The organism is Bradyrhizobium sp. 44, from assembly GCF_023073095.1.
Classification (GTDB): domain Bacteria; phylum Pseudomonadota; class Alphaproteobacteria; order Rhizobiales; family Xanthobacteraceae; genus Bradyrhizobium.
Genome location: NZ_JADPIY010000009.1, coordinates 1 through 111,430, shown reverse-complemented (window position 1 = coordinate 111,430; position 111,430 = coordinate 1). Strand labels below are relative to the sequence as shown.

Annotated in this window: 111 protein-coding genes, 1 tRNA gene and 4 pseudogenes (1 of these 116 cut by a window edge); 61 read left to right on the top strand and 55 right to left on the bottom strand. The window is 61.6% G+C overall.

All coding sequences use genetic code 11. The annotated features are described in order from the left end of the window. The 4 genes from IVB41_RS08595 to IVB41_RS08580 all read right to left on the bottom strand — a co-directional run. Positions 1-852, bottom strand: partial view of a PAS domain-containing hybrid sensor histidine kinase/response regulator gene (locus tag IVB41_RS08595; protein WP_247430179.1) — the start only. It extends 1,374 nt beyond the left edge of the window; 852 of the gene's 2,226 nt are visible here — the first part of the coding sequence; its start codon is at positions 850-852; its stop codon lies off the left edge, out of view. A gap of 140 nt (positions 853-992) precedes the next feature. Beyond that, positions 993-1,460 (bottom strand): hypothetical protein, encoded by a 468-nt coding sequence (locus IVB41_RS08590; protein ID WP_247429436.1) that lies wholly within the window; start codon positions 1,458-1,460, stop codon positions 993-995. 118 nt (positions 1,461-1,578) lie between these two features. Then, the gene (locus IVB41_RS08585; RefSeq protein ID WP_027566228.1) at positions 1,579-1,920 is read right to left on the bottom strand and encodes a hypothetical protein; all 342 of its coding nucleotides are present in this window, start codon (positions 1,918-1,920) and stop codon (positions 1,579-1,581) included. Positions 1,921-1,972: 52 nt separating this feature from the next. Then, the gene (locus IVB41_RS08580) at positions 1,973-3,511 is read right to left on the bottom strand and encodes a YifB family Mg chelatase-like AAA ATPase (RefSeq protein ID WP_247429433.1); all 1,539 of its coding nucleotides are present in this window, start codon (positions 3,509-3,511) and stop codon (positions 1,973-1,975) included. 226 nt (positions 3,512-3,737) lie between these two features. Here IVB41_RS08580 and IVB41_RS08575 point away from each other — a divergent pair, with 226 nt between their 5' ends. Then, complete coding sequence (locus tag IVB41_RS08575; protein WP_007598461.1) at positions 3,738-3,983, top strand: PilZ domain-containing protein; 246 nt, start codon at positions 3,738-3,740, stop codon at positions 3,981-3,983. A 79-nt stretch (positions 3,984-4,062) separates the two neighbouring features. Beyond that, positions 4,063-4,848, top strand: a complete 786-nt coding sequence (locus IVB41_RS08570; RefSeq protein ID WP_247429413.1) for a tetratricopeptide repeat protein — start codon at positions 4,063-4,065, stop codon at positions 4,846-4,848. A 28-nt stretch (positions 4,849-4,876) separates the two neighbouring features. Here the strand turns inward: IVB41_RS08570 and IVB41_RS08565 are convergent, their stop codons facing one another. The 7 genes from IVB41_RS08565 to rsmI form a co-directional block, all read right to left on the bottom strand. Next, positions 4,877-6,166, bottom strand: a complete 1,290-nt coding sequence (locus IVB41_RS08565; RefSeq protein ID WP_106943964.1) for an AAA family ATPase — start codon at positions 6,164-6,166, stop codon at positions 4,877-4,879. Next, positions 6,163-6,897: a CpaD family pilus assembly protein gene (locus IVB41_RS08560; protein ID WP_247429409.1), complete on the bottom strand. Its 735-nt coding sequence runs from the start codon at positions 6,895-6,897 to the stop codon at positions 6,163-6,165. Before IVB41_RS08560 ends, IVB41_RS08565 begins: the two co-directional genes overlap by 4 nt. Before the next feature lie 86 nt (positions 6,898-6,983). Next, a complete protein-coding gene (locus tag IVB41_RS08555) occupies positions 6,984-8,501 on the bottom strand; it encodes a type II and III secretion system protein family protein (protein WP_247285462.1) in 1,518 nt (505 codons plus the stop codon). A gap of 10 nt (positions 8,502-8,511) precedes the next feature. Continuing rightward, entirely contained in the window at positions 8,512-9,315 is an 804-nt protein-coding gene (gene cpaB, locus IVB41_RS08550) for a Flp pilus assembly protein CpaB (RefSeq protein WP_247429406.1), read from the bottom strand. Positions 9,316-9,713: 398 nt separating this feature from the next. Further along, a complete protein-coding gene (gene gshB / locus IVB41_RS08545; RefSeq protein ID WP_247429402.1) occupies positions 9,714-10,658 on the bottom strand; it encodes a glutathione synthase in 945 nt (314 codons plus the stop codon). 10 nt (positions 10,659-10,668) lie between these two features. Next, on the bottom strand, positions 10,669-11,070 hold the full coding sequence (locus tag IVB41_RS08540) for a YraN family protein (protein ID WP_247429398.1): 402 nt from the start codon (positions 11,068-11,070) through the stop codon (positions 10,669-10,671). Beyond that, a complete protein-coding gene (gene rsmI / locus IVB41_RS08535) occupies positions 11,057-12,007 on the bottom strand; it encodes a 16S rRNA (cytidine(1402)-2'-O)-methyltransferase (protein ID WP_247405147.1) in 951 nt (316 codons plus the stop codon). Before rsmI ends, IVB41_RS08540 begins: the two co-directional genes overlap by 14 nt. Before the next feature lie 342 nt (positions 12,008-12,349). Here rsmI and IVB41_RS08530 point away from each other — a divergent pair, with 342 nt between their 5' ends. Next, positions 12,350-13,603, top strand: coding sequence for a penicillin-binding protein activator (locus IVB41_RS08530; RefSeq protein WP_407062476.1), 1,254 nt, complete (start codon positions 12,350-12,352; stop codon positions 13,601-13,603). Positions 13,604-13,654: 51 nt separating this feature from the next. Here the strand turns inward: IVB41_RS08530 and hemW are convergent, their stop codons facing one another. Genes hemW through rph form a run of 3 tightly spaced genes read right to left on the bottom strand, consistent with a single transcriptional unit; the run spans position 13,655 to position 16,216 of the window. Beyond that, positions 13,655-14,839: a radical SAM family heme chaperone HemW gene (gene hemW / locus IVB41_RS08525; RefSeq protein WP_247430175.1), complete on the bottom strand. Its 1,185-nt coding sequence runs from the start codon at positions 14,837-14,839 to the stop codon at positions 13,655-13,657. Between the two features lie 16 nt (positions 14,840-14,855). Beyond that, entirely contained in the window at positions 14,856-15,491 is a 636-nt protein-coding gene (gene rdgB, locus IVB41_RS08520; protein WP_027514790.1) for an RdgB/HAM1 family non-canonical purine NTP pyrophosphatase, read from the bottom strand. Between the two features lie 11 nt (positions 15,492-15,502). Beyond that, the gene (gene rph / locus IVB41_RS08515; protein WP_027514789.1) at positions 15,503-16,216 is read right to left on the bottom strand and encodes a ribonuclease PH; all 714 of its coding nucleotides are present in this window, start codon (positions 16,214-16,216) and stop codon (positions 15,503-15,505) included. Between the two features lie 182 nt (positions 16,217-16,398). Between rph and hrcA the strand changes: the two genes are divergently transcribed. Both hrcA and grpE read left to right on the top strand, forming a co-directional pair. Further along, complete coding sequence (gene hrcA, locus IVB41_RS08510) at positions 16,399-17,487, top strand: heat-inducible transcriptional repressor HrcA (protein ID WP_007598483.1); 1,089 nt, start codon at positions 16,399-16,401, stop codon at positions 17,485-17,487. A gap of 96 nt (positions 17,488-17,583) precedes the next feature. After that, positions 17,584-18,198 carry a nucleotide exchange factor GrpE gene (grpE, locus tag IVB41_RS08505; protein WP_007598484.1) on the top strand — a complete coding sequence of 205 codons (615 nt, stop codon included), beginning with the start codon at positions 17,584-17,586 and terminating at the stop codon, positions 18,196-18,198. Positions 18,199-18,273: 75 nt separating this feature from the next. On the opposite strand, the gene pncA is transcribed toward grpE, so the two are convergent. Further along, complete coding sequence (gene pncA / locus IVB41_RS08500) at positions 18,274-18,996, bottom strand: bifunctional nicotinamidase/pyrazinamidase (RefSeq protein ID WP_247430171.1); 723 nt, start codon at positions 18,994-18,996, stop codon at positions 18,274-18,276. 144 nt (positions 18,997-19,140) lie between these two features. Further along, positions 19,141-20,082, bottom strand: coding sequence for a hypothetical protein (locus IVB41_RS08495; RefSeq protein ID WP_027566216.1), 942 nt, complete (start codon positions 20,080-20,082; stop codon positions 19,141-19,143). 396 nt (positions 20,083-20,478) lie between these two features. Here IVB41_RS08495 and dnaK point away from each other — a divergent pair, with 396 nt between their 5' ends. The 8 genes from dnaK (at position 20,479) to IVB41_RS08455 (ending at position 27,840) form a co-directional block, all read left to right on the top strand. After that, positions 20,479-22,380 carry a molecular chaperone DnaK gene (gene dnaK, locus IVB41_RS08490; protein WP_027566215.1) on the top strand — a complete coding sequence of 634 codons (1,902 nt, stop codon included), beginning with the start codon at positions 20,479-20,481 and terminating at the stop codon, positions 22,378-22,380. A gap of 260 nt (positions 22,381-22,640) precedes the next feature. Continuing rightward, positions 22,641-23,777 (top strand): molecular chaperone DnaJ, encoded by a 1,137-nt coding sequence (dnaJ, locus tag IVB41_RS08485; protein ID WP_027566214.1) that lies wholly within the window; start codon positions 22,641-22,643, stop codon positions 23,775-23,777. Positions 23,778-23,865: 88 nt separating this feature from the next. Next, on the top strand, positions 23,866-24,465 hold the full coding sequence (locus IVB41_RS08480) for a class I SAM-dependent methyltransferase (protein WP_007598495.1): 600 nt from the start codon (positions 23,866-23,868) through the stop codon (positions 24,463-24,465). Between the two features lie 57 nt (positions 24,466-24,522). Next, positions 24,523-25,101 (top strand): NADPH-dependent FMN reductase, encoded by a 579-nt coding sequence (locus IVB41_RS08475; RefSeq protein WP_007604013.1) that lies wholly within the window; start codon positions 24,523-24,525, stop codon positions 25,099-25,101. Positions 25,102-25,107: 6 nt separating this feature from the next. Next, a complete protein-coding gene (gene pyrF / locus IVB41_RS08470) occupies positions 25,108-25,818 on the top strand; it encodes an orotidine-5'-phosphate decarboxylase (protein WP_247429393.1) in 711 nt (236 codons plus the stop codon). A gap of 23 nt (positions 25,819-25,841) precedes the next feature. After that, positions 25,842-26,153 carry a DUF1330 domain-containing protein gene (locus tag IVB41_RS08465; RefSeq protein ID WP_027566211.1) on the top strand — a complete coding sequence of 104 codons (312 nt, stop codon included), beginning with the start codon at positions 25,842-25,844 and terminating at the stop codon, positions 26,151-26,153. 171 nt (positions 26,154-26,324) lie between these two features. Then, a complete protein-coding gene (dapB, locus tag IVB41_RS08460; RefSeq protein ID WP_027566210.1) occupies positions 26,325-27,140 on the top strand; it encodes a 4-hydroxy-tetrahydrodipicolinate reductase in 816 nt (271 codons plus the stop codon). A gap of 76 nt (positions 27,141-27,216) precedes the next feature. Then, positions 27,217-27,840: a 2,3-bisphosphoglycerate-dependent phosphoglycerate mutase gene (locus IVB41_RS08455; protein ID WP_247429369.1), complete on the top strand. Its 624-nt coding sequence runs from the start codon at positions 27,217-27,219 to the stop codon at positions 27,838-27,840. A gap of 93 nt (positions 27,841-27,933) precedes the next feature. Here the strand turns inward: IVB41_RS08455 and IVB41_RS08450 are convergent, their stop codons facing one another. Together IVB41_RS08450 and IVB41_RS08445 are read right to left on the bottom strand one after the other, a co-directional pair. Then, on the bottom strand, positions 27,934-28,830 hold the full coding sequence (locus IVB41_RS08450; protein ID WP_027566209.1) for a bifunctional helix-turn-helix domain-containing protein/methylated-DNA--[protein]-cysteine S-methyltransferase: 897 nt from the start codon (positions 28,828-28,830) through the stop codon (positions 27,934-27,936). 56 nt (positions 28,831-28,886) lie between these two features. Next, positions 28,887-29,420: a DUF2244 domain-containing protein gene (locus tag IVB41_RS08445; RefSeq protein ID WP_247429366.1), complete on the bottom strand. Its 534-nt coding sequence runs from the start codon at positions 29,418-29,420 to the stop codon at positions 28,887-28,889. 22 nt (positions 29,421-29,442) lie between these two features. Here IVB41_RS08445 and nth point away from each other — a divergent pair, with 22 nt between their 5' ends. Genes nth through IVB41_RS08430 form a run of 3 tightly spaced genes read left to right on the top strand, consistent with a single transcriptional unit; the run spans position 29,443 to position 32,979 of the window. After that, on the top strand, positions 29,443-30,195 hold the full coding sequence (gene nth / locus IVB41_RS08440; protein ID WP_247357383.1) for an endonuclease III: 753 nt from the start codon (positions 29,443-29,445) through the stop codon (positions 30,193-30,195). 32 nt (positions 30,196-30,227) lie between these two features. Then, on the top strand, positions 30,228-31,364 hold the full coding sequence (locus IVB41_RS08435; protein ID WP_027566206.1) for an HlyD family secretion protein: 1,137 nt from the start codon (positions 30,228-30,230) through the stop codon (positions 31,362-31,364). After that, positions 31,351-32,979, top strand: a complete 1,629-nt coding sequence (locus tag IVB41_RS08430; protein ID WP_247429363.1) for an MFS transporter — start codon at positions 31,351-31,353, stop codon at positions 32,977-32,979. The genes IVB41_RS08435 and IVB41_RS08430 overlap by 14 nt, the downstream gene beginning before the upstream one ends. A gap of 6 nt (positions 32,980-32,985) precedes the next feature. On the opposite strand, the gene IVB41_RS08425 is transcribed toward IVB41_RS08430, so the two are convergent. Continuing rightward, positions 32,986-33,726 (bottom strand): sulfate transporter family protein, encoded by a 741-nt coding sequence (locus IVB41_RS08425; RefSeq protein WP_247429357.1) that lies wholly within the window; start codon positions 33,724-33,726, stop codon positions 32,986-32,988. A 192-nt stretch (positions 33,727-33,918) separates the two neighbouring features. On the opposite strand from IVB41_RS08425, the gene IVB41_RS08420 reads away from it, so the two are divergent. Then, a complete protein-coding gene (locus IVB41_RS08420) occupies positions 33,919-35,112 on the top strand; it encodes a CoA transferase (protein WP_247429354.1) in 1,194 nt (397 codons plus the stop codon). Then, positions 35,109-36,053, top strand: coding sequence for a hydroxymethylglutaryl-CoA lyase (locus IVB41_RS08415; RefSeq protein ID WP_247429353.1), 945 nt, complete (start codon positions 35,109-35,111; stop codon positions 36,051-36,053). The genes IVB41_RS08420 and IVB41_RS08415 overlap by 4 nt, the downstream gene beginning before the upstream one ends. 195 nt (positions 36,054-36,248) lie before the next feature. On the opposite strand, the pseudogene nikR reads toward IVB41_RS08415, so the two are convergent. After that, positions 36,249-36,692: pseudogene (gene nikR / locus IVB41_RS08410) on the bottom strand (nickel-responsive transcriptional regulator NikR); the annotation flags it as partial. Positions 36,693-36,742: 50 nt separating this feature from the next. Continuing rightward, positions 36,743-39,178 carry a heavy metal translocating P-type ATPase gene (locus IVB41_RS08405; RefSeq protein WP_247429350.1) on the bottom strand — a complete coding sequence of 812 codons (2,436 nt, stop codon included), beginning with the start codon at positions 39,176-39,178 and terminating at the stop codon, positions 36,743-36,745. A 50-nt stretch (positions 39,179-39,228) separates the two neighbouring features. Here IVB41_RS08405 and IVB41_RS08400 point away from each other — a divergent pair, with 50 nt between their 5' ends. Further along, entirely contained in the window at positions 39,229-39,504 is a 276-nt protein-coding gene (locus IVB41_RS08400; protein WP_007598521.1) for a metal-sensitive transcriptional regulator, read from the top strand. Positions 39,505-39,610: 106 nt separating this feature from the next. Here the strand turns inward: IVB41_RS08400 and IVB41_RS08395 are convergent, their stop codons facing one another. Further along, positions 39,611-40,579, bottom strand: coding sequence for a YiiX/YebB-like N1pC/P60 family cysteine hydrolase (locus IVB41_RS08395; RefSeq protein ID WP_247429347.1), 969 nt, complete (start codon positions 40,577-40,579; stop codon positions 39,611-39,613). Positions 40,580-40,771: 192 nt separating this feature from the next. Here IVB41_RS08395 and IVB41_RS08390 point away from each other — a divergent pair, with 192 nt between their 5' ends. Beyond that, the gene (locus IVB41_RS08390) at positions 40,772-42,163 is read left to right on the top strand and encodes an FAD-dependent oxidoreductase (RefSeq protein ID WP_247429344.1); all 1,392 of its coding nucleotides are present in this window, start codon (positions 40,772-40,774) and stop codon (positions 42,161-42,163) included. Between the two features lie 123 nt (positions 42,164-42,286). Here the strand turns inward: IVB41_RS08390 and IVB41_RS08385 are convergent, their stop codons facing one another. The 3 genes from IVB41_RS08385 to pheS are packed head-to-tail and all read right to left on the bottom strand — an operon-like array spanning position 42,287 to position 46,567. Next, a complete protein-coding gene (locus tag IVB41_RS08385) occupies positions 42,287-43,057 on the bottom strand; it encodes a sulfite exporter TauE/SafE family protein (RefSeq protein ID WP_247285073.1) in 771 nt (256 codons plus the stop codon). 22 nt (positions 43,058-43,079) lie between these two features. Then, complete coding sequence (gene pheT / locus IVB41_RS08380) at positions 43,080-45,488, bottom strand: phenylalanine--tRNA ligase subunit beta (protein WP_247429341.1); 2,409 nt, start codon at positions 45,486-45,488, stop codon at positions 43,080-43,082. Further along, a complete protein-coding gene (pheS, locus tag IVB41_RS08375; protein ID WP_106944075.1) occupies positions 45,485-46,567 on the bottom strand; it encodes a phenylalanine--tRNA ligase subunit alpha in 1,083 nt (360 codons plus the stop codon). Before pheS ends, pheT begins: the two co-directional genes overlap by 4 nt. 150 nt (positions 46,568-46,717) lie before the next feature. Here pheS and IVB41_RS08370 point away from each other — a divergent pair, with 150 nt between their 5' ends. Beyond that, complete coding sequence (locus tag IVB41_RS08370) at positions 46,718-47,128, top strand: hypothetical protein (protein ID WP_247405098.1); 411 nt, start codon at positions 46,718-46,720, stop codon at positions 47,126-47,128. An 11-nt stretch (positions 47,129-47,139) separates the two neighbouring features. On the opposite strand, the gene rplT is transcribed toward IVB41_RS08370, so the two are convergent. Both rplT and rpmI read right to left on the bottom strand, forming a co-directional pair. Beyond that, positions 47,140-47,499: a 50S ribosomal protein L20 gene (rplT, locus tag IVB41_RS08365; protein ID WP_007598538.1), complete on the bottom strand. Its 360-nt coding sequence runs from the start codon at positions 47,497-47,499 to the stop codon at positions 47,140-47,142. A gap of 81 nt (positions 47,500-47,580) precedes the next feature. Then, the gene (gene rpmI / locus IVB41_RS08360; RefSeq protein WP_007598540.1) at positions 47,581-47,781 is read right to left on the bottom strand and encodes a 50S ribosomal protein L35; all 201 of its coding nucleotides are present in this window, start codon (positions 47,779-47,781) and stop codon (positions 47,581-47,583) included. Positions 47,782-48,051: 270 nt separating this feature from the next. Between rpmI and IVB41_RS08355 the strand changes: the two genes are divergently transcribed. Continuing rightward, complete coding sequence (locus tag IVB41_RS08355; protein WP_247429338.1) at positions 48,052-48,456, top strand: hypothetical protein; 405 nt, start codon at positions 48,052-48,054, stop codon at positions 48,454-48,456. Positions 48,457-48,611: 155 nt separating this feature from the next. Here IVB41_RS08355 and infC read toward each other — a convergent pair whose 3' ends face one another. Next, positions 48,612-49,151, bottom strand: a complete 540-nt coding sequence (gene infC, locus IVB41_RS08350) for a translation initiation factor IF-3 (protein ID WP_155809540.1) — start codon at positions 49,149-49,151, stop codon at positions 48,612-48,614. A 249-nt stretch (positions 49,152-49,400) separates the two neighbouring features. Here infC and IVB41_RS08345 point away from each other — a divergent pair, with 249 nt between their 5' ends. Both IVB41_RS08345 and IVB41_RS08340 read left to right on the top strand, forming a co-directional pair. After that, positions 49,401-50,237, top strand: a complete 837-nt coding sequence (locus tag IVB41_RS08345) for a carboxylesterase (protein ID WP_247429336.1) — start codon at positions 49,401-49,403, stop codon at positions 50,235-50,237. A gap of 135 nt (positions 50,238-50,372) precedes the next feature. Then, positions 50,373-50,840 carry a nuclear transport factor 2 family protein gene (locus tag IVB41_RS08340; protein ID WP_247429334.1) on the top strand — a complete coding sequence of 156 codons (468 nt, stop codon included), beginning with the start codon at positions 50,373-50,375 and terminating at the stop codon, positions 50,838-50,840. 17 nt (positions 50,841-50,857) lie between these two features. On the opposite strand, the gene IVB41_RS08335 is transcribed toward IVB41_RS08340, so the two are convergent. The 3 genes from IVB41_RS08335 to IVB41_RS08325 all read right to left on the bottom strand — a co-directional run bounded on the left by IVB41_RS08335 (position 50,858) and on the right by IVB41_RS08325 (position 53,670). Then, positions 50,858-51,655 (bottom strand): acyl-CoA thioesterase domain-containing protein, encoded by a 798-nt coding sequence (locus IVB41_RS08335; RefSeq protein WP_247285078.1) that lies wholly within the window; start codon positions 51,653-51,655, stop codon positions 50,858-50,860. 183 nt (positions 51,656-51,838) lie between these two features. Then, the gene (gene queG, locus IVB41_RS08330; protein WP_247429331.1) at positions 51,839-53,029 is read right to left on the bottom strand and encodes a tRNA epoxyqueuosine(34) reductase QueG; all 1,191 of its coding nucleotides are present in this window, start codon (positions 53,027-53,029) and stop codon (positions 51,839-51,841) included. Next, on the bottom strand, positions 52,978-53,670 hold the full coding sequence (locus IVB41_RS08325; RefSeq protein WP_007598553.1) for a glutathione S-transferase family protein: 693 nt from the start codon (positions 53,668-53,670) through the stop codon (positions 52,978-52,980). Before IVB41_RS08325 ends, queG begins: the two co-directional genes overlap by 52 nt. 169 nt (positions 53,671-53,839) lie before the next feature. Here IVB41_RS08325 and IVB41_RS08320 point away from each other — a divergent pair, with 169 nt between their 5' ends. Beyond that, positions 53,840-54,646 carry an undecaprenyl-diphosphate phosphatase gene (locus IVB41_RS08320; protein WP_027566187.1) on the top strand — a complete coding sequence of 269 codons (807 nt, stop codon included), beginning with the start codon at positions 53,840-53,842 and terminating at the stop codon, positions 54,644-54,646. 67 nt (positions 54,647-54,713) lie between these two features. Here IVB41_RS08320 and IVB41_RS08315 read toward each other — a convergent pair whose 3' ends face one another. Beyond that, positions 54,714-55,679 carry a complex I NDUFA9 subunit family protein gene (locus IVB41_RS08315; protein ID WP_247429326.1) on the bottom strand — a complete coding sequence of 322 codons (966 nt, stop codon included), beginning with the start codon at positions 55,677-55,679 and terminating at the stop codon, positions 54,714-54,716. Positions 55,680-55,840: 161 nt separating this feature from the next. On the opposite strand from IVB41_RS08315, the gene IVB41_RS08310 reads away from it, so the two are divergent. Together IVB41_RS08310 and IVB41_RS08305 are read left to right on the top strand one after the other, a co-directional pair. Next, a tRNA-Leu gene (locus tag IVB41_RS08310) sits at positions 55,841-55,927 on the top strand. Between the two features lie 86 nt (positions 55,928-56,013). After that, complete coding sequence (locus tag IVB41_RS08305; RefSeq protein WP_247429322.1) at positions 56,014-57,588, top strand: DUF6538 domain-containing protein; 1,575 nt, start codon at positions 56,014-56,016, stop codon at positions 57,586-57,588. Between the two features lie 398 nt (positions 57,589-57,986). On the opposite strand, the gene IVB41_RS08300 is transcribed toward IVB41_RS08305, so the two are convergent. The 3 genes from IVB41_RS08300 to IVB41_RS08290 form a co-directional block, all read right to left on the bottom strand. Then, on the bottom strand, positions 57,987-59,114 hold the full coding sequence (locus IVB41_RS08300) for a GGDEF domain-containing protein (protein WP_247429319.1): 1,128 nt from the start codon (positions 59,112-59,114) through the stop codon (positions 57,987-57,989). A gap of 238 nt (positions 59,115-59,352) precedes the next feature. Next, positions 59,353-59,805 (bottom strand): hypothetical protein, encoded by a 453-nt coding sequence (locus tag IVB41_RS08295; protein WP_247429316.1) that lies wholly within the window; start codon positions 59,803-59,805, stop codon positions 59,353-59,355. Positions 59,806-61,577: 1,772 nt separating this feature from the next. Then, on the bottom strand, positions 61,578-62,168 hold the full coding sequence (locus IVB41_RS08290; RefSeq protein ID WP_247429313.1) for a DEAD/DEAH box helicase: 591 nt from the start codon (positions 62,166-62,168) through the stop codon (positions 61,578-61,580). Positions 62,169-62,736: 568 nt separating this feature from the next. On the opposite strand from IVB41_RS08290, the gene IVB41_RS08285 reads away from it, so the two are divergent. Then, positions 62,737-63,060, top strand: coding sequence for a hypothetical protein (locus tag IVB41_RS08285; protein WP_247429310.1), 324 nt, complete (start codon positions 62,737-62,739; stop codon positions 63,058-63,060). 191 nt (positions 63,061-63,251) lie between these two features. Then, entirely contained in the window at positions 63,252-64,355 is a 1,104-nt protein-coding gene (locus IVB41_RS08280) for a protein kinase domain-containing protein (protein ID WP_247429307.1), read from the top strand. A gap of 347 nt (positions 64,356-64,702) precedes the next feature. Here the strand turns inward: IVB41_RS08280 and IVB41_RS08275 are convergent, their stop codons facing one another. After that, entirely contained in the window at positions 64,703-65,119 is a 417-nt protein-coding gene (locus IVB41_RS08275) for a hypothetical protein (protein ID WP_247429304.1), read from the bottom strand. Between the two features lie 689 nt (positions 65,120-65,808). Here IVB41_RS08275 and IVB41_RS08270 point away from each other — a divergent pair. The 6 genes and pseudogenes from IVB41_RS08270 to IVB41_RS08245 all read left to right on the top strand — a co-directional run. Next, positions 65,809-66,048 (top strand): hypothetical protein, encoded by a 240-nt coding sequence (locus IVB41_RS08270; RefSeq protein ID WP_247429301.1) that lies wholly within the window; start codon positions 65,809-65,811, stop codon positions 66,046-66,048. Between the two features lie 89 nt (positions 66,049-66,137). Beyond that, positions 66,138-66,659 carry a hypothetical protein gene (locus tag IVB41_RS08265; RefSeq protein WP_247429298.1) on the top strand — a complete coding sequence of 174 codons (522 nt, stop codon included), beginning with the start codon at positions 66,138-66,140 and terminating at the stop codon, positions 66,657-66,659. A 123-nt stretch (positions 66,660-66,782) separates the two neighbouring features. Then, a complete protein-coding gene (locus IVB41_RS08260; RefSeq protein WP_247429294.1) occupies positions 66,783-68,837 on the top strand; it encodes an AAA family ATPase in 2,055 nt (684 codons plus the stop codon). Further along, the gene (locus tag IVB41_RS08255) at positions 68,834-70,165 is read left to right on the top strand and encodes a hypothetical protein (protein WP_247429291.1); all 1,332 of its coding nucleotides are present in this window, start codon (positions 68,834-68,836) and stop codon (positions 70,163-70,165) included. The genes IVB41_RS08260 and IVB41_RS08255 overlap by 4 nt, the downstream gene beginning before the upstream one ends. Next, positions 70,162-71,310 carry a hypothetical protein gene (locus IVB41_RS08250; RefSeq protein WP_247429288.1) on the top strand — a complete coding sequence of 383 codons (1,149 nt, stop codon included), beginning with the start codon at positions 70,162-70,164 and terminating at the stop codon, positions 71,308-71,310. Before IVB41_RS08255 ends, IVB41_RS08250 begins: the two co-directional genes overlap by 4 nt. A gap of 299 nt (positions 71,311-71,609) precedes the next feature. Continuing rightward, positions 71,610-71,849 (top strand): annotated as a pseudogene (locus IVB41_RS08245) (nitronate monooxygenase); the annotation flags it as partial. Here IVB41_RS08245 and IVB41_RS35860 read toward each other — a convergent pair. From IVB41_RS35860 to IVB41_RS08230, 4 genes are all read right to left on the bottom strand, one after another. Beyond that, on the bottom strand, positions 71,770-72,327 hold the full coding sequence (locus tag IVB41_RS35860; RefSeq protein ID WP_407062475.1) for an aminotransferase class I/II-fold pyridoxal phosphate-dependent enzyme: 558 nt from the start codon (positions 72,325-72,327) through the stop codon (positions 71,770-71,772). The pseudogene IVB41_RS08245 and the gene IVB41_RS35860 overlap by 80 nt on opposite strands. Before the next feature lie 236 nt (positions 72,328-72,563). Next, positions 72,564-72,872, bottom strand: a complete 309-nt coding sequence (locus IVB41_RS08240; RefSeq protein ID WP_247429285.1) for a hypothetical protein — start codon at positions 72,870-72,872, stop codon at positions 72,564-72,566. A gap of 44 nt (positions 72,873-72,916) precedes the next feature. Then, positions 72,917-73,840: a DUF72 domain-containing protein gene (locus IVB41_RS08235; RefSeq protein ID WP_247429282.1), complete on the bottom strand. Its 924-nt coding sequence runs from the start codon at positions 73,838-73,840 to the stop codon at positions 72,917-72,919. 3 nt (positions 73,841-73,843) lie between these two features. Then, a complete protein-coding gene (locus IVB41_RS08230; RefSeq protein ID WP_346770803.1) occupies positions 73,844-74,461 on the bottom strand; it encodes a cell envelope biogenesis protein TolA in 618 nt (205 codons plus the stop codon). Positions 74,462-74,568: 107 nt separating this feature from the next. Between IVB41_RS08230 and IVB41_RS08225 the strand changes: the two genes are divergently transcribed. Continuing rightward, complete coding sequence (locus IVB41_RS08225) at positions 74,569-74,793, top strand: hypothetical protein (protein ID WP_247429279.1); 225 nt, start codon at positions 74,569-74,571, stop codon at positions 74,791-74,793. 7 nt (positions 74,794-74,800) lie between these two features. On the opposite strand, the gene IVB41_RS08220 is transcribed toward IVB41_RS08225, so the two are convergent. The 4 genes from IVB41_RS08220 to IVB41_RS08205 form a co-directional block, all read right to left on the bottom strand. Further along, entirely contained in the window at positions 74,801-75,082 is a 282-nt protein-coding gene (locus IVB41_RS08220; RefSeq protein WP_247429276.1) for a hypothetical protein, read from the bottom strand. Between the two features lie 62 nt (positions 75,083-75,144). Beyond that, positions 75,145-75,648, bottom strand: a complete 504-nt coding sequence (locus IVB41_RS08215) for a ferritin-like domain-containing protein (protein ID WP_247430165.1) — start codon at positions 75,646-75,648, stop codon at positions 75,145-75,147. A gap of 65 nt (positions 75,649-75,713) precedes the next feature. Continuing rightward, on the bottom strand, positions 75,714-76,028 hold the full coding sequence (locus tag IVB41_RS08210; RefSeq protein ID WP_247429273.1) for a hypothetical protein: 315 nt from the start codon (positions 76,026-76,028) through the stop codon (positions 75,714-75,716). After that, a complete protein-coding gene (locus IVB41_RS08205) occupies positions 76,025-76,663 on the bottom strand; it encodes a cysteine hydrolase family protein (RefSeq protein ID WP_247429270.1) in 639 nt (212 codons plus the stop codon). The genes IVB41_RS08210 and IVB41_RS08205 overlap by 4 nt, the downstream gene beginning before the upstream one ends. A gap of 296 nt (positions 76,664-76,959) precedes the next feature. Here IVB41_RS08205 and IVB41_RS08200 point away from each other — a divergent pair, with 296 nt between their 5' ends. Together IVB41_RS08200 and IVB41_RS08195 are read left to right on the top strand one after the other, a co-directional pair. Next, positions 76,960-77,244, top strand: coding sequence for a hypothetical protein (locus IVB41_RS08200; protein WP_346770802.1), 285 nt, complete (start codon positions 76,960-76,962; stop codon positions 77,242-77,244). Between the two features lie 43 nt (positions 77,245-77,287). Beyond that, a complete protein-coding gene (locus IVB41_RS08195) occupies positions 77,288-77,800 on the top strand; it encodes an alpha-ketoglutarate-dependent dioxygenase AlkB (RefSeq protein WP_247429267.1) in 513 nt (170 codons plus the stop codon). 993 nt (positions 77,801-78,793) lie between these two features. Here the strand turns inward: IVB41_RS08195 and IVB41_RS08190 are convergent. Both IVB41_RS08190 and IVB41_RS08185 read right to left on the bottom strand, forming a co-directional pair. After that, entirely contained in the window at positions 78,794-79,405 is a 612-nt protein-coding gene (locus IVB41_RS08190) for a hypothetical protein (RefSeq protein WP_247429264.1), read from the bottom strand. Between the two features lie 272 nt (positions 79,406-79,677). After that, positions 79,678-79,851, bottom strand: a complete 174-nt coding sequence (locus IVB41_RS08185) for a hypothetical protein (protein ID WP_247429262.1) — start codon at positions 79,849-79,851, stop codon at positions 79,678-79,680. A 262-nt stretch (positions 79,852-80,113) separates the two neighbouring features. Here IVB41_RS08185 and IVB41_RS08180 point away from each other — a divergent pair, with 262 nt between their 5' ends. Beyond that, complete coding sequence (locus IVB41_RS08180; protein WP_247429258.1) at positions 80,114-80,278, top strand: hypothetical protein; 165 nt, start codon at positions 80,114-80,116, stop codon at positions 80,276-80,278. 1,139 nt (positions 80,279-81,417) lie between these two features. On the opposite strand, the pseudogene IVB41_RS08175 reads toward IVB41_RS08180, so the two are convergent. Continuing rightward, a pseudogene (locus IVB41_RS08175) lies at positions 81,418-81,884 on the bottom strand (transposase); the annotation flags it as partial. A 116-nt stretch (positions 81,885-82,000) separates the two neighbouring features. Here IVB41_RS08175 and IVB41_RS08170 point away from each other — a divergent pair. The 4 genes from IVB41_RS08170 to IVB41_RS08155 all read left to right on the top strand — a co-directional run bounded on the left by IVB41_RS08170 (position 82,001) and on the right by IVB41_RS08155 (position 84,488). After that, on the top strand, positions 82,001-82,393 hold the full coding sequence (locus IVB41_RS08170) for an MAPEG family protein (RefSeq protein ID WP_247429235.1): 393 nt from the start codon (positions 82,001-82,003) through the stop codon (positions 82,391-82,393). 1,241 nt (positions 82,394-83,634) lie between these two features. Continuing rightward, positions 83,635-83,868, top strand: a complete 234-nt coding sequence (locus IVB41_RS08165; protein ID WP_247429232.1) for a hypothetical protein — start codon at positions 83,635-83,637, stop codon at positions 83,866-83,868. A 57-nt stretch (positions 83,869-83,925) separates the two neighbouring features. Continuing rightward, positions 83,926-84,192, top strand: coding sequence for a hypothetical protein (locus IVB41_RS08160; protein ID WP_247429230.1), 267 nt, complete (start codon positions 83,926-83,928; stop codon positions 84,190-84,192). A 95-nt stretch (positions 84,193-84,287) separates the two neighbouring features. Next, positions 84,288-84,488, top strand: a complete 201-nt coding sequence (locus IVB41_RS08155; RefSeq protein WP_247429227.1) for a hypothetical protein — start codon at positions 84,288-84,290, stop codon at positions 84,486-84,488. Positions 84,489-84,573: 85 nt separating this feature from the next. Here IVB41_RS08155 and IVB41_RS08150 read toward each other — a convergent pair whose 3' ends face one another. After that, on the bottom strand, positions 84,574-84,747 hold the full coding sequence (locus tag IVB41_RS08150) for a hypothetical protein (protein ID WP_247429224.1): 174 nt from the start codon (positions 84,745-84,747) through the stop codon (positions 84,574-84,576). Between the two features lie 1,344 nt (positions 84,748-86,091). Here IVB41_RS08150 and IVB41_RS08145 point away from each other — a divergent pair. From IVB41_RS08145 to IVB41_RS08130, 4 genes are all read left to right on the top strand, one after another. Next, positions 86,092-86,742 carry a caspase domain-containing protein gene (locus IVB41_RS08145; RefSeq protein WP_407062474.1) on the top strand — a complete coding sequence of 217 codons (651 nt, stop codon included), beginning with the start codon at positions 86,092-86,094 and terminating at the stop codon, positions 86,740-86,742. Between the two features lie 183 nt (positions 86,743-86,925). After that, complete coding sequence (locus IVB41_RS08140) at positions 86,926-87,345, top strand: CopG family transcriptional regulator (RefSeq protein WP_247429222.1); 420 nt, start codon at positions 86,926-86,928, stop codon at positions 87,343-87,345. A gap of 4 nt (positions 87,346-87,349) precedes the next feature. After that, the gene (locus IVB41_RS08135; protein WP_247429219.1) at positions 87,350-88,546 is read left to right on the top strand and encodes a PHB depolymerase family esterase; all 1,197 of its coding nucleotides are present in this window, start codon (positions 87,350-87,352) and stop codon (positions 88,544-88,546) included. A 288-nt stretch (positions 88,547-88,834) separates the two neighbouring features. Further along, positions 88,835-89,266, top strand: a complete 432-nt coding sequence (locus IVB41_RS08130; protein ID WP_085357348.1) for a nuclear transport factor 2 family protein — start codon at positions 88,835-88,837, stop codon at positions 89,264-89,266. A 16-nt stretch (positions 89,267-89,282) separates the two neighbouring features. On the opposite strand, the gene IVB41_RS08125 is transcribed toward IVB41_RS08130, so the two are convergent. Then, the gene (locus IVB41_RS08125) at positions 89,283-89,513 is read right to left on the bottom strand and encodes a hypothetical protein (RefSeq protein WP_085357349.1); all 231 of its coding nucleotides are present in this window, start codon (positions 89,511-89,513) and stop codon (positions 89,283-89,285) included. A 143-nt stretch (positions 89,514-89,656) separates the two neighbouring features. Here IVB41_RS08125 and arr point away from each other — a divergent pair, with 143 nt between their 5' ends. The 9 genes from arr to IVB41_RS08080 all read left to right on the top strand — a co-directional run bounded on the left by arr (position 89,657) and on the right by IVB41_RS08080 (position 98,656). Then, complete coding sequence (gene arr, locus IVB41_RS08120) at positions 89,657-90,055, top strand: NAD(+)--rifampin ADP-ribosyltransferase (RefSeq protein ID WP_247429215.1); 399 nt, start codon at positions 89,657-89,659, stop codon at positions 90,053-90,055. A 116-nt stretch (positions 90,056-90,171) separates the two neighbouring features. Continuing rightward, the gene (locus IVB41_RS08115) at positions 90,172-90,891 is read left to right on the top strand and encodes a DJ-1/PfpI family protein (RefSeq protein WP_247429212.1); all 720 of its coding nucleotides are present in this window, start codon (positions 90,172-90,174) and stop codon (positions 90,889-90,891) included. A gap of 249 nt (positions 90,892-91,140) precedes the next feature. Further along, on the top strand, positions 91,141-91,542 hold the full coding sequence (locus IVB41_RS08110) for a response regulator (RefSeq protein ID WP_247429209.1): 402 nt from the start codon (positions 91,141-91,143) through the stop codon (positions 91,540-91,542). Positions 91,543-91,633: 91 nt separating this feature from the next. After that, the gene (locus IVB41_RS08105) at positions 91,634-92,422 is read left to right on the top strand and encodes an alpha/beta fold hydrolase (RefSeq protein WP_247429205.1); all 789 of its coding nucleotides are present in this window, start codon (positions 91,634-91,636) and stop codon (positions 92,420-92,422) included. Further along, positions 92,423-93,583, top strand: coding sequence for a PAS domain-containing sensor histidine kinase (locus IVB41_RS08100; protein WP_247429201.1), 1,161 nt, complete (start codon positions 92,423-92,425; stop codon positions 93,581-93,583). Between the two features lie 233 nt (positions 93,584-93,816). Next, on the top strand, positions 93,817-94,101 hold the full coding sequence (locus tag IVB41_RS08095; protein WP_247429198.1) for a hypothetical protein: 285 nt from the start codon (positions 93,817-93,819) through the stop codon (positions 94,099-94,101). 149 nt (positions 94,102-94,250) lie between these two features. After that, the gene (locus IVB41_RS08090; protein ID WP_247429195.1) at positions 94,251-94,451 is read left to right on the top strand and encodes a hypothetical protein; all 201 of its coding nucleotides are present in this window, start codon (positions 94,251-94,253) and stop codon (positions 94,449-94,451) included. Positions 94,452-95,067: 616 nt separating this feature from the next. Continuing rightward, the gene (locus IVB41_RS08085; protein WP_247429191.1) at positions 95,068-97,269 is read left to right on the top strand and encodes a PAS domain S-box protein; all 2,202 of its coding nucleotides are present in this window, start codon (positions 95,068-95,070) and stop codon (positions 97,267-97,269) included. A 220-nt stretch (positions 97,270-97,489) separates the two neighbouring features. Then, positions 97,490-98,656 carry a sensor histidine kinase gene (locus tag IVB41_RS08080; protein ID WP_247429187.1) on the top strand — a complete coding sequence of 389 codons (1,167 nt, stop codon included), beginning with the start codon at positions 97,490-97,492 and terminating at the stop codon, positions 98,654-98,656. A gap of 508 nt (positions 98,657-99,164) precedes the next feature. Here the strand turns inward: IVB41_RS08080 and IVB41_RS08075 are convergent. The 4 genes from IVB41_RS08075 to IVB41_RS08060 all read right to left on the bottom strand — a co-directional run bounded on the left by IVB41_RS08075 (position 99,165) and on the right by IVB41_RS08060 (position 102,107). Continuing rightward, positions 99,165-99,905, bottom strand: coding sequence for a Crp/Fnr family transcriptional regulator (locus IVB41_RS08075; RefSeq protein ID WP_247429184.1), 741 nt, complete (start codon positions 99,903-99,905; stop codon positions 99,165-99,167). 440 nt (positions 99,906-100,345) lie between these two features. Next, entirely contained in the window at positions 100,346-100,684 is a 339-nt protein-coding gene (locus IVB41_RS08070; protein WP_247430159.1) for an erythromycin esterase family protein, read from the bottom strand. A gap of 725 nt (positions 100,685-101,409) precedes the next feature. Next, on the bottom strand, positions 101,410-101,649 hold the full coding sequence (locus tag IVB41_RS08065; RefSeq protein ID WP_247429181.1) for a hypothetical protein: 240 nt from the start codon (positions 101,647-101,649) through the stop codon (positions 101,410-101,412). Continuing rightward, positions 101,646-102,107 (bottom strand): Crp/Fnr family transcriptional regulator, encoded by a 462-nt coding sequence (locus IVB41_RS08060; RefSeq protein ID WP_247429178.1) that lies wholly within the window; start codon positions 102,105-102,107, stop codon positions 101,646-101,648. The genes IVB41_RS08065 and IVB41_RS08060 overlap by 4 nt, the downstream gene beginning before the upstream one ends. Positions 102,108-102,533: 426 nt before the next feature. On the opposite strand from IVB41_RS08060, the gene IVB41_RS08055 reads away from it, so the two are divergent. The 5 genes from IVB41_RS08055 to IVB41_RS08035 all read left to right on the top strand — a co-directional run bounded on the left by IVB41_RS08055 (position 102,534) and on the right by IVB41_RS08035 (position 109,732). After that, positions 102,534-103,265, top strand: a complete 732-nt coding sequence (locus tag IVB41_RS08055; protein WP_247429175.1) for a Crp/Fnr family transcriptional regulator — start codon at positions 102,534-102,536, stop codon at positions 103,263-103,265. Positions 103,266-103,777: 512 nt separating this feature from the next. Next, positions 103,778-107,206 (top strand): response regulator, encoded by a 3,429-nt coding sequence (locus IVB41_RS08050; protein WP_247429172.1) that lies wholly within the window; start codon positions 103,778-103,780, stop codon positions 107,204-107,206. Next, positions 107,203-108,042, top strand: a complete 840-nt coding sequence (locus IVB41_RS08045; RefSeq protein ID WP_247429169.1) for a CheR family methyltransferase — start codon at positions 107,203-107,205, stop codon at positions 108,040-108,042. Before IVB41_RS08050 ends, IVB41_RS08045 begins: the two co-directional genes overlap by 4 nt. Then, positions 108,042-108,617 (top strand): chemotaxis protein CheB, encoded by a 576-nt coding sequence (locus tag IVB41_RS08040; RefSeq protein WP_247429166.1) that lies wholly within the window; start codon positions 108,042-108,044, stop codon positions 108,615-108,617. The genes IVB41_RS08045 and IVB41_RS08040 overlap by 1 nt, the downstream gene beginning before the upstream one ends. Beyond that, a complete protein-coding gene (locus IVB41_RS08035; RefSeq protein ID WP_247429163.1) occupies positions 108,614-109,732 on the top strand; it encodes a response regulator in 1,119 nt (372 codons plus the stop codon). The genes IVB41_RS08040 and IVB41_RS08035 overlap by 4 nt, the downstream gene beginning before the upstream one ends. A gap of 213 nt (positions 109,733-109,945) precedes the next feature. Here the strand turns inward: IVB41_RS08035 and IVB41_RS08030 are convergent, their stop codons facing one another. Together IVB41_RS08030 and IVB41_RS08025 are read right to left on the bottom strand one after the other, a co-directional pair. Then, entirely contained in the window at positions 109,946-110,938 is a 993-nt protein-coding gene (locus IVB41_RS08030) for an HD-GYP domain-containing protein (protein WP_247429160.1), read from the bottom strand. 5 nt (positions 110,939-110,943) lie between these two features. After that, a pseudogene (locus tag IVB41_RS08025) lies at positions 110,944-111,324 on the bottom strand (IS5 family transposase); the annotation flags it as partial. Positions 111,325-111,430 lie beyond the last annotated feature (106 nt).

Sequence of the window (111,430 nt, the reverse complement as noted above, 5' to 3'; positions counted from 1 at the left end):
CGCCATCAGCGCTTCGCCCGAGGTCTTCACGGCCTTGGCGTAGGTCGACTGCTCCGGCGTCAGCGTGGTGTCGAGCAGCAGTCCGCCCATGCCGATGATGCCGTTGAGCGGCGTGCGGATCTCGTGCGAGGCCATCGCCAGGAAGCGCGATTTCGCCCGGTTGGCGGCGTCGGCCTGGTCGCGGGCGTCGGACAGCGCACGCTCGGTCTCGGTGCGGTCGGTGACGTCGCGTCCGACGCTCTGCAATTCGGCGGGCTGGCCGGCGTCGAGGCGGACATAGCCTTCGCGCCAGGCGATCCAGCGCGCGCCGAGCGGGGTTGCGATCTTCTGGTCGTGAATGCGCGTGCCGTTGCTCTCGCGGGCGCTGTCGCCCTGCTCCAGAACGTCGAAATCAAAGCGCGTGCCGACCAGCGCGCCGCGCGCCTGCCCGGCAAGCGCGCAATAGGCGTCGTTGGCGAAGGTGATGCGGTCGCTTGTGTCGCGCAGCACGATCAGGTCGCCCTGCTGTTCGAACAGGCTGCGAGCGCGTTCTTCCGCTTCCTTCAGCTCCCAATTGCGGTCGATCAGCGTCTCGTTGTGGGCAGCCAGCGCACGCATCCGCTTGTTGACGAAGCGCAGGCGCATGCTGAGCGTGGCGAGGCCGAGGCAGGCGAGCGCGAACAGGAAGCTGACGCCGATCGCAAACGCATTGGGATCGTAGCCGGACGTCTCGGACCGGCTGCCGGAGACAAATCCATAGGCGCCGCCGAAGGTCGCCGAGAAGATCATGATGGAGCGGATCGCGAAGGCGATTTTTGGGTACTGTCGCCTGAAGCGGCGCATGCGCACCTTGATCCGGAACGTCCGATCCATCGCCACCGACCCGACTCTTTTCTTAAAACGCTGTGCTCGCTGTCAACGACGATGTGCCGCCGACCTTGCGAACAGTTTGAGGCCCTGCGACCGCCTCCAAATAGGGTTGACGAGTTGTTAACGGCGCAGAGCGAGGCGGTTCAAAGCGAAGCGGCCTGGAGATGGCGGTGGCCGCCGCGGGCGCCGACGATCAGCGCCGCCGCCTCGCGCTGGGAGAAGGTCTTCGAGCGCACATAGACGCGGTAATCCGCCGGCCCCTCGCTGGAGAGATAGATCACCTGACCGCCGTCGACGGGCTGCGCGGCAATCGAGATCAGGCGCGTCGAGGGGTTGGCCTGGCAGGACTCCAATTCCAAACCGGGGCCGTCGTCGACGACGGCGAAGTCGGCAGCGTCCGCATCCTCGGTAATCTGAACCCGCACCGTGGCACGCGCGGGATCATCGGTGAAGGCGACATGCACGCCGGCGGTCCAGAACAGCGACGTCAGCTCGACCGAGGTGTCGCCGAGGGCGATGCAGGGATGCGAGACCGATCCGATCTCACTGCGGGCAAACACCGCGGCCGCCAACAGGGGAACAACCGAGGCCAGGATCTTGAAACGCAACATGACACGCTACTCGCCAGGCCCTGTACGGGAACTGATGGGCCTTATGGTTTGCAGAGCGTAAAGGAAACTCGTTACCGCCGGGTTGATGCCGGTATCGGGGGATGAGAGTCTCGGTCGGTTAGGCGCTTTTGTTGGTTTTTCGCTCGACTTCAGTGAGAACCAAATAGCTGTTCTTGCCAAAGCTGATCGCCCAAAGCGCCGCCCAGGCACCCCACCGGTTCCTGACCTCGATCTCGACGGTTTGGCCGGGACTGCTGCGAACGACGAGCGGCTGGCTCCTGCCCCAATCAATGCTCGCATCGATCGTGCAGGTGCCGGCCGGCAGCGTGATCTCCAACACGTCGTTGCGTGCAAGCTTCCCAACGCTGGTCCCGTTGACCCACAGCTCGTACGACCTCAGCCAATCGGCATATTGGGACGCACGAACAAATCTGATGGTGCAGGCATTCGCATCGGTCATGATCAATCTCGGGCATGGTGATGTTGTCGAGAAAGCTGCGGCGGCGCATCGCTCACGCCAGCTGCCGCACATCTTCCGCGAGCGCGCGGTAGGACAGCGCCTCGGCGAGGTGCAGACGGCCGATTTTGTCGGCGCCGTCGAGATCGGCGAGCGTGCGCGCCACCCGGAGCACGCGGTGATAGCCACGCGCCGACAGCCGCATGGTCTCGGCGGCATCGCGCAGGAGCTTCTGGCCTTGCGCATCCGGCTTGGCGATCTCCTCCAGCACCGAGGCCGGCGCTTCGGCATTGGTGCGAACCTTCGGCAGGCCGGCATCCGCGTAGCGCGCGAGCTGGATGTCGCGCGCCGCCGCCACGCGCGCGGCGACTTCGGCTGAGCCCTCTGCCGGCGGCGGCAGGATCAAATCGGCGGCGGTCACCGCGGGAACCTCGATGCGCAAATCGATGCGGTCCATCAGTGGTCCCGAGATGCGGGCCTGGTAGTCGCCGGTGCAGCGATCGATGCGGCCGCGCTTGCAGGCATAGCCGGGCTCGAACGCATTGCCGCAGCGGCAGGGATTCATCGCGGCGACCAGCATGAAGCGCGCGGGATAGGTGACGCGGTGATTGGCGCGGGACACCGAGACCTCGCCGTTCTCCAGCGGCTGGCGCAGCGAATCCAGCACGCGCGGATCGAATTCGGGGAGCTCGTCGAGGAACAGCACGCCCTGATGCGCGAGCGAGATCTCGCCAGGCCGTGCGCGCATGCCGCCGCCGGTGAGCGCGGCCATGCTGGCGGAATGATGCGGCGATCGGAACGGCCGCCGCGCCGTCAGCGCGCCGCCCTCGATCTCACCGGCAACAGAGGCGATCATCGAGACCTCGAGCAACTCGCCCGGTGACAGCGGTGGCAGGATCGAGGGCAGGCGTGCCGCCAGCATCGATTTGCCGGCGCCGGGCGCGCCGATCATGAGCAGGTGATGGCCGCCGGCGGCCGCGATCTCCAGCGCCCGCTTGGCGCTCTCCTGTCCCTTGATGTCGCGCAGGTCGAGCGGCGAGGCAGCGGCTTCATGCACCTTCGGCACAGGCCGCGACAGCACCTGCGTTCCCTTGAAGTGGTTGGCGATCTGGATCAGCGAACTCGCGGCGATGATCTGGATGTCCGGACTCGCCCACGCCGCTTCCGAGCCGCAAGCCGCCGGACAGATCAGCCCCTCCTCGCGCACATTGGCGCCGATCGCGGCGGGAAGAACACCGGCCACCGGCGCGATCGATCCGTCGAGGCCAAGCTCGCCCAGAACGGTGAAGCCGGTCAGCGCATCCGGCGGGATCGCGCCGATCGCCCCCATCAGCCCAAGCGCGATCGGCAGGTCATAATGGCTGCCCTCCTTGGGCAGATCGGCGGGCGCGAGATTGACGGTGATCCGCCGGGCCGGCAGCGCGAGCCCCGAGGCGATCAGCGCCGAGCGGACCCGCTCGCGCGCCTCCGACACCGCCTTGTCCGGGAGACCGACGATCGCGAAGGCCGGAAGACCCGGCGCGACCTGCACCTGCACGTCGACCGCGCGGGCCTCGATCCCCTCAAAGGCGACGGTAGAAACCCGCTGAACCATGTCCGAACCAGCCTGCCCTTTTGCACAATTAGGGGTAGCAGAGCGGGCCGGTTTTTGCAAGAACAATACAGGAACATGCCTAGGAGCCGGGAGGCCCTAACTGATCGTAAACACGACGAAGACACTACGCCTCGAATGCAAGCTGCTCTGCTCAGCACATCCCAACGAATGTCCGCTACTCCTAGGGGTGCGGGATGGGCCGTGGTCTAACGGGTGAACAATTCAAATGCTTGCAAATCGCCGGAGAAGCGAACGACGGATGTGCACGCGGCTCGCCAAGATTCACTTTGGCGCGGGTTCGCTGCCGCGGGACTGCACGATCACGGATATTTCGGATGGCGGCGTGAAAGTGGTGGCGGAGTTCCTGGAAGTGCCGCCGCAATTCACCATCATCTTCGCGCCCGACTATTCCAGGCAGTGCCGCCTGCGCTGGCGCATCGGCTGCGAGTTCGGCGCTGAATTCACCGACTGAGCCGCGCAAGCGCCCCGCCTTAACGGGACTTTAGCGTTAATCGGTAAGCATCTCTGATCAGTCGCCGAGTGATCAGAGTATGTCCAAGCCTTTGTCCGTCGCCTCTCCTCCGGCGAGATATCTGTTTTCCGCGCTTCTGATCCTGGCTCTTGGCGGCTGTCAGACCACTGGCATCGAGGACATCACCGGCGCGCTCGGCGGAAAGTCGGAAACGGCTGGCAAGTCCGATACCAAGCCCGACGTGAGGCCGGACATGGACGCGCTGCGCGAGCGCTATCGCGCCAAGCCTGGCGATCCCAACGTCGCGCTCGAATACGGCAAGGCGTTGCGCCAGACCGGCCAGCGCGCGCAGGCGCTCGCAGTGCTTGAGCAGGCCGTGCTCGCCCATTCCAGCAACAAGGCGCTGCTCGCAGGCTACGGCCGCGCGCTCGCCGACAGCGGCAGTTTCCAGCAGGCGTTCGACGTCCTCGGCCGCGCGCATTCGCCCGAAGATCCCGACTGGCATATCCTGTCGGCGCAGGGCGCCGCGCTCGATCAACTCGGCCGCAACGAGGAAGCGCAGCAATATTACGCCGCCGCGCTCAAGATCGTGCCGGACGAGCCGTCGGTGCTGTCCAATCTCGGACTGTCCTACATGCTGCAGAACAATCTGACGCGGGCAGAGGAAACGATGCGCCGGGCGCACGCGCGCAATCCCGCCGATCTCCGCGTGCGCGCCAATCTCGCGCTCGTGCTGGGACTGGAAGGAAAGCAGGCCGAGGCCGAAACCATCGTGAAGGCCGATCTGTCGCCGGATCAAGCGGCGGCAAAGGTCACGGCGCTGCGGCAGTTGCTGGTGAAGAAGCAGCAGCGGGCGGAGAAGTAACCCGCCCTCGCGCGTCAGGATGCCTTGCTCAGGATGCCTTACGATGCGGGGCTGACCCGCGCCCCGATCGACCCTTCAGCTTCTTCAGCAGCGGCCCGAGCAGCGAGCGCTTTGGCTTCTTCACCTCGCCGCGCCCGGCAAGGCGGTTCGCCATGTTCTGGAACAGTTCGGTGGTGCGGTGGCTTTTGGAGACCTCCGCGATCATCTGGCCGTTGTTGGCCGCGGTCGAGAACAGCTTCGAATCGAACGGGATAACCGCGATCGGCTGGCTCTCCATGGTCTTGGCGAAGGCCTTGACCTCGATCTCCGCACGCTTGGGCATGCCGACCTGGTTGATGCAGTAGAGCGGTGGCCGGTCGTTCGGCCGCGCCGCCTTCAACACGTTCAGCATGTTCTTGGTGTTGCGCAGGTTCGCAAGATCGGGCTCGGCCACGATCACGATGTCGTCCGCGTTGACCAGCGCGCGTCGCGTCCAGCCCGACCATTGATGGGGAACGTCGAGCACGATGCAGGGCGTGGTCATCCGCAGCGTGTCGAACACCGCGTCGAAGGCCTCCGCGCCGAAATCGTAGACGCGGTCAAGGGTGGCAGGCGCGGCAAGGAGGCTGAGACGCTCGGTGCATTTGGAGAGCAGACGCTCCATCAGGGCCGTGTCCGGCCGATCCTGCGACAGCACCGCATTGGCGATGCCCTGCACCGGGTCCTGGTTGTAGTCGAGACCCGCGGTGCCGAAGGCGAGATCGAGATCGATCACGACGGAATCGAGTGCGAGGTCGCGGGCGATGGTCCAGGCCACATTGTGCGCGACGGTGGAGGCGCCGACACCGCCCTTGGCGCCGACCACCGCGATGACGCGGCCGGTGATGATGGTTTCGGACGCCGAGAACAGGCTGCAGATCGAGCGGACGACGTCGAGCGTCTCGACCGGTCCCACCACATAGTCGTTGACGCCGCGGCGGACCAGCTCGCGATAGGGCGCGGTGTCGTTGGGATTGCCGATCACGACCACACGGGTGCCGGGATCGCAGACGCCGGCGAGGTCGTCCAGGCCCTCGAGAATGTCGCGGGTGCCGTCGGATTCGATCACGATGACGTTCGGCGTCGGCATCGTTTCATAGACTTCGATTGCCGCAGCTAGGCCACCGTCCTTGGCGGTGAGATGCGCCTTGGCGAGGCGGCGATCCTGCCCGGCCGCGGTCACCGCGGCGAGCGTCTGCTCGGTCTCGCAAAAGGCCTGCACGGAGATGCGAGGAACCGGCGCAATGTGTTCCTCGGGGTGCTGCGGATCGTCCGCTTCTTCGTCGTGGACGCGTGTCATCTGCCTGTATCGCTGAGTTTGGCCTTGTCGGCGTCTGGATTCATGGTCGCGATCGGCGTGCCCTTGCGATAGCGCTCGAAGGCCACGTCACGCCGTGCGTTATAGGCCGGCGTCTCGGACCGCGGCTGCTCGAGGTCGGCCGGATTGTCGATCATGGCCGCGAGGTTGCGCTGGCTGGCGCAACCCAGATTGAAATAGGGCCGGTTCTCGTTGTAGCCGGGGTCGAGGATGGAGGGGCCGAGATCTTCCGGCCACAGCCCGCAGGGGCCCGCGACCGCGGCGATCCGGGAATAGCTCAGACGGATGGTGGGCAGCAGTCCGGGATCCTCGGGCCGATAGGGATGCTGGACGATGGCACGCGCGGGTACGCCGCCGGAGGCGAGCACGGAACGGATTTCGTGATAGGTCGCTGCCGACGCGCGCGAATTCGCGGCGTTGACGGGGACGTCGACGACGACCGAGCCGGTACCTTCGTGCACCCAGTCCCGGGCAATGCCGGCGACGTCCGCGTGCTGCGCGGCCGAGAGGCCGCCGCGAGCCTTGCCGACGAAGATCACGATCGACTTCTTGGCTTCCTCGACCGCGATCGGGTGACGCTGGCGATAGTCGGTCGGCACCGTCTGGGTGACGACCTCGCCGGTGGTGTTGCAGGCGCCCAGCATGACGGAGAGCCCCGTCAGTGCCAGCGCGACGCTCAACTTGCGACGTCGATCGGCCATGGTCTTCGTCATCGCTTCATCCCCTCGTGCCCCGTCTCTCGCCGTCTCTCGCCGTCTCTCGCCGTCTCTTGCCCCGTTCCCGAGCCGTCCGTTCGTCATCAGTCGATGATGAAGCCGAAATCACCGGGCGAGCCCGCGATCGGATCGACGCGGCGCGCGATGCCATAGAGGCGGTTCATGCGGCCGAGCAGCGCGGTCTGGGCATCGGACGCCGGCGCGAAGCCGTCGTCGGGCCGGGACAGCTCCTTCTGAGCCACCGCGCGCACCACATAGGGCGTCACGATCACCATCAGCTCGGTCTCGTTGTTGACGAAGTCCTGGCTGCGGAACAGCGCGCCGATGATCGGCACCTGGTCGACGCCGGGCAGGCCGTTGATCGCCTGTTTGGTCTGCTGCTGGATCAGGCCGGCCATCGCCATCGAGCCGCCCGAGGGAATTTCCAGCGTCGTTTCGGCGCGGCGGGTCTGGATCGACGGGATGGTGATTGAGTTGGTCGAGTTCGAGGACAGCGCCTGGGTGACCGTGATGGCGCTCTGGTTCGACAGCTCGGACACCTCGGTCATGACGCGCAGGCTGATCCGGCCCTCGCTCAATACCACCGGGGTAAAGTTCAGGGAGATGCCGAACTTCTTGTAGGTGATCTGGGTGGTGCAAACGTGGGTGACGGGATCGCAGGCATAGCCCGACGGAATGGGAAATTCGCCGCCGGCGATGAAGGTGGCGGATTCGCCGGAGATCGCGGTCAGGCTCGGCTCGGCGAGCGTGCGCATGACACCGGCACTTTCCATCGCGCGCATCGTGGCGCTGACGGTCGCGAAGCCCTTGGTGAGCCCGGCGACACCTAATCCGTTGTTGCTGACGATCGGTCCGCCGCTGACCGAGAACGGGTTCGAATTGTTGAAGTTCACCACCGCGGTGCCGGCATTCAGGCTGGCGCTGAGATCGACGCCCAACTGCTTGACGATATCGCGGCGCACTTCGCCGACGACGACCTTGAGCATCACCTGGTCGCGGCCGCGCACGACGATGTTGTTGACCACCTTCTCGGAGCCGCCGACCAGTTTGGCGGCGACGTCGCCGGCCTGCTGGGCCTCGACCGGGCTCGACACCGAGCCGGTGAGCATCACGCTGTCGCCGACACCCTCGATCTGCACGCCCGGCAGCGACTGACGCAGCGCCGTGCGCATGCCGTTGAGATCGCGCTTCACCGCGATGTCGTAGGCGGCGACCTGCTGGCCGTCGGCGGCGAAGAACACGACGTTGGTCTGGCCGACCTGTCCGCCGATGATATAGGCGCGTTGGGCCGAGCGGATCACGGCATTGGCGATCTTGGGATCGGCGACCAGCACGTCCTTGACGTCGCGCGGCAGGTCGATCACGGCGGACTTGCCGACGCCGAGCGACAGGAAGCGCGTCTTCGCCGGTGCAATCGTCCCGACCGGGGACACATCGAGATCCGCTGCTTGCATGGGCGCCTGGTCGCCGACCGGCGCATCCGCGGCGCTGACGACATCGGGGGCTGCGAGCAGCCCCAGGATCAGCATCGTCCCCGTCCAGACCGAGCGCGCGCGATTCCCCCGAATGCGCATGCCCGTCCGATCATCCCCAAAGTTCATCATATCCCCATCACTTCTGTGACGTCAGTTGCCGCGCCTGTACGCCGTAGCGGATTACGTTGACTCCGCCGGACCGCTTGCTCGCCTGGTCCTCGGGCGCGCTGTCGACCGAGTTGACATCGACGATGCTGCGCAGCGCGAGTGTCAGCGTGCCGCCCTGGCGCGCTGCCGATAGCGTGGCGACCTGGTCGGGCTTGAGCTCGAGCGTGACGGTCCTGCCGACGACGGCGTTCTGGCCGTCCTTTTCCTTCGGCGCCTGGTCGATCGCGAGCACGCGGATATTGGTCAGAATCGCCTCGGACAGGATGAGGTCGTTACCGGCGCCCCCGTCAGGATTCTTCAGGCGGCGGGTCAGCACGATGTCGACGCGGTCATTCGGCAGGATGAAGCCGCCGGCGGCAGTCTCGGCTGAAATCTCGGTGGAGACGGCGCGCATGCCAGACGGCAGGATCGCGGCCATGAAGCCGGAGCCGTCGGCCTTGACCAGCTTCTGCTCGCGGATCGGCTCGCCCTGCATCAACGGCACGCGTGCGATCGAGCCTGCGATCTGGATCTGCGCCTCGGGCCTGTTGTCGCGGCGGATGAAGGCGCTGCTCGCGGTCGCCGCCGGCCAGACCTGCCATTGCAGGTCCTCGGGCTTCACGGCTTGACCGAGCTGGATGTCGTTCTTGGCGACCAGGACCTCGACCGTCGGCAGTTTTTCGGCGACGGGGAGAACGGGCGCGGGCTTGTTGTCATAGCCGCTCGCCAGATACGCAGCGACGCCGCCGGCGCCCAGTGCGATGACGAGAACGACAATGCGTGCGGTGTTCATACGCTTCTACTCTTACGCGGGGCACTCGAACCGCACCTGGCGGGTTTCCCGTGTCGATGAGTAGGCAGTAAAAGTATAAGCGGTGTTGCGAGGCCGAATGCGATCGACGGCCGCGCTGTGGTCTTTCGGCAGATGGTGAACGTCGCGTTAGCCGGTCGGCCACTGGCCCCGTAGTTTCACGCAGTTGCGGCCCGTGCGTTCGAATGATGCGCGCCGCGTCATGGTGAATGCGTGGTTAGTGATGTGGCGACGATGACATCGCGCCATCATTCCAGTGAGACGCAACGCAATGCCGCACATCTCCGGTGTCGTCCCGGCCTAGTGCGCAATTGCGCACGGGGGGCCGGGACGACGCGGGAGAGATCGCCGACTACAAGAACGCGGTCATACAAACGCGGTTACTTCGCCCGCTTCGGCTCGATCACATCCCAAAGCTTTGCGGCAACGTCCGGTCCGCCGAGTCGTGCGATGGCGCGGATGCCGGTCGGCGAGGTTACGTTGATCTCGGTGAGGTTGCCGTTGATGACGTCGATGCCGACGAACAACAGCCCGCGCTCGCGCAGCGCCGGGCCGACGGTGGCGCAGATCTCGCGCTCGCGCGGCGTGAGCTCGGTCTCCTGCGCTGCTCCGCCGCGCACCATGTTGGAGCGGAGGTCGTCGGCGGCCGGCACGCGATTCACTGCGCCGGCGAACTCGCCGTTGATCAGGATGATGCGCTTGTCGCCGTGCTTGACCTCGGGGATGAACTGCTGGATCACCCAGGCTTCCTTGAATGTCACCGAGAACATGTCGAACAGCGAGCCGAAATTCATGTCCTGCGGCATCACGCGGAACACCGCCGCGCCGCCATGGCCGTGCAAGGGCTTCATCACGACGGCGCCATGCCTGTCGCGAAACGCGTTGATCTCGTCGAGGTCGCGCGAGATCAGCGTCGGCGGCATCAGCTGCGGAAAGTTCATCACGAACAGCTTTTCCGGCGCGTTGCGCACCGAGGCTGGATCGTTGACGACGAGCGTCTTCGGATGGATGCGTTCGAGAAGGTGCGTCGAGGTGATGTAGGCGAGGTCGAACGGTGGATCCTGGCGCAGCAGCACCACGTCGAAGCCGTTGAGCGCCTCGCGCCTGGGCTCACCCAGGGTGAAATGATTGCCGGGCTCGTCGCGCACGGTGAGCAGCTGAACCGGAGCGACGATCTCCTCGCCGACCATCGAGAGCTTGTCGGGCGTGTAATAGGACAGACCATGGCCGCGCTTCTGCGCCTCCAGGAGCAGCGCAAAGGTGGAATCGCCCTTGATGTTGATGCGGGCGATGGGGTCCATCTGGACGGCGACGTTCAGTTTCATGGTCTGCCTTTCAGGTCGAGGCGTCGAATGCCGCCAACACATGGCGTGGAAGTGACCGCGGCGCAATCAGCATGGCGTCGAATCGCATTTCGAATTCCGTATGCTCGGGATGCGCGACGAGCCAGCCTTGCGCGGCGTCGATGATGCGCTGCTGCTGGCGCGGCGTCACCGCGAAGGCGGCGTCGTCCAGCGTCGCGCGCGCCTTGACCTCGACGAAGGCGATCAAATTGCGGCGGCGCGCCACGATGTCGATCTCGCCGTGCGGCGTGCGGAAGCGTTTGGCGAGGATGCGGTAGCCCTTGGCCATGAGATAGGCCGCGGCGCGGCTTTCCGCGGAAATGCCGGTGCGGAACGCGGCGAGGCGCTCGGGCGATGCGATTTTCGGTTCCGCCGGCGTCTCAGTCTTCGCCATCGCCGCCCCGCAGATCTTTGGCAAGCTCGAGCGCGCGGGCATAGACCTGGCGGCGCGGCCGGCCCGAGAGCGCGACCGCATGCGCCACCGCATCCTTGACGCTGTTCGCGGCGAGCTGCTCGCGCAGGAGGTCGTCGAGCGCGTCCGATGTCAGCATCTCGGCATCGGCCGCAGGCGGAGCGATCACCAGCACGAATTCGCCGCGCGTCTCCAGCGTGTCGGCATCGCGCGCGAGCTCACGCAGCGTCGCGCGCGAAATCTGCTCGTGCAGTTTGGTCAGCTCGCGGCAGATCGCGGCTTCACGGGTCCCCATGATCTCGGCGAGCTCGGCGAGCGTGTCCTGCACGCGATTGCCGGAGTCGAACATCACCAGCGTCGCATCGATGCGCGCAAGCTCGGCCAGGCGCGACTTCCGCGCGGCTGATTTGGAAGGCAGAAAGCCTTCGAAGAAGAAGCGGTCGGTCGGCAGCGCTGCGACCGACAGCGCCGCCAGCACCGAGGACGGGCCGGGCAGCGCGTAGACCGCGTGGCCGGCGGCGCAGACCTCGCGCACCAGCTTGTAGCCGGGGTCCGAGATCAGCGGCGTGCCGGCGTCCGACACCAGCGCGATCGAGCCGCCCTGCGAAAGCCGCTCCAGGATTTTTGGACGGGCCGCTTCCGCGTTGTGCTCGTGATACTGCTTGAGCTGCGCGGAGATGTCGTAGCGCTCGGTCAGACGCCGCGTGATGCGGGTGTCCTCGCAGGCGATGACATCGACCCCGGCGAGGGTCTGCAGCGCCCGTAGCGTGATGTCACCGAGATTGCCGATGGGGGTCGCGACCAGGTGCAGGCCAGGCGCGGCCTTCGGCGCGACAAGCCGATGGGCGTCGATGGAGAAACCGCGCGAGGCGGGCTCCGTAGTCTCAGGTGTATTTATCGGGGACGGCTTTGCGCGCATAATCAGACGAACTTAGGCATGATCCCCGGGACTGGGAACCGGTCCCCGGAAAAAGATCGTGCCTGGCAAGGCAAGGGGCGAGGAAGGACTGGAATGTGATCCATTCGGCATCACATTCCCAAGGGAATGAAGCGTCAGCGCCATATTCGCGGCGGAAACGCCGCCTTGATGCGTGGTGATGGACGGCGGACAGCTAGCCAGAACTTGAGAGGAAGCCGCGTTAAGCGGGCATTATCCTTTTGTTTGAGTTAACTATTTGCCGACAATATGCCTGAATCCACGACTGGTGTCGTGGAGAATATCGTGAGCGGCTGGCGACGGTCGGTCAGAAGAGAAACTGTCATGACGGGCCCGCGTGATCCCAGATCTTCCTTTCCGGAGGAGTCTCCCGTTCAGGGGCCCCTGATGTCAGGGGCGACCCGGCGAAGCGCGCTCGGCCTGTTGCTCGGCGCTCCGCTGCTGTCGGCCTGCGCCGGCGTGCAGCAGAGCCTGAGCCAGTTCTCCAATCCGTTCAGCAGCTCCTCCCCGCCTCCGGCCCAGCCGGCCGGCCCGCCGCAGCAGGCGACGACTGCCGGCACCGGCGGGGTGAAGGTTGCCGTGATCCTGCCGCTCTCGGCATCGGGCAATGCCGGCCTCGCGGCGCAGTCGATGCGCAATGCCGCCGAGATGGCGCTGGCCGAGTTCCAGAATCCCAACATCCAGCTCCTGATCAAGGACGACAATGGCAGCCCGCAGGGCGCGCAGGCCAGTGCGCAGCAGGCGGTCGACGAAGGCGCCGAGATCATCCTGGGTCCGCTGTTCGCGCAATCGGTGCCTGCAGTGGCGCAGATCGCGCGCACGCGCGGCATCCCGGTGATGGCGTTCTCGACCGATTCCAGCATCGCCGGCCGCGGTGTCTATCTCCTGAGCTTCTTGCCGGAGTCCGACGTCAACCGCATCGTCGAATATTCCGCCAGCATCGGAAAGCGCTCGGTCGCCGTGCTCGTGCCCGACAATGCTTATGGCAACGTGGTCGAGGCCGCGGTGAAGGCGGCGGTGCCGCGCCGCGGAGGGCGCATCGTCGCGTTCGAGAAATACGGCGCCGATCGCGCCACGCCGGCCCGGACCGTGGCGCAGCAGCTCGGCAGCGCCGATGCGCTGTTCATCGCCGATGATGGCGACGCCGTCGTCTCGGTCGCCGATGCAATGAGCGCGGCGGGTGCGAATCTGCGCAATATCCAGCTGCTCGGCACCGGCCTGTGGGACAGTCCGCGCGTCTATGCCAGCTCAAGCTTGCAGGGCGGCCTCTACGCCGCGCCCGATCCGGCCGGCTTCCGCGCCTTCTCCGGCCGCTATCGCACCAAATACGGCGCCGAGCCGATCCGTACGGCCACGCTCGCTTATGACGCCGTCGCCCTGGTCGCCGCGCTCGCGCGCACGCAGGGCACCACGCGCTTCTCGCCCGACGTGCTCACCAATCCTTCCGGATTCGCCGGCATCGACGGCCTGTTCCGCTTCCGCGCCGACGGCACCAACGAGCGGGGCCTTGCGGTGATGAAGGTCACGACCGGCGGCGGCGTTGCGGTGGCAGGCTCGCCGAAGAGTTTTGGAGCGTAGCTGTTTCCTCGACGTCGTCCTGGCTTTCGCCAGAACGACGATGGAGAGACCTTACGCCGCGAGATCGGCGACCACCGCATCCAGCACCGGAAAACCGCTGCTGGTCACGCGCAGGCGGCCGGTTGCATCCACCGTGATCGCGCCTTCTTCGCGCAGCAGCGTGATGCGCTTGGGATCGAGTGAGCGGCCTGACAGCGCGCGGTAGCGCTCGGGGTCGATGCCCTCGACGAGGCGCAACCCCATCAGCAAAAATTCGTCGGCGCGTTCTTCGCTGTTGAGGAGATCGTCGGTGACGACGCCATGGCCGTTGGTCTCGACCCGCATCAGCCAGGCTTCGGGACGCTTCTCGGTGGCGGTGGCGTGCCTGATACCGTCGATGTCGAGCCGGCCATGGGCACCGGGGCCGATGCCGGCATATTCCTCGCCGCGCCAGTAGACCAGATTGTGCCGGCACTCGGCGCCGCGCCGCGCGTGATTTGAAATCTCGTAGGCGGGCAGGCCGAGCCTGTCGCAGGTCTCCTGCGTGACGTCGTAGAGCGCGCGTGCGACCGCTTCATCCGGCGTCTTCAGCTTGCCGGCCTGATGCAGGCCGAAGAACGGCGTGCCTTCTTCGATCGTCAATTGATAGAGCGACAGATGTTCGGCCGCCTCGCCGATCGCGAGACGCAATTCATCGGCCCACATCGCCGGCGTCTGGTCGGGACGGGCATAGATCAGGTCGAACGAATAACGATCGAACGAGCGGCGCGCGATGGCGACCGCGTCGAGTGCCTCGCGCGCGCTGTGCATGCGGCCGAGCGCCTTCAGCGAGGCATCGTCGAGCGCCTGCACGCCGAGCGAGACGCGATTGACGCCGGCGGCGCGATAGCCCGCGAAGCGCGTAGCCTCGACACTGGTCGGGTTTGCCTCCAGCGTGACTTCAACGTCTTTCGCCACAATCCAGTGCTTGCCGATGGCATCGAGCACAGCGCCGACGGTTGCAGGCTGCATGAGCGAGGGTGTGCCGCCGCCGAGAAAGATCGAGGTGACTTCGCGGCCGGGCGCGCGCTCGGCGGTCGCAGCGATCTCGCGCGCGAAAGCCGACGCAAACCGCGCCTCGTCGATCGCGGCGTGGCGGACATGGCTGTTGAAGTCGCAATAGGGGCACTTCGACAGGCAGAACGGCCAGTGCACGTAGACGCCGAAGGCTTCGGATTCTTGTTTTGACGCGTTTTCCTGGCGCGAACCGGTATCCACTTCGCTCGAAAACGCTCTAGCGCGGCTCAAGGCAGATCTCCGCCAGCTTCACGAAGGCGCGGGCACGGTGCGACAGGCCGAGACCGAGCGGCGGCAGGCCGTGCTTCTCGATGCTCTCCATCTCGCCGAAGGTGCGGCTATGGCCGTCGGGCAAAAACATCGGGTCGTAGCCGAAGCCGGCGGTGCCGCGCGGCGGCCACACCAGCGTGCCGTCGACGCGCGCCTCGACCTCTTCGAGATGATCGTCAGGCCATGCAACGCAAAGCGCGGAAACGAAATGCGCCTTGCGCTTGGCGGGCGTGGTCGCGCCGCGCTCCTGCAACAGCCGTTCGATCTGCGCCATCGCCGCGGCAAAATCCTTGTTCGGCCCGGCCCAGCGCGCCGAGTAGATGCCGGGCGCGCCGTCGAGCGCATCGACCACGATGCCGGAATCATCGGCGAAAGACGGCAGCTTCGTCGCTTGCGCTGCCGCGATCGCCTTGATCGCGGCATTGCTGCGGAAATCGTTTCCGGTTTCTTCCGGCTCCGGAAGGCCTAACTCGCCGGCCGACACCGCCTCGATGCCGTAAGGCGCGAGCAGCTCCTTCATCTCGGCGAGCTTGCCGGGATTATGGGTCGCGATGACGAGCTTTCCGGTGATTCGGCGATGCATCGGCCTATTGACTACGCTACCGCCAGTTTCTGCAAGTCCACGAGACGCGCGACGCCCTTGCGCGCCAGCGCCATCAACGCCAGGAACTCGGCTTCCGTGAACGGCTCGCGTTCCGCGGTGCCCTGAACTTCGATGATGCGGCCATCGCCCGTCATGACGAAATTGGCGTCGGTATCGGCTTCGGAGTCCTCGGCATAGTCGAGGTCGAGCACGGGCGTGCCTTTGTAGATGCCGCAGGAGATCGCGGCGACGTTGTCGCGCAACACATTGGCTTTGACCATGTTGCGCGCCTTCATCCAGGTGATGCAATCGGCGAGGGCGACCCAGGCGCCGGTGATCGAGGCCGTGCGGGTGCCGCCGTCGGCCTGGAGCACGTCGCAATCGACCGTGATCTGGCGCTCACCGAGCGCTTCGAGATTGATGATGGTGCGAAGCGAGCGGCCGATCAGGCGCTGAATTTCGACGGTGCGGCCGCTCTGCTTTCCTGCGGAGGCCTCGCGGCGGGTGCGTTCCGAGGTCGCGCGCGGCAGCATGCCGTATTCGGCGGTGACCCAGCCACGGCCCTGGCCCTTGAGCCACGGCGGCAGGCGGTCTTCCAGCGTGGCGGTGACCAGCACGTGGGTGTCGCCGAATTTCACCAGGCACGAGCCTTCCGCATATTTGACCACGCCGCGCTCCAGCGTCACGGGGCGCAATTCGTCGGGCGCACGGCGGCTTGGCCGCATGGGAAATCCTCCAAAAACTCTCGGAAAAGGGCTGTTGGCGGTGCTTGTAGGGGGGGTGAGGGTGGGCGGCAAGGGGGAAGATCGAGGCCTTATTCACCCCCGATTTTCAATCCGCGAACGCCACGCTTGTCAGAAGCCCCAAGGATAGACAAATTACCTGTATCTGAGAGGAGTTACGGTCTGTGGCCCATCACGATCCGATCCATCTGATCGCGCCGCGCGCGGGCCTCGCCCAGCTCAACGAGCGTTCCCGCGACATCTTTCGTCAAATCGTCGAAAGCTACCTCGCGACCGGGGAGCCGGTGGGCTCGCGCAATATTTCGCGCCTGATCGCCATGCCGCTGTCGCCCGCTTCAGTCCGCAACGTCATGGCCGACCTGGAACAGCTCGGCCTGATCTACGCCCCGCACACCTCCGCCGGCCGGCTGCCGACGGAACTCGGCCTGCGCTTCTTCGTCGATGCCCTGATGCAGGTCGGCGACCTCAATGACAGTGAACGGCAGGCGATCCAGAGCCAGTTGACCTCCGTCGGCCACGCGCAATCGGTGGAGGCTGCGCTCGAGGAGGCATTGACGCGGCTCTCCGGCCTGACCCGCGCTGCCGCGGTCGTGCTGACGCCGAAATCCAATGCGCGGCTGAAACATATCGAATTCGTCCGCTTGGAACCGGAAAAGGCATTGGTGATCCTGGTCGGCGAGGACGGGCAGGTCGAAAACCGCGTCTTGACGCTGCCGCCGGGAGTTCCATCCTCAGCGTTGACCGAAGCCGGCAACTTCCTCAATGCGCGGATCCGGGGCCGGACCCTGGCCGAGGCCCGGCTGGAGCTCGAGACCGCGCTCGGAGAGGCGCGCACCGAGCTCGATCAGCTGACGCATAAGGTGATCTCGGCCGGGATTGCCAGCTGGTCGGGCGGTGAGAACGAGGATCGGCAGCTCATCGTCCGCGGCCACGCCAATCTGCTCGAGGATTTGCATGCGCTGGAGGATCTCGAGCGCGTTCGCCTGCTGTTCGACGATCTCGAGACCAAGCGCGGGGTCATCGATCTGCTCGGGCGGGCCGAGACCGCGGAAGGCGTGCGGATCTTCATCGGCAGTGAGAACAAGCTGTTCTCGCTGTCGGGCTCGTCCACCATCATCTCGCCCTATCGGGACGCTGCCGGCCATATCGTCGGCGTTTTGGGTGTGATCGGGCCGACGCGGCTGAATTATGCCCGCGTGATCCCGACCGTGGACTACGCTGCCCGCATCGTCAGCCGGCTCCTGGGGGGCTGACCGGCGTCTCCCCCGATCACGGGCGCTTGATTTTCGGCGCCCGAAGCACGATATGCGGGCCAGAAACCCCCTGAGACGAATGCGAGAAGAGAGCCGATGACCGATCGAGACCGGCAACCCGAAGACACGAGTGCTGCGGCCGGCGAGCCCGTGGTGTCAAAACCCTACATCATGCCCGACGATCCCGAGCCGGGCTCGGTCGAGCTTCTGCAGAAGGAAGTCGCCGAGGCGCGCGACCGCATGCTGCGGACGCTGGCCGAGATGGAGAATCTGCGCAAGCGCACTGCCAAGGAGGTCGCGGACTCCAAGCTCTACGGCGTCACGGGCTTTGCCCGCGACGTGCTCGACATCGCCGACAACCTCCAGCGCGCGCTCGATGCCGTTCCGGCCGAGGCCCGTGCGGCGGCCGATGCAGGCCTCGCCTCGCTGATCGAGGGCGTCGAGCTGACCGAGCGCTCGCTGCTCAGCGCGCTGGAAAAACACGGCGTGAAGAAGTTCGACCCCCTTGGCCAGAAGTTCGACCCGAACTTCCAGCAGGCAATGTTCGAGGTGCCCGATGCATCGGTGCCCGCGGGCACCGTCGTGCAGGTCATGCAGGCCGGCTACACCATCGGCGAGCGCGTGCTGCGTCCTGCCTTGGTCGGTGTCGCCAAGGGCGGCGCCAAGGCCGCGCCCGCCAACAGCAACGAGCCGAACGGCGCGGCGAACTGATCGATCCTCATGCTGAGGAGGCGCGCTAAGAAGCGCGCTCCTCAGCATGAGGGTCTTGCAGTTCGGTCGCGCCTCTTACGCGCTCGCCGCGATATCCGCGGACTGAATCCGCTTCACGCCGGCCTTGGCCATATCGGCCCAGGCTTTTGCGAGCGAACCCTGATTGTCGATGCCGCGGCAGGCGTCTTCCACCACATAGACCTCGAAGCCCGCCTTGCGTGCGTCGAGCGCGGTCCAGGCCACGCAGAAATCCGTCGCCAGCCCCGCGACGAAGACGCGCTTGATCTTGCGCCCCTTCAGATAGCCGGCAAGGCCGGTCGAGGTCTTGCCATCGGCTTCGAGGAAGGCCGAATAGCTGTCGACGTCCTTGTGAAAACCCTTGCGGATGATGAGCTCGGCGTGCGGGATCGCAAGGTCTTTCGACAGCGCGGCGCCGTCGGTGCCCTGCACGCAATGGTCGGGCCACAGCACCTGCTTGCCGTAGGGAAGATCGACGGTCTCGAACGGCTTCTTGCCGGCGTGGACTGATGCGAAGGAAATATGGCCTTGCGTGTGCCAGTCTTGCGTCATCACCACGTTCGAAAACGCTTTCGAGATATTGTTGATGACCGGCACCACCTGCTCGCCTTCCTTCACGGCAAGGCTGCCGCCGGGCAGGAAGCAATTCTGCACGTCGATCACGAGCAGCGCGGATGCATCGTCCGGCTTGATCGATGTGGCCGCCAGAATCGCGGTTGGCGCGAGCGCCACGAGCGCGCTCGTCCCGAGCGCCGCCAAGACTTGTCGCCGATCCAGCATCATTCGCCTCCCTCCAGGATGAACTCAACGGAAGGGGAGCCTAGTTCCGTTCGTATACGAACAGAAGCCCGAAAATGCAGCCGGCTTTGGTGAGTCGTTGGGCTGCTGACCGGATATCTTCGCCGGACGACGACGAGTGTCGGGCTAGCCCTTCGGCTGGATGCCGTCGCGGACCGCGCGGAAGCGGGTGAAGGCGGCCGGCCATTGCTCGCGCGGGGCGCTGGCGATGATGCGCAGCGAGGCGCCGCCGCTGCTGAAGCGGATCCACTGCACCACAGTCACCGGCGTCTTGTCCTTGCCGCTGACGCCGTCGATCCGGGTCTCGAAACCCTGCTGGCCGCTGATGCGGATCGGCTCGGACATGGTGACGCGCGACTCGCGCACGCCGGGAATCTGGAGCGCCGCCTCCTGGGCGAAGCGGGCGCGGTCGTCGGCGGCTTGCGGGGTGGCGCCAATCACGCCGAGGATGATGAACGGCTTCGATTCATAGCCGGAGCTCTCGTCGCCGTCGGCCAGGATGATGCTCGAGCCCGGCGCCAGCGTGCGAACGTCCTTGAAGTCGGCGAGATCGGTGATCTTGAACGGCATCAGCGCGATCTGCTCTTCGGCCGAGACCTGCTTGCGGGTGACGACGCTCGCAAACATCTGCCGCACCGCCTCGTCGGTGTAGATCTTGATCGCATTCTCCGGAATCTGCACCGCGACATAGCCGGAGAAGCCGGCCCCCGGCACGATCATCGAATAGCGCCGCACCGGGGTCTCGCCGGCCTTGCCGCTCTCGGTCGTGAAATAGGCAAGACCCGCGGGCGTCTCGATCTTGTCCTGCTTGACGCCGTTGGCTCCGGCCGGATTGGAGTTGAAGGCGCTCACGACCTCGCCATAGGCCGCCGGCGGCAGTTCTGTGATCAGCACCTTGACGTTGCCGTCCTCGCTCTCGAAGCCGGGAAAGGTCTTGGCCGTGTTGAGACCGACCAATGGCACCATGCCGAGGCGCAAGCCGGGTGGGAAAACGGCGTCGGCAGCCAGAGCCGGAAGCGCAGAGGCAACGAGGAGGGCGAGCGCAGCAAGGGGGCGGATCAGCTTCATGGGCACTCTGATTGGTTCACATTGAGGCCGTTCGATGGTCGGCCACCGGGCCGCTTTGTCGCGCGACGCAGCCCGATGACGAGCCCGCTCGGCCGCCCGCCTTTTAGCGGGTTTGGTCTTGCCGCAACAGGGCAGGGCGGAACGCGGTAGCGGATGCCGGCCGATCGCGGGACCTGTTAATAATTCCTCACCCGCAAGGCGGGTTCAGCCCGGATATGATCTTCCAAAACCCAATGTTTTCACGGCCGAAACTTGCGTTCGGTCCTTGCGGGCCCCTCCCCCCCTCCTATATGAGCGTCAACCATCGCAATATCGCGAATGTTTGATCTTAGGGGGTTTCGGTTCGGGTGCCTTCTGGGCCCAGCCAACCTGCCGCAAAAACAAGGATACAGGACCATGGGAAAGGTCATCGGGATCGACCTCGGCACCACGAATTCGTGCGTCGCCGTAATGGATGGCAAGAACGCCAAAGTCATCGAGAATTCCGAAGGCATGCGCACGACGCCTTCGATCGTCGCCGTGACGGACGACGGTGAGCGCCTCGTCGGCCAGCCTGCCAAGCGCCAGGCCGTCACCAATCCAGAGCGTACGTTCTTCGCAGTGAAGCGCCTGATCGGCCGCCGCTACGACGACCCGATGGTCGAGAAGGACAAGAAGCTCGTTCCGTACAAGATCGTGAAGGCTTCCAACGGCGACGCCTGGGTCGAGGCCGACGGCCAGACCTACTCGCCCTCGCAGGTCTCGGCGTTCATCTTGCAGAAGATGAAGGAGACCGCGGAAGCCCATCTGGGCCAGAAGGTCGACCAGGCCGTCATCACCGTGCCCGCCTACTTCAACGACGCCCAGCGCCAGGCGACCAAGGACGCCGGCAAGATCGCGGGCCTTGAAGTGCTGCGCATCATCAACGAGCCGACCGCGGCCGCGCTCGCCTATGGCCTCGACAAGACCAAGACCGGCACGATCGCCGTGTACGATCTCGGCGGCGGCACGTTCGATATCTCGATTCTCGAAATCGGCGACGGCGTGTTCGAGGTGAAGTCGACCAACGGCGACACCTTCCTCGGCGGCGAAGACTTCGACATGCGCCTGGTCGGCTATCTGGCCGACGAATTCCAGAAGGAGCAGGGCATCAACCTGCGCAACGACAAGCTCGCGTTGCAGCGCCTGAAGGAAGCTGCTGAAAAGGCCAAGATCGAGCTGTCGTCGACGACGCAGACCGAAATCAACCTCCCCTTCATCACCGCGGACCAGACCGGCCCGAAGCATCTGACGATGAAGCTCACCCGCGCCAAGTTCGAGGCGCTGGTCGATGACCTCGTCCAGAAGACCGTCGAGCCCTGCCGCAAGGCGCTGAAGGATGCCGGCCTCACCGCCGCCGAGATCGGCGAAGTGGTGCTGGTCGGCGGCATGTCGCGCATGCCGAAGGTCCAGGAAGTCGTGAAGCAGCTGTTCGGCAAGGAGCCGCACAAGGGTGTCAACCCGGACGAAGTCGTGGCGATCGGCGCCGCGATCCAGGCCGGCGTGCTTCAGGGCGACGTCAAGGACGTGCTGCTGCTCGACGTGACCCCGCTGTCGCTGGGCATCGAGACGCTGGGCGGCGTGTTCACCCGCATCATCGACCGCAACACCACGATCCCGACCAAGAAGAGCCAGGTGTTCTCGACCGCCGAGGACAGCCAGAACGCGGTCACCATCCGCGTCTTCCAGGGCGAGCGTGAAATGGCGGCCGACAACAAGATGCTCGGCCAGTTCGACCTGATGGGCATTCCGCCGGCCCCGCGCGGCATGCCGCAGATCGAGGTGACCTTCGACATCGACGCCAACGGCATCGTCAACGTCTCGGCCAAGGACAAGGCCACGTCCAAGGAGCAGCAGATCCGCATCCAGGCCTCCGGCGGTCTGTCGGAAGCCGACATCGAGAAGATGGTCAAGGACGCCGAGGCCAATGCCGAGGCGGACAAGAAGCGCCGCGAGGCCGTGACTGCCAAGAACGACGCGGATGGACTGGTGCATTCGACCGAGAAGGCACTGGCCGAGCACGGTTCGAAGGTCGCAGAGACCGAGCGCCGCGCGATCGAGGATGCCGTCAGCGACCTTAAGGAAGCGCTGAAGGGCGACGATGCCGAAGCCATTAAGGCCAAGACCCAAACGCTGGCCCAGGCGTCGATGAAGCTCGGCGAGGCCATGTACAAGCAGCAGGCCGAGGCCGACGCCAAGAAGGATGCGGCCAAGGACGACGTCGTCGACGCGGAGTTCACCGAAGTCGACGACGACAAGAACAACAAGAAGTCCGCCTGAACCCCGCGAGGGTGATGATGCGGACGGCTTGGACCCCACACGCGCCAACGGCCTCCTCCCTCGCGGGGGAGGCCATCGTGTCAGGCTCGGCGGGGCAAGGCCTTGCTAAAATCGGCCCCGTTACGATCGATCAATTCCCAGCCGTTATTCTGAATGCTGCCGTGCAATCCTCTGCCGCGAGGCGGAAGGCTGCCTATATCGTTGCATGGCGACGTTGCTTCGCTCCGACTTGAATCGCGATCGGATAGACTGAGCTCATCATGTCCACGTCCACCAAGCGCTGCTATTACGAAACCCTCGAAGTCGAACGCGATGCTGACGATTCCGTCCTGAAATCGTCGTTCCGCAAGCTGGCGATGAAGTTTCACCCCGACCGCAATCCCGGGGACGACACCAGCGAAGTCAAATTCAAGGAAATCAACGAAGCCTACGAGGTCCTGAAAGACAAGGACAAGCGCGCCGCCTATGACCGTTTCGGTCATGCCGCCTTCGAGCAGGGCGGCGGCGGTGGCGGCCCCGGTTTCGGCGCGGGCTTCGCCTCCTCCTTTTCCGACATTTTCGAAGATTTGTTCGGCATGGCCGGACAGCGCGGCGGCCGTGGCGGCCGCGAGCGCGGCGCCGACCTGCGCTACAACATGGAAATCACGCTCGAGGAAGCTTTTGGCGGCAAGACTGCGCAGATCGAGATCCCGGTCTCGGTCACCTGCGAAGCCTGCTCGGGCATCGGGGCCAAGGCCGGCACCAAGCCGAAGACCTGCTCGACCTGCGGCGGCGCCGGACGCGTACGGCAGTCGCAGGGCTTCTTCACGCTGGAGCGCACCTGCCCGGGCTGCCAGGGGCGCGGCCAGATGATCGAAGACGCCTGCCCGTCCTGCTCGGGTCAGGGGCGTGTCACCCGCGAGCGGAATCTGTCGGTCAACATTCCCCCTGGAGTCGAGGATGGCACCAGGATCAGGCTCGCCGGAGAGGGCGAGGCCGGGGTCCGCGGCGGCCCGCCCGGCGACCTCTACATCTTCCTGTCGCTGGCCCAGCACCAGTTCTTCCAGCGCGACGGCGCCGATCTGCATTGTCGTGTGCCGATCTCGATGGTGACGGCGGCGCTTGGCGGCGAATTCGAGGTGCCGACCATCGAGAAGGGCAAGACCAAGGTGAAGGTCCCTGCGGGGACCCAGTCCAGCCGCCGATTCCGCATCGCATCAAAAGGCATGCCGGTGCTGCGCTCGCGCCAGATGGGCGACATGTATGTTCAGGTCGTGGTCGAGACCCCGCAAAATCTCACCAAGAAGCAGCAGGAATTGCTGGCCGAGTTCGAAAAACTCTCCTCCGGCAACACCCAGCCGGAATCCGAGGGTTTCTTCACCAAGGTCAAGGATTTCTTCGGTAATCGGGCAAGTTGACGCGTCTTGACCGTGCCGCCTTCGGCCTATACGTCTTTATGACCATTTTCTGACACGCCGCGGTCACGCGGTCCCGGCCGGTCCCGACATGCCATTGCCATCGTCCGCGCGTGCGTTGAAGAAGCCCCGTCTCGATGACGAGGTGCGTTTTCTCCGGTCATGGATTGAAAAGCCCCTCCACATGGGCGCGGTGATGCCGTCGGGCAAGCTGCTGGCCCGGACCATGGCCCACTACGTCGACGTCAATTCGGACGCACCGGTGGTCGAGCTCGGGCCCGGCACCGGCGCCATCACCTCGGCCCTGGTCGAGCGCGGCGTCGACCAGAAGCGCCTCGTCCTCGTCGAATACAATCCAGGCTTCTGCGCCCTGCTGCGCGACCGTTATCCGCAGGCCAAGGTGGTGCAGGGTGATGCCTATCGCCTGCGCGACACGCTCTGGAACGTGCTGAGCGCGCCGGCCTCCGCGGTCGTCTCCGGCCTGCCGCTGGTCACAAAACCGATGCTGACGCGGCTGCGGCTCATTCGCGACGCCTTCACGGCGCTGGCGCCCGGTGCGCCCTTCGTCCAGTTCACCTATGCGGTGGTGCCGCCGATTCCGAAATCGCTGCCCGGCGTGTCCACAGAGGCCTCGGAACGGATCTGGATGAACCTTCCGCCGGCCCGCGTCTGGGTGTATCGCAAGGACTAATTCCGCCGGCATTCCTGTTTGCGTGGCGGGCTCGTTTCGCCGAACGCATGGAAGCGGATGTCCGCACCGAAAATCCTGATCATTCCCGGCTCACTGCGGACCGGCTCGCATAATGCGAAGCTGGCAGCGGTCGCCGCCTATGCATTCGACCAGGCCGGCGTTGACGTCACCCGCATCTCGCTCGCCGATTTTCCGCTGCCGATCTATGACGGCGATCTGCAGGCCAAGTCGGGTGTGCCCAAGCACGCGATCAATCTCAAGCGCATGATCGGCGCGCATCATGGCGTGCTGATCGTCTCGCCCGAATACAATGCCTCGGTGCCGCCGCTGCTGAAGAACGCGATCGACTGGGTCAGCCGCGTGCATGAGCTGCACGAGCCGCGTGGCGAGGTGTTCCGCAACCGTGTCTTCGCACTCGCCGGCGCCTCGCAGAGCCGGCTTGGCGCGGCTCGCGCGCTGCAGGCGCTGCGGCTGATCCTGACCTCCTGCCACGCCAATGTGATTGCCAGCCAGCTCACGCTCGCCTTTGCCGACCAGGCCTATGACGATATGGACAGGCTGAAGCACGAGGGCGATATCGCCGCGTTGAAGGAACTGGTGCGGCAGTTGATCGACATTTCCCAACGCATGATGTGAGGTGACATGACGCCAGCCGAGATTGCCCCGAAAGACCGCCTGATCGTCGCGCTCGATCTTCCCAGCGTTGATGCCGCGGAAGCGATGGTCAACCGGCTCGGCGACAGCGTCACCTTCTACAAGATCGGCTATCGGCTGGCTTATGCCGGCGGCTTGCCGCTGGTCGGCAAGCTCGCCGACAAGGGCAAGAAGGTCTTTCTCGATCTCAAGCTGCACGACATCGGCAACACCGTGGCGCAGGGCGTCGACAGCATCACAAGGCTCGGCGCGACCTTCCTCACGGTCCACGCTTATCCGCAGACCATGAAGGGTGCCGTCGAAGGTCGCGGCAGCTCGAACCTGAAGATCCTCGCCGTCACTGTTCTGACGTCCTACAACGAGGACGATCTGCACGCGGCAGGCTTCCGGCTCGGCGTCTCCGAGCTCGTCGAAGCGCGCGCGCAGCAGGCGCAGGTGCTCGGCATCGACGGGCTGGTATCGTCGCCCGAAGAAGTCGGAGCCTTGCGCAAGATCGTCGGCCACCAGATGAGCCTCGTCACCCCCGGCATCCGACCGGCCGGCGCGGCGAGCGGCGACCAGAAACGCATCATGACGCCGGGCCGCGCGATTGCGGCCGGCGCGGACCACCTCGTCGTCGGTCGGCCGGTGGTGGAAGCCACGGACCCCAAGGCGATTGCCGAGGCCATCCAGGCCGAGATCGCGCAAGCGCTCGGCTAATCAACAACACAGGGAGAAGAACAATGGCAAAAGGCTACTGGATCGGACGCGTCGATGTGAGCAGTGACGAGGGCTACAAGCCCTATGCCGTCGCCAATGGTCCGATCTTCAAGAAATGGGGTGGCCGCTTCGTCGTTCGCGCCGGCAAGTTCACCACCGTCGAAGGTGCCAGCCGCACCCGCAACGTCGTGATCGAATTCCCGGACTACGAGACCGCGATCGCCTGCTACAACTCGCCGGAATACCAAGCCAACATCAAGGTGCGCCAGCCGCACTCCGTCGCCGACCTCATCATCATCGAGGGCTATGACGGCCCGCAGCCGTCAGACGGCTGAGGCGCGCTCAGCTCCGTCATGGCCGGGCCTGACCCGGCCATCCACGTCTTCGGTCTCATATGCGTGGCCGTTCGTGGATGCCCGGGACAAGCCCGGGCATGACGGTGGCGTTTGCCCCTCGGTTGCCGGAACTGCCTCCCCCCGCTACAACGACCGTGAGAGGATCGCACCATGTCCGACATGCGCTTGATTGTTGCTGGAGCCGGCGGCCGGATGGGCCGGGCGCTGACGCGGGCGATTGCCGAAAGCAAAGGCGCGGTGCTGGCCGGCGCGCTGGAGGCACCGGGCTCGGAGCTGCTCGGCAAGGATGCCGGCGTGCTCGCAGGCCTGCCGGCCAACGGCATCAAGCTCTCCGGCGATCTCTGGGCGTTGTCAAAGGACGCCGACGGCATTCTGGATTTCACCGTGCCCGCGGCGACCTTGGCCAATGTCGCGATCGCCGCCGAGCGCGGCCTCGTGCACGTGGTCGGAACGACCGGGCTGTCGGGCTCCGACAACGCCGTGATCAAGAGCGTCACCAACCGCGCCGTCGTGGTGCAGTCCGGCAATATGAGCCTGGGTGTCAATCTGCTCGCCGCCGTGGTCAAGCGCGTCGCCAAGGCGCTCGACGAGAGCTTCGACATCGAGATCGTCGAGACCCATCACCGCATGAAGATCGACGCGCCCTCGGGCACGGCGCTGATGCTGGGCCAGGCGGCCGCTAGCGGCCGTGGCATCGCGCTCGACGAGCATGCAGATCGCGGTCGCGACGGTATCACTGGCGCGCGCAAGCCCGGCGACATCGGCTTTGCGTCGCTGCGCGGCGGCACCGCGGCCGGCGATCACAGCGTGAGCTTCCTCGGCGCGTTCGAGCGGCTGACGCTGTCGCATCACGCGGAGGATCGCATGCTGTTCGCCCATGGCGCGCTGAAGGCCGCGCTCTGGGCGCATGGCAAGAAGCCGGGGCACTACTCCATGGCCGACGTGCTCGGCCTGTCTGACATCTGAAGCATGATCCGGAAAAGTGTGAAGCGGTTTTCCGACACGATCATGCTTAGCCAACGAACGAAACGGAAAGCAGTCAATGAGCGAACGTCTTCTCGTGCTGGTGCGGCACGGCCAGAGCGAATGGAATCTGAAGAACCTGTTCACGGGCTGGAAGGATCCTGACCTCACCGAACTCGGCGTGAAGGAAGCCTCGGAAGCCGGCCGCAAGCTGAAGGCGCAGGGCCTCGTGTTCGACCTTGCCTACACCTCGGTGTTGACGCGCGCACAGCACACGCTCGATCTCATTCTCGGCGAGCTTGATCAGAAGGGCCTGCCGACGACGAAGAACCTCGCGCTGAACGAGCGCGACTATGGCGATCTCTCGGGCCTCAACAAGGACGACGCCCGCAAGAAATGGGGCGAGGACCAGGTGTTGATCTGGCGCCGCTCCTACGACGTGCCGCCGCCCGGCGGCGAAAGCCTGAAGGATACTCTCGCGCGCGCGCTGCCGTATTACGTGCAGGAGATCCTGCCCGGCGTGCTCAACGGCAAGCGCACGCTGGTCGCCGCCCACGGCAACTCCCTGCGCGCGCTGATCATGGTGCTGGAAAAGCTCTCGCCCGAAGGCATTTTGAAGCGCGAGCTCGCCACCGGCGTGCCGATCATCTACCGCCTCAACGCGGATTCGACGGTGGCCTCGAAGTTGGATCTGGCGGGTTAAAGACGTTCGCGCGCGGCGGAGCCGGCCAAACACTGGGCGTCGTCCTGGCCTTCGCCAAAACGACGATGTGGGGCAGTTTACGCGTAGCAACTATTACTGCATCCCCAGCTGCCCGGCCTCCCAGCCCAGCATCGCCTGCTTGCGGGTGATGCCCCAGTGATAGCCGGTGAGCGTGCCGCTCTTGCCGAGCGCGCGGTGGCAGGGCACGACGAAGGACACCGGGTTCTTGCCGACGGCAGCGCCGACGGCGCGTGAGGCTTTCGGACTGTTGATGTTGCAGGCGATGTCCGAATAGGACACCGCGCGGCCCATCGGGATCTTCAGCAACGTCTCCCACACTCGCACCTCGAAATCGGTGCCGATCATCACCACGCGCAGCGGCTGATCCGGCCGCCACAGTTTCGTGTCGAAGATGCGCTGCGCCAATGGCGCGGTGCCTTCGTGATCCTCGACGTAAGTTGCGTTCCGCCATCGCCGCGTCATGTCGGCGAGCGCCACCTGTTCCTCACCGGGATCGGCGAAGGCGAGTCCCGACAATCCGCGATCGGTCGCGATCACGATCGCGGTGCCGAACGGCGAGTGATGGAAGCCGTAGCGCAGGATGAGCCCCGCGCCGCCGTTCTTCCATTCGCCCGGCGACATCGCCTCATGGGTGACGAAGAGATCGTGCAGCCGGCCCGGACCCGACAGACCGGAATCAAGCGCGGCGTCGAGGATGCTCGCGGAGTCCCTGAGCAAGCCCTTGGCGTGATCGAGCGTGAGCGCCTGCATAAAAGCCTTCGGCGTGATCGAGGCCCAGCGGCGGAACAGATGGTGCAGCTCGTCCGGCGTGACGCCGGCCGCATCCGCCATCGCCTCGATGGTCGGCTGTGCGCGCCAGTTTTCGGAGATGAAGGCGATCGCCCGGCGCACGGAATCATAGTCGCGCATCGCGGCGTTCTGGGTGCCCGGCCCGGCCAGGCGCTGGTCATGTATCGCGAGTGTCATCATGATTGGAAATGTAGGAGAGGGCGGGGTGCGAAACCACCCGATTTCCGATCCGCAAATCAGGTGACCGGATTGTAGGTCGGGCCGCGCCGGGCGGCATTTAACGCCTCAACCAAACCTTTGTAAAAACTTGCCTTTTCGTCCGGTCCCAGGAAGCGGGCGATCTGGATCTGGTGACCTCGCGAGATCAGATAGAGGTGCTCGATGCCAAAATCCTCGTCGATTTCCATGTCGAGACGGACCCAGAGCGGGTTGAAGGTCCACTCGACCACCTGGCCGTGCTGGCTGACGCGCCGCACGCGCAATTCAGATGGTGTGACCACGATCTCCTCGCTGGCCCGCGCCGCGCGGAAATTGGCTTTGAAGGCCCACCAGATCACCAGCACATCGAGGCCGAAGAAGCCGAACACCGGCCACGCGCCCATCATCAGGAAGACGAGGCCGGTGACGAAGCTGACGGCGCTCAGGAACAGCATCACGGCGAGGAAGCCGGTGCGGTTCAGCGAGCGGTGCGGCGTCAGGCGCGCGGAAAAGATCTGAGGTTCGGCCTCGCTTCCGGATCGTTCGCGCTCAATTTCGTTGCCTGTGGTCATCGTCCCTCAGTATATCCCGATCATGGCGAAAATCACCCGCAAGCCGGTCCCGCGTAAAACGTCCGTGCCGAAGAAAAAGGCAAAGCCGGTCGCGGCCAAACCGAACGGACCCGCGAAGAAATCGCTTAAGGCCCTGAAGCCCTGGACGCCGCCCGAGGTCCACGAGGCCTTCAGCCGTTTCCGCAAGGCCAACCCGGAGCCGAAAGGCGAGCTCGAGCACGTCAATCCGTTCACGCTGCTGGTCGCCGTGGTGCTGTCGGCGCAGGCGACCGATGCTGGGGTCAACAAGGCGACGCGTGCGTTGTTTGCGATCGCCGACACGCCGCAGAAGATGCTCGACCTCGGCGAGGAACGCCTGCGCGAGTACATCAAGACCATCGGCCTCTACCGCACCAAGGCGAAGAACGTGATCGGGCTGTCGGCGAAGCTGCTCAGCGAGTTCGGCGGCGAGGTGCCGCGTACGCGCGCCGGCATCGAGTCGTTGCCGGGTGCCGGGCGCAAGACCGCCAATGTCGTGCTCAACATGGCCTTCGGCGAGCACACCATGGCGGTCGACACGCATGTCTTCCGCGTCGGCAACCGGACCGGCCTCGCGCCTGGCAAGACGCCACTGGAGGTCGAGCTCGGTCTCGAAAAGGTAATCCCCGCCGAGTTCATGCTGCATGCCCATCATTGGCTGATCCTGCATGGCCGCTATACTTGCCTCGCGCGCAAGCCGCGCTGCGAGGTATGCCTGATCAACGATCTCTGTAGGTGGCCGGAAAAGACGGTCTGACTGGCGTTCGGAAAAGTGGTTTGGAGTCTATCGTGAGTCAGCAGGAACAAATCCCGTCGTCGCCACCTGCTGCCACACCGGCGCCGCCACCGAAGCCAACGCAGCGACCGGCGAGTTCGCTGTGGAGCCGGCTCGCGATTCCGCTGTTCGCAGTGATCGTCGCGCTCGGCTTCGTCGCGCTGGCAACGCAGCGCTTCGACGAATGGGTCGGCAATTCGGTGGTCCAGACCACCAACGACGCCTATGTGCGCGCCGAGCTGACGCGGCTCGCCAGTCGCGTCTCCGGCGAAGTGCTGAGCGTCGGGGTCACCGACTTCCAGCGCGTCAAGGCCGGCGATCTCCTGATCCAGATCGATCCTGCCGACTATCAGACGCAAGTCGCGCAGTCCGAAGCGGCGGTCGCCGCCGCGCAAGCCGTGCTCGACAATCTGGCCAACCAGATCGAGCTGCAATATGCGACGATCGCGCAGGCGCAAGCCGCGCGGCTCTCGGCCGAAGCCGTGGAGGTCGAGGCGCGGCAGGAGCAGGAGCGTCAGCAGTCCCTATCGCAGACCGAATCCGGTACGCGGCAGCGGTTCGAGCAGGCGGTCGCAGGCTACGCCAAGGCGCAGGCCGACGTGCGCGCGAGCCGCGCGGTGATCGCGGCCCAGCAGCACCAGCTCGAAGTCCTGCAAGGCACCAGGAAACAGCGTGCCGCCGATCTCGAAGCGACCAAGGCAACACTGGCAAGTGCGAAGCTCAAGCTCGGCTACACCAAGATATCGGCGCCGTTCGACGGCGTCGTCGGCGAGCGGCAGGTCCAACCCGGCGACTACGTCAACATCGGCACCAACCTTATCAACGTCGTGCCGTTGCCGAAGGTCTACGTGATCGCGAACTACAAGGAGACCCAGCTTACCCACGTCGCACCGGGCCAGCCGGTCGAGATCACCGTCGACAGTTTCCCGCGTGAGAAGCTGCGCGGCCGGGTGGAGCGCATTGCGCCCGCAACCGGCGCGCAGGTCGCGCTGCTGCCGCCGGACAACGCAACAGGCAACTTCACCAAGGTCGTGCAGCGCATTCCCGTGCGCATCCAGTTCGACGACAACCAGCCGCTGCTGGCGCGGCTGGTGCCAGGCATGTCGGTCGTCACCAGCATCGACACCAAGGCCGGTAATGGCGGAAAATGACGATTCCAGCCGCGGACCGCTCTCGCGCGGCGGCGTCGCCCCGCAGCCGCTGTTTGCGGTGGCGGCAGTGCTGCTCGGCTCGTTCCTCGCCAATTTCGACAGCCGCCTGACCACGATTGGCTTGCCGGACCTGCGCGGCGCGTTCTCGCTTTCGTTCGACGAAGGCGCATGGCTCTCCACGGCGGGCATCGGCTCGCAGATCTTCATCGCGCCCGCGGTGGCCTGGCTTGCCACAGTATTCGGTCTGCGCCGCGTGCTGGGCATCCCCAGCCTCGTCTATGCCGCGGTCTCGCTGATCATCCCGTTCGTGCACGATTATCCGACATTGCTCGCGCTCAGCGTCGTGCATGGCCTCTTGCTGGGCACCTTCGTGCCTGCGACGCTGATGATCGTGTTCCGCAATTTGCCGATCCGCTGGTGGCTCCCGGCGATCTCGATCTATTCGATCCGCGTCGGCTTCGCGCTGGACACCTCGAGCTCGCTGGTCGGCTTCTATGTCGACCATCTCGGCTGGCAATGGCTGTACTGGCAGAGCGTCGTGATCGCGCCCCTGATGGGCCTGATGGTTTATTGGGGCACGCCGAACGAGCCGGTGAATCGCGCTTTGCTGCGCGAGGCCGATTGGGGCGGCATGCTGCTGCTCGGCGCCGGCGTCTCGATGATCTACGCCGGGCTCGACCAGGGCAACCGGCTGGACTGGTTGGGGTCGGGAACGGTGATGGCGTTGATCATTGCCGGCGCGGTGCTGGTCGCGGGCTTCCTCGTCAACGAGGCCCTGGTGCGACAGCCATGGGCGCATATCAACGTGCTGTTCTCGCGCAATATCGGCCTGGGGCTGGTCCTGATTCTGCTCTACACGCTGACCAGCCTCTCCAACGCGTCGCTGGTGCCGAATTTCCTCGCCACCATCGCCCTGCTCAGGCCGGAGCAGAGTGGCTTGCTGCTGCTTACCTACGGCGCGTTGCCGATGTTCGTGCTGGTGCCGCTTTCGATCTGGCTGCTGCGGCATTTCGATACGCGGACGGTGGTGGTCGTGGGATTTGCCTGCTTCGCCGCCGCCAATCTCTGGGGCACGCAGCTCAGCCATGAATGGGCGCGCGAGGATTTCGCCGGCATCGTGCTGCTTCAGGCCATCGGGCAGTCGCTGACCTTGCTGCCGCTGATCATCACGCTGCTGTCCAACTCCGATCCGAGCCGTGCCACCTCGTTTGCTGCCTATATCCAGATCATGCGGCTCGGCGGCGCCGAGATTGGCGTGGCGTTGATGGGGACGTGGCTGCGCGTCCGCGAGCAGATCCATTCCTTCTATCTCGGCCAGAATCTCGGCGTCGGTGACGTCGATGTGGTCCGCATGCTGAAACAGCTCGCCGACCATTTTGCGGCCCATGGTGCGGGTTCGGCCCAGGCCCGCGCGGTCGGTACGCTCGCGGGCTTGGTTCAGCGCGAGGCCAATGTGCTCGCCTATATCGACGGCTTCTGGCTGTGCTTCTGGGTGGCGATGGCCGCGCTCGGCGTCGTCGCCCTGGTCACCCGTGCGCCGCCCGGCCCGTTCACGCCAGCGCCGTTCGGCTTCGCCAGGATGCTGTTGCGCAAATGCGGAGTGTCGCTGACGTAGACGCCGTCACCGCATCTGTCGCGCTGGCTCGATCAGCTCTGGCCGCGGGCCTGAGAGCCGCTTGTGCATGTGGACCATGAAGGCCATGGCGAAGATCGGCGTCGCCAGGTTCACGATCGGGATTGAGACGAAGGCTGCGATGAACAGGCCCGCGGTGAAGATGGTTGCGGCATTGTCGCGCCGCATCGCCTTGGCTTCTTCCGGCGAGCGAAACCGCATCGCCGCGAGCTCGAAATATTCGCGGCCGAGCAGCCAGGCCGTGGCGAGGAAGAAGACCAGGAAACCGGCGCCGGCGAAAAGCACCAGCGGCAACGCGACCAGATAGACCAGGATCGTCAGCAGCGCGGTCTTGACGCCCTCGTAGATCGCCTGGCTGAACGGCAGCGCGACGCCCAGCCGCTCGGCCGGATAGTGCTCGCGCTCGACGATGTCGGCGACGTCGTCCACGAACAGGCTCGCCACCACCGAGGTAATCGCGGGCATCAGGAACACAGCCCCGAACACGACGCCGAGGCCCGCGGCGATCGAAATGATCCAGGACAGCACCTCGAGCGATGAGTGCCAGCCCGGACCGAGCAGGCCTTCCAGCCAGGCCTCGCCATAGGTCGCAAACCAGCTCAGGAGCCGCTGCAAGCCGATCGCCAGCACGATGATCAGCACCAGTGCGACGCCGATCGACCGCCACAGGATCGAGCGCATCGGCGGCGAAATCATTTGCGACAGCGCCTTGACGGCGGCATCCAGCATGGGAGTTCCTCTCACGACATCACCCGCGAGAGGTAGACACCCCGGGCCACTTCGGCAAGGGAGATCGGCGGCGCCGCTTATGGCCGGATTGACCGCTCGCATCAACGAAGCCACGATGAATTCGGCAAGACGGTTGCTTCATCAACCCGCTTGACAACACGCGGAACCAGCCGGGCAAAGGAACAGGCGCATATGGCGATGGAAGAATCGGCGGCCGGATTGCCGCTTGCAGGCGTCCGCATCGTCGAGATGACCCACATGGTCATGGGCCCGACCTGCGGCATGATCCTGGCACAACTCGGAGCCGACGTGATCAAGGTCGAGCCGCCCGCGGGCGACAAGACCCGAAGCCTGGGGGGCATGGGCACCGCCTTCTTCCCGTTGTTCAACCGCGGCAAGCGCAGCGTGGTGCTGGATTTCGAGAAGCCTGAGGATCGCGACACCATGCACCGGCTGCTGGCGACGGCCGACGTGTTCCTTGAGAATTTTCGCGACGGCCAGCTCGAGAAGCAGGGGCTTGGCGCCGACGAACTGCGCCGCCGGCATCCGGATCTGATCATCGCCGGCCACAAGGGTTTTCTCTCGGGTCCCTACGAGCACCGCCCCGCGCTCGACGAGGTCGTGCAGATGATGGCGGGCCTTGCCGCCATGACCGGCACCAGCGAAAAGCCGCAGCGCGTCGGCTCGTCCGCCAACGACATCATGGGCGGCATGTTCGGCGTGATCGCGATCCTCGCGGCGCTCTATCAGAAGCGCGGTGGAAAACGCGATGGCGCCGACATTCGCATCGGCCTGTTCGAGAACTGCCTGTTCCTGGTTGCCCAGCACATGGTCGAATACGAGATGACCGGCAACAAGCCGCGCTCGATGCCGGAGCGCGAGCATGCCTGGCCGATCTACGACATCTTCGAGACCGCCGGCGGCGAGCGCATCTTCATCGGCGTCGTCACTGAAGGCCATTGGCAGAGCTTTTGCCGCGAGTTCGGCCTGACTGAATTCCTCGATGATCCCGCCTTGCGCACCACGACCGATCGCATCCTGGCGCGCGGGCGGATCATTCCGCGCGCCGCCGGGATCATCAGGCAATGGGACGTGACAAAACTGTCGCAGAGGCTCGATGCGCTCAACATCTGCTTCTCGCCGATCAACCGTCCCGAGGATCTCTTCACCGACCCGCATGTGCTGCGGCCGGGTGGGCTCGTCAACAATGTCACCGCCGACGGCAAGCCGTTCCGGGTGCCGGCGCTGCCGATCGAATGGAACGGCAGCCATATCGGCGAAGGCCTGAAGGTCGCGCCGCTCGGCGCCGACACTGCGGCCGTTCGCGCCGAGATCGACACCGAAAGCGAAGACGTCACGTCAAAAACAACAGGGAGGCGCGGATGAGCCGGATTCAGGAGATTTACCCCGCAGAGCGCGTCAGCCTGCGCGAAGTCGGCCTGCGCGACGGGCTCCAGCTCGTGAAGAAAATTCCGTCGACCGACGCCAAGCAGCGATGGGTGCGCGAGGAATATGCCGCCGGCGTGCGGCATTTCGAGGTCGGCTCGTTCCTGCCGGCAAAGACGTTTCCGCAATTCGTCGATGTTCGTAATGTCGTCGCGACCGTCGCTTCATTGCCCGGCGCGCATGGCATCGCGCTTGCGCTCAACGAGCGCGGCGTCAACGAGGCGCTGGAATCCGGCGTCGGCGAGATCGCCTCGGTGGTCTCGGCAACGGAAGAGCACAGCCAGGCCAATGCGCACCGCTCGCGCGAGTCCGCCATCGCCAATCTGAAACGCCTGTGCGAGCTGCGCGATGCCACCAGCCACAAGCCGCTGGTCAACGCAGCGATCTCGATGGCGCTGGGCTGCTCGATCACCGGGGCGGTTGACCCTGCGGAGGTGCTGCGGCTGGTCGACAAATGCCTGGAGGCTGGTGTCGATTTCGTCGGCATCGCCGACACCGTCGGTTATGCCGGGCCGAAGCAGGTGGCGGAGCTGACGCGCGCCGCCGTGAAGCTTGCAGGGTCAAAGCCGATCTGCATCCATCTCCACGACACCCGCGGCATGGGCATCGCGAACGCGGCCGCCGCGCTCGACGAAGGCGCGCGTATCCTCGACGGCTCGCTCGGCGGCCTCGGCGGTTGCCCCTTCGCGCCCGGTGCGACCGGCAATGTCGTGTTCGAGGATCTCGTCTTCCTGTGCGAGAGCAAGGGTTTTCCGACCGGCATCGACTTGGAGAAGTTGATCGCGGTGCGCAGGATCCTGCGCGAGGAGATGCCGAACGAAACGCTGTATGGCGGCATCGCGCGGGCCGGGTTGCCGGGTGGGAATGCGAAGGCAGCTTAAATCCGCAAGCGGAATGCTCTTCCCTTCTCTCCTTGTGGGAGAAGGTGGCGCGAAGCGCCGGATGAGGGGTTTCTCTCCGCGAGCTCGAAGAGGAGTAGTCGCGGAGACATACCCCTCACCCGTCTCGCCGCTTCGTGGCGAGCCACCCTCTCCCACAAGGGGAGAGGGGAACGCACCGTCTATTCGGCAAATCTCCTCATGCCGGTGCGCCTGCTTCCGCGCCTTCGCCTGCTTACCGTCCCCCGTCGGAATCATCACCACACGGCCATAACGCACGCCGCGTTCGGCGATGATGTGGTCGGCGAAATGTCTGACCTCGGAGGCGTCGCCGCGCAGTGCCGTCATCTCCATGCAATTGGTGTCGTCGAGATGGACGTGCAGCGTCGCCAGCGCGAGGTCGTGGTGACCATGGAATTCCTGCACCAGGCGTTTTGAGAGATCGCGGGCGGCGTGGTCGTAGACATAGACGAGACCGGCGACGCAGGGCCCGGCCTGTGCGGTGTCCTCGCTGCTCTGTTGCAAGCCGGCGCGCGCGAGATCGCGGATGATCTCGGAGCGGTTCTGGTAGCCGCGCGCTTCCGCCGCAGCGTCGATCTCCGCCAGCAGATCGTCTTCGATCGTGATCGTAATTCGCTGCATCAAGATGCTCCCCCCGCGCTCGATGCCGTTTTACACGGATTCCGCGACGCTCACAGCCGCGTTGCCCGCAGCCGCAGCGCGTTCCCGACCACGCTGACCGAGGACAGCGCCATCGCGGCCGCGGCGATGATCGGCGACAGCAGCACGCCGAAAGTTGGATAGAGGATGCCGGCCGCGATCGGAATGCCTGCGGCGTTGTAGATGAAGGCGAAGAACAGGTTTTGCCGGATGTTGCTCATCGTCGCCTGCGACAGTTTTCGCGCCCGCACGATGCCGGTGAGATCGCCCTTCAGCAGCGTGACGCCGGCGCTCTCCATCGCCACATCAGTGCCGGTGCCCATGGCGATGCCGACTTCGGCAGCGGCCAGCGCCGGCGCGTCGTTGACGCCGTCACCGGCCATCGCGACGCTGCGGCCGGCCTTCTGCAGCTTCGTCACCACCGCGCTCTTCTGGTCCGGCAGCACCTCGGCCTCGACATCGGCGATGCCGAGCCTGCGCGCCACGGCTTCCGCCGTGGTGCGGTTGTCGCCGGTCAGCATGATGACCTTGATGCCCTCGGCCGCCAGTGCCTTCAGCGCCTCCGGCGTGGAAGCCTTGACCGGATCGGCGATCGCGAACAGGCCGGCAAGCCGGCCGTCGACCGCCATGTTGATTACGGTCGCGCCATCGCCGCGCAGCCGTTCGGCCTCGCCATCGAGCGCTTTGGTGTCGATGCCGATCGACGTCAGATATCTGGCATTGCCGAGCACGATGGTTTTGCCATCGACTTTGCCGGTCGCGCCCTTGCCGGTCGGCGAATCGAATTGCTCGACCTGGCCCAGCGCGAGCTGCTTCTCCTTCGCCGCGCGCATGATCGCGTCGGCCAGAGGATGCTCGCTGGCGCGCTCGACGCTGGCGGCCATGCGGAGGATGTCGTCTTCCGCAAAGCCGGCCGCCGGCACGATCGCGACCACCTTCGGCTTTCCCTCGGTCAGCGTGCCGGTCTTGTCGACCACCAGCGTGTCGATTTTCTCCATCCGCTCCAGCGCCTCGGCGTTCTTGATCAGGACGCCTGCTTGCGCGCCGCGGCCGACGCCGACCATGATCGACATCGGGGTCGCCAGGCCAAGCGCGCAGGGGCAGGCGATGATCAGCACGCTGACGGCGGCGACGAGGCCGAAGGCCAGCCGCGGCTCCGGCCCGAACCAGGCCCAGGCCGCAAAGGCAACGACCGCGACCGCAATCACCATCGGCACGAACCAGCCCGCGACCTGGTCGGCGAGACGCTGGATCGGCGCGCGCGAGCGCTGCGCGTCCGCGACCATCTGCACGATCTGCGACAGCAGCGTCTCACGGCCTACCTTGTCGGCGCGCATGATGAAGCTGCCGGACTGGTTGAGCGTGCCGGCGATCACCTTCGCGCCGGTCTCCTTGGTAACCGGCATGGATTCGCCTGTGACGAGCGACTCGTCGAGCGAGGAACGGCCTTCCAGAATGACGCCGTCGACCGGCACTTTCTCGCCCGGACGCACGCGCAGGCGGTCACCGGCATGAAGTGCGTCGATCTCGACCTCGTGCTCGCTGCCGTCAGCATCGACGCGGCGCGCGGTCTTCGGGGCGAGCTGCAGCAGCGCCTTGATCGCACCCGAGGTCGCGTCGCGTGCGCGCAGCTCCAGCACCTGCCCGAGCAGCACCAGCACGGTGATGACCGCCGCGGCCTCAAAATAAACCGCGACCGCGCCTTCATGGCCGCGGAAGGTGGCCGGAAAAATCTGCGGCGCGATGGTGCCGATCAGGCTGTAGACATAGGCAACGCCCGTGCCCATCGCGATCAGCGTGAACATGTTGAGGTTGCGCGTCAGCAGCGACTGCCAGCCGCGGACGAAGAACGGCCAGCCGGCCCACAGCACCACGGGCGTGGCGAAGACGAGCTGGATCCAGTTCGACAGCGTCGCATCGATCCAGTTGTGCGGGCCCGCGAGATGGCCGCCCATCTCCAGCACCACTGCCGGCAAAGCCAGCGCGCCGCCGATCCAGAACCGCCGCGTCATGTCGGCAAGCTCGGGATTGGGGCCGGTCTCCAGGCTCGCCACTTCCGGCTCCAGCGCCATGCCGCAGATCGGACAGCTTCCGGGCCCGGCCTGGCGGATCTGCGGATGCATCGGGCAGGTGTAGATCGTGCCCGCCGGCATCTCGGGCTCGGGTGTCTTCTCCTGGGCGAGATATTTTGCGGGGTCAGCGGCGAATTTGGCGCGGCAGCCGGCCGAGCAGAAATGGAAGGTCTCGCCGTCATGGTCGAAGCGGTGCTTGGACGTCGCAGGATCGACGGTCATGCCGCAGACGGGATCGCGGACTTTCGCCGCGGCGCCGTGGTCATGCGCGTGATCGCCGTGCGCGCCGCAGCAGGAGGCAGCGGCGGGCTTGTCGACCGGGGCAACTTTACTGGAACAGCCGCATCCGGAATGTGTTTCCGGCTTGTGATGGTGTTCGTGTTCGGCGTCGTTCATTGCCACGCTCCGGCCTTGCAAGTTATACCCTGGGGGGGTACATAGTCCGCATGCGCAAGGACATCAAGGCATCCGTCGGAAAACGGCTCGGCCGGATCGAGGGGCAGGTTCGCGGCCTCTCGAAAATGGTCGAGGAAGACCGCTATTGCATCGACATCGTCACGCAGATCTCGGCGGTGCGCGCCGCGCTGCGCCGGGTCGAGGAAGAGGTTCTGAAAGATCACGTCGCCCATTGCGTCGAACATGCGATCGCGAGCGGCGACAAGGCCGATCAGCGCGAGAAGATCGCGGAGCTGATGGCGGTGATCGGGCGGGCGGAGCGGTAGGTCGCCGTCATTGCGAGGAGCGTAGCGACGAAGCAATCCAGACTGTTCGGGCAGAGACGGTCTGGATTGCTTTGCTGCGCTCGCAATGACGATGTTGGAGGGACGGCTAAGCCGCCATCTCCAACGCGTGTCCCTGCGCGCGGTACTTTGCGAGATCGTTCAGCAGCACAAAATGCTCGGAGAAGGCAACGCTCATCTCCGCGGCCGCCTCACGCATCACTTTTTCAGCCGGAACCGGCGCCTCTTCGTCAATCGCTTCAGGAACGAGCGGCGGCGCACTGAACGTTTCTGGAAACACACCGAAGGTGCCGGCTACCTCCTCGAGCGGCTTCTGCTTGTCGGCCCAGTGCAAGGCGGTGTAGTCGAAGCCGTGCACGATGGTGGGTTTGACGACTTCGAAATAGGGCGAGATGTCGAAGTCGCGGGGCATGTAGAGCGAGGAATCGCGGATGTGCAGGATCTCGCGGCGGGCAGCACGGCTGCCGGCCTTGGTGATCTTCGGCAGGATCGGATAGCGCACGGCGTCGAACGCCTGCGCGATTAGCGCCGAGCAGATGATCTTGGTGGGATCGCCCGAGCCGATCGAGATCATGCGGCGCCGCCAGCGCTGCGGGATCGGCAGCGGAAACAGAAAGCGCATCAGGTCGACGATGTTCTTGGTGTCGTAGCCGAAGCCGATGCGGTTGATCGCATAGCGGCAGACCGTGGTGCGGTCCTCATAGGACAGCCCGACCGGGCGGCAGACGCGGGTGTGATAGGGGAAATATTTCGACAGCGGCGCGGAGGTGACGCCTTCGCCGATATTGGCCTCGATCAGCACGTGCGGCTCGCCGTCGGGCTCTTCCGCGCCCTCGATCGGGCCGACATAGAGTGCGCCGTGGGACCAGGTCGACTGCGTCAGATATTTGATGATGCCCGAGATGCGGTTGTTGCCCTCGACCAGCAGCACGTCGCCCGGCTCGATGACGCCGCGCAGATGCTCGGGGTCGCTCGGCGTGAACGGCTCATAGCCCGGCACCTCCTTCGAGAGGTACGCGGCAATCAGCTTGCCGACTGAATCAAGGACCGTCCCCATTTCAAAACTCCCCCACGGCCTTTTCCGGCCGTCTTTTTCTCTTCTCTACCATGGTCTGAACGTGTTGCAATTCGGTTCATCGCTCTGTGACATCAAGCACGATTGATTCACCATGATGGTTGCCGCGCAACATCAGATGCGGCAAGGTTCGCTAGCTGTTCCCGTTTGCTGCAAGTCTCCGGAAACCATGCCATGACAATCACGCGCCGCAGCTTCCTATCGGCATCGGCGGGCCTTGCCGCGACGCCGGTCCTGCGCGCAACCGCCGCAACCCTGCCGCGCGAGGCTGACATCGTCGTGATCGGTGCGGGCGCGGCCGGAATTGCCGCGGCGCGGCGCATCATGGCGGCCAATCGCAAGGTCGTGGTGGTGGAAGCTGCGTCGCAGATCGGCGGCCGCTGCATCACGGATACGACCACCTTCGACACGCCGTTCGATCGCGGCGCGCGCTGGATGCACAATCCCGACACCAATCCGATGATCCGGCTGGCGCGCAGCGCCGGGCTCGACGTTCTGCCGGCGCCGTCAGGCCAGAAGATGCGCATCGGCCGCCGCAACGCACGCGCCGGCGAGACCGAGGAATTCCTGGCGGCGCTGGTGCGCGCCAACCGCGCCATCGACGAGGCCGCGCGCGGCAAGCTCGATACCGCCTGCGCCTCGGTGCTGCCGAAGGACCTCGACGATTGGGCCGGCGCGGCCGAGTTCATGCTGGGTGCGGGCTTCGCCGGCAAGGACCTGAAGGAGTTGTCTGCGATCGACAAGGCGCGGGCACAGGATCGCAACGCCGCGATCGCCTGCCGCCAGGGCCTGGGGACCCTGATCACCAAACTCGGTGAGCAGGCGCCGGTCGCGCTGTCGACGCCGGCGAGCCGGATCGTCTGGAGCAATCGCGACGTCAGCGTGGAGACACAGGCCGGCAGAATCGCCGCACGCGCCGCCATCATCACGGTCTCGACCAATGTGCTGATTTCGGGCGCGATCAAGTTTGGGCCTGACATTCCCAAGCGCACGCTCGATGCCGCGTCAAAGCTTACGCTCGGAAGCTATGATCACATCGTGCTGCAGCTACCGGGCAATCCGCTCGGCCTGTCGCGCGACGACATCCTGATCGAGCAGAGCAATTCGACGCGCACGGCGCTGATGTTCGCCAATATCGGCGGTTCCTCGCTATGTTCGATCGATGTCGGTGGCTCGTTCGGCCGCGATCTCACCCAGCAAGGCGAGAAGGCGATGACGGCCTTCGCCAGGGAATGGATCACGAAGCTGTTCGGCAGCGAGGTCGCCGCCGCCGTGCAGAAAGCCAGCGTGACGCGCTGGAACGCCTCGCCCTTCGTGATGGGTGCGATGTCGGCGGCCTCGCCCGGCGGTCAGCTCTCGCGAAGAATCCTTGCCGAGCCGATCGGCAACATGTTCCTCGCCGGCGAAGCCACGCACGAGACGCTGTGGGGCACCGTCGACGGCGCCTGGGAAAGCGGCGAGCGGGCCGCGGACGCAGCCTTGCGCAAAATCGGTGCGCTGAAGGATGAGCCGACCGATGTCCCGACGCAGTCGACGAAGAAGCGCAGAGCGCCGCGGCCCAATTAATTCAGTCGTCGTCCTGGACAAGCGCAGCGCAGATCCAGGACCCATGGCTTGGCGAAGATTTGGGGTTATAAAAGCTGACCGGGGTAATGGGTCCTGGCTTTCGCCAGGACAACAAGGGATGGTTTACCGCAAAATCCCATCCAGCAGCGGCAGTCCCGCGATCACGGCTATCGCGATCAGCGCGTAGCAAATGGCGCGAAACACTTTCTCGCTAGCACGGCCGAACAGCGACGCACCGAAGGCGACGCCGATCGCATAGACCGGACCGACGATGAGCGAAAGCACCAGCGATTCGCGGCTGATCAGGCCGGTGGTCGCGTAACTGATCATCGAGAAGAAGTCCGACGCGCCGAAAAACAGCAGGATGTTGGCGCGCGCGACGATCGGGGCGATGGGGCGGCCGAGCCAGTAGCCGACGATCGGCGGGCCGCCGGTCTGGGCAAGGCCGCTGCAGAAGCCGGAGAGGCTGCCGATGCCGACCGAAAGCCAAGCGTGGTCCTTGCCGCGATAGCGCCAGCCCGACAGCAACAGAAGCAGCAGCGCGGCGACGAAGCAGGAGATGATCCATCTCGTCGTGACGGGTTCGAGCACGCTGAGGAAATAGGTGCCGACGGGGACGCCGACCAGCGCGCCCAGCACGATCACGGCGGTGGCCTTGCGGTCGGCCTTGCGCCAGGCGTCGGGCAGCAGCGGCGCGGCCGCGACGAAGTCGATCACGAGGAGCAGTGCGGCAACCAGACGCGGCGCCGCGATGCTGCTCGCCAGCGGCATGAAGATCAGGGCCGAGCCGAAGCCCGAGAAGCCGCGCGCGGTGCCTGAAACGAAAGCGACGGCGCAGAGCGCCATCGCAACGGTGAGGCTGACGTCCTTTGGAAGAAAGTCAGTGAGACTCATCCTCTAGATTTCTCGAGCATGATCATGCTCTCAAAGTGCCGCCGGTCTTCTTCGTCACCTCCGCCACGATCTTCGCGGCGACGGCCTCGATCTCCTGGTCGGTCAGGGTCTTTTCGCGCGGCTGGATCGTTACCGCGATAGCGATCGACTTTTTGCCATCGTCGATGCCCTTGCCTTCGTAGACGTCGAACACGTTCACGGCGGTGATCAGCTTCTTGTCGATGCCCTGAGCCGCGCGCACGATATCGCCGCTCTTCACGGTGCGATCGACGATGAAGGCGAAATCGCGTGAGACCGGCTGGAATGCCGACAGCTCGATCACGGGCTTGGCACGGGTCGGCTTCTTCTTCGCCTCGGGGATGCGGTCGAGGATCACCTCGAATACCATCAGCGGGCCGCCGGCACCGAGCGCCTCGAGTGCGCGCGGATGCATCTCTCCGAAATAACCCAGCACGTTCTGCGGCCCGATCTGGATCGTACCGGATCGCCCGGGATGCAGCCAGGACGGGCCGCCCGCGACGATCTGAAGCGCCTGCATCGGTGCCCCTGCGGCGGCGAGCACCGCGAGCGCATCGGCCTTGGCGTCGAACAAGTCAGCCTGCGCCGAACCCGACCAATGCCGTCCCAGACCTTGCGACGACGCAAAGCCGCGGCGGGCGCCGCTTGCCGCCATGAATTGATCCTGCGGCCGATCGCCCTTGAACACCTGCCCGACCTCGAACAGCGCGACATCGCCAAAGCCGCGATCGGCATTGGCCTGCGCCGCCGCGATCAGGCCCGCCAACAGGGTCGGGCGCATGTCGGACAAATCCGATGCGATCGGGTTGGCGACCTCGAGTTCGCGCTGGCCGCCGCCGAACAGCTTTGCGGCGGACTTGGTGATGAAGGACCAGGTCACCGCTTCGATGATGCCGCGGCTCGCCAGCGCGCGCCTGGCGCGGCGGGTGCGGAGCTGGAGCGGGGTCAGCACGGGTTTGCGTGCGTCCTCGCCGCGCTCGAACGGCGTCATCGGCACCTTGTCGACGCCGTGGATGCGGACGACTTCCTCGACGATGTCGGCCTTGCCGTGCACGTCGGTGCGCCACGACGGCACCGCGACCTTCACGACCGGGCCCGGGCCCGCCATCATGAAGCCGAGATGGGTCAGGATGCGCTTCATCTCCGGCATCGGCACTTCGATGCCCGAGAGCCGCTTAACCTCGGTGACCGGAAAATCGATCACGCGGTCGTCGCCGAAGGTCTTGCCGACAACGACGTTCTCCGACGGCGTGCCGCCGCACATCTCCATCACCAGTTTCGTCGCGAGCTCCAGCCCCGGCACCATGAAGGCCGGATCTACACCGCGCTCGAAACGATAACGCGCGTCCGAATTGATGCCGAGCTTGCGGCCGGTCTGGGCGATGTTGATCTCGTTCCACAGCGCCGATTCGATCAGCACGTCGGTGGTGGTCTCGTCGCAGCCCGAGGCCTCGCCGCCCATGATGCCGGCGAGCGATTCGACGCCGTGCTCGTCCGCGATCACGCAGATTGCGGGATCGAGATTGTAGCTGCGGCCGTCGAGCGCGAGCAGCGTCTCGCCGTCACGCGCGCGGCGCACCACGAGATTGCCCTTCACCTTCTTCGCGTCGAACACGTGCAGCGGCCGCGCGCGGTCGTAGGTCATGAAGTTGGTGATGTCGACCAGCGCGTTGATCGGGCGCAGGCCGATCGCGGTCAGCCGCTTCTGCAGCCATTCTGGCGACGGTCCGTTCTTCACGCCACGCACGAGCCGTAGTGCAAAGCCCGGGCACAGCGCGGCGTCCTCAACCGTGACCTTCACCGGGCAGGGGAATTCGCCCTTGATCGGCTTGATGGTGGGGTCCTTGAACTTGCCCATGTCGGCGGCGGCAAGATCGCGCGCGATACCATGCACGCCGGTGCAGTCCTGCCGGTTCGGCGTCAGATTGATCTCGACCACGGGATCGCCGAGGCCGGCCCATGCGGCGTAAGCAGCGCCGATCGGCGCATCCGCGGGCAATTCCATGATGCCGTCATGGTCGTTGGAAATCTGCAATTCAGCCGCCGAGCACAGCATGCCGCGGCTCTCGACGCCGCGGATGGTGCCGACCCCGAGCGTGATGTCCTTGCCGGGAATGTAGGTGCCGGGCGGCGAAAACACGCTGACGAGCCCCGCACGCGCATTCGGCGCGCCGCAGACGACCTGCACCGGCGCGCCACCGTCGCCGGTATCGACCATGCAGACGCGCAGGCGATCCGCATTCGGATGCTGCTCGGCGGATATCACCTTCGCGATGGTGAAGGGCTTCAGCGCCTTCGCCTTGTCCTCGATGTTCTCGACCTCGAGTCCGATCATCGTGAGCTTCTCGGCGAGCTTGTCCAAGGGCTCGTCGGTGTCGAGATGTTCCTTCAGCCAGGAGAGGGTGAATTTCACGAGCTCAGCCCTCCCGCGAGCGTCGGCACTTCCAGCGGCTTGAAGCCGTAATGGGACAGCCAGCGGACGTCGCTGTCGAACAGCTGGCGCAGGTCGGCGATGCCGTATTTCAGCATGGCGATGCGGTCGATGCCCATGCCCCAGGCGAAGCCCTGGTACTCGTCGGGATCGATGCCGCAGGCGCGCAGCACGTTCGGATGCACCATGCCGCAGCCGAGAATCTCGAGCCAGTCCTCGCCCTCACCGAAGCGAATCTCGCCCTTGTCGCGGCGGCACTGGATGTCGACTTCCAGCGACGGCTCGGTGAACGGGAAGAACGAGGGCCGGAAGCGCATGTTGATGTGATCGACCTCGAAAAACGCCTTGCAGAACTCGTGCAGGATCCATTTGAGGTGGCCGAGATGGGAGTGCTTGTCGATGACGAGGCCTTCGACCTGATGGAATTGCGGCGTGTGGGTCGCATCCGAATCGATGCGATAGGTGCGGCCCGGGCAGATCACGCGGATCGGCGGCTTCTGGCTCAGCATGGTGCGCACCTGCACCGGCGAGGTGTGGGTGCGCAACAGCATGCGGGAGCCGTCCTCCTTCGGATGGAAGAAGAAGGTGTCGTGCATCTCGCGCGCGGGATGGCCTTCCGGAAAATTCAGCTTGGTGAAGTTGTAGTCGTCGGTCTCGATATCCGGGCCTTCGGCGACCGAGAATCCCATGTCGGCAAAGATCGTGGTAAGCTCGTCCCAGACTTGGCTCAGCGGATGGATGCGGCCGGCCTCGGCCGGCGCATCGCGCAGCGGCAGGGTGACGTCGATGGTTTCCGACGCAAGCCGCGCGTCGAGCGCCGCCGATTTCAAGACGTCGCGCCGCGCGGCGAGCGCTTCGGTGACCTTGTCCTTGGCCTGGTTGATCGCAGCGCCCTGGGTCTTGCGCTCGTCCGGCGACATTTTTCCGAGCGTGGCAAGCAGCGCCGAGATCGAGCCCTTCTTGCCGAGGGCTGCGACGCGTACCGCTTCGAGGGCGGCCTCGTCGCCGGCGGCGGCGATCTGGTCGAGGATGGATGTTTCGAGCGTTGCGAGGTCGGACACGGTCAAATCCCTGCTGCCAAATTCGGCTGGGTTGTCGCCGCCCGAAGGCCGTAACGTCAAGCGAAAAGCCGGTCATTCGGGCTGACGAGCGGCTGGGTTGAACCTCGCGCGGGAGGCTGGCACCAAGGGGGATACGAGGAGGCTTTCGCGATGCTCTCAAGATCCGGTCTGGCTGCTCTCGCCGTCGTTCTCTTGGTCGCGAGCACCCCGGCGCGCGCCATGGTCTGCATGGAGAAATCCATGACGCTGGACGAGGTCGTCGACACCATCGCTGCCCAGAAGGGCTGCGAAAGTGCGATGAAGGTGTTTCAGGATTGCCAATTGACCGCGAGCGGCGATGTCCAGCTCGGCGCCGCCGTCGAGAAGAAATGCGAGGCGGACTTCATGCCCGGCCTCAACATTGCGCGGAAACGGGCTTACCAACGCGAGCTGCGCGTGTGCGACCGGAAGTACCGGAATAAATCCGGCACCATGTATCTGTCGTTCACGGCATTCTGCCGGGCGGAGATCGCCCAGCGCTACTCGCAACGCGCGCTGAAAGCCGGCGGAGCCGGCCGTTAGCGCGGGCGTGCTCAGGCCGCCAGAGCGGCCTTGGCCTTCTCGGCGATCGCCTGGAACGACGCGGGCTCGTTGATCGCGAGATCCGACAGCACCTTGCGATCCACGGTGATCCCGGACTTGGCCATGCCGTCGATAAAGCGGCTGTAGGTCAGGCCGAACGGACGCACGGCAGCGTTGATGCGCTGGATCCAGAGCGCGCGGAACGTCCGCTTCTTGCGCTTGCGATCACGGAAGGCATACACGAGAGCCTTCTCGACCGCCGGCTTGGCGGTGCGGATCGTGTTCTTGCGGCGGCCGCGGAAACCCTTGGCGGCCTTGTAGACTTTCTTGTGCTTGGCGTGGGCGGTCACACCGCGTTTGACGCGAGCCATGACAAATATCCTTCGAAAGATGACTTGATGTTCGGATCGCCGCGAAAGCTGCGGCGCGGGTGGCAATGATCGTGGACGCGATCAGGCGTTCGGCAAGAAGTACTTCTTGACGTTGTCGCCGTCGGTCTTGAACAGCACGGCGGTGCCGCGCAGCTGCCGGATCTGCTTCTTCGTCCGCTTGATCATGCCGTGACGCTTGCTGCGATGAGCGAACATCACTTTGCCGGTGGCAGTCACCTTGAAGCGCTTTTTAGCGCCCGATTTGGTCTTCAGCTTGGGCATTTGGCTCTCCTAATGGCCATAGAAATCCGCCCGCGAAGGCGGCTGGCCGTCAAAATGCTCGTTAGAGCGTTGATTGTGCTCAGGTTTTACGAACAAGCGCGAAACCCGCACGGACACCGCCACGGCAGCCCTTAATCAGCCGGGCAATGAAGGCTGGGCTTATGACAGAGGACGGGCGAATTGGCAACGATGAACCGGTGGAACCTAGCCGCCGACTATCCGGAATTGCTAACCTCATGTCCGAGCCGTGTCGCCCGGAGCAGGATTAAAATGCCCTATTTTTCCCAATCGCTTCCGTCTTTGACGGATGTCGCTCGTCCGCGCCGCCTGGCGCTGTTGGCCGTGCTCGCCATTGCTGCGTTTCCGTCGACTGCCGATGCTCGCATCCGCGGCTATGACGGCGTCTGGAACGTCACCTTCGCCACCACCCGTGGCAATTGCAGCTCCGGCTACAGCGTTCCCTTCACCGTCGCCGGCAGTCGGGTGTCGTCCGCCGGCGGTGGCCGGGTCTCCGGCAAGGTCAATCGCAGCGGTGGCGTCGCGGTCGAGGTTTCGGTCGGGGCGTCCCATGCCAGCGGCGGCGGCCGGCTCGCCGGCGCGGCCGGGACCGGCTCCTGGCACGGCATCATCTCCGGCGACCGCTGCAGCGGCATCTGGCAGGCGACAAGGACGTAATTCGAGCGAGCCATCTCCGCGATGGAGGTGCGCTCCCTCTCCCGCAAGCCGGAGAGGTCGCAGCGGTGCTCGCGGCTCGAATATCCGACAAAGAACAAAACGGCCCGCCGGAGATCCGGACGGGCCGTTGAATTCTTCAGCCTAAAGAACCGGCGTCAGCGCGGCGCCAAAACCATGACGACCTGACGGCCCTCGAACCGCGCGTCCTGCTCCACCTTGGCGAGCTCGGCGACGTCGGTCTTGATCTTGTCGAGCAGCTTGGTGCCGATCTCCTGGTGCGCCATTTCGCGGCCGCGATAGCGCAGGGTGATCTTGACCTTGTCGCCTTCTTCGAAGAACCGCTGCATGGCGCGCATCTTCACTTCGTAATCGTGGTCGTCGATCATCGGGCGGAGCTTGATCTCCTTGATCTCGACGATCTTCTGCCGCTTGCGGGCTTCAGTGGCTTTTTTCTGCGCGGCGTACTTATACTTCCCGTAGTCCATGATCTTGCAGACGGGAGGGCTGACGTTCGGCGAGATCTCGACCAGATCCATGCCGGCTTCCTGGGCCAAGCGGATAGCCGCGACGGTCTCGATGGTGCCCTTGTTGTCACCGGTCTGATCGATCAGCTGGATCTGCGCATTGCGAATATCGTCATTGATGCGCGGCCCGTCTTTGGCGGCAGTGGGCGGGGCTTTATTTGGACGGCGAATGGGTGGTTCTCCAAAGTTATGAAAAGAGGCGGCTATTTTGCAGGAAGATACGGTTGCCGGCAAGCAATCGCTCGTGCGGCGGTCGAAAAAGCCTCAAATGCGAGGCATTTTGGCCACGGCGGGGCACGCAGAGGGACATAGACACCTTGCTTCTGTTCCGCAAGCGTCCCAAAGGGCCAATGACGACGTCCAGCTGCGCTGCGGAGCACGTCCGGACAGCTCAAACCGCACAGCCAGAGTAAACGTTCCATGAATCACCCAATTCCCGATGCCGTGCTCGACTTCATCGATGTGGGCGAAGGCCCCTCCGCACGCCGGATCGCGGTGCGCCGCCGCGCGGCCCAAAAATCTGGTCAAGAATCTGGTCCAGAACCTGGTCAAGGACCGGGACTGGTCTGGCTCGGCGGGTTCAAATCGGACATGCGGGGCAGCAAGGCCGTGGCGCTGGACGACTGGGCCCGGGACCACGGCCGCGCCGTGGTCCGTTTCGATTATTCCGGCCACGGCGAATCCGGCGGCGATTTCGCCGACGGAACCATCGGGCGCTGGCTCGAGGAAAGCGTCGCGGTGTTCGAGCGGTTCTGCGCCGGCCCGCAAGTCCTGATCGGCTCGTCGATGGGCGGCTGGATGGCTCTCCTGCTCGCGCGCGAAATCAAAAAGCGGCAAGAGAAACAGCAAGCCAAAGCCTCGCTGGCGGGCCTGGTGCTGATCGCGCCGGCGCCCGACTTCACCGAGGAGCTGATGTGGAAGAATTTTCCGGCCGCGGTGAAGAAAGAGATCGAGACCAAAGGCGTCTGGCTGAGACCGTCGGACTATGGCGACGGCTCGCCCTATCCGATCACGCGAAATCTGATCGAGGAGGGGCGCAACCATCTCGTGCTCGGCAGCGCCATCGATCTCGGCTGTCCCGTCCGCATCCTGCAAGGTGCGCAGGATCCTGACGTGCCCTGGCAGCACGCGTTCGCGCTGACCCATCGCCTGCCGGCCGACGACGTCGTGCTGACCATGATCCAGGACGGCGATCACCGCCTCTCGCGCCCGCAGGACATCGCCCGCATTCTTGCCGCCGTGGCCGAGATCGGGTGAAGGTATTTTGCTCAGTGTCATCGTCCGCGAAGGCGGACGATCCAGTTCCAGAGACCGTAGTGATTGAAGCGAGAAGCCTCGGCGTACTGGATGCCCCGCCTTCGCGGGGCATGACAAGAAGAGGGAGAATCGCCGATGACCACCACCGCCATGCTGCGCGCCTTCTGCGACGCCGTCGAACAGCGCAATGGAAAAGCCTTCGCCAACCTGTTCACCGAGGACGGCGTCTATCACGACGTGTTCTACGGCGCCTTCGCCGGCCGCGAGAAGATCGCCGCGATGATCGACGACTGGTTCTATCGCACGGCGACCGACTTCCGCTGGGACATGCACGACCCGGTGTCAAACGGCACCACGCTCTATACGCGCTACACGTTCAGCTATCGCTCCACCTTGCCGGAGACGAATGGCGCGCGGGCGATGTTCGAGGGCGTGGCGATCATGACGCTTCGCGACGGCAGGATCGTCAGCTATCACGAGGTCGCCAACACGGCGCCGGCGTTTGTCGATCTGAAGTTTGCGCCGGAACGGATTGCGAAGATCGTCGCCAGGCAAGGCGCGGAGCTCAAGGCGCGGCCTGAGATGAAGCGGCATCTCGCCTAGCCGTCGTTCTTGCGCACCTACCGTTTCGACGGATTTACCATCGGCTTGCGCTGCGCCAGCGCGGCGACCGTGGCGGTGCCGATCGGGCCCGCTTCGTCGTAGAGCCAGCATTCGCCGATCGCGACACCGTCGGTGGCCTGGTGGTTCACCACCTCGAAGCCGATCCAGCTCGTCACCGGCAGGCGGTGCAGATAGATCGTAACGTCGCTGTTGATGTAGCCGAGCCCCTTGTCGCCGGCGTTCGCGAACGGACTGGCGAAGTCGGCGCCGGTGGCGACATGGACGAACGGCGTCATCGGCACGCCCGCGACCAGCTCGCGCACCTCGCTCATCCAGAGTTTTCTCGGCCCGAGCGAGCCCATCTGGCCGACAATCGGTCGCGTGGTCCATTTGCCGTTCATGCCGAGCCTGGGATCGGTGGGCTTGGGAATGTCGGCCGGCTTTGGCGCGTCCCAGTTCGGCGGCGACCAGACATTGCCGTCCGGATTCTGCGTTCGACGCAACAGCTGGCACGAGGCGCGCGCCATGCCGACGCCGCCGGAAAAGAACTCCGCTTCCACGACGCGGATGCGCATCCCGTCGCGCACCAGCCGTGTCGTCACCTCGATCGGCTTGTCGATGGTCGGCAGCCGAAACATATCCACGGTCAGCCGCGCCGGCACGAATTCGGGGCCGGAATGGCGCTCCTCGATGGCGAAGCCGAGAAGGCCGACGATGACGCGTCCGTGCAGCGATTTCGGATCCCACGGGCCGTTGGCGACTTCCGTCGGGTGGAAAGTGTCGCCGTCGCGGGTGAAGAAAGGCATGTTTGTCATGATGCGCGAGCTTGAAGGAACGTGTGGGGAAATCAAGGGTGGCGAGAGCGTGCCTGCTCGCCACAACAACAGGTGTCATCGCCCGGCTTGACCGGGCGATCCAGTACTCCGAGCTGGCAGTGATTGAATCGATGGGCCGCGGCGTACTGGATGCCCGCTTTCGCGGAGCATGACAGCGGAGGATTAGGGGGCGGTGCGCCACTCCTCACGCACGCTTTCGTCGCTCTCGCCAGCAATCGCATTCGTCCTCATCGCCTCGAACTCGTCTCGCGGCACCAGCTGCCCCAGCGCCCACACCGCAGCCCCGCGCACCAGCGCGCTCTCATCCTCCAGCAACCGCCGCGCCTCGTCCGCCAGTGCCGCATCGCCGGAGTTGCCGATCGCGATCAGCACGTTGCGCAAAAAGCGGTCGCGGCCGATGCGCTTCACCGGAGACTTCGTGAACAGCGCACGGAACGACGCGTCGTCGAGCCGCGCGAGCTCGGCGAGACCTGGCGCGCGCAAAGCGTCACGTGCGGCGAGCTTGGCCTCACGGCCCTCCTGCGCGAACTTGTTCCAGGGACAGGCGGCGAGGCAATCGTCGCAGCCATAGATGCGGTTGCCGATGCTTTTGCGAAATTCGCGCGGGATCGGTCCCTTGTTCTCGATGGTGAGATAGGAGATGCAGCGCCGCGCATCGAGCTTGTAGGGTGCGGGGAAGGCCGCGGTCGGGCAGATGTCGAGGCACGCCCGGCACGAGCCGCAATGATCGATCTCGGCGTCGTCGCGCGGCAGCTCCAGCGTGGTGTAGATCGCGCCGAGAAACAGCCACGAGCCGAATTCGCGCGAGACCAGATTGGTATGCTTGCCCTGCCAGCCCAGATGCGCGGCTTGCGCCAGCGGTTTCTCCATCACGGCCGCGGTGTCGACGAACACTTTCACTTCGCAAGGCGTCACCTCACGAGTTGCGGTCGCGACCAGCCATCGCGCCAGTGCCTTCAGGCGCTTCTTGATGAGGTCGTGATAGTCGTCGCCTTGCGCATAGACCGAGATCGCCGCGCGCGTGCGCTGTTGCAGGATCGCGAGCGGATCCTGATCGGGGCCGTAATTGACGCCCAGCATGATGACGCTACGCACGTCCTGCCACAGCCCGCGCGGATCGACCCGGCGCTCCGGCTGCGCGGCGAGCCAGTCCATGTCGCCATGGCCGCCGGATGCGATGAATTCGAGAAAATGTTTTCCGGCGCTCTCGATCGTGCCGGGCTCTGTGATGCCGATGCAGTCGAAGCCGAGCGCGCGGGCCTCGTTTGCCAGCGCCGTCTTCAGTTCGGTCGGATCGGAGTTCAGAAGTCGAGGTCCACGTAGGTCCGCGACGCCGGCACGCCGGCCAGCCATTCGCTCAAGAGCGGACGGAACGACGGGCGGGATTTCACCCGCGCGTACCAGGCCTTTGCCGCGTCGTCCTCGCTCCATGGCACGTCGCCCAGATAGTCGATCGCCGAGAGGTGCGCCGCGGCGGCGAGATCCGCGTAGCTGAGCCGGTCGCCGGCGAGGAAATTACGCGTCTGCGCCAGCCAGCCGATATAAGCCAGATGATAGCGCACGTTGGCCTTGGCGGCGCGCATCACGTCGGCCGAGGGCGGGCCGCCACCGTTGTCCTCGCTCATGAAGCGCTTGTAGATGCGCTCCGTGACGAGCGGGTGGGAGACTTCCTCGAAGAACTTTTCGTTGAACCAGGCCATCAGCCGGCGGACCTCGACGCGCTCGCCGATCGTGTCCGGCATCAGGCGCTTCAGTCCCATCTCGGAGCCATAGGCCTCGTCGACATATTCGGCGACGATCGCCGCGCCCGGGATCGGCGGCTGCTCGTCGTCCACCAGAACGGGCGTCGTGCCCGCCGCATTGAGCAGCAGAAATGCCTCACGCCGCTCCCAGCTGCGCTCTTCGATCAGCTTCAGCTCAAGCCCGTATTCTCCCGCGATCAGGCGGATGAACCGCGAATGCGGGCAGAACGGATGATGAAACAGCGTAAACATGAAGCCTTTGACTATGTGATGGTGCTTAAGAATCCATCAATGTTTGTGCGGCGCCACACTAGTCATTCAAAACCGCGAAGCAAGGGCGCGCCGCCGCATTTTGCGATTGCAGCAAGGGAGCGGATGGGCGAGAAGAGCCCCGCTTTTCCAGCCGAAATGGACCGTAAATATGTCAGATGCAATACGGGCAGTGATCCTCGGCATCATCGAGGGTGTGACCGAGTTCCTTCCCGTGTCCTCGACCGGCCATTTGCTGCTCGCGGAGCGCTTCTTCCATCTCGGCGAGGGCGCGTTCTGGGACTCGTTTACGGTCCTGATCCAGCTCGGCGCGATCCTCGCGATCGTCGTGTTGTACTTCAAGAAATTGTGGGACGTCGCGATCGGCATGTTCACGGGCGACGCCTATGCACGCCGCTTCGTGATCGGCGTGCTGGTGGCGTTCCTGCCCGCTGTCGTCGTCGGTCTCGTCGCCGGCAAGTACATCAAGAGCATGCTGTTCAATCCGTGGGTGGTGTGCTTTTCGCTGATCGTCGGCGGCGCCATCCTGCTCTGGGTCGACAAGCTCGATCTCAAGGCGCGCGAGCACGACGCCACCCGGTTTCCGCTGCTGATGTATCTCTATATCGGCATCGCACAGTGCATCGCGATGATCCCGGGCGTGTCGCGCTCCGGTGCCAGCATCGTCGCGGCTATGTTCCTGGGGGCTGACAAGCGCGCGGCGGCGGAGTTCTCGTTCTTCCTCGCCATTCCCACCATGATCGGCGCGTTCGCCTACGATTTCTACAAGAACCGCTCCGAGATGACGATGGACCACATGGGCATCGTCGCCATCGGCTTCGTGGTGTCGTTCGTCACCGCGATCATCGTGGTGAAGACGTTCCTGGAATACGTCACCCGCCACGGCTTCGTGGTGTTCGCGTGGTGGCGCGTGATCGTCGGCACGCTGGGCCTGATCGCGCTGGCGCTGGGGCGGTAGACCCGAACGTCAAACAACTGCAGTCCGGACGCTGAAGTTCGTCATGCCCGGATGACGGCGGGGATGGTTACGCGCTCTTGCGCTGGAATTGCCCGGCGGCGCGGAAGCGCCAGAGATATTGCGGGGCGATCGCCTCAAGCGAGTCGGGCGTGATGCCGAGGCCTTCCAGCGTCAGGCCTGCGGCCTTCGCCGCGTCCGACACGACATTGTCGCGCGCGAGCAGCGTGACCTGGTCCGGCGTCAGCTTCAGCGCGCCCGGCGCGAATTGCAGGAAGTTGGCCTTGAAGCGGGCGAGGCCAAACGGCAGCGGCATCAGCATCGGCTTGCGATCGGCAATCTCGAGAATGGCCTCGATGATCTCGCGCATGGTCAGCACTTCCGGGCCGCCGAGCTCGTAGGTTGCGCCCGCCTTGGCCTTGCCGTCGACGGCATCCGCGACCGCGGTGGCGACGTCGCCGACATAGACCGGCTGCATCTTGGTGTCGGCGCCGATCAGCGGCAGCACCGGCGACATCCGCGCCAGTGCGGCGAAGCGATTGGTGAACTGGTCCTCGGGGCCGAACATCACGGAGGGGCGGAAGATCGTCGCCGACGGCACCGCGGCCAGGACCGCGGCTTCGCCGGCCGCCTTGGCTCTGGCATAACGCGAGGGCGATTCCGCGTCGGCGCCGATCGCCGAGACGTGGATCAGCTGTGCCCCGGCGGCGGCCGCCGCCTTGGCGATGGTCTCGGCGCCCCTGGCCTGGACGGCGTCAAAACTCTGCGCGCCACCCTCGGCGAGGATGCCGACCAGATTGATCACGACATGCGAATCACGCAGTGCCGCCTCGATCGAGGCCGGATAGCGCACGTTGGCCTGCACGGTGTGGACCTGCCCGACCTTGCCGGAGGGCTGGAGGTACCCGGCCAGCTCCGGCCGCCGCACCGCGACCCGGACCCGGTAGTCGCGCCGGCACAGCGCGCGGACCACATTCCGGCCCAAAAACCCCGATCCGCCGAAAACCGTGACGAGCGTGTCCAGATTCGATGCCATGGGATCCATTCCTGGGGTCATTCCTGCGGGAAGAGTGCGTCTCGTCAGGCTTGTATCGGGCCGGTTTGCGATGCGCAATCCGCATCCCGAAGCGGGGTTCAAGCATGAATTGACAACCGCGTCACCGAACCGTAGTAACCGCCTCCGTGCCTAACCGGCATGCCCAGGTGGTGGAATTGGTAGACGCGCTGGCTTCAGGTGCCAGTGGCTTAACGGCCGTGAAGGTTCGAGTCCTTTCCTGGGCACCATCGCTCTTCTAAGAGCCTGATCTCCAAGGCTTTACAGCAATTTCAATGGCTTGACGCCTCCCAAATGGTACATTCGGGTGGTACAAATGCCGTTAGCCATGTCGCGTCCCTGGAAGCATCCGAAAACCGGAATTTATCAGCTCCGAAAAGTCGTCCCGGACGACCTGCGCAAGCTCGTCGGCAAGCGCGAGGAGAAGGTCAGCCTTCAGACCCGCGATCCCGCAGAGGCTAAAGTGCGGCATGCAAAGGCGCTCGCCGAGCTCGAAGCTCGGTGGGCCAACTTGCGCGCCGGGCCGAAACTTCTGACCGAGCGTGAGGCGCACCAGCTGGCCCTGGTCTCGTATGAGAGGTGGCTGGAGCAGCACCGCGACAATCCGAGTCAACAGACCAGCTGGGACATCGAACTGGGGGATCGGCTCTTTGGCCCACCCACGACCAGGGAGGAAAAAGACGCGGCTCGTGCGCAGTCGGTCGATTTCTTCTCTCCCGAGCCGGAGTTGTACAAGATCGCTCGAATGGAGCAGGCCTGTCTGGAAGCCGCGGACGGCTACCTGAGCGCTCAGGGGTTTTCCGAGGATTGGCAGAATCGACGAACCATGGCTCGCGCCATTGGGGCTGCCATACAGCGCGCCAGTCTGGTGCTAGCCAAGTTGGCAAAAGGGGAAACCGTTCCAGCGTTTCCCTTCCCGAATTTGTCTGTATCGCCGGCCGCGTCAGTCGCTCGCTCGCCAGGCCGAGCCCTTACATTCCAGGATCTTCTGGATGGCTGGGCGGCCGAGCGACGGCCAGTCGCCAAAACTATTTACGAATGGTCGCGCGTCATTCGGGAACTAGAAAAATACCTCGGACATACCGATGCCCATCGCCTGACCGCGGAGAACCTCGTGGATTGGAAGCGAGCATTGGTGGCCGCGGGATTGCGGGCGAAGACCATTCAAGGTTCGAAGTTGTCGCCAGTGCGGGCGATCCTGCAATGGGGGCTACATAACAAGCTGGTTAGCTCCAATGCTGCCGAAGGCGTTTCGCTGGATGTCAAAGCCAAACAAGGTGAGCGGAAGCGAAGCTTCACCGATGAAGAGGCAAAGATCATTCTTCGGGCCACCCTCTCGGAAAAGGATCCGGTCAAGAGGTGGGTACCGTGGATTGGTGCCTACACTGGAGCGCGGCTTTCCGAGATCTGCCAGTTGCGGCGCGAGGATATCCTGAGGGTCGAGGACATCTGGTGCATGAAATTCGCTCCGGAAGCTGGTTCGCTCAAGACGGTCGGATCGGAGCGACTTGTGCCTGTTCACACTGCACTTTTTGAGAGTGGCTTTCTCAACTTCGTCGCCGGGGTTAAGTCCGGTCCTCTCTTCGCCGAGCTTTCTCCCGACAAGTTCGGCAAGCGCGGTGGTAATGGGACTAAGATGATCGGGCGTTTTGTGCGTCAACTTGGGTTGAAAGATCCGCGGCTATCGCCGAGTCACTCCTGGCGTCATCGAATCAAGACGCTCGGACGAAAGCACGGGCTTGCCCAAGACATTCTGAATGCGATCACGGGCCATGGCTCGAAGTCCGTCGCGGATTCGTATGGTGAGTTTCCGGTAGACGCGCTTTTCAGGGAGCTTTGCAAGATTCCAGCACTCGCAATAACGGAGGCGCACGGCAAAGTCGCAGTCTAGACGAGTGGTATTCAGCGCGACATCGGCGGAGCGGGCTTCCGACTCCGAATCTGAAGATCTCCGTGCTGTCGATGAACTCCACGCTTTCGCCGGCGATGACCGCGGTTGGCATTTGATGTTCTTGCTCGCGCGGCTCGAGCGCCTGACAGGGCGCCATCTGCAGCGCATCGGGCTGACTGCAACCGTTGGCAATCCTAAGGAGCTCCTGAACCGCCGACGGAACAGCGTGAATAATCTCTCCGATCGGTTGCCATCCAAGTCGCTAATCGGTTGGCTCAGGAATTATCCGAGACCCGGCCCGAATTGCAGGGCAAAGGTTACAAGGTCCTCGTCACCGACGCAGAGGGCCAGCATGTTCACCAAGCGCCGCTAGACAAGTTTAAACTGGTTTAGCCGCGTCAACTGATCATGACACGGTTGCGGCCTGCATCCTTCGCCTTGTACAGGGCCGCATCAGCCCGCGCCAAAATGTCTTCTGGCGCGTCATTGGGTCGAACCTGCGCTATGCCTGCCGAAAAAGTCACTCGCAAGTCATCCGAAATCGGGTCCCAATCCAATTCTGAAACAATCTGCCGCAATCGGTCCATTGCCGAAAGGGCTTGATCCTTCGAGTTAAGCGGCATGACCACAAGAAATTCTTCGCCGCCGTATCTGCCAAGCTTGTCTATGGAACGCATGTTGGCAGCAAGCGTGATTGCAGAGCCTCGCAGAACCTCGTCGCCGGTTGGATGACCATAGCCGTCATTGATGCGTTTGAAAAAATCTATGTCCAAAATAGCAACCGCGCATGGCGTACCTGCACGTTGCGCCCGCGCCATTTCGTCATTCAAAGCGCGCATGATGTAACGCCGGTTTAGCACTCCGGTGAGTTCATCGATCTGTGCAAGCTCTTCGATCTTGGCGTGCGCAACCTTGAGTTCATTGCCGCGCTTGTAAAGTGCCTCCCGGAGAGAAGCGCCATAAAGACCAGTGAACGCGCACCTTCCAAGAGCGGTTACAAAGCACAGCAAAGCTAAATGCCGTTCTGCAAACGAGTGCATCGGCATGCCAATGGGCTGGTTAGTCAGCGTGAAAACGGCCGTGAGGCCAATTGCAGCATAAGCCCAAACGACTCCGGTCTGCCGTGCGGACATTCGTAAAGCACCGAAACCAAGCACCACGAAGATGATGGAGACAAAATACAATCCGACCTCAGGAATGAAATAGATCGCGACTAGTTGAATGCCTATGCTTCCGAGACTTTGCGGCACCGTGAGGTAGTGATCCTGGAAGCGGTCATTAAAGTGCATTTCTGACAGGATCAACGTTATTGCGGTCCACCCAACGCCTGCAGCGAGGTACCACGCTGAAGCGAAAGCCGGTGTGGTGCCGCTAAGGCAGTAGAGAAATAGGATAGCAGCATCCAGGATGAAGCTGACCATCTGCGCAAGGTACATCTGTCGCCGCAAGCGGGCGCGCTTCTCGACTCCCTTTTTGACCTCTGTGCAAGGCTCGACGATTGCCCGCTGGAATGCAGATTGCGCCATACCAAGTTATCCCGATCTTCCGTCAGGAAACCTTAAAGGCGTTAAAATTCAGAGCGGTGCCATTGGTTAGCAGAGGCTTAACGCACTCGGGCGGTGGGAGACGGCTGGCGAGCGGCAAGCGCAAGCCTTAGGCACGGGGGCAAGCAGTCCCTACCACTTTAAGGGCTTGAACCGGCCCATAGGAAAATTCACATATCCGCAAAACCACGATTCTCTTGGAACCAAGTAGTGCGACGAACTAGCCGGCCGTGTTCGACGCTTGGTCAACATCGCCAAGGTAGGTGACGCCTCCTTCGCCGTGATCCATTGCATCGAACTCTGCCATACCCGATCGCGCGAGCATGATTTTCCAAACAGCAACCAGGTCCTCATAGGCATCAAGAACGTGTACCGGCATACAAAGCGTTTCCCAAGCCGGGCCAAGATTATACCGTTTGCCGTCTAGTTCTCCGGCTTCTGCTTCGACCACTTCGTCCATTTCAAACGTTGCGGGCTTGCCGTGCGCAAAAATGTCCCTCAACTCCTTCATTGCTTGCACGCCCTTAAAGGGTCTCGACTGCCAATCAGGGGAAAACTCGAGCGCACCAAATACTTGCTTGATTTTCTCGTTCACCCGCTGTCGTTCGTTCCAAGGGTCGATCAGCTTCGCACCGAAAAAGTTGAGATGCGCTTCGAAAGCGAACGCAATCATTGTGGCACATGCCATACAATCAAAATAGATCGCGTCTTTCGTGCCGGAGTCCAATTTTCCCCGGATGATGGTTTGTAAATAGTGCGCCGCCCCATCAAGATCATTGTGGATGTGTACGTGGTTCGTCTGTTGAACTCGCGCTTTGATGCGCCTCGCCGTCCTTCAATCATCGCGGCAAGCGTCATCCTGATCGATTCGACGCTCGCCTGAAGGACGCCGACGAGGTGATATGCCGGGCCACGCGACAGCCTGTGTTGGATGGCAGTCGGGTGCTTCTCGACAAGGGGCATAGCCCTTCCACCGTGATCCGCATGGCCTACGCAAGTGCGCCTGCAGTGATCACCGGTTGGGCAATCATCGGCGAAGCCGCTCAGTATGACGTAATGGGCGAGAAGTTTGTCCGGCGAAAGACGGCAGCAAGGTCTATGCCGAGCGCGCCGATCAAAATCGACCTATCGGCTGGGCCAAGGGAGCCCTTTGCCAAAATGGCGGCTGCACGGGCTCGGCATGACGTTTCGATCCATTTACGTCCGCGCCGCCGATGACCTCACGACCGACAGCACTGTCGGTTCCCGTCACTGTCGGAAAGCGAAAATGAAGACGCCGACGTGAGAGGAAACTCACGCCGGCTAGATGTCATCCTCAACCGCAAAGCAGAGACACAACAATGCGGAAGATACCGCGCAATCCGATACCGCGCAATCTCGTACAAAGTCAGTCCTCCTTCGATCTGACCCCTCTCGGCCAATATGCAGCCAATCGCGATGCCGCCGTCCTAACGCCGGCAGGACGATATGTTCAACGCCGCAGCTATGGCTTGCCAGCAAACCTCGCGAATTTATACGCCGCCATAAACGACCTCGGTGAGGTGTGATGATCCGATCCAGTTGTATACCGAGGCGGCAGAATGACAAACCGGCGTGATTACCATCAGCGCACCCAAAAAGACCTGCGAGCACGCGGGCGCTTTGTCAGCCTTACGGAACATATGCTTGGTTCGGCCGCGTGGCAGGCGCTCGACGGCAACTGCAGAGCCCTCTACGTTGAACTGGCGCGGCGTTACAGGGCCCGAACTCTAACAATGGTAAGATCCCCTACAGCGTTAGAGAAGCCGCCAAGGCGCTCAACGTCGGACGGAGTACGGCCCAGCGCTGCTTTCAGTGCCTGGTTGCCCATGGCTTCATTAGGATAAGCAAGAGAAGCGGTTTCAGCATGAAGGGCCGCATTTCAACTGAATGGCTACCGACAGAGTTTCCCGACGACACTCAAGCCACGCTTATAACAGCGAGCAAGGATTTCATGAGATGGAGACCCGATAATTCATTTCACAGTCCCATGTCAGGCACCAACAGTCCCATGCCAGGGCCATGAATGGCCCTCAGGCGGGACCGTGTTGCACAGGCGCCACTTTTATGGTGCTCAGATGGCACTGTGACGCTGCATTCAGCGCTTTCAGAGTCCCACCACGAGGACACTACTCAATTTACCATGTGGTGTGTCTTGTTTAAGCTGGGCTGGATCAACAATGGTCACCTTCATTCCGATTGCCGACCGCACGCGCCATCACTGCCAATCTCACCGTTTGTCCTAAATGTCCTTCTTAGGACTGGCATCGTTGGCGACTGGCCGGTCGGCCTCCGATTGTGTGCTGCGGCCGATTCTCACCGAGGCGATTTCCGCTCTGAGTCACTCGAAGGGGTCAAAAGCGCGAGGAATCAGACGCTCTCCAGGCCCCATCCTCCGGCAGCGTCCTTGCCGCCCCGTCGGTGGATCTAGCCAATCGAGAGTGGATGGCCCGTCGAAATGAGCTGACGCCGACCTCGGATTGCTTTATCGGTATTCGGTGGGGTTCGTGAAAGTGTGGGGAGAGGGATGTCAAAGGTCACCGCGACCAGGGCATTCATTGGGTAGAGAAGCAGCGCCCTGACAGCACGGTTTGCGAAATGATTTGGCCTTTGCAGTGCTTCGTCCGCCAGGCGCGCCATTATCGGCAGTAGAAAGCTTTCAGTCTTGCCGGAGCCCGTGCCTGTCGTAACGACAATTCCGGTTCCGCCGGCATCGTCCGCCATGGCCAATTCAAGGGCCTGCGCCTGGTGCTCATAGGGAGGATTGAAGAGAACTCGGCCAGCCTCCTTGGATGCGAGCGTCGTCAGAAGTTCACGAACCTTCGGCGAAAGAGCGAGCGAGGAAAACTTTCGCTCTCCCACGTAGGTCGGAGTGCTTTCGATATACGGAACTTGCGCGATTCCATCTTCCGTCAGCAATTGGCGGCGGAGATCGACGACGCTCGCGTTTGAAAGGTGATAGGTCGCTTCAATATAGGAGGCGAGCGCCTCCCTCATACGATCAATTTCTTTAAGCATTTCTTCCCACGTAATGCTCGCGGAATGGCGCTTTCAGCCAAATCACTTGATCGCGACGATACTTACTTTATCGTCAAGTTCAACCAATGCTTGTGCCTACACGACTAAGGGATGAACAGAGCAAGTTGGTGCCCTTGGCACAAAAAATGCTGCGGGGGAGTGGGCCGCGACGATGTTGTAGTGTTCGCGCCTGAGCACGTCCGAAGCCGCGCAAAATGCGCAACTGCCGATGGCCACTTTAGGTTCGCAAACAACAACACGGAGGCCATTTAGTCCGCAGATTTTACATTTTGGTTCGAATCGAGAGACTGTTGATCGGATAAGTTTGTGATAACAGTTGATAAGGACGACGAGGCGCCCGATGCCAACACTGCCAAAGCCGAAGCACGAAATTGTCGCCAACGCTCTTGCGTCAGGGAGTTGCCAAGCGGAGGCCCACCGGGCGGCCGGTTACGTCTACAAGCCGGCGAATGCAAGCAGGCTCTGTAGGAAGCCATCCATTGAAGCTCGCGTTCGAGAGATCGTAAGCGAGCGCGCTAACAGCGAGGCAAAGGCAAGAGAAATCGCAATGGAGCGAACTGCTCTTACTGAAGAGTGGATCATTCTCCGACTGAAGCATGTAATTGATTTGTCTATCCGCGGGCTCCCGGTGCTAGGCCGGAATGGCATCGCGGCAGGAGCCTTCAAGCCCGATCTGGATGCTGCGATAAACGGGTTGAAGTTGGCCGCGAAGATTGCGGGACTTCTGGTTCACAGACATGAGATTGACCAGTCTGGAGCATTCGCTCGAATGACCGATGCAGAGTTAGACCGAGCGTTTTCCGAACAGCTCAAAGCGCTCGGTCTGTCCGAGATACCAAATCAGGCGTCTTCTCGGGATCTCGTTAATTGAGGGAATGCGCGCCGGAGCGAGAGGCTGGCGACGGCGGGCCCGACGCCGCAAGCAGTACGGTCCCATCCTTCCCTAGGGCACTATGCCCTGCTCGCTAGCCCGGGCTTTAGCAACCTTGTAACTTGTTCTCTCTTCCGTCAGAGCTTCTACTATAATCTCTCCGCAACGTCATTCCCTTCGGCAGGATGCTTATGGGTATACAACCGCTCTACGAGTTCGACGAAAATCGGCGGGAGCAGATCGTCAGGATGCATCTTGCGATGCCGCGCGGTGGGCGGGTGGCCGGACCGCGAGAGGGCGCGTACGGCGAGATTTACTCAATTGAATTGGATGATTCAGCGCGGACAAGGATTGCCGCCAAATGTCCACGTATAAAGCGCTTTGGCAATCCAGAGATGGCACGCGCCGGAATTGAGCAGGCGCTACACGAACTTGAAAAGACTCATCGAATCTTCATGGTGCCTTGGGTCAATCGTTTCTTTGACGTCCAGATCATACACGGATGGCCGTTTATTTTGTCTCGATATAGGAACGGCTCTCTAGAAGACCTAGTCGCGAATCCTCTGTTGTGGTCTTTCGAAGATAAGTTGGCGACACTGATTCAAGTCGTCCGAGCCCTGCGAGCGGCGCAGGAACGAGGTATTTCCGCTCATCAGGATCTAAAACCCGGCAACATTTTCTTTGATGATATGTCGAAGCAGGGCGTGCCAAAAGACAGCAAGGGCATACATTTCCACGTGTTCGTGGGCGATTTCGGACTTGCTGATGCATTCAAGGATTTTGGAAAGAACAGCGGCAGCCGGCCGTACATGGCACCTGAGCAATACTGTTCGATGCCGCTTGATCCAGAAGCGCCCGCCCACTTTGATGTCTTTGCACTCGGCGTGATTGCGTTTGAATGCCTTTCGGACGGCGTCCATCCCATTGGAGTTACGACTACCGATGTCTGGCCCCATCGCCCAGGGATCGGCCAAAAATGGAACAGAGAAACGATATGGCGAGAGTGGGCGTCCAAGCCCGAAAAGACGCTTCCAGCAGCCGATCGCGTCTTTCATGTTGAACTAGGCGAGTTAATTCTCGCCGCACTATCGCAGGAGCCCGAGAGACGTCCGTCGCTCGCCCAATTTGAGAGCAGGCTATGGGATGCCCTCAATCGCGCTGATGGCTACACCTTCGATGGACTCAAGATGCAAATTGAATGGTTGGAGGGCCTCTCCGCAGGCGACGATGAATGGCCTCACATGGACGAGCGCCTGAGGCAACTGCGTCAATTCTTCAGTTCTGTTCAATCCTGATCAGTCTTAAGCGATCCAGCGCCTTTACACAAACCGGAATGTACTGCTTCTCGGCAAAGGGAAGCGGTCGCATCAAGACCGTCGACTCCTAACGAATTCGGTTAGTTCTCGATCATCATCCATTTCAAGCGTAATGCTCTCGCCGGGCGAGGTGTCCGTCGCCTCGATCTCGACCGACCCGTATCGACGGATGCTGTCTACGTCTTATTCCTTGTAGCCGCGCTCGCTGTCGTACGCCTCAATAGTGCGGCAAGATCGAACGAGTTGACGTCGCTCGATCTCTACGCTCGATCCGGTAGTTGTGTTTGTACCGCCCACGCGAGCTTGAGTGCAGACAAGGGAGGCGGTCAAAGCGGCCAGCAGGAAGCACCGCTTATGACGAGGGCAATTCTCCCGCTTATGGCCGCGTCCTCTTCACGAAGAAGGAACTCGCGCAGGGCGAGCTGATGAATGGCAGGGCTCAGAAAGTTCTTGCCCGCAGCAGCTTCCGAGGGGGTGAGGATTGATCCGAACGTACGATCGGCACCTCGCGCCGGGCTCTCATCTGATGAAGCAATCTGGATGCCCTTGCGCTTCAACCATAGGCACTGCAGGAGCCTAGCGGCGCTACGGAACCGGGTATCGATCCCGCAATATGCGCCATACCGTTTTAAAATGCGCTCGGGGACGAGAGGCGTGCGCGCAAGTTGTACGAAGGATTGCCCGGGGGCGTGGGTGGGTTGGCCGACGGGCGGCGCGGTGGTGTCCGGTGTTTTCAATGTCATCTCTCTCTCTTTCGTGCGCATCATTGGCACGGGAGAGATTCGGCGACCCACCAGCGAAATTGACGATGAAGTCTGCGCGTCGCCGAGCAATGTTGAAAGATATAGAACACACGAATAGCCGCGCCTCTGCGCGCCGCGGCTATGAGCAGCCTTAGAGGAGTACAGCTTGTGAGTTGGTGCTTCAGACTTTTGGGTGCTTTTCGGACTTTTGTCCTACCGTTTACTCAAATTCGCCGAGCTCGAAGTGAGCGGCGGAATTTTTCCGTTCCGTGTCTTTTCATCCGTTGCAGTGGGAAGGGGAAGGGGAAGCCAGGTGCAGGCAGGTGCAGGGCAGGCAGGATGGGCGATGGGCGATATAAAGAAACACAGCGGTCTGTATAAGTAACAGCTTTCGACTTGCCGATCGGCACCACCCCCCATGTAGAAGTTCCCCGTGGCCCCAGCCATGGTGCATAGGTTTGTCGCAGCTGGAACTTTGAGATGCAGCCAGGGGCCATCGATCAGCTCTTGCACTGAAGAACCAAAAATGATTACTAGCGCTCTTCCCGGATTCGCGTCTGCGAGTGCTTTAAGCACAGCAAGCTTGACGCGGGACGTGGCGCTTCGCGCTTTCAGCGCTTACCCACTGAACTCACAACGGCCGCGACCCGGCCGGCCGGTGAGTTCGTCCAAAATCTGGGAGTTCCCGTATGACGAAAGACTACCAACTGCCACCGCCGCCCGCCAATGTCCGCGACTGGACCGTCGCCGGCGTTATCGGCGAGACCGTCGAAATCGCTTTCGTTCCAAGTGATGTCGATGCTCTCGTCGTGACCCCGGAGCGGGCCTCCGATGCGAACTACGATCCTTTCGGTAAGCGCTGGATTAGCTCCGGCGCGCCGAACATCGCGGCGGGTCGCCCGAATCCGAACCCGTTCGCAAAGACCTAGTAAATTGGGACTGGCGTTGGCGCTGTCTCGTCAAGGTCGGCGCCGACCGTCGGTTCGCTAGGCCGAAATCATTCACAGCGGAACAGCATATGCAAAATTCCACGACCCCACAGGATCTGGCAAACCAATTGGCTGCGGCCACCCAAACCACGCTAGGCCAGAGTGATAATCACTTCACCCAATCGGCCGGCTCTCTTGTCGACGTCGACTTTCAGAATCCTGCCTCGGTCTATGCCGCCATCAGCCAGATGCATCCTTTTGGCGATATGCTACGCCCGGACGGGATCGCTGACGCCTGTGAGGCAGGTCGCGGGCAAGAGCTCCTTGCGCTCTCGATTCCCCCCGTAGTCCCGCACTTCGACACGGTTCCCTTCTCCGAAATCGTGCCGACAATTGACTTTATTCAATCGTTTGACGATCTGCATCAGCGCGCCGAAGCCATCTGTCGAACGAGGTTTTACGCCACATGCGCGGTCTCGCGTGCGTTGATTGAGGAGGTCGCAGACGTCAGCCCCTTGGGTGCCCTCGCACAAGCCTATCTGTCCCCGCCTAAGAAGCCCGAGCGTCGTCGTGCCGCGCGTCTTAACTCCACTAAGCTTCGTCGCCGTTAAACCGCTGCGCAGATGGAAGCGACGGCTTTCCTAACTTAATGCGTTCGTAGAAACGATACCTGCACTGTTGGCGGCGAGCTGCTGCGCGCGCCTTAGTTGGTAGAATTGAATGTGGTGACCCTCGTGCGACGAGTTGCCTTAAAATATCGACCGAAAACGTTCCAAGAAGTCATCGGCCAAGAGTATCCAAAGCGAGTTATATCGCAGCTCATCCTGAACAATCAGAGTTGCGCAAACCTGCTGTTGCACGGTAGTGTCGGTTCCGGGAAGACGACGCTCGTCCGGATCTATGCCGGCGCCCTGAATTGTGAAAAGCCGACCGCCTTGGGCGATCGATGCTTCTCGTGCGATCGGTGTAAGGCGCTCGATGAGGGCGATCGCTCCGGCTTCGTCGAACTCGACACTCCGAAATTTCGCGACTTCAAGACGCTGAAAGGCGAGTTCGATCGAATCATTGATATTGCCATTTCCACGAAACGTCGCACCGTCGTGTTTCTGGATGAGGCGCACGTCCTATCGAAGTATCGAGATAGTTTCGACTACTTCCTCAAGACCGTCGAGGAGCCGCCGCCTAACGTGGCGTTCTGTTTTGCAACGACGGCGTTGGAGCGGATCTCCGATGCATTACGATCGCGTGCCATGCTGCTGGAAGTCCGCCCGCTGAGCGAGACTCAGAGCGTCGATCTGCTGTCACGTGCGTCGGTCGAAGAGGGCCTGGTGTTTCATCCCGAGGCGATCTCATTGCTCGCGGGCTTGGGCGAGAACCAGCCCAGAAATATGCTGCAGGCTCTTGATATGATGGGCCTGGTCAGCAATGGCGTCGAAATAACGCGTGATCGCGTCGCCACGGTCTTCGGGGTCGACTACATCGAACATCTTGTCCGGTATTTTGAATCTGTCGGTTCCGGCCGGTTCGATCTTCAAACCACCAAATTCCTGGAGTGGCAGGATGCCGTAAGCCGCATAGTGCGACTGATCCAGCTTTTCCTGATCGGGTTGTACTATACGGAGTTGTGCGGCCTTGCTGTATCAGTTGCCCCAGTCATTGGTTCGATAAGAAAGGAGGAGCGGCAGAGGGTAATCGGTGCGTTCGCGCGTCGCTTGCCTGGTCTCGACCTAAGGGCGTTTTTCGAGGACCTGCTGAACGTATGGCCCGTCGTCACCGCCGATCTCAGTGACGAAGCTCTCTTAGCAATCGTCCTGCGGTTTCAGGTCGTGGCGAACAAAGGTGAAATTGCGCCGCGAGCGCTCGCCGCAATGGAGCGGATCGCTCCAGAGCCGGTGCCCGTGAAGGGACCGTCTGATCGAACTGTCCGGAGCAAGGAAGCCAGACAAGGTGACGCTGATGCACCTAATGATCCCGCCTATCTCAATCGAGGCCATGTTCGCAGCATTTTCGCGGCCTCGTCTTTCTTGGTGCAGGCGGGTCACCAGCCGTTCAATGCTCGAATTACAATCCGTCACCGCATTTTCGGTTACGAGGCACAGCCCGACGCGTCTACGCACTTTGGGAAATTCAGCCAAGCGCTAAAGGGACGTCTGGAGCATTGGGGAGGGACTGGTTTACGCATTTTCGTCCAGGAGCGGTCGGAGCAAGAGGGGTCATGTGGGCGTGTGATCACCCATATTCCGGATCCCGCTGTCGCTGCTAGCTGGTTTTCGGCGTGGCACAAAGCAATCCGTGTAGGGGGGGCCGAGGACGAGGCTGTTACCTTCGAGATGGTGCCCGCTGGGGAGCGGTTGGAGGGACATTGGAGCTGTGTGCGCTGGCTTTGTGGAGGCTTCAACCCCGCTGATCCGATATTTACAAAGCTGAGTATTGAACCAAAATTCCAGCGAGTGGCTGGAGATATCGGCAAGCGCAATCGGTTGGATTCCTCCGAGCCGTTGGGTGCTGCGGCTCGATTAGCGGAAGAAAGGAATAGTGGTGGCCTGAGCTTGATGTCGGCGTTCGATGACGGCTGTTTCGAACGCCTATACGACGGCTGGGAGCTCGACGAAAGCGGCTTCAGGAAGGAAGAGCGATTGCGTTGGAAGCAGGCCGTGGCGGAACTTGAGCAACGATATTTCCTGTATGGATCCAAGGAGGCAAAAGAAGTGCGCGACTATGAACTTGAGGAGTTGCGCAGGAACTGGTCCACACCGAAACGTCACTGGCGCACATGGGGGGCGGAATGACCCGTTCCGCAGCGATATCCGATTTCGAGTTTCTGAAACCTGCCCAAGTATTGAACAGACATCTTTTGTATTTGTATCGAGAGGGCTCGGGCCTCTTCCGCGCGGCAGTGCGTCAGAAGATGACCAATCATGCCTTAGCTAATGGGCGGAGCTTGGGTGGGATTACAACATATGGTGCGCTTACCTCCCTGAATACATCTACGTCTGGAATCTCCAATGGTTTTTCAGCACCAGAAATAGGAGAGGCCGGGGAGAGTGCGCACTTGGCAGACGGGGAGAGCCAAGAGAGAGAAGAAATATTGGCCAGTCTCTATATGACAATAGCCGAGCCGTCGTTGTTCGATGAGACTTTGACGATCTGCGATCTCGGGCAAAAACAACGAATTCCAGTGCCTCTGGACGACATCGAGAAGGCGCTGTTCCTGATAAGTCGCACCGCAGCTGAACAGTCCTTGTGCTTGCTCGTTCCTGCGGAGCACGACCTGGTCAAGACCGACGCGTGGCGCGCTGCCGTGGAGGCTATCGGTCTGGTTGAGGAACGGATGGTCACCGTTGAGAACTACCTTGAGGTCGCTCGCGCCTATTTTCCGCAAAGTCGTTTGGGCAATCAGACGCAACTCTCGGAGAACAGAAGATTTTTGTCCCGTTTGCGCAAATTCGTCGAGGATGCGCCTTGTACGCCCTTCGCGCTCTCCATGCGCATCGACATCATCGTCTTGACTGAAATGGAGCACGGTGAGTTTCGCGAAATTGAAGATACGGTGACGGTCCGCAGGGACCGTCTTGTGTTACCCGAAACGCTCAGACGGTTTTTGCATAATCGTGATGGAGCTTCGCTTTCTGCATTCATGTTAATGGTCGATCGGTTGCGCTTTAACGTGATGCTTGAGCCCCGCGAGATATTGACGCGGTTGTACCGCGCTACCCAAGGAACGCTCGAGAGCCGCGACCGCCGATATCGTAAGGTTGAAGACCCGACACATTGCATTTGGGCGGCACTGCTGTTGGGGCAAGAAAATAGTGTTCTGAGGGGAAACCCGTTTGTCGCGATGGACGAGCTCTGCCAGAGGTTCGCCTCAGCTGCTGCGACGCCTTCGTGGTTTAGCAGTCATCAAGCGTGGCAGGCTCTCGTCCCGCTCCTCAACAGTCGAGACGTCCAATCGACCAGACTGGATCAGGCGCGCTATGGGATGCAATGCGCCCTCAAAAGTCGGCTCGAGAAGATGAATGTCGATGATCTGAGCTGGTTTCGGAAGTTGATTGACCCGACGAAAGTCGATGCTGGCGCTCTCGAAAATGGATCGAGAAAGTTAGAGCTACCCCGATGAGCGTCTCTCTGCACGACTATCTGGCTGCTCATCGTGTCCGATCATTCAAGGATATCTCAGGCCACGGTGTGTGGCTTGAGAATATCTTGGCGAATCTAGAGGCCGATATAGGTGCTCAATCGTATCAACCTTTTCTACTGATTGGCATTCCAGGGGTGGGAAAACTGACGCTTGCCAAGCTCTACGCGCAGGCACTGGTATGTATGGAAGATATCAACAAGCGTATTGATGCGGCGCCATGTGGGGTCTGCGACGAGTGTATGGCAATACAGCAGTCAAGCTTGGCATGTGTTGAGATCGACGCTCACTTCGAGGGAAACGTCAACGACGAAGTCGATTGGGAAGAAGCTCAGGCCGACGCGCTTCACACGCTAATCGAACGAGAGGGAGGGCTGAACACTGCCGATGTGCGAGTCGTTATCATCAATAATGCTGAAGAGCTGACCCAGGCCAACGCTGATATTGCGCTCAAGACGCTTGAACGAGAGTTTGGTTCAAGCCTCTATATTTTTGTCGTCAACGATGAAGGGCGGCTGTCGGCTGCCTTGAGATCACGCTGTCGGGTGTATCGAGTAGGACCAATACCGGCGAAGGAGTTGCTCGCCATAATGGCTAGGATTTGTAACGAACGATTGGTGACGTTTGAAGATGGAGCACTTCATGCGATCGCCATGGCAGCCAACGGTTCCTTTGGCAATGCCATTGCAATCATCAGGAGAGTCGAGTCGCACGGCGCGGTGTCGACAGAAAACCTACTCAGGCTAACCGAGTTCGGTTGGGGCGCAACGATGTTGACGTGTTGGGCGGCCGTGCTAAGCGGTCATCGCGAGCAGGCTCTGTCGCTCTTTGAAGACGTCGGTGCAGACTGTGGAACGAGAGTAAAGGCGGTTCAGGCCTTTCTCGTTGAATGTCGGATCCGTCGCGGGTTGGGAACGTCATGGACCGCGAGGACACCGGTGCCTGCGCTCCATCTCATACCGAGCGTTAGTTGGGCGCGGGTCCTCAATGACTGGAGCACTTGGTGTCAGCAGCGCGAAGTTGATTTCGACGAATTGCTGGAGAAATTGCTGGAGTTCTGGTCGGCGCTGGACCCGAGGGTTCAGTCTAGAGCGGCGTTTCTCCGCGGCTATGAGCTTGTGGCTTAGCGTCGGTCATTCGAACCGAGCCGTGCTTGGGAAAGTGTTGGTTTGGGAAGTTGCGGTTTAGCACCTCGGATCTCTCTCTTGTTCCAGGCATTGGGGAGGGCTGAGTTCAGCTGTTTCGGAGGGCTGACACCAAATCCGGGCGGTTTGAAGCCGCATTACAGCGAGGATTGGTCATCTCAATCCCGCGGTTTCCCTAACATGACTGGGAAGGGGAAGGGGAAGGGGAAGGGGAAGGCAGGTGCAGGGCAGGCAGGATGGGCGATGGGCGATATAAACAAACGCAGCAGACTCTCGTCGCCGCTGGCGGCCACGCCGGACGACTTTCGCCATTCGCTTTGGTCCAGGAGACCAGGCAATGGTTCAACGGCCCCATCGCGCTTTCCGGAGCAATCTCGACAGGTGACTCGATTTTGGCGGCTCGAGCGCTCGGCGCGGATTTTGCCTATGTAGGGTCCGCCTTCATCGCCACGCAGGAAGCCACCGCGGTCGAAGGCCACAAAAGCGGGATCGTCGAAGGTAGCGCGGAGCAGATCGTCTACCTACCGCCTCGATTGCCGTTATTCCAAGCATATCGAGAGTCATCTTATGATTGAAGTAGTAGGGTGTACAGATAATCATTGCTTCGCCACTTTGGGCGACCGACATTGCCGCGATAAAGAATCCTTGGTTGCAACCGGCTGTGATCGCAACATGTTCCGGGGAGATCGACGCGCCGTAAAGCTGTGAAGTGTGCTGCGCGTAAGCCGACCTCAATTGGTGCTCACCAGATACTGGGCCGTACCGCGCCAGATCCGGAATAGAAGTAATCCTGCTCAGGCAATTTGTCAGTTCTGGTGCCGGTAAATATGGCGGAGCGGCTTGAGAAAGGTCGACTTGCACGCCTTTGTTACCGTCATAATTCTCCAGCCAGGCTCGCGTCTCTAAGATCGCGGGACTTGCGGCTAGTTGTATCAAATCATTTATGGGCGCTTTTGGATCGCCATTTGTCAAGGCATCCGCGCGTGGACAGCCAATCATGCGCTAGCCGCGCCGGCGTCGTCGAACAGGGGCTGTAGGAGAAAATATGATAGGTCTCCACCGGGCCGCCGCTCCGCTCCTACAGCAGCAGCATTCCGTTGCCGAAGTGCGGTTCGCCAGTGCGCAGGAGCTCGTAGGCGGGGAACGTGCCGGCAAGATCAAAGAAGAACCGTTTCATAAATCCTAGATGAGTTGTTTCCTCGCCGCGTTCCTAACCTCCAATAACAGCTGGCTCCTTACCTCGCCGACAGCCGCTCGACATTCGCGGCGACGATTTTCCGGTAATGATCAAGGACGTGAGTGTAGTCGCCGCCACGAACGAAAATGGTGCGGGCCTCTGCCGCAGCATCGAACTTCTCCGTCACCATAAGAAACATCTCTTCGGAGGTGCCATTACCGGCAGCAATCTGGCGAAGCCGCATATCCATCACCTGGAGAGCATCGGCCATGAGTATGAGGGCTGAATACCAGAAAAGCATGTGAACTCCGGGTTCGGAAATAGCACCGGCCGGATGCACGACCCCGCCGGACGGGCGTTCAAGCATATAGCTGATCGCCCGGGTTAAGCTTCCGCCACCGTCCGGGGTTCCTAAGAAGGACGGGCGCTTCGCCGTTTGGGCCGCGGAGACGAAAGCATGCGGTGCAGGGTTTTTGCGTTTCGGGGCGCATGGGCATCGTAGTCGTTGTTGAAATAAATCCACGCGCGCTTGGCGCCGCTCTCTTTGATCCTACTGGCCCATTTCGAGAGCTCATCCTCTGAGTAATCGTGCCGGTACCAGCGTTCAGGCCCGTGGAGGCGGACGTAAACCTCGTCTGCCGTCCGGACGAGCTCGTCAGGCAGACGCGGACCGCTGCAGGAGCAGAAGATAATCCCGGCCTTGCGGAAGGCAGCGTAGACATCTTCGTTCCACCAGCTTTTATGCCGGAACTCAACCGCGTTGCGGCGGGCCGGATCGAGCTGGCTGACGATCGAATTCAACAGGGCTTTGGTATAGCGGTAGCTCGGCGGCATCTGGAAAAGAAAGCAGCCCATCCGCTCGCCAAGAATATCCGCGATGATGCCGAAGTCGCGGATCAGCGTTTTTGTGCCTGTGAACTTTTTGACGTGTGTGATGAGCTCGCAGACCTTCACGGTGTAGACGATATCCTTGCCGCCCGGCTGACGGCGCCAGGCCTGGACATTCGCGACGGTCGGCCATGAATAGAAGGACGCGTTGATCTCGACGGTGTCAAAGGCGGACGCGTAATGCTCGAACCACTCCGGCTGCGGCACGTCCGCATAGAACGAGTCCCGCCATTTCCAGTAGCGCCAGCCGGAACAGCCTACGAAGACGGTCTTCTTCAAGGTCGTCACCGGCTTCAGTCCCTCGCTCTCCATCTTAAGGCGGGTTAAGTGCATCTTCGCCGCGCGTGCGATATTATTCTCGCGCTGTTTCTCACGCCGAAGCCGGCGCCGTTCGCGTCTTTCCTCCAGCGTCGATTCTTTGATCTCAGGAACAGGCGAGCGGGGCATCGGTCAGTCTTTTGCCTTTCGCAGGTCTGCTTCGAGACGCTCTTTGAGTTTACGCCAGCGTTCTTCCTCGGTCTCCACGCGCTGCTGCACCGCTTCCAGATCCTTCGCAAGAGCGTCGGCCTTTTCCTCATGCGCCGCCTCCGCCTGCAGCATGGCAGTCTGCGCTTTCTCAATCGCGGCGTTTCGCTTCTCGCGGGCTTTCGCGGCTTCAGCCTCTTCCTTCGCGCGCTGCTTTTCCCGCTGCCGCTCTTCCCTTGCGTATTTTGCGGCGGCCTCACGCTCTGATTTTTCATCCCGCTTCGACGACGGCTTTGCAGAAGCGGCCTTCTTCGCCTTGGCTTTTTCCTTGTGCGGACGCGCGTCAAGCGATGCGGCGGACGGCAGCTCCGCGTGCTCCCTGAAAGCGGAGCTTGATCCGACCGGCCTGCGCAGCACGATGCCGGGCTTCGCCATGGCGGCAGCGATCACCGCGTCGTCTTCGGATTCCTGTGCGAACCCCTGATGGAAGAGATTGCTGCTCGCGCCCCATGCCTCCAGCGCTGCCTTCATCGAGGGCGCCGCGATCGCGAGATCGAAAAACCCTTGGGACGTTTGAAAAACCTTGAGTTTGCGCGGCATCATGGTCAAATGTTCCGCGATGCAGCTTTGTTCCCGGCAACGGAACATCGGGTTCCGGGTTTGGAACTTACGGCTTTGGAGTTCGTTCAGCCGCGACAGGAGATGTGCCCATGATCCTCGAAAGCTTCGATCGCCGCACAATCGCAAACCTGGAAGCCGCACTTGAGCGGGTTTGCGATGGCAGACCGGACGGTGCCGATCACGAACTGAGATCCTTTATCGCCGACGCCATGGTCGCCTGCGCGAAGAAGGGGCAGACAACACTCGGCGCCTTGACGGAAGCGGGGGAAGCCGCGCTCGCGCGCCGGGGTATCTCGGACAGGAAACAGGCCTGAGCCAACCCTACCGTGTTGCGCGGTCCGCGGCCCCGGAGGCGGCGGCTTCCTTGCCTGCGCGCGGCAGCCAGCGCCATACGCCCAGCACGTTGATTACGAGAAGAACGGCGTTCTGGATGACGAGCGAACTCTTGGGCTCCATTATTCCGTCGGCGATCCATGCAATGGATGCCGCGATAAAGAGAGCGAAGCCGCACACCGTAATGCGCGCATTCCAGTTCGCCGCCACCATGGCGGCCGCGATTATCGTCATGGCGGCTGCCACGGTTCTTAGTACTTCAAGGCTCATGCTTCCCTTCTCAGAATAAGGGCCGCCCGGGGCGGCCCTTTCGCTTGCATGTGGCTACCGGGTTAAGCGGCTTTCCGGTTCACGCTGCGCAGCGCCATGGTGTTGAGCTTCTCGTCCGTCGCCTTTTCCTCATCGAGGTTCTGCTGCAGGACTGAGGCGCAGTCATCGCGGCCAAGCATCTTTGCCCATGCGATCAGGGTGCCGTACCGCGTGATCTCATAGTGCTCGACGGCCTGGGCCGCCGCGATCAGCGCCGCATCCAGTACCTGTTTGTCATCGATATCGCCCGCGACTTCGCTCGCTTCCTTCAGGATGCCGTCAATCGCAGGGCAGTCCACGCCCTTCGCCGCGACGCCATGCATCTCGAAGACTTTCTCAAGGCGGGTGATCTGGCCCTTTGTTTCGGAGAGATGCGTCTGGAAGCCGTTCTTGAGGCCGGGATCGCTCGCCTTCTCAATCATGTCCGGCAGGTTCTTCGCGATCTGCTGCTCCGCGTAATAAATGTCCTGCAGCGTGTGCACGAAGAGGTCGTCCAGCGTTTTGATGTCCTTGGTAAAAAAGCCCATTATGTTCTCCTTGAGTGGGTCTGCACCTTCAAACAGCCGGTTGGGGCGACCGTTCCGCCGAAAGCTCACAACGGGATGATTTCCTGGGCGCGGATGACGATCTCCTCCTGCGCAAGCTCGCGTTCGAGACGCTCGCGCAGGGACCGCCAGTACTCTGGTGCGAGCTTCGCGGCCATCACCTCGATGACGGCGATATCGTCCCGCTCGGTCTCGTTGCCGCTGCGCCAAAGGCCCTGTCCCGGCGCCCGGACGAAGCTGGTCGCGCCGCCGAACCGGCCGGTCAGTTCTTCCAGAAAGTCCTCGAACCAGCTTTGCGAAACCGGCTCTCCGTCACCGCGCTCCTTCGGCAGAAGAATCTGCACGATGTAGGATTTATTCATGACACGAGCCTTGCCCTGGCGCTGCCCGGCCAGCTGCCGAGAAGAGTTTCGGTGCTGACGCACTCCACCTGCTGCCCGAAGCGGTTCATGTAGATATTCATCATGGAGTCGTGCGTCTCGTCCGCCGAGCTGCACAGCGCGTCGGTGACGAGAATGACCCTGAAACCCCAGTCGACGGCGCCGATGACGGTGGCCAGCACGCAGACATCGGTCTCGCCGCCGGTGATGATGATCGTATCGACGTGAGCCGCGCGCAGCTGCTCGTGGAAATCACTTCCCGTCCAGGGGGAATACACGTGCTTGTCGAAGATGCGTGCGGGCGGAACGAACTGCGCGAGATCCTGGACGAGGCCGATCATGTCTGCGCCAAGCTCGTCGATGGTCATCGATCCCCAGCGCTCGTAATAGCGCCGCCACATGCCGGCGCCCTGTCCCGGCTTCTGCGCCGGAATGAACCGGGTAAAGATGGTGCGCTCGGGATGGGAAGCCGTGACCGAAACGATATTTGGCAGGACGCGCGGCAGCCACGGCGTCTTCCAGTCCGTGCTCTCCGCAAACATCCTCTGCATGTCGACGCAGATATGAACCGCATTTTCTCCGGGTGCCCCGAAGCGGAGCTCATCGTTCTTTGCCATTGGCGCCGTCCTCGAAAGTGAGCTCCAACGGAGCGGCCCGGGCTTGGTTCCTGTCCTGAAAAGGGTTGCGGCCAGCAACCCGGCTAGCCACGCGGCGATGAGCAGGGGAAAGCGGTCAAGGGTGCGGCGACGCACCGCGCCCGCGCGGCTTGCCCTTGACGGCTGAAGGGGCGGCACCCTTTTACGCGCGAGGGATCGTCACCGGATGGCCGGGACGAAGACTCGGGCGCGGGACGCGCTAGAGCCCGGCCGGCTGCGCAGCAGGCGGACGCGGCACAACGAGGAACCGGGAGCCTTTGGGGGCAGTTGGTAAACCGGAAATCAAGCTGGGGAGAGCACACATGAAGCGAGTTACGAAATGGCGGGCGGCGGCGAAACGTGAGCTGATCGCGCCTCGCGGAGACAAGCGGTATATCCGCCGCGATGCGAAAGGCCGCATCGAGGAAAGCGATGATGTGAGCCGCTCGCTTTCCCAGGACCGCCGCAAGACGGCAAAGAAGGAAGTGAAAGCCGGACAGGACCAGGGCGGCCGCAAGCCTGCAAAATCCAAGGCGCGGAAAAAATCGAGTGCACGCAAGTAACGCAACTCTCGATCTCTTCGGCGTCGGTCTCCTTCCCGAAGGCATGAAGTATCAGCCGGAGTTTCTCTCCGCTGACGAAGAGCGTGTGCTTCTGACTGACATCGAAAAGCTTCCATTCAGGGAATTTGAATTCCGCGGCTTCACCGGCAAGCGCCGTACCGTTTCTTTCGGCTGGCGCTACGACTTCAATGGCGGTGGTCTCACGAGAACCGAGGACATGCCTGAATTCCTGACCCAGGTCCGGGCGCGTGCCGAGGCATTCGCCGGCATTGCGCCCGGCAGCTTCCAGCAGGTTCTCGTGACCGAGTACGCGCCCGGCGCCGGGATCGGCTCGCATAAGGATCGCTCCGTCTTTGGCGATGTTGGCGGCATTTCGCTGCTTGCCTCATGTAGCTTCAGGCTGCGCAGGCGAACGGCCATGTCCTTCGAGAGGAATACGCTCGTCGCCGAGCCGCGTTCTATCTACCTTCTCCGCGGTCCCTCGCGCACCGAATGGCAGCACAGGATTCCCGGTGTCGAAAGCCTGCGCTACTCGCTGATATTACCGGATGGATAGGTCGGGCCTTCCTTTGCCGCCCTAACCTGCCGGTCACGCTCAGCGCAGAGATCGTCAACCTTGCTCCGTGGAGCCTAGGCCCTCATCACTGGCCCCTGATGATCATCGTTTCCGAGAGCACGCGCTGCCGCTCCAGTTCTGATTTACGGAAACTTAATAAGTCATTGCCAACGTCTTGAGCATTGCAACGCGTCGCGGCAGCGACTTCGTTTCCGCTAGTTATCATCTATGACCTGCTCGGTTGGCAGTCTCTTCATGGGAGAGGCCGATGCTCAAAGGATGCATGATTGCTGCTTTCGCACTGCTTTTCTTGGCGTTGTGCGATCATCAAGTGTCAAACGGAAAGTACACTGACGCGGTTCTGGTCATGACGAAGCAGATAACTCGCTCATTTGGCGCATGACAGAGCGGGGAATCCATTCAGACGGACTAAGGCTAGACAAACGTGCAAAGTAACGGCTAGTCATTCGCATGGGTTGGATTCCGAATTGGCTGCGATGGGCAGATGTCAGACTGCGGCCTAGGTCAGGCGCTCAGGTCGACTTACAACCGCTGTCGGAGCGCAGCGGCCGATGGCTGAAAGCGAACTTGTTTCGCTTCCCGGGCGCGGTGTGGTCGCGGAAGCGTGGCTGTGTGGAGCTGTCAGAGGGTGACGTGATCGCACTGCATCTTGTTGTCGCGCGGATCACGGAAGCCGGGCTGAAGGTGCGGCTATCGGGGCGCCTTCGCGGCTGGGACTGTGCGTCGCCGGTTTGGACTTTGCTGGTGCGCGGCGCTAGCGGGTATGGCCTCCTCCTTAAGGCACGAGGCCAAACTTACTGCCCACCACCGCCACAAATCCGTTCTGTCAAGCCAGAACGTTCCGAAGAAGGGCAACTTGTTTCCAAAGAGAAACGGACTGCGGACGAAAGTCGAACCTAGTGGTCGATCCCAAGGCGATGCAGGTCATGCTCACCACTCCCGAGGACGGGAGGTCTAATTGAGATTAGGCGCTCAATCGAACACTAGGTCGTCAGCTATCGCTATCGCTCTCGTTCGCACCGGCAGTCTATGAGAAAGCTCTCGGTCAATGACCGCGCGTACAGCCGGTGCCGCTACTACGTCGGTGCGCGTCATCAAGTCCCGGATTTCGAACCGGCCATCGATGCTGATAGTCTTCAGAGAGGCGATTATTTCGGTGACCTTGCTGCCGGCTCCGAATGGCAGCAGCAGCCGTTCATATTCCACCTTATGCCCGGCAGCGTCCTCAAGTTCCGACACCGTGTAGACTGGGCATCGTCGTGCGACGCAGAGATGGTAGACCGGCATGACAGAAGACGCCAATCGGGGGCCCACATAATTATCCAGCCGGCGCCCCTTCCCGGTTTTGCCGTACGCGGCGGACATTCGGGTGCCTTCGCTTTCTATCGTGAGAACTGGCGGCCACTGGGCGGTATCGACGACGTAATAAACGAGATCATCTGCTTCTTCCGCAAGGCGGCCCGGCACATATTCTGAGACGGCGGGGAGGCTGTCCTCGCGCGCATAGAGCCGAAGCCAGGTGTTTAGTAGATCGCGTTGGCGGATCGCCCTCACGACCGCGGGCGCTGCGCTCTGAAAGTCCATAGCTAAGACGCCTCAAAGGTTGCGACGCAGCAGGCTAGGGCCCCTCGGCTAAAGGCCCGTTAACATCTGATCCTATCGTTTGACAGGTTTCCAAAGCACATTCGGCCGCCGCTGATCAGGCGGCGCCGCAGCGATCGGCGAAGAGTTTCAATGCCGCCCTGCGAGCGGGGTCGGGATCGCAGTAGCGTCTCTCTGTCACTGGCGATGACCAGGGGTCTGGTGATGACTACCAAAACAACGGCAGGGGCGAGGTGCCTCGGTCGATAGCACTGCTACTCGTAGCGATCGAAAATTCCGCGGCGGTGCCGCGCGTGCTCTGCAAGCTTGTCCCACTCTACCGCCAGACGCAGCCATGCTTCCCGGGCATCTTCTGTCTCGGCGTCGTGCGCCATCTGGCGACATTCACCAGCGTTGCTCTTAAACCGGTGAGCATCGGGTTGAGACACGCCCGCCTCCTTCCCTCCACAATGAAGGAGCGGAGGGCTTGTTCCCTCGGAACGCACCGTGGGACCGAAGCAGCGGAATGCGCGCTGCTTCAGAAGGAGCCGGCGACTACTGCGAAGGGCAACCAAATGCCGGTCAGAATGCCTAAAGTTTACCAGGCTTTAGGCCCGCAGGGCCAGTGTAGGAGCCTCGGCGTACATTCACACTTGTCCTAGAATGCCACCACCGCCCAACAATGTTCCTAGCTATCTTGAACGAGCCGCCATGGATGCGATCCGCGGCGATCCGAACTATCACGCTAGTGCAGTGACCATTCTAAAGCTGATGCGCAAAGGTTGGGTCGAGACGAAGGCCGGGAAGGGGCTACGGAAGTACCAGATCACTTCCAAGGGCGAAGAGGCGTTAAAAGCCAAGATGCGGACTTATTGACGGACGGGCAGAGTGGCTGTCAACGACTTATCATTCGCTTCAAGCTCTATCGCTCTCTTTGCCGCGACGCACCGGACTGCTCGCCAGCGGCTGCGCAGTCGGATCGGCATAATGACCTGCTTTACTTCAACAATTCAGCGAAGAGCGGCCCTCTCCTTCTACTCGCTCGACCCTGCTGCTTTCGAAACCGCTGCAAGCAAGCGTAAACCGCTTGCCGAGTTCGGCCCAGCCGGTCGGTAGCCAACTCAGGTGTCGCCCCTGCGTCGAAGAGCGAGAGTAACTCCGCTTCTTCGGCGGCGTAGCGCATCGAAATTTCGCAGCTGTTGTTCCGCCACGAATCCCGACGAAGCCTAGACGTTCTTTCATTGGGCATTCACCGGCGCAGTACCTTAGCCCTTCCGAAGCTGCTTCTCGGTTCCCGAATTAACTTCCAGCGAGGGCATCAAGCTTAATTTGAAGCTTTGATTGCGGCGTCGCATCGGAGGGGTAGTTTCGCGCACCGGACATTGCCCCCGTCCGGGCTCACCATGGTGAAGCCGTCGCGCCATTATATTCGGCGCGGCGGCTTCGTTTATCGCTCACAACCTTATGAGATTTATTTGGCGAACAGGCCCGACGATGACCGGTCCGATCTCGTTGAGATGAGGCGACAGATCACGAACTTGCGCTCGCAACACTCTGACAATCTTCTCGTCACATCGCGATTGAACCGCTTCCTCGTGAAGATTGCTTTTCTCTCAGAGCCAAAAGATGCGGCGCACGCTCGACATCTTCAGTCTGAATTCGCTCGGATGCTGCGAACTGTTGACGAAATCGTCTCACGAGGCCGATCCACGAAGCCGCGGCCCAAGTAACATTAACGCACCAACGTTGTTGCGCCAAGGTGTCTGGCCTCCCTAGCAAGCGATAGGAGCGCGGCCCTTCCCCTTTTTGCAAACTAGTCGGGCCGGGTCATCAGGCGTTGTAGTGCAACAGACATTCATTCCTCATTCTTTGAGCGGCGGTCGCTCCATTCGACGCGCACGACGCAGACGCGCAGGGCTGCATCGAGGGCGCTATCGTCGGGGGCGTCAGCTAGATTGCTCCTCGATAGCTCGTCCGGCAGCCGCCGGCGGAACTCCTTGTCGCCTTCGATGCCCTTTCTGCCGATTGGAATCAGCCTTGATCAGGCTCGCATCGATTTTCCAAATCATTCATTACCGACCAGCCGCTCGTCGATACAGCGGCGCAACAGGCTCTAAATCACACGACGGTCGCTCTGTCGGAAGCGGCCGTGCCTGTGTTCGGACAATGGTCGAGCGATCCGGTACTGCACCATCCAGACCAGCCGGCAAACCATCTGTAGGCCAAGTTTAGGTGGGCCCCATCGCACGCGCGCCGCTCTGATCGAATGCCGAGGCGGTAGCCGATCAGCAGCATCCCGATCATCAACTCGGGATCGATCAAAGGTCGACCGACACTGCTGTAGAAGGTGCCAGATCCTGCCTGACCTGTTCAAGGTGACAACTCTGTCTATCGACCGGAGCAAGTGGTCGGCAGGGATATGCCGTCCGAGCGAGAACTCATAGAACAAAGTAGCCTGTTCGACTTGCCGATGTCGCATCACGACTTCAACTCGCCAGAATATCGTCTTTGACCCACAATCTAGGATCGTGGCAGACTACCTTAGCTGACGTCAGCTCCTTACCAGAAGAGCAGAAGCCTCGAACCGGAGGACTAACATTGGAGAAGTATTACTTAGTCGCTATCGTCACGTTAGCTACCGGCATCGTGATTTTTGGAATGGCGCTCACGGTCTCACGAACACACACGCATACAGGAATACTTGCGCCCGCCATGACGGGCGATCCTCTCCTCGAGAGGACAATCCGAGCACACTCAAATACGCTTGAATGGTTGCCGATCTTTCTCGCTTCGATGTGGCTATTCGCAATTTACTGGAGTCCAGCTTGGGCCGCTGGTTTCGGAGCGATCTGGTTAGTTGGACGGATAGCTTACTTCGTCGGATATCGTGCAGACGCGAAACGGCGTTTTCCTGGCTTCTTCATCCAGTCCCTTGCACACTTCGCACTCATGCTGGGGGCGCTCGGTAGGGTCACTTATCTGGCCATGTAATCTGGTCCTGTCCTAGCTGAGGCCGAAGGAACATGGCGATGCCGAATGGAAGCCGCAGGGACCATTGCCAGGCGGTCTATAATACCAAGGCCGAGAATGAAGTAAGCTGGTTCAGGAAAGCCCGGCACTTTCAGTTGAGCTTTTGGCGCAGGTCGGCGCGTCCGATATCCCATAAAGACGAAAGAGTAGTGGCATGCTGCCACATGCAAAAGTCGCAACGAGGTCCGGTGAAACGGACTTGAATCGTGCGCGGGCTGTCTGTTCGGAGATCAGGGCTCGATCCGATCGAACAGCGGAGGATATCGAGACACTGTCCGCGAGCTCCGTGTCATCTGCCCGGCTTGAAGACCGTTCCTGGAATTGCAAGCATGCCAACAACTATCTCAGCAGGGTGGCGCTGAGCGCGGAGCGTGGTTTCGCGACAACGAAGGCGATTTTTCGGCATCGGCGCGGGCGATCCGATAACCGGATCTCGCCCGAAGCGGGTTCGGCATTGATCATCGGGATCACTTCCTTTCGGATGTCATGAGCAGTAGTCCGATGGCGATCAGGATCACCGCCAATCTGAATTCGCCACCGACAATGATCCGACGTTCTCGCATGACGGCCACGCGAGCGCGGGGCATCGGCTCCAATCCAACGAAGAAAATCGGCTCGCTTTGAGCTTGCAGCCGTCTCTTGCCGACGCAATTCGCGCAGCGACCGAGAGATCCTGCGGTCAAGAGCCGTTCTGGCGCGCCGGCGCATTCTCCCCTGCTGTTGCAGGTGTCGCACCTAATCGAGGCGAGGCCGCCTTCAGTCGCAGCAATGGCATGCGGCTTCAATGATCCGTTTCTTCCGGAGGCCGTGGCGAGCACTGATGGCACGCGAGCTCCTCTACATGCACGATTATCTCCTATCGGCGGTGGGGATCCCCGAACTTAAAAAAAGCGCGCAGTAGCCGAAGCGCATCAGCTCACACAAGGCTTTCCGACGGCGACTGCCCTCGTTCACCAACCCTGTTGGGAAGGTGCCGGGACCGCCCCAGGTTACATTCGAAAGCATCTACCCAGAAGCCGATACGTCCCTCCGGCCGTTCGCAGTGACCACCAGGAATCGCGCGCGAAATGATAACAGTGCGGGGCACTATGCAGTGCAGACTGTTTATTTCGATGTCCGATTTCGATTAGATGGCTTCGCGGGGCAACGAACTTCGCCAAGATGGACCAAGAGACAATTGGTATTGCCCCGGGGAGGCGCTCATGAAGCCGGTAACATTGCGCGGACCCGGGCTGTTCATTAGCCAGTTCATCGGTGCCGAGCCGCCGTTCGATATGCTTGAGGGGATTGCCGGATGGGCGAAGGCCCTGGGCTTCAAGGCCTTGCAGATCCCGCTTTCTGACCCGCGGCTGAAGGATCTCGCCGGGCTGTCGGAGCCGGACGCGCTTGCGCGCATTGAGACGGTGATGTCGAAGGCGGGTCTCGTGGTCAGCTAGATCGCGGCGCAGCGCTCGGGGCAGTTGCTGGCCGTGCATCCGGCCTATGACGAGAGGATGGATGTACTGGCCGCGCCGGAAGTCCGTGGTAAGCCCGCCGCGCGGCAGGCCCTGGCCGAGCAGGATCTGCGCCGCGCGATCGCGCGCGCCGCGGTGCTCGGCACCGGGAAAGTCGTCGTATTCTCGGGCGGGCTTGCATGGCCCTATTTCTATCCCTATCCGCCGCGACCCGCGGGCCTGATCGAGCGTGCCTCCGTAAAATTGGAAACCCAGAGTGCGACCTCGGCGCCTTCGACCGGCTTGCCCGACGCATCGAAGCGCTGAATATCAAATGATGTTGATCTATCAAATGATAATGTCCGCGGTCAGTTCTTAATGCACTTTCGGTACAGCATCGCAGGGCTAACACGGAGCGCGCCATGCAGAAACGACGACGGTTCAAACAAACCGAAACACTCGAAGAACGACTAGCGAAGGAAGCTGACAGGCTGAAGCATCAGGCACAGACCATGCCGCTCGGCCTGCAGCGAGATCATCTCATTCGGAAAGCGCGGCAAGCCGAAACCGCCTCGCATATTAGTGATTGGCTGCGGTCTCCTGGTCTGCAGGCGCCAAAATAAAATAGTCGCCGCTCCTAAGCGAAGACGTACGCCGCGACGACTAGCGCAATGCTAAGAATGATGATGCCGACGAAGAACCGGCCCATCACCTCTCCTTGCGAATACCCTTGAATTTCTTCGCGGACTTCTTGACAGCCATGAACTCGCCGCTGGTCTTGTTGCGCTTAGTGGAGGTCTTGGTGAGCGGATTCCTGAGCTGCGTGCGCTTCTTCACAGCGCCCTTGCGGGCATTGTCGCCGGTCGGTCTGTTGACTGCCATCATACCCTCCGTTTGAGCAACAACCTCCAAATTTGTGGAACGTTCCTGACTCGGAACCAATTTACAATCGGCTGGGTTATCTCTGCAACACAGGAGGACACCATGGGCTTTGGAAGAGGCGCACTGCTTTGGATGCTGGGCATCCCGCTGCCGATTATTCTTATCCTCGCACTGTTCTGGCATCACTAACGGCGGATGGACCCCTGATGCTAAGCGAGGCCCCTCGGTCCGCCGAGGGCCTTTGCATTGCCGTTCCGCTTGCAATATTTGCAAAGGATGATGCTTGCGATCTTGGACATCTCTGCAGACGTGTCCATTGTTCATGAATGCTGGCTCCTACTGCGGCTACCAGCAGCATATGACCCACTGTTTTGCCCGACGGCGCAAGAGAATTGTTGGCCTTTAGCGAAATGGGCGCAAGGAGCGCCGGGCCATTGGCGACGCGAAAGCGAGGTGGCCTTGCTCGACGGCTGCTTCAAGCTGGAGTGCGGCTTTCCTGCGGACACTTACCGCATCTGCGACGGAGCGAACTCAGGCTACCGCGTCCGCTCAATTTGGGCAAATTTTACGAGCCACTCGACCAGAACTCACCATGACGACATTCGGGGCTCCTTTTCGAGTCCCCATCTCAACATTGAGATAGCGCAAGATGGGCGGCACCGCGCTCACACACTGTTGGTTTGTTGCAAAGGTATGGACTAGCCGTGGCGACGGGCTGGCCGGGCCGTCAAATTAATTTCCGCTTCGTTGTAACGCGAGTGCAGAACCGAACTGCCACCGTCGTAACATGTGACAGATAAGCGGAGGGCGGCGGGCGAGCTGTCGCAAGCGCCGCTAGTGCGACACGGCTTCGAGTGCCGCCCGCAACAGTTGTGCAGTTTCCGCAACCGCAGGCTTACTCGGAGGCGCGCAACGCTCAGGCCAAACACCTGCTTGGCAACATAGGAGTTGCGTACCGCATTGGGATCAGTCGACTGGACCCCCCAACAGTTGCTACCCGGAGACCGGCCCACAGCCCCTCTCGTCGAGCAAGTCGGGAAAGCCACCTGGCGCGGCCGATCAGTCGAGGTCGCATCGACCTGTGCAATGCGCCATCGGGTAACATTCTCATGCGGCCATACGAGGGGTCAAATCGCGCGCCGAATGGCAGGAAGTTTGCATCCGAGCGCGAACCCGACGCCACTGACCCATCGCTTACCTCCCGGGTGGCCGTGACTGACTATGTGATCAATGTCACAATACCTGCTTGTCTTTTGTCACTCTCTGCCTAGGCAGCGCATATTCGTCGGGGACTGAAATGGGCTTTTTCGTCGGTTTTCTTTGATCATGTTCATATGGTGACTGATGTGCGTTTCGGCACACGGCGAACGCCGTGTCGCGCTGGTCTTGGGCAACTCGGCGTACAAGAGCGTACCCAAGCTCTCCAACCCTGCGAACGATGCCGCCCTGGTCGGAGGCATGTTCCAGAAAGCCGGGTTCGACTGGATCGACATCAGGACCGATCTAAACGCTTCCGAGATGCGCAAGGCCCTTCGTGACTTCGGTGGTCGGGCGCGAGATGCTGAGGTCGCTGTCATCTATTACGCCGGTCATGGCATTGAACTCGACGGCACCAACTACCTAATCCCGACTGATGCGGCTCTTGAGACTGACAGCGACGTTCTTGACGAGACCGTGGCGCTAGATCGGGCGCTGTTCGCCGTCGAGCCTGCCAAACAGCTCCGGCTGATTATTCTCGATGCCTGCCGAGACAATCCATTCGCCAAAAATGATGAAACGGACGGTTGTTGCCCGTGCTATCGGTCGCGGTCTTGCAAAGGTCGAGCCGTGAAGCCCGAACACGATGATCGCGTTCGCGGCGAAAGCGCGGGTCCACGGCATCCGATGGCAACAGCAAGAATAGCCCATTCGCCGCAGCGCTTGTCGAGCGGCTACCTACGCCGGGTCTCGATTTGCGCAAGGCGTTCGGCTTCCGGAGAGGAAGCCGGCTACTAACCGCGATGAAGCGACCAGCTTGATGAGACCCGAAGCAGATAGAAGCCGCGCCCTCCAGGCCTGTGGACAGGTCATCTGTAACCAAGCAACGGGAGATGTTTGCCTGCCGCCTTGAAATCCTGCTGTGAATGCTTAATTACCATCTCGGCGCCATCCCATTGGATGGACAATGGATTGTACCCCATGACCGACAATGTCCGCGAGCTGCGACCCCGGACCCCGGATACGGAGAAGATCACAATCAACCTAGGCTATGTGGACCTCGGCCAGGTCGATCTCATGGTGCAGGAAGGGTTTTATTCGAACCGCACCGATTTCATCCGGACGGCGATCCGCAACCAGCTCGAGCGGCACGCGGATGTGGTCAAGCAATCCACCGCCCGTAAAAGTCTGGACCTGGGGCTGCGTAATTATGCCCGCGTCGATCTCGAGAGGGCGCGGCGCAACGGCGAGATGCTGCACATCAACGTCCTCGGCTTGGCGACTATCGACCAGGACGTCACGCCCGAGCTGGCGCGCGCCACAATTGCCTCGGTCTCGGTGCTCGGAGCCCTTCATGCCAGCCCCGCGGTCAAGGCCGCTCTCGCCGACCGAACGAGGTGAAACGATGCTGAATCCAGCCATGGTCCGCGAAGCGACTCGCCTCACACGTGCCGGCCAACTGGTCGAAGCCACTGCAGTGCTGCAGCGCATGCTGCGCGGCGATGGCGGCCCCGCAGCGACAAGGGGAAACGCTGTGCCTGTCGAGCGTGCGAGGCTCGAGCCGCCGACACTCGAGCTGAAGGCCAACGTGGTCGAGGAGAGGAAGAGCGGGCCGTCCACGCAAGCCACGCCTGCCAAACGACACAAAGCCTCCGCGCCCTTCGGCGGCATTAAAGATCTTTCCGGTTTCAGCCTGCCAGGTTTGGTCGGGCGCGCTCCACTGTCCAAAGCGGATATTGCACCGGACGGCACAAGGTTCGTCTCTGCCACCTTCACCAACGCGGCGGGAAGTCGGACCTACAAGCTGTTCATACCCAACCGCGCTGATGGAGGACCGCGACCCCTCATCGTCATGCTTCACGGCTGCACCCAGTCACCGGACGATTTCGCCGCCGGCACCCGGATGAATTTTCTGGCGGACGAGCGGAATTGCTTCGTTGTCTATCCGGAGCAGCCACGCGGAGCCAACCATGCGAAATGCTGGAACTGGTTTCGCACGGGGGACCAGCGCCGAGATAGCGGCGAGCCTTCGCTGATCGCCGGGATCACCCGCCAGATCATGCGGGAGCATCCTATCGATCCCAAGCGCGTCTACGTCGCAGGACTGTCGGCCGGCGGGGCCGCCGCGGCCATCATGGGTGCGACGTACCCCGACCTATACGCCGCCATTGGCATCCACTCCGGCCTGGCTTGTGGGGCTGCCAGCGACCTTCCGTCCGCACTGGCCGCTATGCAGCGGGGCAGCGCTGGACCGATCGGGACGGCCCGCGCCTGGGTGCCGACCATTGTCTTCCATGGCGATCGCGACACCACGGTGCATCCGAGCAATGCTGACCGGATTCTCCGTGGGCCGGACGACGATGCGAGCCTGAGGACGAAAATTCTTCGCGGGCGAGTACCTGAGGGGCACGCATATACCCGCACCATCCTCACCGATGGAGGTGGCTTGGACATGTCCGAGCACTGGAGCGTCCACGGCGCCGCCCATGCCTGGTCGGGAGGCAGTCCTGCCGGGTCCTACACGGATCCGCGCGGGCCGGACGCGACCAGGGAAATGCTGCGTTTCTTCCTCGAGCATTCGCTTGCTTTACGCGGAGAGTAGGACGGCGGCCTGAATGTAGCGTTCGCTCACAAATAAGTAGCGCGCCGGAAAACTGATACGCGGAAAGACAAGCCAGCCGCGACCGACATCATGGGAGCGTTGCGCCGGAGCATGGGCAGGAGGAGGCGGCGGCGAAGGCTGCTAAGCCGGCCAAGAAGCCGGGGAAGGCTGTTGCGGGTCAGAAGGAAAATGCTTATGCGGGGCCGCAGGAGTCGCTGCGGCGAAAAGCAACGGGCCAAGGACACCGCAACTCGGTCTGACCGGCAACCACGCAGCAGGGAGCTATCGATGCTGAGAACCTTGTTCACGGTCGCCTTCATGCTCTCTGTATCCCCGTCACTTGGTGCCCAAGAGAAGCTATCCGCCGAGAGTGCGAGCGCCAATTTTCAGAAGAATTTCGCGTCCGCGTACAACCGAGGCGACGTTGACGCAATGGCGGCAGCATTCGCCGAGGATGCAATCAGAGTTACTCCTAGCGGAATTTTCCAGGGTCGCGATGCCATACGGCGCAGTTTTCAAGAAGCCCTAAAGATAGGACTGCACGACTACTCCGTCAGGCGCGTCGTATCTCGCACAGAAGGATCGTTCATACTGAATGTCGGAGAATGGCAGGCCAAAGTGGGCGATCAGCCTTTCCGCGGCTACTACAGCGCAATCCTGGCCGGCGATGGCGACGAAATGAGGATCATTGAGGAGACGGTTAGCATCGCGGCGCCATAGCGGCGTCGCAGGTAGCTCATTCTTTTGCTTTTGGCACCATTCGACCTTCATGCACCTCATGCGTTACGGCGCGGCTGTCCTCTGAAACCGGCAAACGCTTCACCAGTCGCTCACCGCACCAGAGCTCGACGGAATTGCCGTGCAGCATCTGCCTCGCCCAGACGATGGCGTCCTCGTCGTTGGCGCAGGCGAACGTGCGGGAGTTCTCGCGACCATTCGCATCAACGATGCAGGCTCGATATTGCATTCTCAGCTCTTCTGATTCGGCGGTTCAGCTCGACCGAACTGTAAGCACTGACCGGCCAAAATTTAACTCTTTTCGTCTCGTAACCTTACGCCAGGCGCTGTCGCTGAGCGCGCGAGCCCAGGATCATTTTCGAGGTTTTTTCAATGAGCGGAACGAGACCCTTCTACCACGGCACCCGGGCCGACTTGAAGCCGGGGGACCTGATCGCTGCCGGTTTTCGCTCCAATTACGGAAGGCGGGCGCAGGCATCCTGGGTCTATCTCACGGGTACTTTGGAAGCAGCCATTTGGGGCGCAGAGCTGGCACACGGCGACGGCGCGGAGAGGATCTACATCGTCGAGCCGACCGGGAAGATCGTGGATGATCCCAACTTGACCGACAGGAAATTCCCTGGAAACCCCACGCAATCCTACCGGTCGCGCGAGCCACTCCGCGTTATCAGCGAGGTCAGCCAATGGACCGGACATTCCGCCGAGCGGCTGAAGGAGATGAAGGACCACATCCAGCGGCTGAAGGAGGAAGGCGTGGAGGCGATCGACTGATCTTCGATAGAGATCGTAGCCCTCGGCTTCGCGTTCGCAACGGAGAACAGCCTGGCTTGACTTGCCCCGTTTGAGGATGTCCCCGGCCAGCGTCGGATCCTTGAAGGAGATTTTGAATGGCAGCTTCTGTTGAGATCGCAATCCTGCTCTATCAGGGTGTGACGGCGCTCGATGCGGTCGGGCCCTGGGAAGTGCTGTGGCGCATCCCGGGCGCGCAGGTGCGGTTCATAGGCAAGGAAGTCGGGCCCGTCGTCGCGGAAGGCGGCGGCCTTCTGCTTGGAGCCACCCACTCAATTTCGGAGACGATCTGCCCCGACGTGGTCATTGTTCCCGGAGGCTCGACCACCCCCAGTCAGATGGTCGACGACGAGGTCCTCGATTGGCTGCGGAAGGTGCACCGAACCTCGGTGTGGACAGCTTCGGTCTGCACGGGAGCTTTGATCCTTGGTGCGGCAGGAATCCTGAAAGGGCAGCCGGCGACGACGCACTGGTACAAGATGGGCGTGCTGCGGATCATGGGTGCGAAGCCCAGGCCCGATGAGCGCGTCGTCCGCTCTGGGAAAGTCGTCACGGCGGCGGGCGTGTCGGCTGGCATCGACCTGGCGCTCTGGCTGGCCGGCGAAATTGCGGGCCGTGAGCGGGCCGAGGCCATCCAACTGGTGATTGAATACGATCGGCATCCGCCTTTTGATGCCGGTCACATCAGCAAGGCCTCCAAAGAGGTGCAGCGCCTGGCCAACAAGATGATGGACGACAGTATGCCCGCAGACCAGCGGCGGCTCGTTCCCAAGATCGCCTGGAATCGCTTCCTTGACCTCGTCCGCACGGGGCAATAGCACCGGGACCCGTTGGGCGCCCGGCGGTTACCTTACGGAAGATCGCCCTCCGTTAGGTGCGTCTCTGGCCGAACGAATGGCGAGTTGACTGCGGCTGGCACCATCAGCGAAGTCTGCGCCAACATTTTGCTGTTTCCCGGCTGAGCGCGACCCGGCGAGAAAAAGTGAACGCTTGATCCTGTTCTACGTTGAGGCCGGTGACCGGCGTCATCGGGGTGCGGATGCCATTTTGACAGGAGATGCGAGAGAATGCACCGGAGCAACTCCCACAACGCCGCAAAAAAATCCACCATTCTTCTGGTTGAGGATGAAGCTCTCCTCCGTGAGATGCTGGAAGAGACCTTGATCGAGGCCGGTTACGGGGTTGTTAGCGCCGCATCGGGCGAAGAGGCCGCCCGTTTGCTCATCAGAACGCCGCTTCCGCGAGCTGTGGTCACGGACATTAATCTCGGCCGCGCCAGGATGGACGGATGGGGGCTGGCTCGCCTCGCACGCGAGAACGACCCAAGCTGCGGGATCCTGTACGTCTCCGGCGATAGCGCCCACCGATGGGCCTCCAATGGCGTGCCCGGCAGCATTCTCCTGCCTAAGCCGTTCGCGCCGGCCCAATTGGTCCAGGCTTTGTCGGATCTTCTCATCCGAACGTCATAGCTGCCGGGCGCCGGAAAAGGGATGCATCCGGGTTCAGTTCACCCTAGGCTTCTCGAAACGATAAGAACTGTCTCGCGTTCAGGGGTACCAAGTGTCTGTCGAGTTTCGAAACAACGTGCAGGTCCGCGGCCGCGGCGAGCGTGCCATGATGTTCGCTCATGGGTTCGGGTGCGACCAGAACATGTGGCGCTTCGTGGCCCCGCCGTTCGAAGACGAATTCAGCACGGTGCTGTTCGATCACGTCGGAGCGGGCCGCTCGGACCTCACCGCGTACGACCGCCACAAGTATTCGAAATTGTCCGGTTATGCCGACGACGTCGTCGAGATTAGCCAAGCACTCGGGCTGAAGGGCGCGGTCTTCGTGGGACATTCCGTCAGCGCCATGATCGGAGTTCTCGCTGCGATCAAGGATCCGACATTGTTCGAGAGCCTTATCCTTGTCGGCCCCTCGGCGCGCTACATCGACGATGGCGACTATGTCGGCGGCTTCAGCGCCCAGCAGATCGAGGAGCTTCTTTCGTTTTTGGAGGAGAACCACATGGGGTGGTCGGCGCAGATGGCGCCTGCCATCATGGGCAACCCCGACCGTCCCGAACTTGGCGAGGAACTAACCAACAGCTTCTGCCGTACTGACCCCGCCATCGCCAAGGAATTTGCCCGGGTCACCTTCCTCTCCGACAACCGCGCCGACCTGGCCAAGGTCAAAGCGCGCACACTGATCCTCCAGTGCAGCGAAGACATTATCGCCGGACAACAGGTGGGTGCGTACGTCCAGCGCAACATTTCGAACAGCAAAATGGTCGTGCTGAAGGCGACCGGCCATTGTCCCAATCTGAGCGCGCCCGAAGAAGTCGTCGCCGCAATCCGAGAATTCGTCTGAGTGAACAACAATTATCCCGCTGACAGTGATTTCGAAGACCTCTACGAAAACGCGCCTTGCGGGTACCTCTCGGTTCGTCCGGACGGCCGTATCGATCGGGCCAATCGGACCCTTGCGGGCTGGATGGGCTACCAGCCCGATGACCTTCCCGGGATGCGGCTGAGCGACTTGCTCAACATGGCGGGACGCATATTCCTCGAGACCCATGTCGCGCCGCTACTCCGGATGCAGGGCTTCTTCGACGAATTCGCGCTCGATCTCCTCACAAAGACCGGGGCTCGGCTGCCGGCCATCGCCAACGCCCGCGAGCGGCGGACGGACACGGACGCGCTTCTGTTCACCCGCCTGACGATCATGCGCGCGGCGGACCGGCGCCGCTACGAGCGTGGGCTGATCGACGCCCGCAAGGAAAGCGACGAGCTCAAGACCGTGCTGGAGGAGCGCCTTCAGCAGGAGCGTGCAAATGCGGAACTGCGTGAGCAGTTCATCGCCGTGCTCGGCCACGACCTGCGCAATCCGCTCGCATCGATTGCGGCCGGCGCACGGCTGATGCTCAAGGCCAAGACTTCGGAAGACGCGCTTCGGCTCGAGTCCATGATGCAGAGCAGCGTCGGCCGAATGGCCAAGATGATCGAGAGCGTCATGGACTTGGCACGAGGCCGCCTTGGCGGAGGCATCTCGCTGTCCAAGTCAATTACGGCGATTGAACCCGTGCTAGACCAGGTCGTCGCCGAATTGACGGCGGCTCATCCGGAGCGCCGCATCGAAGCCAGCTTCGAGGTCGAGACACCGGTCTTCTGCGATCCGGCCCGTATCGCGCAATTGTTCTCGAACCTGCTCGGTAACGCAATCAGCCACGGCGCGCCCGATCAACCAGTGCGGGTCGAAGCTACCGCCAAAGCAGAAATGTTCGAGCTCTCGGTGGCCAATGGAGGTGCGGCTATTCCGGAGGAGGCTCGGACGCGCCTGTTTCAGCCGTTCTACCGAGGAAAGGCGCACGGCCCTTCTCAAGGGTTGGGACTTGGTCTGTACATCGCGTCTGAAATAGCGAAGGCGCACGGAGGTTCAATCGAAGTCGACTCGACCGACACAGAAACCAAGTTCACCTTGCGGATGCCCCTCGAAGGCGATGGATCCCTCCGGCCGCATTCCACTCGCTGAGACCAGCGGCCTCCGGCGCGGTGGGCCGTCGATGCGAACGAATTCTACGGCGGCAACCGGCGGGCCTCGTGCATAGGAACACGGGCTGGCTTCTCGGCATCTCTCACTGGGTTTCGTCCACCCTCCAGATGAACGAGAGTGATTTGGTCAATTTCCATCACCTCAGCCTCTTCCGGCGTCGGGCTTGCCAAACCTTCTACCGAAGCTGTCTGGAGGAGAGGCGGAAAAAGGGCGTGCGCCTGCTCCGCAGCTGGCTCACTGCGCAGCAGCGCGCACAGTTCGATCGGGATGGCTATTTCGAAGTGGTCGGGTCCGACACGGGTACGCGCTATCGCATCCGTCGTGGCACGTCGGCCAATATCCGCGAGGTCGATGCCTCCGGTCGGCTGGGAATGGGACGGTGCTTTGTACCCGCCGGCGAACTCGTCGAAGGAGACGTGATGCTGGTACAAAAGATTGCCTTGGAGACGAGTGAACTTGAGACGCTGAACATCGCCAAGAACTTCTACGGGTGGTGACGCACGCGGCCCAAGACAATCCGTGCGCCTGCTTTCTCCCAGTCGTGCGCAACCAAAGTTCCGTGTGCACTTGTGTACAAAGCGCCGAATCCTTAAATCAGAGTGCAGTACCGACGATCGCGCTACCCGCCAACCGCAGGAGCTGCGCCGTGGCCTACAACAAACCTTTCAATATTGCCGTCATAGGAGCTGGCGCAACAAAGCTGTCGGTGGTCGCTCTCGATCTGGAAAACGCGGAAGCTGCGTGCGACGTTGCCAAGCGGATGGCTGATGCGACTGGACGAACTGTCACCGTTCGCGATGCAGAAGGCGAGGTCCTCGGCATCTTTCCGGGCGCCAAGAAGAACTAGGAACGGCCAACGGCACCCGGCGTTTGACGCTCATGCCGAGGTTCTTCTTCGAGTTTGATGAAAGGCGCGCCCCCAAGGACGGGGATGGTGAGGCTGAGGCCTTGGACAAAATCGAGAGCTGTGAACTGCAGCTTCTTGAAGGATGCGAGGCGGCGAGCACCCAAATCGACGCGCTTGGGGGATCTTCGAGCAGCAGAGAAACACTAATCGATAACGTCACCCAGCCAGCAGCAAAGCCTTAGACCTCCTTTCCGGCTCGTCGCTCGATCATGGCGGGCCAAGCCTCCCGGCCCTTTTCAGTACCTGCCGCGAGCTGCGCGGCTCGAGAGAGTTCAACGGGTAAAGGGCTCTCGACGAGGCGCCTCAATGACAAAGCGCCATCTCCGCGGGAAAAATCTCCTGGGTCATGACGAGGCTCGCCAACGTTGCGCTGTGCCGGTAGCGAACACCCCGCTGCAGGACACATGGGTCCTTCTGGACTCAAATGGAGGTATCACTGTAATCTGCGAGGGAACTCGAACCCTTTAGGGTGTTCCCAATGACGAGGGGGCAATCCTTCGACCTGCGGCGATACCGACATGTCGGCGCCAGAAGACTATGGCCCGCTGGGAGGCTCATGACGCGAGATAGCGAACCTCGAAAGCCGGAAATTGCCGCATGGCAGTGGAGGCAAATCGTCAACGGCGCGACCGACACCGCCATCATCACCACCGACCTGCGTGGCCGGGTGACGAGTTGGAACATTGGCGCTTGCAACATCCTCGGATGGGCGGAAGCGGAGATGATCGGCCAGTCCTTGAGCCGCGTCTTTGCGGAGGAGGACCAAGAGGGCCAGCTTAGCCGCGAAATCTTCGACGCGATGACAAAGGGCAAGGGCGGCGGCGAAGAGGGCTGGCGTCTTCGTAAGGATGCCTCCCGATTCTGGGCCGTCGGTGAGCTCAGTCCCATCCGAGACAAATCCGAGGTTGTAGGATTCATCAAAATCTTGAGGGACCGCACGGCGCAACGCGGCGCCGAAGAAGCCATCCGGGAAGAACGCCACGCACTCGAAGTCCTCAATCGCGCCGGTTCGGCTCTGGCCGCCGAGACCGACATCCAGCGCCTGGTCCAAATCGTTACTGACGCCGGCGTCGAACTGACGCGCGCAGAATTCGGCGCCTTCTTCTACAACGTCATCAACAGCGCCGGCGAGAGCTACATGCTCTATACCCTGTCCGGAGCGCCGATAGAGGCATTCTCGAAATTCCCCATGCCGCGAAATACGGAGGTGTTCGCACCGACCTTCCTGGGGCAGGGCATTGTTCGTTCTGACGATATCACAAAGGATCCGCGCTACGGTAAGAACTCGCCCGGCAAAGGGATGCCTGAAGGTCACCTGCCGGTCCGAAGCTATCTCGCCGTCTCCGTCATATCCCGGACGGGTGAAGTGCTCGGTGGTCTTTTTTTCGGGCACGCCCGAACCGGCGTGTTCAACGAACGCTCCGAGCGGGGTCTGTCCGGGCTTGCCGCCGAAGCAGCAGTCGCCATCGACAACGTCCGCCTCTCGCAAGCCATGCACCGAGAAATCGAGGAGCGGAAGCGGGCGCAAGAGGCGCTGGTCGAACTCAACGCCACTCTGGAACGGCAAGTGACGGAGCGGACCGAACAGCTGCGCAAGAATGAGGAGGCCCTGCGACAGTCGCAGAAGATGGAGGCCGTGGGCCAACTGACGGGCGGCGTGGCGCACGATTTCAACAATCTGCTGCAGATCATCATCGGAAATCTCGAAACCTTGCAGCGCAATCTGCCGGCCGAGTTCGCCCGGCTCCAACGTGCCGCGAAGAACGCGATGGCCGGCGCGCAGCGCGCCGCTACCTTGACCCAGCGGCTTCTCGCGTTTTCGCGTCGTCAACCGCTCGATCCCAAGCCGCTCGATGTGAATGCGCTCGTCCACGGATTGTCTGAGATGGTCCATCGGACCTTGGGGGAAACGATTTCAGTGGAGACCGTGCTGGGTGCCGGGCTGTGGCGCGTCGAAGCCGATCCCGCGGAATTGGAAGCAGCAATCATCAACCTTTCGGTGAATGCACGCGACGCGATGTCCAAGGGCGGACGGCTCACTATCGAAACCAGCAACGCGCACATCGACGAGGCATATGTCGCCTCGCACACCGAGGTCGTTTCCGGCCAGTACGTTGCAATTGCCGTAACCGACACCGGAGTCGGCATGGACTCGAAGACCGTAGCGCAGGCGTTCGAGCCCTTCTTCACCACAAAAGCCGTTGGCAAAGGCACGGGCCTGGGGCTGAGCCAGGTTTATGGCTTCGTCAAGCAGTCGGGCGGACACGTCAACATTTATTCGGAGGTCGGACATGGCACGACCGTAAAGCTTTATCTGCCGCGGCTCGCGGCCGAGACCGCCGGCCAGGAACACCTCGACTCCGATCCCGCTCCTGAAGCCGCCAAAGAAGAGACGGTCCTCGTTCTGGAGGACGACGACGAGGTCAGGGCCTATTCGGTCGACAGCCTCCGCGAGCTCGGCTACCGCGTCATCGAGGCCCATGACGGTCCATCTGCCCTGAGGCTGCTCGAGCGCCAGCCTCGGGTCGACCTCCTGTTCACGGATGTCATTCTGCCCGGCGGCCTGACCGGCGCACAAGTCGCGGCTCAGGCAAAAACGCTGCGGCCCGCGCTCAAAGTGCTCTTTACAACCGGATACGCGCGCAACGCCATCATTCACCATGGCAGGCTCGATAAGGGCGTGCAGTTGATCGTCAAGCCATTCAGCTTCAGCGATCTGGCCACCAAGGTGCGCGATGTGCTGGACAGCTCGGGCTGACGCACTCCGCCGCAGCGAGCAGCAGGTCAATCACTGCATCTACCGGCAGTAACGGCTCCAGGACAGCCCGAGCGGCGCGTCAATCCCGACAGATCTACCTTCCTACCGGCGACCAAAACCCGGGCAATACCGCAAGCCCGATCGGCCAGAACTCGGCGCGCGTGCGCCGGTTCCTCACGTGCGCATTGGCACTGGGCACTAGGTCCAGAGTTAAACAGCAATGGAAAATCCGTCCGATCCCGCCGAAAGCGAATTGCTGGACAAGCTTCGGCACCATATCCGAATCCTGGTCGAAATCGGCCGGCTTAGCGCGCGCGCCGACCTAAGCCGGTTCCTTGATCAGGTCGTTGTCCAGGTCGCGCGTGCCGTGGAGATATCCCACGTTAAGGTCCTTTGCTATCGACCGCGCGAGGCCGACCTTCTTGCTCTTGCGGGAACTGGATGGAAGGACGGACTGGTTGGTAGCGCCACCTTTTCGGTCGACCTGCGTTCGCCCCCGGGACGGGCGTTCCAGACGGCAGAGCCCGTGACCATCAAGAACGTGGCTGAGCAGGAGGAATACGACTATTCCGAGTGTTTGAAGGAGCACGGCATCGTCTCTCTCACCAACGTACCGATTCTGATTGAGGGTGCGGCGTGGGGTGTATTGGAGGTGGACAGCACTACCCTGCGCGACTTCAGTGAGGACACCACCGATTTTCTCATAGCTGCGGCCGCGATGATAAGTGCAGCAGTACGGCACCACAATGCAGAACCGGACGAAAGAGAGCGCTTGATAGCCGCTGCTGCGGAAGCGCAAAGTCGCGAAATTCTGCTTCGCGAAATGCAACATCGCGTCAAGAATAATTTTCAACTGGTTATCGCCGCGATCTCCAATCAGAAACGTCGACGCCCTGCGGAAGATGTTCATCAGGCGCTCGACTACGTCGCAAGCCGCATCAGTGCAATTGCTATTGCCCATGATCAGCTCGCACCTCGACAAGACGGCCGTATCGTCAAACTATCTGACTACATCAGGGCTCTGTGCGGCGCGATACGTCAACAGGCTGACGGCGTCGACGTCGATGTGCAATGTGACGAGCTAGAACTGAGCATCGATAGGGCATTGCCGGTCGGGCTGGTTCTGAATGAGATCGCGATGAATAGCATTAAGCATGCGTTCGGACCGAGCGGGGGGAGGATCAGCGTGAGCTTGGTCGGAGGAATTGGCTATGGCGAAGCGCGCCTGACAGTGGCGGACAACGGGAGGGGTATTCGTGACATCAACGAGCATGGGTCTGGCTTAAAGCTCATCAACTCTCTGGCAAAACAGATTGGCGGGTTAGTTGAGCAAGCAAGCTCTGATTCCGGCACGGTCACCTCGCTTAGATTCCCGTTGATAACCTAATCCATTGCGAGCCATTTGATTGGCTATCTGCGATGTAGCTCCAGCGATGGCCGTTGGCTTCAGATCTGCTGACTTAGATCTCTGTGTGGCTGCAAGGAGCTAGCTCCAAGCGCTGCAACGGCGAGACGTCGCGCTAGATGGTCTGTCGCCGGGTTCGCGTCTCGTCGTAGGGGCCACGTCCGCCTGAGCAAAAAAGGCTCCGGCGCCTGAGGGACTTCTAGAGGAGAAAACTGCCGGGGCTGCTGGCCGTTCAAGCAAGTAGGCCGATGATGGCGAAAACAGAAATGGTCGCACTAAACTCATGTGAATAGCGTGCCGATGGTAGAATTGCTTTAATCGCAGAGAGCTCAGAGCACTAAACTGCCTGTTGCGAAGCCTCGCTTCATTCAACTCAAGCGGCTCTTGAGCGTGAGTCTTAGTGCTGCGATCCAGTTTCACGACAATCGAGGTGAAATGCCGCTACGCACCCAATCCGAACCGATGGCGGGTCCTCAAAAGCCGGTTTGGCCTAGGAGTCCTTGTCAATGGCCGCGGGTGGCGTGACCAAGGCATGAAGATAGCCTGGGTCGAAGTCCGCCACATCTTCCAGCTTTTCCCGGTTGAGCAACTGAAAGTGTTGATGCTGCCACTCGATCATTCCTCCTTTCCTGAGCTCTTGGAGGGTCCGGTTCACGTGCACTATCGAAAGCCCGCACGCGTCGGCGACGTTCTGTTGCGTTAAGGGAAGTCGGAAGCAGTCGTTGTCGAGCAGCCCCACGAGCTGCAATCGAGTGGCGAACTCGCAAAGAAGATGAGCGACCCTGCCCAGGGCCTGCCGTGATCCCAAATTTTCGACCCATTCGCGATAGATGGCCGCGTGAATCAACGTCTCTCGCCAGAACGCCTGAATGAAAGCGGGTGAGTCTTTCATGAGCTCCCTCAGATAGGAATGCGGCACAAAGGCGATCTTGGAGCCGCCAACGCTGCAAAGGTCATGATCTACCAGCGGCAATTGCAGCGTATGTACGTCGGGCATGTCGCCCGCCACATAGAACGACGAAATTTGATTACGGTCTCCGATGACCCGTTGGCGCGACAAAAAACCACTGATCACGACCAAACAGCGGCCCGGCCTGTCGCCTTGGCGAACCGCATATTCCCCATGAGCGAGGGAAGTCACGGTGTGCGGCATGTGCGCGAGCTTGGCTTGCTCTGGCTCAGCAAGAGACATGACTGCTTGCAGACGTGCAATGAGTTTGCGGTGTGGCAAGCGTGTGCTCCCCCGTTTGCAGGCGGGAGCGCGACGCATCTCTCAGCCACCGACGCCCACGGATAGAGCCAGATCGGTGATCCCTGATTACGGCATAATATCTTGCGCTTATCCAGTAAATTGTGTCGCCCTCCGAACTCCATCGAGGCGGTCAGGCAGGTTGCCTCGCATTCGAGTCAGCAGAATTGCAGGCCCGATGTCCTGCATTCGTTGCCGTGATTGAACCAAGCAGAGCCAAGCTCAAGGGGCTCTTCATCTTCTGTTTCGGCAACATCCGGCCCTCATGGACTTCGTGAGTGACCGCCTGTTCGCGTTCCGAGGGCAGCAGCCGCCGCACCAGCCGTTCCCCGCTCCAAAGTTCGCCTGGTAGTACAGGCGATGGCATCTTCGACGCTTTCGACCTTGCCTTCCGAATTCCAGATTGTAAGCGCGATATTCAGTCATTTCGATAACATCTGCTGGCTTGTGACACTACTATCGCAGTCTGAACGGATAGTGCCTGGGATGTCGGCGCGGCGATGCTCCAAGCTTAACGGGCTGACCGCGTGCGTCTCATCGATCCACAAACGCATCGAACCGCTGGGGCAGCGAAGTCTTGAGCACAGCGGCTTTGCAGTTCGGTGTTCGGCCGATAGATAAGCCGATGAAGAGCTCAAGCCTCGGCTCGAGTAAACGGTGCCGAAGGCTCTCGTTCGATGGAATTCGAGTAGGCCACGCACTACACCGGCGTTGTGAAACTGCCGCTCGTAGCTGTCCGGCCGCGGGGGCCGAACTTGCATGAGTTCCATCTCGCCGTCCCAATCTGAAGGGCGGCTACCGTACCGGTGTCTAGATGCGTCGCGTCCTGCAACATGGCGCTCTCACCAACATAAATGGCACCGCCCGTGCTTCGCATCCTTGGAGCGAGGCGGTAGACCCAACGCCGGAATGACGGAGGCAATCCGGTCCTCGAACCGGGGAAGAGCCATGCCGGCCTGCGAAAACCTGCGGCAAGGACACGACAAGGCCTTTCAGTCGTAATGAGGGAAATACGCATGTCTCGATAGCTTCGAGTGCGAGATCAAGGCGTTGGGGCCGACGTGCAAATTTTCCGGCACGCGGATTCGGTCATGATCTTGAGGCCAGCGAGATCATTTTGCAATCACTGCGCCAGGAGAGACGTTGTCGTCGAGCTTTCCGTTTCGTGAGACGAACGGCAGCCAGATCCCAGCTAAGCCAAGTAAAGTAAAGCCCAAATCGGATACGTCGCGATTACGCAACCGAACTGTCAAGAGATGAGAGCGAACAACCCTGTCGGACATGCAGCTCGAGAAGTTCACGCAATGCGAAAGACTCGCTCGCCCAGTCGTATCGTCCGTCCCAGCTCACAAATGCAGCATCCCGGATCGTGCCGTCTGAGATGTTCCACGCGGCTGCACGTGCTGAGCCAGGAGAGCCGCGGCGCAATCAGAAGGTGCCGTACGACTCATGCTCTCGAATATGCGTGACTCCATCAATCCCAATCTTATGAAGGTCTCCAGCGCGATGCGATGTACTTCTCTGCCTCTGCAAGATCCGGGAAAGTAGGGTGATTCGGTGCGCCAAGCGGGCCAAAAGCGGTTTCGATGAACCAACGACCAGCGAGCTCACCATGTTGCTCAGAGAGGCGTACCAGCACTGCAGCGAGTCGGTCATCCACGAAGGCGAGAAAGCCCTCCTCGTCGTAACCGTTCGCGACGCGCACTGGCTGCAGTTTGAGGCTCACGGTTTGTCCGCTTCGGTCGGGTCGAGATGCAGGTGTTTCGGGTCAAACTCTCCGGCCTCTCTGAGGCCCGACCAGTTCAACACGGCAAGCACCCCTCCGCTGAGGCTAATGAGATCTGCACCTCGAAGTTCCTGGAGTGATCGATTGACGTGAACGGTCGAAAGCCCAGGCGCATCGTCGATTTCAGCCTGGGTCACCGGCGACTCGCATTCTCGTTCGTCCGCGGGATCCACCGCTCGAAGGCGCACGAATATCTCGTAGAGAACGTGAGCGATGCGGGTAGCGGCCGACCGACGGCCCATGCCCAGAATCCATTCGCGAAACACGGCGGCATCGATCAGCGTATTGCGCCAGAACACCTTGGCCACCCGCGGACACATTTGCATCAGGTGTTGCAGCGCTTCGTGCGGAATGAACGCCAACCGCGCATCGGTCAGCGCGCCAAGGTAATGGTCCATGACCTTTAGCTGGAGGCTTTGGAGGTCTGGAATGTCGCCCGGAAAATGGAATGAGAAGATCTGCCGACGCCCCTCGGCCGTGAACTAGTAGCGGCAGAGCAAACCTTGGATAACCAGGCAGCATTCTGATGGGCCAGTCCCCTTCTGACGCGACATCGTGATCCGCGTGACCTGCCTGACCCTCAGCGGCAGGCTCAACACGGACCTGATCTCAAGTCCCGTTAGAGGCGCAATGCTGCGCAGCTTCGGAGCAGTGTTTGTGCTCCGGGCCGAGGTTGGTAAGGTCATTCAAAGTGTGGCTCCCATCCGCAGGCGCGCAGTATGCTTTGCGCCGCGAACTGTTCGGCGCCTGTGATCAGTCGGTAGCAGAAATTTGCCGAATGGGCGCCCTAACATAAGCTGGTTTACGCACTCCGAGGAGGAACAATGGGTTCATCGACATTGGAACCATTCATCCGCAAGCTCGAAATCGGGGCGGAGCTATCGGCTGAGGATCGTCAAAAGCTTAGCCAGCTCACCTTCCAGACAAAAGCGATCGGGTCCCACGAAGACGTCATCAAGGAGGGCGACAGGCCAGACCACGTTCACCTGGTCCTTTCGGGCTTCGCGTGCCGCTACAAAGTCCTGCCCGGCGGTGATCGTCAGATCCTGGCCTGGCTGGTGCCGGGCGACATGTGCGACCTGCATATCTCGATACTGGGCGAGATGGATCATACGATCGGCACGCTATCGCCTTGCCAGATGGCATTCATCCCACGCGACATCATCGAAGAACTTACGTTGGCGGGCGGCACCATCTGCCGCGCGTTATGGTGGGCTACTCTCGTCGACGAAGCGATCTTGCGGGAGTGGCTGGTCGGGCTCGGCCGGCGAACGGCCGATCGGCGCATGGCACATCTATTTTGCGAACTTAATCTGCGGCTCTTGAGTGTCGGGGCGGCGACCCGCGATAGCTTCGATCTTCCGGCGACTCAGGACGAGCTCGGCGACACCTTGGGCCTATCCACCGTGCACGTGAACCGGACATTGCAGCACCTACGTGAGGACAAGTTTCTCACCTTGACGAGCAAACGGCTGACCATCCTGGACCGCCTGCGTCTGGAGGAGTTCGCCGAGTTCGACCCCAATTATCTCCATCTAGACAAGCGCCCCCATTGAACGACTGACGAAGGCAATTCGAGAGAAAGTGCCTCGGCAACAGTAGGCGTCAGGCAAGCGAGGGGCATCTGTGCGACATGGATCAGCTTGCGTACCAGTGAACCTGGCGGCTTAGTCTGTAAACGGGGGCCTACCGGGTCGTCGCTGTAAATGGTTCGTGGCCTGCACCCCGCAAATGCATCAACTATTTCGCCCGTCACGAAGCGCCAAATCATGAAAGGCTTAATCATGGAGGCCGATCCGAGCGCGCCTTGATGACGGGGTCACCAGCAAGCCTCACGATCACTCCGTCGCGCCATTGCATTTTCCGACCAGCCCGAGCTATATCGGCCCCGGCTGCCTCGCGGACGAACTATCCCGCGCCATGAGCGGAAAGTTTTTGCAAGATAGGACCGGCGAAAGCCGTCGAGAAAGCGGGTGAGCTCGTAGCCACTAGCCGGCGTTTCGCTAGCGAACCAGTCTTTTACGCGATAGAAGTCTTACCATTCCGGTCCGTCCTGCTGAGACAAATCATGAAGAAGGCGTCCGCCCCGAACATTGACAGGGTGAGGTTAGGTCTCGATCCCCTGGTTGCAATAAGCCTGACGGGCGCTGTGCTCTTCTTCCTGATCAGCGGAGCCGTTGCCTCCTTCAACCTCGAAGCGTTGCGAGAGGGCAATCAAAAAATCACTCAGTCGCACAGGGCAATCATCGCGCTCGATGAGTTGCTAATAGGCATGCAAGACGCGGAAACGGGCCAACGCGGATTTATCATCACCAACAACGAAGATTATCTTGTTCCCTATAACTCGGCTCTGACGGCAATTCCGACGAAGCTGGATGAAGTCCGCGCATTGGTCATCGATGATCCCGCCCAGAAGCAAAGGCTCATATCTCTCAAAGCTCATGTCGATGCGAAACTCATAGAGCTCAAGAGAGCCATCGACCTTAGGCGCGCCCAAAGCCTTGAAGCGGCGATAGCAGCCGTGAACTCCAATCGGGGCAAGATCGAGATGGACGCGATCCGAGCTCAAATCGCGGGCATGGCCGGAGAAGAAGCGAGACTGCGCGCGGCCCGCCGCACAGAAATGACGGCTGCTCAAAATACGGCCCTTGTCAGCGGTCTCCTGTCCGGGCTCCTCGGCATTCTCCTGACGGGCATGATAGCCTTCTTAGTTCGCAGAGCGACGCTTGCTCGGCGTCGCGAGGAATGGTTGCAATCCGGTCTAATGGGATTGGCCAGGGCGATCATGGGGGATCAACCAGTCGGCCATCTTGGTAACAGCATCCTAGATTACCTCGCTGGCTATCTCGGCGCGGTAGCCGGCGCCGTGTTCGTCGGATCTGGCGAAATTTTCCGGCGTACGGCGACATATGCAGTCCCGGAGGACGCGGTCATTACCACGCAGTTTAAGCTAAGAGAGGGTTTACTCGGCCAAGCTGCTGCCGAGGGTCGAACTGTGTTGATCGGCGAGATCCCCGATGGCTATCTCTCATTCGGTTCCGCTCTGGGTCGGGCCAAGCCAAGCTATCTCGTCGTCTTTCCTGGAATGAACGACGGAGTTGTGAACTCAGTGATCGAGCTCGGCTTTCTGCGCCCTGTCGACGAGAGCGCTCTTGCTCTCCTGGAGCAAGCCTCCACTGCGGTCGCGATAGCTGTCCGCTCTGCAAATTATCGTGCCGAATTACAGAGCCTTCTCGAGGAAACGCAGCGTCAATCCGAGGAGCTACAGACGCAAAGCGAAGAGCTGCGCGTTTCGAACGAAGAATTGGAGGAGCAGAGCCGTGCTTTGAAAGAGTCTCAGTCACGGCTCGAACAGCAGCAGGTTGAACTTGAGCAGACAAATTCACAACTTGAGGAGCAGACGCAGCAACTCGAGATGCAGCGCAACGATCTAGAGCGAGCAAACGCTTCCGTTCATTTGAAGGCTCGAGAGCTGGAGCAGGCGAGCCGATACAAGTCGGACTTTCTTGCCAACATGTCTCATGAGCTGCGAACGCCCCTCAATTCTTCGCTGATCCTTGCGAAACTGCTGGCCGACAACCGAGAGGGAAACTTGACCGATGAGCAGGTCAAGTATGCGGAGACCATCCAATCCTCTGGGAATGATCTGCTGAGCCTAATCAACGATATTCTGGATCTTTCAAAAATCGAGGCAGGCCATGTGCAAATCCGGCCTGACACCATTGCGGTGGATCGTCTGACCAATAATATTCGAAAGATATTTGAGCCGGTGGCTAAGCAGAAGAAATTGGATTTCGTACTGGAAGTCGCGCCGGGAAGCCCCGCGAGCATCGAGACGGATGGCCAGCGGCTTGAGCAGGTGCTCAAGAATCTGCTGTCAAATGCTTTCAAGTTCACTGAGTCTGGCCGCGTGGGCGTCGTAATACGACCAGCCGGTGACGGCAATATCGTTTTCACGGTGTCGGATACTGGGATTGGGATTGCCGAGGAGCAGCAGGAAAGCGTGTTCGAGGCGTTCCACCAAGCCGACGGCACAATCAGCCGGAGATTCGGCGGGACGGGTCTTGGCCTATCCATCTCGAGGCAGCTCGTCCGCTTGTTGGGCGGCTCCATTCACCTTAAGAGCCAGCAAGGACAGGGTAGCACGTTCTCGATAACAATTCCCCAGACCTACGATCCTGCACGGGTCGCGCCGCGCGACGCCCCGCCACACAACACGCTTGCAGCTGTTGTTACTCCCGCCGAACCAACCAGGGCACCAAGGCGTAGCAGCAAAGTTGCTGACGATCGGGACGCGCCTTCCGACGGCAAGAAGGTCCTGTTGGTGATTGAGGACGATGAGACATTCGCCGCCATTCTACGTGACCTGTCTCGCGAAAGTGGGTTTAGATGCCTGGTCAGCGACACCGCGGAAGAGGCGCTGGAAATGGCTAGGCTGTACAAGCCTAGTGCTGTCGTTCTCGATGTCGGCCTCCCCGATCAATCTGGTCTTGCCGTCCTCGATCGTTTGAAGCGGGACGAACAGATGCGGCACATCCCGATTCACGTTGTCTCTGCAGCCGACCACGCTGAAACTGCTCTTACGCTTGGTGCTGTCGGGTTTCTTGGCAAGCCGGTTAGGCGGGAGGACTTGATCGACGTTCTACAAAAGCTTGAGGCCAAGCTTTCGCAGCGAGTGCATCGCATTCTCATCGTTGAAGACGACGCGGTACAACGCGACGCAGTCGCCAAGTTACTTACCTCCCATAATGTCGAAACCGTCACAGCAGGCACTGCAGCCGACTGCTTGCGGCTTCTTAAGGAAGAGACCTTTGACTGTATGGTTCTGGATCTTTCACTGCCTGACGCCTCAGGCTATTCCCTTCTCGAAACATTGAGCAGTGAGAGCGCTTACTCTTTTCCACCGGTGATCGTCTATACGGGCCGCGAACTCACAGCTGACGATGAACAGCGGCTGCGTCGCTACTCCAAGTCGATCATCATAAAGGGCGCGAAGTCTCCCGAGCGGTTAATCGATGAGGTTAGCCTATTTCTGCACCAGGTGGTGTCAAACCTGCCGGACGAGCAGCAGAAGATGATCCGTCAGGCGAGGAGTCGCGATGCGATGCTTGAGGGTAGGCGTATTCTCGTGGTCGAAGACGACGTCCGGAACGTCTATGCGCTGACGAACATACTCGAACCTCGTGGTGCGACCATCGATATCGCGCGGAACGGTCGAGAGGCCATAGAGGCGCTCAATAAAGCTGCGAAACAACCCGGTTCGGCAATCGACCTCGTTTTGATGGACGTAATGATGCCGGTCATGGATGGGCTGGCGGCAACGAAGGAAATCCGCAGCAACCCGGATTGGAGGAAGCTTCCGATCATTGCTTTGACAGCGAAAGCGATGCCTGACGATCAGCAGCGCTGCATCGACGCCGGTGCCAACGACTACATGGCCAAACCGCTTGACGTCGAGAAGCTCCTCTCTCTCGTGCGTGTTTGGATGCCGCGGTGAGCAGTAGTCCAATTCCCGAGAAGATTGAAGATATCGAGATCAGGCTCCTTCTCGATGCCCTGTATTTCAAGTATCACTACGATTTTCGAAATTATGCGATGGCTTCAATCAAGCGACGCCTCAAGCAGGCTCGTGAGCAGCTCGGCTTCAAAACATTCTCCGCAATGCAAGAAAGCCTCTTGCACGAACCATTGATGTTGCCACGCATTCTCGGCTATCTCACGGTTCAAGTCAGCGAAATGTTTCGCGATCCAAGTTATTTCCGAGCCATTCGGGAAAATGTGATCCCGCACCTTCGCACTTATCCGTCGCTGAAGGTTTGGATTGCGGGCTGCAGTAACGGGGAAGAGTTATATTCGTTCGCCATTCTCTTTTGCGAAGAAGGGCTCTTGGAGCGTACGCTATTTTATGCCACGGACATCAACGAAGATGCATTGCATGCCGCAGAGGCGGGAATCTTCGGACTCGACCGCATTCAGCTCTTCACTGAAAACCACCGGAAATCAGGCGGCCACTCTTCATTGTCCGATTACTATCAGGCGGCATACGGTAGGGCCTCCTTCGACAAGAATCTGCGTCAAAGGGTCGTCTTCTCTGACCATAGCTTGGTGACCGACTCCGCTTTTGCTGAGGTGCAACTGATCTCCTGTCGGAATGTTTTGATATATTTCGATCGAGATTTGCAGGATCGTGCCCTTGGCCTCTTTAAGGACTCGCTGGCGCGAAAAGGCTTTCTCGGACTTGGCGCCAAGGAAAGCCTTCGCTTCTCGAAGCATTCCGGAGCCTTCACAGACTTTGTGCGCGAGGAAAAAATCTATCAGAGGCGGCGGGAATAATGGAGGAGAAATCCGATGCCATAGTCATTGGAGCGTCAGCGGGCGCCCTTGAAGCGTTATCCGTTCTGCTCATGGCACTGCCTGCCGAGTTCAGTCTACCCTTGATGGTGGTGGTACACCTGCCGCCCGACAGGCGAAGCGTTCTAGCCGAACTCCTTCAGCAAAAGTGCCGGATTTCCGTTCGTGAAGCCGAGGACAAGGAGCCGGTCAGTGGAGGGACTGTGTACCTCGCGCCACCAGACTACCATCTCCTGGTCGAGCCGGATAAAACTCTAGCTCTCTCCAGCGACGAGCCCGTCCTCTTTTCAAGGCCTTCAATCGACGTCCTGTTCGAAAGTGCAGCCGATGCGTATGGATCCGCCTTGATTGCCATTGTTCTTACCGGCGCAAACTCGGATGGCGCCAAGGGAATGTGCGCGGTTGTTGCAGTTGACGGCATTGCCATCGTTCAGAACCCGGAGAGCGCGTTCGCTTCGACGATGCCGAGAAGCGCGCTTGAACTCACCCCAAGTGCGCGGGTCATGACCCTCGATGCGATTGCAGCTTATTTGCGAGAAGTGGGAGTTTCAACGTGAGCCCCGTGAAGTTCTTGTTGGTCGACGATCTGGAGGAGAATCTGCTTTCGCTAGGCGCGCTCCTTCAGCGTGATGGCCTCATTCTAGTGAAGGCGCGCTCGGCGGATCAAGCGCTTGAGCTCCTGCTCGAGCATGATTTCGCATTAGCGCTGATTGATGTGCAGATGCCTGGCATGAACGGCTTTGAGTTGGCTGAGCTGATGCGTGGAAATGAGCGCACCCGCCGAATTCCAATCATTTTTGTGACAGCCGGCAGCGCCGACGGTCAACGCCGGTTCCATGGCTATGAAGCTGGTGCCGTCGACTTCATTCAGAAGCCGATTGAGACCGATATTCTGCGCTCTAAAGCGGAGGTGTTCTTCCAGCTTTATCGCCAGTGGCAACAGATCGCCGCACAGAGGGACGAAATCAAACTTCAAGCTCGAGCTCTCGAAGAAGCGGGCCGTCGCAAAGATGAATCCCTTATAAGCCTCACGCACGACATCAGCCTGCAGAAGAATGCCCGTGCGCAGCAAGACGTGCTGCTGAAGGAGATCAATCATCGTATCAAGAATCTTTTCAGCGTCACTGCAGGATTGATTGCTCTAAGCGCACAATCGGCCACAACAGTCGAAGAGCTTGCGATGGATCTCCGGTCCAGACTGCTAGCACTGTCTCGTGCGCATGATTTGACCCTGCCGGATCTGAGCAGTGGCGGTACAGCTAAAGCCGCCACTTCCGTCAGAGCGTTGCTCAGTGCGATCTTGGCTCCTCACGAGGATGAGCAAGCGTCTCGTATCGCCATCAGTGGATCGGACGCTCCGCTTTCAGGTAACGCATTGACATCTCTTGCGCTGCTACTTCACGAACTTACGACGAATGCGGCGAAGTATGGCGCTCTGTGTTTCCCAGATGGCCGACTCATCATTGCGATTGAGGCAACGCAAGAGCTGTTTCGGTTGAAATGGGAGGAAAGCGGGGCTACGCCGATGGCCGAGGTCGCGTCGCGCGAAGGGTTTGGAACAGTCCTCGAGAAAGCCGCTCTCAACGGGTTGGGCGGGCACATCTCTCGGAATTGGAGGAATAACGGGCTCTCTTTGTTTCTCGAGATTCCCCTGGCGAACCTTGCGACATGATCAGGACGGAAGGCGGATGCGGTGCGGCTTCACCATCCAGGAGATCAATCGCCTCGTCCGCTATCGCGATGGGCGCCGGAAAACGAAGTATCAATGGAACGGTTGATCGCCGACCTGCGCCCGCCGAGTCACGACACGGAAGAGAAAGGCTCCTCTCGGGCAGCAGATTAAGGGCTCCACCATAGTAGATGATTCGAACTATGAGAAGTCGAGCTAACGATGGAGCGCGACCGGACGAAAAGCGTCGACCAATGGTTTCTCTAACCTGCCCTTCATCGAGCGGAGAACATCGTATGCATTGTCACGCGGCATTGGCCGCTTGTAAGCCCGCTGCTCGATGAGTGCAGCAAAGATGTCGGAAATTGTCAGCATCCTCACGATATCGGCAATGCTATCTCCGCACAGACCATCCGGATAGCCGCTGCCATCAAGATATTCGTGGTGGTGGCGAACCGCATCGAGAATTTCGGGCGTGATATGTCTTGTGCTTTTAAGCGCCTCGTATCCCACTTCCGGGTGTGTCTCGATCAATGCACGCTCCGAGTCATCGAGTTTGCCTGGCTTGTCTAAGATCGCTAATGGAACGCGCGCTTTCCCGATATCGTGGAACATCGCAGCCGTATGTAGACGTTCAATGTCAAGCGGTTTCATGCCTAGGCTTAAGCCAAAGTCGACGGCGATGCCCGTGACCAGCAGACAGTGCTGGTAAGTACCCTCGTGGTGGCGACGAACTGTGTTGAGCCAATCGGCAAGCCCGTGTTCAGCAACGCTTTGGGCAATCGCTTCCCCGGCTTGCCTGACGTTCCGAAGATCGATAGGCCCTCCACTAAGAACAGCCGAGAACATCGAGGCGATGCTGGCAGCGCCCTGAGACGCTGGGTCCGCTGGCCAGGCATGAGATTGATCGGTTAAAGGTCGCGCCGACTGGCCGGGGGAGAGATGCCAAAGCAAGAGTGCTGGCTCGACAGGCTTGAACAAGACGTGCGTTGCGCCAAGCGCCAATGCCTGCACTTGACAGAGCCGTGTGCCTCGGTCGACTAGGAAGATACGGATAGGAATGTGGGAAAGGCGGTTTGAGAGCGCTTTCAGATCGAGAATGTTTTTCGGGACTCGTAAATCGGCATCAATGACTATCACGTCGAAGCTTTTGCCAACCAGATCGAGTTCGCTTAGAAGTTCGCATTCGACGTGCTTATGCTCAAGCAATTTGCCTAGGACGTGGACTCATTAGCGCCGAGCCATAGCCTGATTGACGCTAGTTGGACGAAGGCAAGGTAATTGGCGGCAAGTTTGTCGTAGCGCGTCGCTACCCGACGACATTGCTTGATCCTGTTGAAGAACCGCTCAACTCGATTGCGAGCGCGATACAGGTAGGGACTGAAGCAGATCGGTTCGCTGCGATTGCTTTTCGGCGGGATGTTGGCCCAAGCGCCTTTCTTGATCGCAAGTTCTCTAATCCAATCGGCATCGTAGCCACGGTCCGCCAGCAGCATCGATCCAGGCTTCATGCGAGACAAGAGTTTTCCAGCAAGCCGGTTGTCGTGGGCTTCTCCAGGCGTCAGCGCAACTCGGACCGGTAGGCCGTTTGTATCGTAAGCGATGTTCTCAGGCCACGCGCCAGCGTTCTGGGGTAGCGAGATAGGCCCAGGGTAGCAGTTCGTCGATCTGGCTATTCGGGTGATCGTTGACGATGCGGGT

Excerpts from the sequence above, each read along its gene's own strand:
- IVB41_RS08590 (WP_247429436.1), bottom strand. The coding sequence starts at position 1,460 with ATGTTGCGTTTCAAGATCCTGGCCTCGGTTGTTCCCCTGTTGGCGGCC.
- IVB41_RS08585 (WP_027566228.1), bottom strand. The coding sequence starts at position 1,920 with ATGACCGATGCGAATGCCTGCACCATCAGATTTGTTCGTGCGTCCCAA.
- IVB41_RS08580 (WP_247429433.1), bottom strand. The coding sequence starts at position 3,511 with ATGGTTCAGCGGGTTTCTACCGTCGCCTTTGAGGGGATCGAGGCCCGC.
- IVB41_RS08575 (WP_007598461.1), top strand. The coding sequence starts at position 3,738 with ATGCTTGCAAATCGCCGGAGAAGCGAACGACGGATGTGCACGCGGCTC.
- IVB41_RS08570 (WP_247429413.1), top strand. The coding sequence starts at position 4,063 with ATGTCCAAGCCTTTGTCCGTCGCCTCTCCTCCGGCGAGATATCTGTTT.
- IVB41_RS08565 (WP_106943964.1), bottom strand. The coding sequence starts at position 6,166 with ATGACACGCGTCCACGACGAAGAAGCGGACGATCCGCAGCACCCCGAG.
- IVB41_RS08560 (WP_247429409.1), bottom strand. The coding sequence starts at position 6,897 with ATGACGAAGACCATGGCCGATCGACGTCGCAAGTTGAGCGTCGCGCTG.
- IVB41_RS08555 (WP_247285462.1), bottom strand. The coding sequence starts at position 8,501 with ATGAACTTTGGGGATGATCGGACGGGCATGCGCATTCGGGGGAATCGC.
- cpaB (WP_247429406.1), bottom strand. The coding sequence starts at position 9,315 with ATGAACACCGCACGCATTGTCGTTCTCGTCATCGCACTGGGCGCCGGC.
- gshB (WP_247429402.1), bottom strand. The coding sequence starts at position 10,658 with ATGAAACTGAACGTCGCCGTCCAGATGGACCCCATCGCCCGCATCAAC.
- IVB41_RS08540 (WP_247429398.1), bottom strand. The coding sequence starts at position 11,070 with ATGGCGAAGACTGAGACGCCGGCGGAACCGAAAATCGCATCGCCCGAG.
- rsmI (WP_247405147.1), bottom strand. The coding sequence starts at position 12,007 with ATGCGCGCAAAGCCGTCCCCGATAAATACACCTGAGACTACGGAGCCC.
- IVB41_RS08530 (WP_407062476.1), top strand. The coding sequence starts at position 12,350 with ATGACGGGCCCGCGTGATCCCAGATCTTCCTTTCCGGAGGAGTCTCCC.
- rdgB (WP_027514790.1), bottom strand. The coding sequence starts at position 15,491 with ATGCATCGCCGAATCACCGGAAAGCTCGTCATCGCGACCCATAATCCC.
- rph (WP_027514789.1), bottom strand. The coding sequence starts at position 16,216 with ATGCGGCCAAGCCGCCGTGCGCCCGACGAATTGCGCCCCGTGACGCTG.
- grpE (WP_007598484.1), top strand. The coding sequence starts at position 17,584 with ATGACCGATCGAGACCGGCAACCCGAAGACACGAGTGCTGCGGCCGGC.
- pncA (WP_247430171.1), bottom strand. The coding sequence starts at position 18,996 with ATGCTGGATCGGCGACAAGTCTTGGCGGCGCTCGGGACGAGCGCGCTC.
- IVB41_RS08495 (WP_027566216.1), bottom strand. The coding sequence starts at position 20,082 with ATGAAGCTGATCCGCCCCCTTGCTGCGCTCGCCCTCCTCGTTGCCTCT.
- dnaK (WP_027566215.1), top strand. The coding sequence starts at position 20,479 with ATGGGAAAGGTCATCGGGATCGACCTCGGCACCACGAATTCGTGCGTC.
- dnaJ (WP_027566214.1), top strand. The coding sequence starts at position 22,641 with ATGTCCACGTCCACCAAGCGCTGCTATTACGAAACCCTCGAAGTCGAA.
- IVB41_RS08480 (WP_007598495.1), top strand. The coding sequence starts at position 23,866 with ATGCCATTGCCATCGTCCGCGCGTGCGTTGAAGAAGCCCCGTCTCGAT.
- IVB41_RS08475 (WP_007604013.1), top strand. The coding sequence starts at position 24,523 with ATGTCCGCACCGAAAATCCTGATCATTCCCGGCTCACTGCGGACCGGC.
- pyrF (WP_247429393.1), top strand. The coding sequence starts at position 25,108 with ATGACGCCAGCCGAGATTGCCCCGAAAGACCGCCTGATCGTCGCGCTC.
- IVB41_RS08465 (WP_027566211.1), top strand. The coding sequence starts at position 25,842 with ATGGCAAAAGGCTACTGGATCGGACGCGTCGATGTGAGCAGTGACGAG.
- dapB (WP_027566210.1), top strand. The coding sequence starts at position 26,325 with ATGTCCGACATGCGCTTGATTGTTGCTGGAGCCGGCGGCCGGATGGGC.
- IVB41_RS08455 (WP_247429369.1), top strand. The coding sequence starts at position 27,217 with ATGAGCGAACGTCTTCTCGTGCTGGTGCGGCACGGCCAGAGCGAATGG.
- IVB41_RS08450 (WP_027566209.1), bottom strand. The coding sequence starts at position 28,830 with ATGATGACACTCGCGATACATGACCAGCGCCTGGCCGGGCCGGGCACC.
- IVB41_RS08445 (WP_247429366.1), bottom strand. The coding sequence starts at position 29,420 with ATGACCACAGGCAACGAAATTGAGCGCGAACGATCCGGAAGCGAGGCC.
- nth (WP_247357383.1), top strand. The coding sequence starts at position 29,443 with ATGGCGAAAATCACCCGCAAGCCGGTCCCGCGTAAAACGTCCGTGCCG.
- IVB41_RS08430 (WP_247429363.1), top strand. The coding sequence starts at position 31,351 with ATGGCGGAAAATGACGATTCCAGCCGCGGACCGCTCTCGCGCGGCGGC.
- IVB41_RS08425 (WP_247429357.1), bottom strand. The coding sequence starts at position 33,726 with ATGCTGGATGCCGCCGTCAAGGCGCTGTCGCAAATGATTTCGCCGCCG.
- IVB41_RS08420 (WP_247429354.1), top strand. The coding sequence starts at position 33,919 with ATGGCGATGGAAGAATCGGCGGCCGGATTGCCGCTTGCAGGCGTCCGC.
- IVB41_RS08415 (WP_247429353.1), top strand. The coding sequence starts at position 35,109 with ATGAGCCGGATTCAGGAGATTTACCCCGCAGAGCGCGTCAGCCTGCGC.
- IVB41_RS08405 (WP_247429350.1), bottom strand. The coding sequence starts at position 39,178 with ATGAACGACGCCGAACACGAACACCATCACAAGCCGGAAACACATTCC.
- IVB41_RS08400 (WP_007598521.1), top strand. The coding sequence starts at position 39,229 with ATGCGCAAGGACATCAAGGCATCCGTCGGAAAACGGCTCGGCCGGATC.
- IVB41_RS08395 (WP_247429347.1), bottom strand. The coding sequence starts at position 40,579 with ATGGGGACGGTCCTTGATTCAGTCGGCAAGCTGATTGCCGCGTACCTC.
- IVB41_RS08390 (WP_247429344.1), top strand. The coding sequence starts at position 40,772 with ATGACAATCACGCGCCGCAGCTTCCTATCGGCATCGGCGGGCCTTGCC.
- IVB41_RS08385 (WP_247285073.1), bottom strand. The coding sequence starts at position 43,057 with ATGAGTCTCACTGACTTTCTTCCAAAGGACGTCAGCCTCACCGTTGCG.
- IVB41_RS08370 (WP_247405098.1), top strand. The coding sequence starts at position 46,718 with ATGCTCTCAAGATCCGGTCTGGCTGCTCTCGCCGTCGTTCTCTTGGTC.
- rplT (WP_007598538.1), bottom strand. The coding sequence starts at position 47,499 with ATGGCTCGCGTCAAACGCGGTGTGACCGCCCACGCCAAGCACAAGAAA.
- rpmI (WP_007598540.1), bottom strand. The coding sequence starts at position 47,781 with ATGCCCAAGCTGAAGACCAAATCGGGCGCTAAAAAGCGCTTCAAGGTG.
- IVB41_RS08355 (WP_247429338.1), top strand. The coding sequence starts at position 48,052 with ATGCCCTATTTTTCCCAATCGCTTCCGTCTTTGACGGATGTCGCTCGT.
- IVB41_RS08345 (WP_247429336.1), top strand. The coding sequence starts at position 49,401 with ATGAATCACCCAATTCCCGATGCCGTGCTCGACTTCATCGATGTGGGC.
- IVB41_RS08340 (WP_247429334.1), top strand. The coding sequence starts at position 50,373 with ATGACCACCACCGCCATGCTGCGCGCCTTCTGCGACGCCGTCGAACAG.
- IVB41_RS08335 (WP_247285078.1), bottom strand. The coding sequence starts at position 51,655 with ATGACAAACATGCCTTTCTTCACCCGCGACGGCGACACTTTCCACCCG.
- queG (WP_247429331.1), bottom strand. The coding sequence starts at position 53,029 with ATGGCTGGCCGGCGTGCCGGCGTCGCGGACCTACGTGGACCTCGACTT.
- IVB41_RS08325 (WP_007598553.1), bottom strand. The coding sequence starts at position 53,670 with ATGTTTACGCTGTTTCATCATCCGTTCTGCCCGCATTCGCGGTTCATC.
- IVB41_RS08320 (WP_027566187.1), top strand. The coding sequence starts at position 53,840 with ATGTCAGATGCAATACGGGCAGTGATCCTCGGCATCATCGAGGGTGTG.
- IVB41_RS08315 (WP_247429326.1), bottom strand. The coding sequence starts at position 55,679 with ATGGCATCGAATCTGGACACGCTCGTCACGGTTTTCGGCGGATCGGGG.
- IVB41_RS08305 (WP_247429322.1), top strand. The coding sequence starts at position 56,014 with ATGCCGTTAGCCATGTCGCGTCCCTGGAAGCATCCGAAAACCGGAATT.
- IVB41_RS08300 (WP_247429319.1), bottom strand. The coding sequence starts at position 59,114 with ATGGCGCAATCTGCATTCCAGCGGGCAATCGTCGAGCCTTGCACAGAG.
- IVB41_RS08295 (WP_247429316.1), bottom strand. The coding sequence starts at position 59,805 with ATGATTGCGTTCGCTTTCGAAGCGCATCTCAACTTTTTCGGTGCGAAG.
- IVB41_RS08290 (WP_247429313.1), bottom strand. The coding sequence starts at position 62,168 with ATGCTTAAAGAAATTGATCGTATGAGGGAGGCGCTCGCCTCCTATATT.
- IVB41_RS08285 (WP_247429310.1), top strand. The coding sequence starts at position 62,737 with ATGGAGCGAACTGCTCTTACTGAAGAGTGGATCATTCTCCGACTGAAG.
- IVB41_RS08280 (WP_247429307.1), top strand. The coding sequence starts at position 63,252 with ATGGGTATACAACCGCTCTACGAGTTCGACGAAAATCGGCGGGAGCAG.
- IVB41_RS08275 (WP_247429304.1), bottom strand. The coding sequence starts at position 65,119 with ATGACATTGAAAACACCGGACACCACCGCGCCGCCCGTCGGCCAACCC.
- IVB41_RS08270 (WP_247429301.1), top strand. The coding sequence starts at position 65,809 with ATGACGAAAGACTACCAACTGCCACCGCCGCCCGCCAATGTCCGCGAC.
- IVB41_RS08265 (WP_247429298.1), top strand. The coding sequence starts at position 66,138 with ATGCAAAATTCCACGACCCCACAGGATCTGGCAAACCAATTGGCTGCG.
- IVB41_RS08255 (WP_247429291.1), top strand. The coding sequence starts at position 68,834 with ATGACCCGTTCCGCAGCGATATCCGATTTCGAGTTTCTGAAACCTGCC.
- IVB41_RS08250 (WP_247429288.1), top strand. The coding sequence starts at position 70,162 with ATGAGCGTCTCTCTGCACGACTATCTGGCTGCTCATCGTGTCCGATCA.
- IVB41_RS35860 (WP_407062475.1), bottom strand. The coding sequence starts at position 72,327 with ATGATTGGCTGTCCACGCGCGGATGCCTTGACAAATGGCGATCCAAAA.
- IVB41_RS08240 (WP_247429285.1), bottom strand. The coding sequence starts at position 72,872 with ATGCTTGAACGCCCGTCCGGCGGGGTCGTGCATCCGGCCGGTGCTATT.
- IVB41_RS08235 (WP_247429282.1), bottom strand. The coding sequence starts at position 73,840 with ATGCCCCGCTCGCCTGTTCCTGAGATCAAAGAATCGACGCTGGAGGAA.
- IVB41_RS08230 (WP_346770803.1), bottom strand. The coding sequence starts at position 74,461 with ATGATGCCGCGCAAACTCAAGGTTTTTCAAACGTCCCAAGGGTTTTTC.
- IVB41_RS08225 (WP_247429279.1), top strand. The coding sequence starts at position 74,569 with ATGATCCTCGAAAGCTTCGATCGCCGCACAATCGCAAACCTGGAAGCC.
- IVB41_RS08220 (WP_247429276.1), bottom strand. The coding sequence starts at position 75,082 with ATGAGCCTTGAAGTACTAAGAACCGTGGCAGCCGCCATGACGATAATC.
- IVB41_RS08215 (WP_247430165.1), bottom strand. The coding sequence starts at position 75,648 with ATGGGCTTTTTTACCAAGGACATCAAAACGCTGGACGACCTCTTCGTG.
- IVB41_RS08210 (WP_247429273.1), bottom strand. The coding sequence starts at position 76,028 with ATGAATAAATCCTACATCGTGCAGATTCTTCTGCCGAAGGAGCGCGGT.
- IVB41_RS08205 (WP_247429270.1), bottom strand. The coding sequence starts at position 76,663 with ATGGCAAAGAACGATGAGCTCCGCTTCGGGGCACCCGGAGAAAATGCG.
- IVB41_RS08195 (WP_247429267.1), top strand. The coding sequence starts at position 77,288 with ATGAAGTATCAGCCGGAGTTTCTCTCCGCTGACGAAGAGCGTGTGCTT.
- IVB41_RS08190 (WP_247429264.1), bottom strand. The coding sequence starts at position 79,405 with ATGGACTTTCAGAGCGCAGCGCCCGCGGTCGTGAGGGCGATCCGCCAA.
- IVB41_RS08180 (WP_247429258.1), top strand. The coding sequence starts at position 80,114 with ATGGATGCGATCCGCGGCGATCCGAACTATCACGCTAGTGCAGTGACC.
- IVB41_RS08165 (WP_247429232.1), top strand. The coding sequence starts at position 83,635 with ATGAAGCCGGTAACATTGCGCGGACCCGGGCTGTTCATTAGCCAGTTC.
- IVB41_RS08160 (WP_247429230.1), top strand. The coding sequence starts at position 83,926 with ATGGATGTACTGGCCGCGCCGGAAGTCCGTGGTAAGCCCGCCGCGCGG.
- IVB41_RS08155 (WP_247429227.1), top strand. The coding sequence starts at position 84,288 with ATGCAGAAACGACGACGGTTCAAACAAACCGAAACACTCGAAGAACGA.
- IVB41_RS08150 (WP_247429224.1), bottom strand. The coding sequence starts at position 84,747 with ATGGCAGTCAACAGACCGACCGGCGACAATGCCCGCAAGGGCGCTGTG.
- IVB41_RS08145 (WP_407062474.1), top strand. The coding sequence starts at position 86,092 with ATGTGCGTTTCGGCACACGGCGAACGCCGTGTCGCGCTGGTCTTGGGC.
- IVB41_RS08140 (WP_247429222.1), top strand. The coding sequence starts at position 86,926 with ATGACCGACAATGTCCGCGAGCTGCGACCCCGGACCCCGGATACGGAG.
- IVB41_RS08135 (WP_247429219.1), top strand. The coding sequence starts at position 87,350 with ATGCTGAATCCAGCCATGGTCCGCGAAGCGACTCGCCTCACACGTGCC.
- IVB41_RS08130 (WP_085357348.1), top strand. The coding sequence starts at position 88,835 with ATGCTGAGAACCTTGTTCACGGTCGCCTTCATGCTCTCTGTATCCCCG.
- IVB41_RS08125 (WP_085357349.1), bottom strand. The coding sequence starts at position 89,513 with ATGCAATATCGAGCCTGCATCGTTGATGCGAATGGTCGCGAGAACTCC.
- arr (WP_247429215.1), top strand. The coding sequence starts at position 89,657 with ATGAGCGGAACGAGACCCTTCTACCACGGCACCCGGGCCGACTTGAAG.
- IVB41_RS08115 (WP_247429212.1), top strand. The coding sequence starts at position 90,172 with ATGGCAGCTTCTGTTGAGATCGCAATCCTGCTCTATCAGGGTGTGACG.
- IVB41_RS08110 (WP_247429209.1), top strand. The coding sequence starts at position 91,141 with ATGCACCGGAGCAACTCCCACAACGCCGCAAAAAAATCCACCATTCTT.
- IVB41_RS08085 (WP_247429191.1), top strand. The coding sequence starts at position 95,068 with ATGACGCGAGATAGCGAACCTCGAAAGCCGGAAATTGCCGCATGGCAG.
- IVB41_RS08080 (WP_247429187.1), top strand. The coding sequence starts at position 97,490 with ATGGAAAATCCGTCCGATCCCGCCGAAAGCGAATTGCTGGACAAGCTT.
- IVB41_RS08070 (WP_247430159.1), bottom strand. The coding sequence starts at position 100,684 with ATGCAAGTTCGGCCCCCGCGGCCGGACAGCTACGAGCGGCAGTTTCAC.
- IVB41_RS08060 (WP_247429178.1), bottom strand. The coding sequence starts at position 102,107 with ATGGACCATTACCTTGGCGCGCTGACCGATGCGCGGTTGGCGTTCATT.
- IVB41_RS08055 (WP_247429175.1), top strand. The coding sequence starts at position 102,534 with ATGGGTTCATCGACATTGGAACCATTCATCCGCAAGCTCGAAATCGGG.
- IVB41_RS08050 (WP_247429172.1), top strand. The coding sequence starts at position 103,778 with ATGAAGAAGGCGTCCGCCCCGAACATTGACAGGGTGAGGTTAGGTCTC.
- IVB41_RS08040 (WP_247429166.1), top strand. The coding sequence starts at position 108,042 with ATGGAGGAGAAATCCGATGCCATAGTCATTGGAGCGTCAGCGGGCGCC.